Below are 83,457 nucleotides of genomic sequence, written 5' to 3'. Positions count from 1 at the left end.
GATGCCACCTCTAAACATTATGGAGTATTAATCTTCATTTCTAAAGGCTATCCTCCTGTACAAGGCAGATTCTATACGCGTTACGCACCCGTTCGCCGGTCGCCGACATCTAGCAAGCTAGATTCGCTGCCCCTCGACTTGCATGTGTTAAGCCTGCCGCTAGCGTTCATCCTGAGCCAGGATCAAACTCTTCATTGTATAATCTTTAATATTATTAATGTTAAGTTCCAAAAGAATTTTATAATAGCTTAATCTCTTAAACTACTACCGGTAATTCTACTCTTTAATTACGCTGTCAATTTCAATATTTTCAATGAACTTGTGGCGAGTCACCAATGACAAGTTTTTACTTATCTTACGACTCATCCTCTTGTAGAAACACTAGACTCGAACTAGTAACTTATCGTCTTCCAAAATTTCTGTGATCGTGCCGCTTTGTGAAAGCGGATGCAAAACTACAAACTCTTTTTAATCTGACAAAACTTTTTTTAAAGTTTTTTTCGTTTGATTTGCTACACTATTTTAATGAACTGCTTCCCTAAAATTCGGACTGCAAAGATACTCACTTTATTTCCTAATAAACAAGAATTTGTTAAACTATTTTTTAACCTTTTCTTTAAATATCTTACACCCCTATTTTAATGAACTTTTGCTAACTTTAAAACTTAGCGCTTCTCCGTTGGCGGGTGCAAATATAGACACCTTTCCCCACTTAACAAGCACTTTTTAAACCTTTTTTTTAAAATATTTATTAATACGTTATTATATAATTAGTTACACCCGAAAGTTTTTTATCCTATACTTCTCTCCTACCTTTGTTTACTATATTTATTACTATTTTAATGCTTCTAACATGGAAGTACATATAACTATTACAGTACTTAATTATCAACTTTAGTAAGAATTTGAATTCTTTATTTTTTTACTTTTTCTTTCGTTTTCGCTTCTTTCGCATCTTCGAAAACATCTCTTTATACTCGGATACATCAATATATCCTCTACTTTTGGATACAATTACTAAATAATTCTTTCGTAATTTAGGCTCTTGATACTCCAACTTTTCTTCTATATATGCTCGCTGTATAATGTCCTCTACTAAATAATCTTCGTTTTCCGCTTCAGGTTTATACTCTGACTTTAATGATAGTTTAAATAAATTTGCTGTAGTATTGTACCAAAAGGCTTTCCAACCACTTCTTAACTCTTTTACATTAGCAAAGGCTGTTTTTCCTGTTTGACGATGAATTAGCTTTAACAAAATTCTTCCTTCTGTTCTTGTTAACTTTTTTAAGGGAGCTGTTAACTCTTCTTCTAAATACTTTTGAATTCTTTTTATATACTTTATTTTTTTACTTTTTGATTTAATTCTAGCTAAACGTGAGTTTACACTATCTACTCTTTTTGCTGCTAAAATTGCATAAGGATATGCTTTGAATACTTTTTTTCGAAGCCAATAATAATAAAGAATATCTTTTTTTTCTTTAAACTTATGCTTTGGAAGTACAGTTACCTCGTTTAACTTTATCATTAAACTGTCTCCTTCTTTTACCAAAATATATTCATTGTTAAAGTTTGGTAATGTATCTTTAATTTGTGCATTTAATCCTGCTACAAATAATAATAAGTGTATGAATAGTATTTTTTTCATTTTATTTTGATAAGCAAAAGGATTTCAAATGTATCATTTCTCTTTTAAAACAAAAAAACTCATGAAGTATTTCATGAGTTTTTATTTATTTTTTTGCAGTTTCTTTCTATTCTGCCATAATTGAAGCTGCTACTTGTTTATAAGTTCCGTTTTCTAACTTTTCACGAATTGCAGAAAAAGCTTCAATTGTTTCATTTACATCTTCAATTGTATGACGTGCTGTTGGAATTAATCTTAATATTATTAATCCTTTTGGTATCACTGGGTATACTACAATTGAACAAAACACTCCATGGTTTTCTCGTAAATCATTTACCATTGCCATGGCTTCTGGAATTTCTCCTTTTAGGTATACTGGTGTGATACATGTTTGTGTTGTTCCTAAATCAAAACCTGCTTCACGTAAACCTGACTGTAACGCATTGGTTATTTTCCAAAGGTTTTCTTTTAGTTCAGGCATGGTACGAATCATATCCAAACGTTTTAATGCTCCTTTTACCATCGGCATTGGTAATGATTTAGCGAACATTTGTGATCTCATATTATATTGTAGGTATTGAACAATATCTTTGTCTCCTGCAAAGAATGCTCCAATTCCTGCCATAGATTTTGCAAATGTTGCAAAATATACATCTATTCCGTCTTGTACTCCTTGTTCAAACCCTGTTCCTCTTCCTCCTTCTCCTAATGTTCCGAACCCATGAGCGTCATCTACTAATAAACGAAAGTTATATTTTTCTTTTAAGGCTACAATTTCTGCTAAACGCCCTTGTTCTCCTCGCATACCGAAAACACCTTCAGAAACTAACAAAATTCCACCTCCTGTTTTTTCTGCCATTTTGGTGGCACGCTTCAAATTTTTCTCACAGCTCTCTATATCGTTATGGCGATATACAAAACGTTTTCCTGCGTGTAAACGAACTCCATCAATAATACATGCATGTGTATCCATGTCATATACTATGATATCGTCTTTTCCTACTAAGGCATCAATTGCTGATACCATTCCTTGGTATCCGAAATTTACTAAATAAGCTGCTTCTTTACCAACAAATTCAGCACATTCTTGCTCTAATTGTTCATGGTATTTAGTGTGACCTGACATCATACGAGCTCCCATAGGGTAAGCCATACCATCTGTAGCAGCAGATTCTCCATCTACTTTTAACACTTCTGGATGATTTGCTAATCCTAAGTAGTCGTTAATACTCCAAGTTATTACTTTTTTTCCATTGAAAGACATGCGGTTAGAGATTGGTCCTTCTAATTTAGGAAACACATAATATCCTTCTGCTTTATCCGCCCATTTTCCTAAAGGTCCTTTATCTCCTTTAATTCTTTCAAATAAATCTTTAACCATTGTTATTTTTGATTTTTATAGGTTGCGAAAGTAGTGCTTTTTAACAGATTTTCAAAAATTACCGAGTGTTTCATTTTCAATAAATAACAAACATACTACTTTGGCATACCTATAAAGCTCTTTGATTTTTAAGATAAAATGTTCGATTTTAATTCCTCTACAAAAGGTTGTTTATATAGTCTTTTTCCTAAAGCTTTATGTATTGCATTCGCAACTGCTCCTCCTGCTGGTGGTAAGCCTGGTTCTCCTAAACCTGTAGGTGATAATTCATTTTGCACAAAATGAACTTCTACTTTAGGTGTTTCATTCATTCTTATAAGCTTATAGTTGTCAAAATTTCTACTTGAAGGTGCTCCTTCTTTAAAAGTTAAGTTTCCATACATTGCGTGTCCAATACCATCAATAACTCCTCCTACTACTTGGTTTATAGCTCCTGTTGGATTAACAACTATACCACAATCAACCGCTGTAACTACTTTTGTTACAACCGGTACTCCATCTTTTAGCTCTACCTCTGCAACTTCAGCTACATGGGTATTATGACTGTAATAAGCTGAAAAACCTTGATAAACTCCTTTTTTAGATTTTCCCCAGCTCCCTTTTTCTGCTGCTAACTTTATAGTGTCTTGCATTCGTTTACCTGAGTACTCTATTCTTTTATCTTCTGTGGCTTTTACATTTTCTAACAATTCTAAACGTAACTGCACCGCATCTATCTCTAATTCTTCCGCTAATTCATCGAAAAAACTTTGTTCTGCATAGCCTAAAAAGTTAGTATATGGTGCTCTCCAAGCTCCTGTACTAATATTACTCTTGTAATTTCCAGTTGATACTTTATAGTTTGGAATACATCCTGCAGGAAAAAAATGTGGTATTAATCCGTACATATTATCATTTACGGCTGCTTCTTTCAAATGGTATCCTGTTATTTTTCTGTCTTTTATTGATGCTGCGATTCTATATTTAATTGCTGGCCTATATGTTCCGCTAGTTACATCGTCTTCTCTCGTTGAAACCATTTTTACTGGTTTTTGTATTTTATCAGATATTTCCAACGCTTCATAAACAAAATCTCCATATAATCTTCTTCCGAAACCTCCTCCCATTCGGGTCATTTCTACATGAACTTCTTCCAAATTACGCCCTAACATTTCTGCTGCAACCATTGCTGCATATTCTGGTGTTTGTACAGGACCAACTAGGTGTACTTTTTCTGGTGTTACACTTGCGAAAAAGTTCATTGGTTCCATACAGTTATGTGGTAAGAAAGGTGAATGATAGGTACGTTCGATAACTTTATCTGCTTCTGCAAAAGCTTTTCTTACATTTCCGTCTTCTCTTCTTACATCTAAGTCACTCGCTTCTAATAATTTTGTTAGCTTTTCATTATGAAGTTTTGTATCTTCTAACTCAGAATTATCTTTCCATACAGTTTTAATTGCTTTTGCTCCTTTAATTGCCGCCCATGTATTTTCTGCTAGTACAACTACTTTATCCGTTTTCGTTAACTTAAACGTCCAATTAGCTTTTCCTGACTCAATAAAGTTTCTTGCTTTCTCTCCTATTGTTATAACATCTATTACTCCTGACACTTTCTTTGCTTCTGCTGCATCGTATGACTCTAACTCTTGTCCAAAAGAAGGAGGTCTTACTACAGATGCGTACAACATACCTTCTTCTTTATAGTCTAAACCGAATAAAGGTTTTCCTGTTACTATTTTTTCTACATCAACATTTATAGCATTTTTACCAATAATGGAGAACTCAGATGGCTTTTTTAAAGCGACGTTTTCTGGTACTTCTAAAGTAGCAGCTTCTTTTACTACTTCACCATATCCTAACGTTTCACCTTTTGCATTTGTAATAATTCCTTTTGAAGCTGAACAAGTAGTTGCATCTACTCCCCATTTTACTGCTGCCGCATTAATTAACATTTGTTTTGTAGTTGCTCCTGTTTCTCTAAGCGCTGTCCAGCCATGACGAATTGATTGACTACCTCCTGCTAACTGTCGTTTATAGTTTTTGGTATCTAAAGGAGCTTGTGCAACATGTACTTTATCCCATTCTACATCTAACTCTTCTGCAATAATCATAGGCATTGAAGTTTTTACCCCTTGACCTATCTCTGGATTTGGAGAGTAAATAGTTACATAGCCTTCATCAGATATTTTTATAAATGCGTTAAAATCGTTGAAATTTAAGTTTTCTACATCTACAGATGGTTTTACATTAGGTTTACAGGCAGTAAATAGATTAAATCCAATCATAATACCACCACTAGCTAATGCAGAAGTTCTTAAAAAATTTCTTCTGCTAAACGTAAAGTTTTTTTCTTGTGTACTCATGATTGAAAGTTTTTAAGACATTTTATCTGCAGCCAATGCAACTGCCTTTTCTATTCTATTGTATGCAGCGCAACGACAAATATTACCTTGCATTGCTTCTCTTATCTCTTCTTTAGAAGGTTTTGGATTTTCTTTTAAAAAGGAAGCTGCTGTCATAATTTGACCTGCTTGACAGTAACCACATTGTGGAACATCTACTTCTTTCCAAGCTTCTTGTAACGGATGATCTCCTTCAGTTGATAGCCCTTCAATGGTTGTTATTTCTTCACCGTCTAACATAGAAATTTGTAATTGACAACTTCTCATTGCTGTTCCGTCTACATGAACAGTACAGGCTCCGCATTGTGCTATTCCACAACCGAATTTAGTTCCAACCATATTGAGTTCATCTCGTAAAACCCACAACAATGGTGTATCAGCATCTGCCTCAAAGGATACCGACTTTCCGTTAATTTTTAATGTATAATTTGGCATTTTTGCTAATTTTTGTTTTTATCGTGTAAGTTACAAAAAATATAAATGCTTGTTTGTTAATGGGATTCTTTTAAGATAATTTTAAATAAAAAGAGAGGCAAAAGCCTCTCTTTTTATTATTTATTTTTTAAAAACGTAGTTACGTTTTTCTCTATTCTTTCGAGTACGCTTTCGGTGTTTGCTTTTACAAAGGTTTCTCCTGTGATTTGTTCGTATAACTCAATGTACCTATTTGAAATCTCTATAACTTTTTCATCAGACATTTCAGGAATTTCTTGCCCTTCTTTTCCTTGAAATCCGTTTTCAATTAACCACTGACGCACAAACTCTTTTGATAGTTGTTTTTGCTTCTCTCCTTTTTCTTGACGTTCTGCATATCCTTCAGCATAAAAATAACGAGAAGAGTCTGGTGTATGGATTTCATCAATCAATACAATTTTACCATCTTTAGTTTTTCCAAACTCATATTTGGTATCTACTAAAATCAATCCTCTTTTAGCAGCTAATTCAGTCCCTCTTTGAAATAACTTTCTTGTGTAATCTTCTAATACTAAATAGTCTTCTTCTGAAACAATTCCTTTTGCTAAAATATCTTCACGAGAAATATCTTCATCGTGTTCTCCATTATCTGCCTTTGTTGATGGTGTAATAATTGGCTCTGGGAATTTATCATTTTCTTTCATTCCTTCAGGCATTGCTACTCCACAAAGCATTCTTTTTCCTGCTGCATATTCACGAGCTGCATGACCAGATAAATATCCGCGGATTACCATTTCTACTTTAAAAGGTTCACATAAATGACCTACTGCTACATTTTCATCTGGGTTTGCTAATAACCAGTTTGGAACGATATCCGCAGTATCGTTCATCATTTTTGTAGCAATTTGGTTTAAAATTTGTCCTTTAAAAGGAATTTGGCGTGGTAAGATTACATCGAAAGCGGAAAGACGATCAGAAGCTATCATTACCAATAAATCATCATTGATGTTATATACTTCTCTTACTTTTCCTTTATAAACTTCTTTTTGCCCTTGAAACTGGAAACTTGTTTCGTTAATTGTATTCATTAGTATGTTGTTGTGTTGTTGCCCGCAAATGTAAGTATTCTACTCTTCTTTTTGAATAGTTTTTATTTGTTTTATATTTTCTAAAATAGGTGTTACAGTTACAAATGTATTCCCTTCTTCTACATAAAAAATATAAGCACTATTTTGACCTATTTTTTTAGCTTTTAGTTGAGAATCATCTTTAAAAACTAATGTTATATTATTCTTAAGCCTACCTTCTGCTAAACGTTTTTTATAATTTATCCCCATTCCTAGCCTAAACCCTAACAATAAAGAAAACACCATAATAAAAACAGAAACTATAAAAGCTGACTTGTTGTCGTACTCTTTTCTTTTTGCTTTTTTATTTGCTTCAATTCTCTTTTTCAACCATTTTACTCTCTTTAGTATTTCTTCTATTTTCACTGAGTTTTTAATAAGGAAATACAAAGACATAGAAAATACTATAAGAATTACTGACAACGCCCAATTGTTAGCTAATAATGAAATAGGAGACAAAAGTGTATCTGTGATAGTTATGTATTGTAAATAATCTATATCTAGATAACGATAAAAAATGGTATCACTAACTAAGCCTAAAGCAATCAAAAATATATACCCTACCGATAAATATTCTTGAAATCCCAAGTTTTTAAACATACTTTATTCCGTTTCTATGCTTTTGTAAGCTGTAATAATCTTTTTAACTAATCGATGGCGGATTACATCTTTGTCATCTAAATACACCTGCGCAATTCCTTCAATATCTTTTAACGCTAATAACGATTCTTTCAATCCAGAAACTTGTCTTCTTGGTAAATCTATCTGACCTGGATCTCCAGTTATGATAAACTTTGCATGCATTCCCATACGTGTTAAAAACATCTTCATTTGTGCATGAGTGGTGTTTTGTGCTTCATCTAAAATTACAAAAGCGTTGTCTAAAGTACGTCCACGCATAAAAGCCAAAGGTGCTATTTGTATGACTCCTTTTTCAAGATGTGATTCTAGTTTTTCATGTGGAATCATGTCTCGTAAGGCATCGTACAAAGGTTGCATGTATGGATCTAGTTTCTCTTTTAAGTCTCCAGGAAGAAACCCTAAGTTTTCACCTGACTCCACCGCAGGTCTTGTTAATATAATTCGTCTTACTTCTTTTTCTTTTAATGCTTTTACGGCCAAAGCGACTGCTGTGTATGTTTTACCTGTACCTGCGGGACCTACTGCAAATAACATATCGTTTTTTTGCATTAACTCAACCATTTTACGCTGATTAGCTGTTTGCGCTTTTATTAGTTTTCCACTAACACCGTGTACTAAAACGTCTTTTGCATTTCCAGATTTTCTTATTTCTTCTTCCTTTCCTGTTGACGTTAAAATTCGCTCAATACTATTTTCATCTAGCTTGTTGTATCTGTTAAAGTATTTGATAAGCATCTCTAGCCGCTTTTCAAATTCATTTAACAATTCAGGTTCGCCAAAAATTTTAAGTTTATTTCCTCTAGCAACTATTTTTATTTTAGGAAAGAATGTTTTTAACTGAGTAATAGTGCTGTTTTGAGCTCCAAAAAAATCGTTTGGGTTGATTTCTGTTAATTCAATTACGCGTTCGTTCAAATGATAAAAGTTTTAATATTATTCACACTAAAAATAATGATTATTTTTCTTGAATTACGTAGTTTTGTTTAAAATTTCAGCATAATTTTTCACAGATTAATTAACAAACACCTAAATTAATGTCTCTTATTACATTAACTACTGATTTTGGAACGAAAGACCACTTTGTAGGGGCTGTAAAAGGAGCTATTTATTCTGAGTTACCCGATGCTAAGATTGTTGATATTACGCATGAAATTTCTCCTTTTAACATTACTGAAACTGCTTATATTTTAAAGAATGCTTATAAAAGCTTTCCTGACAAAACAATTCATGTTATTGGAGTAGATTCAGAGTTAAGTGTGGATAATAAACATATTGCCTTAGAATTGGATAATCATTATTTTATTTGTCCTGACAACGGACTAATTTCAATGATTGCTTCTGAAATTAAACCTACTAAAATTTTTGAAATTAATATTCACGATCGTATTGAGAGTAGCTTTCCTGTGTTAGACGTTTTTGTGCAAGTAGCTTCTCATATTGCTCGTGGTGGTAGTTTAAGTGTTATTGGCAGAGAGGTTGACACGTATAAAAAGATTGTTGAAATTAAGCCTAAAGTAAACGAGCAGCAAACTATTATTGCGGGTGGTGTTATTTACATTGATAATTATGGAAATGTAATTACTAACATTAGTAAAAAACAATTTAATACTATTGGAAAAGGTCGTGATTATAAAGTTACGGCTAGACGTTATACTTTTTCTAAAATTTACAGCAGATATAATGAAATTGTTGATTTTTCGGTAACTGATAAACGACAATATGATGGTGAAAAGTTGGCTATTTTCAACTCTGCTGGCTTTTTAGAAATTGCTATTTACCGAAGTAATTTAGAAACGGTTGGTGGCGCCTCTACTCTACTTGGTTTAGAATATCGCGACACTATTACTGTTGAGTTTGAAAACCCTATTAAGCCAGAATTTACGCCTATTAATTAAAATATATGTTTGTACGAATTGTAAAAATGAGTTTTAAGCCAGAAAAAATTAAAGAATTTTTAAACAACTTTAATTCCAAAAAAGAGTTTATACGAAATTCACCTGGTTGCCGTTTATTAGAGTTGTATAGAGACAAAACGAATCCAAATATATTTTTCACTTATAGTTATTGGAATACTGAGCAAGATTTAGAAAACTACAGAAATTCTGATTTATTTAAAGGAATTTGGGCACAAACCAAAATACTATTTAATGATAAACCACTTGTTTGGAGTGTAGATAAAGTTGAATCGCTACCTTAGTCAATACCTCTATGAAAATAACTAAACATTATAAACAACTAAAATAGTTATACATTGTTACCACTACTAAAGAAAGAATTTAACTCATTTTTTGCCTCTCCCATTGCCTATTTGGTTATTGGAGTATTTTTACTTGTGAATGGCTTATTTTTATGGGTATTTAAAGACAATTTCAACATTTTAAATGCGGGGTTTGCCGATTTAAATAGCTTTTTTTATTTAGCTCCATGGTTGTTCTTATTCCTGATTCCTGCTATTACAATGAAAAGTTTTGCTGATGAATTTAATAGCGGAACTATTGAAATTCTAAAAACGAAACCGCTTACCGATTGGCAAATTGTACTGGGTAAGTTTTTTGCTTCTCTTTTGTTAGTTGTCATCGCCATATTACCAACATTAACCTATACATATACTGTATATCAATTAGGAAGTCCTGTTGGAAATTTAGATGTAGGTAGTACTATAGGTTCGTATTTAGGTTTATTATTTTTAGCAGCAACTTATACAGCTGTTGGATTGTTTACTTCTACCCTATCCAAAAATCAAATTGTGGCATTTATTTTAAGTGTATTTATCACTTTTGCTTTATTCTATGGTTTTGATGCTGTAGGTTCTTCTTTAGGAAACTCAGGATACACTTTACAACAATTTGGTATTAACGAACACTTTAAAAGCATTAGTCGTGGTGTAATAGATACTCGTGATTTAATCTATTTTATCAGTGTTACATTCTTCTTTTTATTCATCACTAAACAACAGTTAAAAAATGAATAAGAAATTACAACATATTGCATTAGCCCTTATCGGACTGTTAATTGTTAATTACATCGCTAATTCAGTTTACAAACGTTTCGATTTAACACAGGACAAACGTTATACCTTATCTGAAGTAAGTGAAAATCTTATTGATAAAATTGATACCCCACTAACGATTCATGTATTCTTAGAAGGTGATTTTCCTGCGGAATTTAAACGTTTACAAATAGAGACACGCCAGTTTTTAGAAGAATTACAAGCTAAAAACGCCAATATTCGTTTCCGTTTTATCAACCCTGATAATATTCGTGAACGTTTGGTAAAAAGAGGAATGATGCCTAGCCAGTTAACTGTAGAAGAAGATGGAAAGTTATCTGAAGCTATTATTTTTCCTTGGGCTGAAATCACTTATGGTAAAAAAGTAGAGTTAATTTCTTTACTTCCTAACTCAATTGCTAAGACTCAAGAAGCTCAGCTACAAAATGCTGTTGAAAAGTTAGAGTATTCTTTTGCTAATGCATTACATAATGTTACTTTAAAAGAAAGACAAAAAATAGCGGTATTAGCTGGTAATGGTGAGTTGCAAGATATTTATCAATATAGTTTGTTAAGTGAAGTTGGTAAAAAATATCGTTTAGCTAAGTTTACATTAGATAGTGTTGCTAATAATCCGCAAAAAACCTTAAAAGACTTAAGAGCATACGATTTAGCAATTATTGCTAAACCTACCGAGCGTTTTACAGAAGAGGAAAAGCTTACCGTTGATCAGTTTATAGCAAACGGTGGTAAAAGTTTATGGATGCTAGATAATAACTATGCGGATACTGATAGTTTATACAATGAAGGAAAAATGTTAGCATTTCCTCGTGATTTGAATTTAACGGACTTATTGTTTGGATATCAAGTTCGTGTAAACAATAAACTCATTCAAGATTTGTATTCAGCTAAAATTCCGTTAGCCACAGGAAATGTAGGAAATCAAACACAGTTTCAACACTTAAATTGGTTTTATCATCCACTAGTTAGTGGCAATCCGAACCACCCGATTACTAAAAATGTTGCACCTGTTCGTTTTCGTTTTGCTACTCAAATAGATACTTTGAAAGGAAACTTAAAAAAGACTCCGTTATTAGTAACTTCTGTACTTACCAAACAAACAGGAACTCCCAACTTTATTGAGTTACAAAGTATCGCCAAAGAACCAAAAGAAAATGAATTTGCTTCAGGTCCACAATTATTAGCTGTTCTTATAGAAGGTAACATTCCTTCTGCTTATAAAAACAGAATGAAACCTTTTGACGCTCCTGATTTTAAAGCTGAGAGTACAAACAATAAAATGATTGTAATTGCTGACGGTGATGTAGGTAGAAATCAGATTTTAAAAGGAAAACCTCACGATTTGTCCTTAGATAAATGGACAGGAGAACAGTTTGGTAATAAAGAGTTTTTAATCAATGCTATTGATTATTTATTAGACGATTCTGGATTGATCCAATTACGCAATAAAACCATTCAAATTAACTTATTGGATAAACAACGTGCTTTTACTGAAAAACGTTTTTGGCAATTTATGAATATTGGTATTCCCTTAGTTTTATTAGCTCTGTTTGGCTTTGGGTTTAATTACTGGAGGAAGAAGAAATACTCTTAATTGTATTATAGTTCTTAAATAAAAAAATCAATACTTAGAAGTATTGATTTTTTTATTTAAGGATGTAAGATATTTTAATCTCTATTTAATTTTTACTAAAATATTTCTTCTTCAGCCAAAAAGATACTTTTACTAGTAAAATTAATGCTGGAACCTCTACTAAAGGCCCTATTACTCCTGTAAAAGCTTCTCCTGAGTTTAATCCAAATACAGCAATTGCTACAGCAATTGCTAACTCAAAATTGTTACCTGCCGCAGTAAAAGCTACAGCTGTTGTTTTGTCGTAAGTAGCTCCTGTAGCTTTGGTTATAAAAAAGCCGATAATAAACATAAGAGCAAAATACAGTAATAAAGGAACTGCTATTAATAAAATATCTAAAGGTATTTTAACTATTAACTCTCCTTTTAAGGAAAACATTATTATTATAGTAAATAATAAAGCTATTAAAGTTAATGGAGATATAGAAGGTATGAATTTGGTATTATACCATTCTTCACCTTTTAACTTCACTAAAATATATCTACTTAAAATTCCCATAATAAATGGTATACCTAAATAAATAGCTACACTTTCTGCAATTGTTAAAATAGATATGTCTACTACGACACCTTCAAAGCCAAAATAAGGGGGCAAAATAGTAATAAACATCCACGCATAAAAACTATAAGCAAATACTTGAAATATACTATTTAAAGCTACCAAACCTGCTCCATACTCACTACTTCCTTCAGCTAAATCATTCCAAACCAAAACCATAGCTATACACCGGGCTAAACCTATTAAAATTAACCCAGTCATATACTCTGGATAATCATGTAAAAAAAATAACGCTAAAAAGAACATTAAAACAGGGCCAATTACCCAATTAAGTAAAAGTGAAGTTAGTAGTATTTTTTTATTTGTAAACACTTTTGGTAATAACGCATAATTCACTTTTGCTAAAGGAGGGTACATCATTAAAATTAACCCAATTGCAATGGGTATATTAGTTGAGTTAGTACTTAATGCATTTATTTTACCGGATATTTCAGGGTATATATATCCTATACTAACTCCTAACATCATAGCTACAAAAATCCATAACGTTAAATTTTTATCTAAAAAGCTTAATTTTTTTGTTAACATTTTTATCGTTTTATTATAATATTGCAATATTACGATTAAACATGTTTATAAACAATAAATTTAAGTTTTTGTTAACATTTTACCATAATATAAGATGGTAATTTTATACTCTAAATAAACCTTTATCATGAAAAAAATACTTTTAAGTTTATTTGTTGTTGCAATTTCAACAAGTATTAATGCGCAATTAAAAACCCCAGCACCTAGTCCTTCTGCTAAATTAGAGCAAAGTGTTGGTTTAACAGATGTAACAGTTGAGTACTCTAGACCTAGTATGAAAGGAAGAACTATTTTTGGAGATTTGGTTCCTTATGGAAAAGTTTGGAGAACAGGAGCTAATCAAAATACTAAAGTTAGTTTTAGCGATGATGTTACTATTGACGGTAAAATATTAAAAAAAGGCACATATGCTTTGTATACAAAACCAGGAAAAGATTCTTGGGAAGTAATTTTTTATTCTGATACTAATAACTGGGGAACTCCAAAAAAGTGGGATGACTCTAAAGTAGCTGTATCTACGACTGCAAAAGTTGAAGCTATGCCTATGAAAATTGAAACGTTTACAATGAGTATTGATGACTTAACAAACGATTCTGCCGTATTAGGTATTTTATGGGAAAATGCTTACGTTGGTGTAAAATTCAATACTCCTACTGATAAAGCGGTAGAAAAAAGCATTGCTCAAGTAATGGGAGGTCCTTCTGCTAACGATTATTTTTCTTCTGCTGTTTACTATTTACAAGAAGGAAAAGATATTAACAAAGCTAAAAATTGGATTAACAAAGCGGTTGACATGACTAAAGACCAACCTCGCTTTTGGTACTTACGTCAACAATCTTTAATCTTAGCTAAAGCTGGTGATAAAAAAGGTGCTGTTAAAGCAGCTAAAGCTTCATTAGCAGGTGCTGAAAAAGCTGGAAATGCTGATTATGTGAAAATGAACAAAGAGTTTATTGCTGAAATGAAGTAATTTTTCTGCTAAACTTTTTTAAAAACATCAAGCTCGCCAATTGGCGAGTTTGATGTTTTTAAATTTCTTATAATTTTTATGAAATAAATTATATTCTTTTTTACTAATACATTAAAATGAAGGTCTGTTAAAACAGCCTTTTTGATAGTTATTTTATAATCCCTAAATGAATAATACGTCCACCTGATTGATTTACGGGGTTTACACTCTTTCCTACTACAACACCTCTTTCTGGAGCGTAATATTTCTTAATTCTATTACCAAACACATCTCGTAGTGTAGCAATATGATCTCCTTCTTCTACAATATCTCGTAAATCTACATGTACTGTGAGCAACCCTCCTTCTTGTGTGTATAACCAATAGGATTTTTTACAAACTATTGTATTTCTTTTAGAGGTTTCATATTCATCATCCGTAATTCCTAAATATGCCAATACATTATGTACTCCTGCTACTCCACTTTTAATTATTTTCTTTTGAAAACTATTTGGGTTACCCACTTCGATAGTAATAGATGGGATTCCTAACTCTTCTGCAGCTCCTCGTAAAGTACCGTCTGATGGTGGTGTATGTACTATAATTTCAGCATCTTGTAATAAGGCTAATTTTTTGGTGACTTTATTGTTCATATCACTTCTAATATAAAATGAATTCACTCTACCAAAACTAGCTGTATGTAGGTCTAACAAATAATCAAACTTCTTTACTACCAAATTCAAAAAACGATTGGCATATACTTCACTGGTATTTCCATTATCTTTTCCTGGCATTATTCTATTAATGTCTACCCCATCGCTAAAAACTCTTGTCCCTCGAACAAACGAAGGTACATTCACCACAGGAATTCCTACAATTGTTCCTTTTAAATTTTCTGTATCTAAATCTTTAAATAATCGCTGAATAACTGATATTCCGTTTAATTCATTTCCATGAACCGCAGCTGTAAGTCCCAATACAATACCATCTTCTTTTCCTCTAGCTACCATGACAGGAATACACGTGGGAATTCCCATTGCGTTAGAAGTAACCTTTAACCAATAATTTTTAATAGAATTTTTAGGTGTTTGATTCACATCAAACTCGGTAATATATTCAATCTGGTGTCCCATACTCATACTTTTAATATAATTCGTTTAACAGCGTACTATCGTTGTTTAATGAAGTAAATAGTTTCTTTTTAAACTTTTTATTCGAGTTTATTAAACTAATACACATTTTGTCGATAGCAATGGTAGAAAGTACAGTTTGTATAAAAGTTTCTATTAAATCGTCTATACCTAAACCTAGTTTGTTATAATCTCTTCTGTCCATAATTAACAAACGATTAGTGTCTGACGTCCATTCATTTTCACCTAACTTAACCGATAAGTTAGTTCCTAACATTTGCCAAGAATCTTTACTGCTTTCTAAGTCGTTTTCCAACGGTAGCAATGCTCTTCTCGAGTACATACACAATGGTTTTATTCCATCTTTTGTACTACTAATCATCATACGAATGTCTGATACAAACGTTTCTCCTTTAGCATTTGGCATTGTACCAACATGATAATATTTGCCTTTTGTGCTTACTGAACTCCAATTATAGTTACCTATTAAACTTTGTACAATAAAACGTTCATATTCGATTTCTAACTTCATAAACTCTTCTAGTTCTTGTTCGTTAACAATCGTAAAAACTCCTTGTCCTGCATTACTATAAGGTATTTTTATAACTGCTTGTCCTCCCATTTTCTTTACCCACAACGGAATTTCATTCTTGCTAACATCCCAAATAGTATCTGGAATATTTATTTTCATTCCATATTCTTCTAATTCTGTGTTGTAAATATCATATGCTTTGGCAGCTACCATTTTATTTCTTCCTCCAGCCAAACAAGTAATAATAGGGTTTAAAATCTTTGTTTTACTATTAATTGGGAATCTATTCCATGGTTTTTGAGTTACATATCTAAAAATACCTCGTAACGGAATCCATTCTTCTTCTTGTTTTAGATAAAAAATTTCATTTTCTATTTTTATATGATCGTTATCTTTATTTGAATAATAAGGTACAAGAAAAACATCTTCTTTAAAAACATCAGCTATAACAGCTGCATAACCTGATGTTTCCATATAATTTTTATCATAAAATACCGCTAATCTACCATCTTTAACAAGTTTTCGCTTTTTCTCTAAGATAGGTTTAAACGTTCTTTCAATTAACAAGCGATATACTCCGTCTTCTTTATTATCATCTAACAAAGGCATTGATTTTTGACCTGATGGGCATGAGTTATTCTCTATAATAACCATATTTTTATCTCCATCTGCCGATGTTGAGTTAATCAAATCTGCTCCTCCCCATAAAAAGTACTTACATTCATACGATAAAATTTCTCTAAGTTTATCTGCATTTACTTTTGGATGTAAGTGACAATACCTAGCAATAATTCGTTCTTTATCAAGGTTTAAAAAAAAGTTTACCATTGGATGAATTGTAGCATTCAGCACCTTAGGATACCAATGGTTCTCGTTATTAAATGTATTAGGTTTTATAAGTTCTGTTATTTTCATTCTTTTTTATTTTTGTTTTTAAAAATAGCTAAAAACGATTTTTTTATTTTTTAAATATACCAACTATTTTAAATATTAAGTATTATAAAAAGTAAGATTCTACATTCATAAATAATTTAGTAATTTCGACCCTCTAAATTACTTTCATGAAAGTTTGTATCGCCGAAAAACCTAGTGTAGCCCGTGAGATTGCTAATATCTTAGGAGCCAGTACCAAACGAGATGGATATTTCGAAGGGAACGGCTATGCAGTTACGTATACATTTGGTCATTTATGCACACTTTTAGAGCCTAAAGACTACAAACCGCACTGGAAAAGCTGGGATTTAAATAACCTACCGATGCTTCCTGAGCGTTTTGAAACGAAAGTTACTAATGATAGTGGTATTCAGAAACAGTTCAAAATTGTTAAGTCTTTATTTGAAAAAGCCGATGTGGTTATCAACTGCGGGGATGCTGGACAAGAAGGAGAACTTATTCAGCGATGGGTTATCAATCAAGCAAACTATAAAGGTAAAATCCAACGGTTATGGATTTCTTCTCTAACGGAAGAAGCAATTAAAGAAGGATTTGAAAACCTAAAAGACAACGACGATTATAATAATTTATATTACGCGGGATTTTCTCGTGCTATTGGTGATTGGCTATTAGGTTTAAATGCTACTCGTTTGTACACTGTAAAATTTGGCGGTTACAAACAAGTGTTATCTATTGGTAGGGTACAAACTCCTACCCTAGCTATGTTGGTAGATCGTTATAAGGAAATTCAAAACTTTAAACCTGAACCTTATTGGGAGTTACAAACTCAATATCGTGAAACCTTATTTAGTTGTGAAGAAGGTCGTTTTCTTAAAAAAGAAGAAGGGCAAGCTTTCGCTGATAAAGTAAAAGAAAGTGATTTTGAAATAACCTCGGTTACTAAGAAAAAAGGAAAAGAATACGCACCTAAACTTTTTGACTTAACAGGTTTACAGGTATACTGCAACAACAAATTTGGGTTTTCAGCAGATGAAACCTTAAAAATTGTTCAGAAATTATACGAAATGAAAGTAGTTACATACCCTAGAGTGGATACTACTTTTTTACCGAATGATATTTATCCTAAGGTTCCAAATATTTTAAAAGGACTAAAACAATATGCTTCGTTAACACAACCTTTATTAGGAAAAAAAATACGTAAATCGAGTAAAGTTTTTAACGATAAGAAAGTTACCGATCACCATGCCATTATTCCTACAGGAGTAGAAATCAATCTGCAATACAACCAACAACAGGTATATGATATTATTGTAAAACGATTTATTGCCGTGTTTTATCCTGATAGCGATATTTCAAAAACTGAAGTTAAAGGTGAAGCTGATAAAGTGCCTTTTAGAACTTCAGGAAAAGAAATACTTACCAAAGGTTGGCGAGCTGTTTTTGAATATGGAAACGATTCTAAAAAAACAGAAGAGAAAGATGTGCTTCCAACTTTTGAAAAAGGAGAAAAAGGTCCGCACGAACCTTCTTTTTTAGAAAAAGAAACCAAACCACCTCGTAATTATACCGAAGCGAGCTTGTTACGTGCCATGGAAACTGCTGGTAAGCAAGTAGATGATGATGAAATGCGTGAATTGATGAAAGAAAATGGTATTGGACGACCATCTACACGTGCGAGTATTATTGAAACGTTATTTAGAAGAAAATATATTGAACGCCAAAAAAAGTTAATTATTCCTACCCAAACTGGTATCGATTTGATTGATTTAATTGATAACGAGCTTTTAAAATCTGCCGAATTAACAGGACTATGGGAAAAACGTCTGAAAGAAATTGAACGTGGTGAATACCATGCTGCTACGTTTATCAATCAGATGAAAAAAATGGTAGACGATTTGGTCTACGAAGTACGTTCGAGTTCTAAAACCAAGCGAATTTCTTACGAAGCTCAAAAAACACAACAAAAACCTAAAAAAACAGCTTCTAAAAAGAAAACAGTTGTTGGTAAAGAATGTCCAAAATGTAAAAAAGGACAATTATTAAAAGGAAGTGCTGCTTATGGCTGTTCTGCTTATAAAAATGGTTGTGATTTTACGTTGGCTTTTGAATTTATGGATAAAAAAATATCCGAAAACCAACTAATTCGTTTACTTGATAAAGGATGCACAACCAACTTAAAAGGGTTCAAACAGGAAGATAAAAAAGTAGAAGGTTTGGTTCGTTTTGATGATAACTTCAATTTAAAGTTTGAACCTAAAAAAGGAGATACTACAAAAGAAGAGATTACTTCGTCACAAACTCCTCGTAATGACAGTGAAAAAATAACCTGCCCTAAATGTAATAAAGGAACTGTTTTAAAAGGTAAGTCTGCCTATGGATGTTCTGAGTATAAAAATGGTTGTGGCTTTGTGTTTACTTTTGAAAACATCAAAAAAATGGCTAACGGACAACCGTTAACCAAAGAATTAGTATGTAAAATATTGACTTCTAAGTAAGTTCTTTATAATAGTACTCTATCAGTTTCTCTGGATTTTTAATCGTATTTTTTATCCATTTAAAGTACAATACTTTCTTTTCTTCTTCTGAAAGTTGCCAATGCATATCTGTTCTTTTCAAACGTGTAGTTACATCTTGTAAAGTAATAGCTGCTGCTACTGATATGTTTAAACTCTCGGTAAAACCTACCATTGGTATTTTTAAAAACCCATCCGCTTCTTGTTTGATATAATCTGAAATCCCATCTTTTTCAGCTCCAAAAACAAATGCAGATTTTTTTGTCACATCAAAATCGGGTAAAATACACGAATCAGTATGTGGAGTGGTTCCTATAATTTGGTATCCTTTTGCTCGTAAATCTTCTAAACAAGCTTTGGTATTGTCTCCATCTTCTTTATATCGGTGGATGTCTAACCATTTCTGGCTTCCTTTTGCTACATGTCTTGAAACCTTGTTCGTAAACTTATTTTCAATTGCATACACATCTTGTACTCCAAAAATATCGCAACTTCTCACCACCGCACTGGCATTGTGTGGTTGGTAAATATCTTCTAACACTACCGTGAAATGACGTGTGCGTTCATTTAAAACCTTATAAAAGGTTTCTTTTCTTTTCTCAGTAATGTAGCCTTCTAAATAGGCTAATAATTCTTCATCAATCATACAACAAACATAGTAATTTTTCCTATTTTTAAGCGCAGAGCGATAGCCCTGTATTTATTTTCTTAAACTTGCAACAAAATTTATATTTATGAAAAAACGATTGGTTGTATTAACAGGTGCTGGTATTAGTGCTGAAAGCGGTATTAAAACTTTCAGGGATGCTGATGGTTTATGGGAAGGACATGATATTTATGAGGTGGCTTCACCTGAAGGGTTTCGTGCTAACCCTGAGTTAGTGTTAGATTTTTATAACCAGCGTAGAAGGCAACTTTTAGAAGTTTCTCCTAATAAAGCACATCATAATCTAGTTTCTTTAGAAAATAATTTTGAAGTTGATATTATTACGCAAAACGTAGATGATTTACACGAACGGGCAGGTAGTTCTGATGTGATTCACTTACACGGTGAACTATTAAAAGTACGTAGTACCCAAAATGAAAACTTAGTATATCCTTGGAAAAAGGATATTGCTTTAGGAGATGTTTGTGAAGAAAAAGCTCAATTACGCCCACATATTGTTTGGTTTGGTGAAGATGTTCCATTATTGGAAAAAGCTGCTGAAATTACTTTACAAGCTGATATTTTAGTAATTATAGGGACTTCTATGCAAGTATATCCTGCGGCTAGTTTGGTTAATTATGTACCGCATAACACACCAATTTATTTTATAGATCCTAAACCTGCTGTAAATAAAAACGCCTTCAATAACTTAACTATTATTGAAGACGTTGCTAGTTCTGGTACTGATAAGTTAATTACAATACTTAATAAGGCTTTATGAATTTGATGTTAATCGATCAAAATACTCGTACAGTTCTCCTTTAGAAATAGTACTTCCTTTCTCAATTAAGTCAAAAATTTCAGCATTTCTTTCTTCTTGATATGCTTTTGAGCCTCTTAAAAACTCAATTGCTTCATCATTTGGATTTTTTAATAGCCATTCAAATCCTTCTTGCTCTAAAACATTAACCTCTTTATCAATTTTTATCACAATGCGATGCATTTCTTTTTCTTCGCATTTAAATAGGTTTACTAAATTTGGAGAAAAATGTTCTAAGTACTCTGTTTTGGTTAATACATCATCCCAAACAACATCGCTAAATACATTCATTTCATCTTCTGCCACATGTGGTTTCTCTTTTTTTAATTCATCCCATTCTTTTTTATCAATGTTTTGTGATGCTAAAAAACGTGCGAACTCTTCGTGTAGTCCTTCAAACTGCTCCTTTGTAAGTTGTCTATATTTCAAAAATTCAAATTTTAATAATTAACTGACCCTAACTTTTATTCATTCTCTTTACTTAGGGCGATTATATTGTTTTGCTTAATCCATCTATGAGGGTTTCATGGGGCAATTTTAATAATAAATTAGGATTAGGGCAATTTTGCTTGTAAAAATCCAACGTCTTTTTTGAAGACACTCCTGGGTAATCTCCATAATAATCTTCAATATCTATTATTAACTGAAAGTGTAAATGCGGAGCATAATCTCCATTTACAGAACTATCTCCTAAAGTTCCAATTTTCTCTCCTTGTTTAACTTTTTTACCTACTGATATGTCTTTTAAAGATTCTAAGGATAAATGACCATACAATGAATAAAATTCATTTCCTTCTATTGAATGTTTGATTATAATTGTTGGTCCATAATCTCCATAGTTTACATTGTTTTTAAAACTATGAATTTCTCCATCTAATACTGCTAAAATATCTGTACCTGCATCACACCACAAATCAATTCCCAAATGAATATTTCGTTGATTTTCTTCTGATAATTTATTAAAATGTTCACTTCTATTATAAATATCTCTTACTTCTAAATATCCTCCAAAAGCAACTGTTTTTTTATGTTTAAAAAAGTAGTTTTCTAAATATGCTTCCCATTCTTTTGATGAAGAAACGTCAAAAGTTAACTCTTTGTTAGATGCAGCTATTGAAATTGGAATGTACTCATTAAAAGATATGTTAGCATTAATTACATGCAATGGTTTTTGAGATATATTCTTAAAAAAATCTGTCATAAATAGTTTTATATATAAAAAAGAGTAATCAAAGATAATTGATTACTCTTACATATGTAAATTACACAAATTATTCTATCGTGTTACTGTTCCTCTAATTTCTCTAACAGGCCCTGCTTCCATATCAAATGTTACATGATCTTCTGCATCTGCTGGTACTCCATGTGCTAAAGGTTTTAATGTAAATGGAGCTGGACTGTTATCTGGATAGGGTTCAACAGAAATAACAGCTGTTGTTCCTCTTAAATCTGTTGGAAAAATAAATCCATCTGGAGCATTTTGTATAAAATCTTCTCCCGGGTATCCTGGTCCATTATTTTCATTACCTTTAAATGGTGTTGTTGTTGCATTATCATCTGCCATTGCTACATCTGTAAAAGTTCCTGTACTAATTGGCGTACCATTAATAACTACCCAACCTTCATATTTCCAGCCCTCAGGTAAAGTTGGTAAAGAAAGTCCTGTTGCAGGACTCCCTCCTGTTAAGTCTAAAAACCAAATACCACTTCTTTCATTATTCATCATTCCATCAGTTGGGGTAGCTAAAATGTATTTACCTGTTGAAGTTGAAAAGTCTCCTACAATTCCTGTAGATGATATTCCTGCTGAATTTCCTGAAAAATCTCCTGCTAGCACTTTAGTATTTGCTGGTGCTGGATCTGGGTCGTTTGCTGGTTCAATGGTTAAAACAAATGTAGTTGCTGCTGATAGCATGTCAGAATCAACTACAAAAGAGCTTTCAGACAATTCTCCTGAATCATTTACATTAAAAGTTCCTGTTGATACAGGAGCTCCTCCTACAATTATCCAACCTTCATACACATAATCAGTTCCTAAATTCTCTAGACCATTAACATTTAAACTTAAGTTTGATGTTTTTGGTGTATTATCGTCATCATCATTACAGGCAACAAAAGTTAACGCACTTACTGCTGCTATTGTTAAAAGTATTTTTTTCATTGTTTTTGTAATTTTGAGTTTATACAAAAACAAAGTTACTTGCAGTTTTTCTAATAAAATGTTAGCTAGCTTACACTTACGCTATTTTTTTAAGTAGTCGTATCTCCTTTCTATTAAAATTAATAATTTTTTCTTCTTTTAACTCGTTCATTAAGGTGTTTAAAGTTGGCCTTGAAGTACCTATAAGTGTTGCTATATCTTTTTGTGTATATGGGTGTTCTATTACTTGATCTCCAGTTTTTTCACATTCATGTCCATATTCTTCACACAACTCTTTAAAAAACTCTAATAAGCGAGTACGTGTGTCTTTAAAGAATAATAACTGAAGCCTTCTTTCTAACTTTTTTATTCTCAAACCAATAAATTTATAAATCTTAAAACTTACAGGTATATTATCTCTCATCAAAGAATACATAGTTTCTCGTGATACTGGACAAATTTCTGTTGTATTATCTATAGATTGAGCAAATTCATTTCGTTTTTCAATACCCAAAATAGCTTTTTCTCCAAATATTTCTCCTTTGGTTAAAATAGCCTTAATTACTTCTTCTCCTTCTTCTGTATAATAACCTAGTTTAACCTTTCCTTTATCTATTAAATAAATTTTATTTGCGACATCTTCTTCAAAATAGATATAGTCTTTCTTTTTATAAAGACTTAAAGTATGTGTTTCTTTATAGGCAGGATATTTATGTGGGCATAATATTTTAAATAAGTTAACATCTTCAAAATACCAAAGTGCACTCATAGTTTTTACTTTTAAATTTTAAGTCGAAAAAGCTAAAAATACATTACAAAAAAAGCTCTGGAGTTTTCCAGAGCTTTTTTTACCTCTATTTTGCGAGTAGCTTTTTAAGCGTTTTGCTTTTTTATTAAGTTTAAAGCTGAACCTTCTTTAAACCACTCTATTTGCCCTTTATTATATGTATGGTTTGTAATAATAATATCTTTTGAACCGTCTGCATGAACAACTTCTATTGTTAATGGTTTGTCTGGAGCAAATTCGTTTAAATCTAAAAAGTTGAACGTGTCATCTTCTTGAATTAAATCATAGTCATTTTCGTTGTCAAATGTTAACCCTAACATTCCTTGTTTTTTTAGATTTGTTTCATGAATACGAGCAAAAGACTTTACTAAAACTGCTACTACACCTAAATGACGAGGCTCCATAGCTGCATGCTCACGAGAAGATCCTTCTCCATAATTATGATCACCTACAACTATAGTTGGAATTCCTTTCGCTTTATACGCTCTTTGTGTTTTTGGTACTGCATCATATTCACCTGTTAACTGACTTTTTACAAAGTTAGTTTGCATATTAAAGGCATTTACAGCCCCTATTAAACAGTTATTGGAAATATTATCTAAATGACCACGATAACGTAACCATGGTCCTGCCATAGAAATATGATCTGTAGTACATTTACCGTGAGCTTTAATTAATAATTTAGCTCCTTTTATTTCATCTCCAATTGGTGTAAATGGAGTTAACAATTCTAATCGTTCAGAATTTGGATCTACTACAACTTCAACATCACTACCATCTTCTTCTGGAGCTAAATATCCATTATCGTCAACTTCAAATCCTTTTGGTGGTAATTCCCAACCTGTAGGTTCGTCTAACATCACTTCTTCTCCATCTTCATTAATTAACTTATCTGTTAATGGATTAAAATCTAAACGACCTGCAATAGCAATGGCTGCGGTTAATTCTGGAGAAGCAACAAAGGCATGTGTATTTGGATTACCATCGGCGCGCTTTGCAAAGTTTCTATTAAATGAGTGTACTATTGAATTTTTAGGAGCATTCTTCGGGTCTTCATAACGTCCCCACTGACCAATACATGGTCCGCACGCGTTAGTAAATATTTTTGCATCTAAGTTTTCAAAAACTTGTAAGATACCATCTCTTTCAGCAGTATAACGTACTTGCTCAGACCCTGGGTTTATACCAAACTCTGCTTTTGTTTTCAATCCTTTATCTATTGCTTGTTGTGCAATAGAAGCCGCACGCGATAGATCTTCATAAGAAGAGTTTGTACAAGAACCTATCAATCCCCATTCTACCTGCAATGGCCAATCGTTTGCTTGAGCTTTCTCTGTCATTTCCTTTCCTACTGGAGTAGATAAATCTGGCGTAAAAGGTCCGTTTAATAATGGGCCTAATTCTGATAGATTAATTTCAATTACCTGGTCAAAATATTGTTCAGGGTTTGCATATACTTCAGCATCTGCCGTTAAGTATTCTTTTATTTCATTTGCTGCATCTGCTACATCACTTCTATCTGTTGCTCGTAAATAACGCTCCATAGATTCATCGTAACCAAAAGTAGAGGTTGTTGCTCCAATTTCTGCCCCCATATTACAAATAGTTCCTTTTCCTGTACACGACATTGCTGTTGCACCAGGTCCAAAATACTCTACAATAGCACCTGTTCCTCCTTTAACTGTTAAAATTTCTGCAACTTTTAAAATAACATCTTTTGGTGCTGTCCATCCAGATAATTTACCTGTTAACTTTACACCTATCAGCTTAGGAAATTTTAATTCCCAAGGCATTCCTGCCATAACATCTACAGCATCTGCACCTCCAACACCAATGGCTACCATTCCTAAACCTCCAGCATTTACTGTGTGAGAATCCGTTCCAATCATCATTCCTCCCGGAAAAGCGTAGTTTTCCAAGACTACTTGGTGAATAATTCCCGCTCCTGGTTTCCAGAAACCAATTCCATATTTATTAGAAACTGACTCTAAAAAATTAAAAACTTCATTTGAGTTATTTAATGCTGTTTGCAAATCTGTTGAAGCACCTACTTTTGCCTGAATTAAATGATCGCAATGCACCGTTGTTGGTACAGCTACTTTATCTTTTCCTGCTTGCATAAACTGTAACAATGCCATTTGTGCTGTTGCATCTTGACAAGCGATACGATCTGGAGCAAAATCAACATAATCCTTTCCTCTTTCGAAAGCTTTCGTTGGTGTTCCATCCCAAAGATGTGTGTATAAAATTTTCTCTGCTAATGTTAAGGGTTTTCCAGTAATTTTTCTTGCAGTATCTACTCGTTCTACTACTTTACTGTATACCTCTTTTATCATTTCTATATCAAAAGCCATATTTATTAATTTTTGTTATCCTACGAATTTACCAAAAAAAAATAGTATAGAAATGAAGCTACTATATAATTATAATGAGTTTAAATAGTTATTATCTATAATAGATTTTCTAATTTTATATGTAGTTAACAGTATAAAAAAAGCTCAAGTATTATACTTGAGCTTTTAGTTACTTTATTTAATAAATAAATTATACTACTAACTGCTTTTGAGATGGCTTAAACTTAGTTAAAACAATACCATCAACTGCTTTTTCGTACTCTTCCATAGTTGGAGTTCTTCCTAAGATAGTAGACAAAACAACAACTGGTGTTGAAGATAATAGTGATTCTCCTTTTTTCTCTCCTGAATCTTTTACAACTCTTCCTTGGAATAAACGTGTAGATGTTGCCATTACCGTATCTCCTGGTTCTGCTTTTTCTTGGTTACCCATACATAAGTTACAACCTGGGCGCTCTAAATATAGCATGTTTTCATACTTTGTACGTGCTAACCCTTTTGGAGCATTATCATCAAATTCAAAACCTGAGTACTTCTGTAACACTTCCCAATCACCCTCTGCTTTTAATTCATCAACAATGTTATAGGTTGGAGGTGCTACTACTAACGGAGCGTTAAATTTTACTTCTCCTTGTTGAGATTCAATATTTTTTAACATTTGAGCTAAAATTTTCATATCTCCTTTGTGTACCATACAAGATCCTACGAAACCTAAATCTACTTTTTTAGTTCCTCCATAAAAAGATAATGGACGAATAGTATCATGTGTGTAACGTTTAGAAACATCTTCATTATTTACATCAGGGTCTGCAATCATTGGTTCAGCAATTTCATCTAAATCAATAACTACTTCTGCGTAATAATTCGCATCAGCATCTGGTTTTAAAGCTGGTTTTGTACCAGTTTTAAGCTCTTGAATTCTGTTATTGGCTTTATCAACTAAACCTTGTAACATTTGCTTTTCGTTATCCATACCTTTATCAATCATGATTTGGATACGATCTCTTGCAATTTCTAAAGATTCAATTAACGTTTCTTCTTCTGAAATACAGATAGAAGCTTTTGCCTTCATCTCAGCAGTCCAGTCTGTAAATGTAAAGGCTTGATCTGAAGTTAAGGTACCAATGTGTACCTCAATAACACGCCCTTGGAATACGTTTTCGCCATCAAATTGCTTTAACATTTGTTGTTGCGTAGCGTGTACCACGTCACGGAAATCCATGAAGCTTCTCATATTTCCTTTGAAGGTTACTTTAACTGACTCTGGAATTGGCATAGTTGCCTCTCCTGTTGCTAAAGCCAATGCTACTGTACCTGAATCGGCACCAAAAGCAACTCCTTTAGACATACGAGTGTGAGAATCTCCACCAATAATAATATCCCAATCATCAACAGTAATATCATTTAATACTTTATGAATTACATCTGTCATTGCATGATATTGACCTTTTGGATCACGCCCAGTAATTAAACCGAAGTCGTTCATAAATTTCATTAAACGAGGAATATTCGCTTTTGACTTATCATCCCAAACAGAAGCTGTGTGACACCCCGATTGGTAACCAGCATCTACAATTGGTGAAATTACCGTAGCTGCCATCATCTCTAATTCTTGAGACGTCATTAAACCTGTAGTATCTTGAGACCCTACAATGTTTACTTCTACACGAACGTTAGAACCTGCATGTAATGTCTTACCTGGTGTAGTTCCAACAGCATTTTTATTGAAAATTTTCTCAACAGCTGTTAAACCTTGGTTTTCAATAGAGATTTCTTTTGATGCTGCATATACTTGAGGAATATCAATACCTAAAGCTTTACAGGCAAAAGTTTGTAATTTTTTACCGAAAACTACAGCATAAGATCCTCCAGCCTTAATAAACTCCATCTTTTGAGGAGTTAAAGCAGTAGAAATATCTTTTAACTCTTGATCTCCGTTATATAATTTTTTCTCTTTTGTATTGATTGTTAAAACAGTTCCAGTTTTAACAGAATACATCTCTTTTAAAATTGGTTCTCCATCTTTATCTACAACTGTATTACCGTTTTCATCTTTTTGTTTTACCCAGTTTTTTAAATCGATTCCAATTCCTCCAGTTACTCCAACTGTGGTTAAGAAAATAGGTGCTATACCATTAGTACCGGCAATTACTGGCGCAATATTGATAAATGGTACGTATGGAGAAGAAGGAACACCTGTCCATAATGCCACATTATTTACTCCAGACATACGAGAAGATCCAACTCCCATAGTTCCTTTCTCTGCAATTAACATTACACGCTTATCTGGGTGTTGTTCTTTTAATGCTAATAATTGCTGTTGCATTTCTTTATCATGCTCAAAAATAGATTGTCCGTGTAACTCACGATCAGATCTAGAGTGAGCGTCTGCTCCAGGAGATAATAAATCGGTAGAAATATCACCTACACCTGCAACAAAAGTTACTACTTTTATTTCTTCTTCTACTTCTGGTAACTTAGTAAAGAATTCTGCCTTAGCATAACTTTCTATTAATTCTTTAGCTATTACATTGCCATCTTTATATGCTTTTTCTAATCTTTCTGTATCTGCTTCATATAAGAAAACTTGAGTTTTTAATACTTTCGCTGCTTCAACGGCAATATCAGCATTATTTCCAAGTGCTAAATCTAATAACACTTCAACAGATGGACCACCTTTCATGTGTCCTAATTGTTCAAAAGCAAAAGCAGGAGTTATCTCTTCTACTACAGATTCACCTAGAATAATTTCTTTTAAAAAGTTTGCTTTTACGCCTGCAGCACTTGTTGTACCCGGTAAAACATTATAGATAAAGAAATTAAGAGAGTCTTTTCTGTGAGGATTGTTTACATCTTTAATTTGTGAGATGATTTCAGTTAACAATTCACTTCCATCGATAGGTTTAGGGTGAAGACCTTGACCTTTTCTTACTTCAATCTCCTTTAGGTAATCTGAGTATGTGTTCATAAAAAGTTTTGTTTTTAAATATTTAGAAGGAAATAGTAAAAGTTATTACGTATTAAAACCGTTCTTTTACAGCTTTATCCTGTTAATTTTTGCTTAGCAAAAGTAATATTTTAACCTCAATTTTAAAAATAAACAACAAAACAGTCAAAAAAGCAAATTAATTTAATTAGAAAGACCTATTTTTAAAAATATATCAAAAAAACAAGTATAAAAACACGTAATAATTATCAAATTGATAATTCACTATTTTTAAGTGTATTAAAAAAAATGCTATAATGATTCTAAATAGGAAAAAAAGCAGACCCATAAGCTGGATTCTGTCCCTTAAAAAATAAGGTTCTTATCATTTATCTAGTTCTGAAATTACTCTCAGAATCAATCTGCCTACCCCTTAGAATCGCGCGAGTAGCGCTCAAGCTCTAATGTACATGGCATTGCACCGCATAGAGTTTACCTGGTTTCACTACAGCATTACCTGTACATTCTTTCTGTTGCACTTGTCCTCGGTTTACACCGGACGGATGTTATCCGCTATGCTACTCTATGGTGTCCAGACTTTCCTACTTATATTCATATAAGTCGATAAGATAGGTCTGCTATTATATTGTTATTATCAAATAAAAGTTCACACCTCTATTCATAAAAAAACCCACTCAAAAGAATTGAGTGGGAAAATTGCTATGAAAAAGAAAAAGTGTCTAGAACGTCTCCTAGACACTGCAAATATATAACTGTTTTTCGTTTAAAAAAAATTTTATTTAAAAAAATTATCTTTTTTATGATTTTTTTAAGAAAACATGTCTTTAACCTTTTCAAAGAAAGATTTGTCTGATTTCTGAGGGTTTGGGCTAAAGTTCTCATCTTCTTGCATTTCCTCAAAAAACTTACGTTGATCTTTCGTTAGTTCTTGTGGAGTCCATACATTTATATGAATTAAGAAATCTCCATTACCATAACGCTCAATACTTGGTAATCCTTTTCCTTTTAAACGTAAAATCTTACCTGATTGCGTTCCTGGTTCTATCTTAATCTTTACTTTTCCTGTAACAGTTTCTATTTCTTTTGATACTCCTAAAACTGCTTCTGAAAAATTAATATATAAATCGTAGTGAATATTACTACCTTCACGCTTTAAATTTTCGTGTGGTACTTCTTCAATTAACACTAATAAATCTCCTGGAATTGAGTTTTTACCTGGAGCTTCATTTCCTTTACCTCCTACTTTTAATTGTACACCTTCTGTAACACCCTCTGGAATATTGATAGAAACGGTTTCTTCTTTTACTACCATTCCTTGTGCATCTGCTCCACTTGGTTTTTTGTCTAGCATCTCTCCTGCTCCATGACAGGTACTACAAGTAGTAGCTGTTTGCATTCTGCCTAAAATAGTATTGGTAACACGCATTTGTTGTCCGCTACCATTACATGTTGAACATGTTTTATAGGTTACTCCGTCTGCTTGAACTTTCCTACGAACTTTTACCTTCTTTTCTACACCTTTGGCAATTTCTTCTAGTGTTAACTTTACACGGATACGTAAGTTACTACCTTTAACTCGTGCTTGACGGTGACCTCCACCACCAAAACCACCGAAACCTCCTCCGAATGCTCCTCCGAAAATATCTCCAAATTGGCTAAATATATCATCCATATTCATACCTCCACCACCGAAGCCTCCATGACCTCCTTCAAAAGCAGCATGACCGTACTGATCGTAACGAGCTTTTTTGTTGTCGTCACTTAACACCTCATAAGCTTCTGCGGCTAGTTTGAATTTTTCTTCAGCTTCTTTATCATCAGGGTTTTTATCTGGATGGTATTTAATAGCCATCTTACGATATGCCTTTTTAATTTCAGCTTTTGATGCTGATTTTGATAATCCTAATATTTCGTAATAATCTTGTTTTGCCATAACTTTCAATGTTCAACTATTAGTAAGTAAGTATCGTTAGTGACCAATAGTTGTATTAATGATGATTGTTTTACGCTTGCCCCATTACTACTTTAGGGTGACGAATAATTTTATCTCCTAGCTTATATCCTTTCTCCACACAATCTATAATTTTTCCTTTTAATTCATCTGAAGGTGCTGGTATTTGTGTTATTGCATCATGAACTTCTGCATCAAAATCATCTCCTGGTTTTACTTCTATTTCAGTTAACCCTTTTTGAGTTAAGGTGTTTTTAAACTTATTATTAATAAGTTCCATACCTTTTAATAACTCAGAGTCTTCTGTTTTTTTAATTTCTGCCAAACCTCTATCAAAATCATCCATAATTGGCAGTAAAGCTGTCATTAATTCTTGACTTGCAGTTTTAAAAAGTTCAATACGTTCTTTTGAAGTACGTTTTTTATAGTTTTCAAACTCTGCAAATAAACGCAAATATTTATCTTTCTCTGCTTGAATTAATTCTTCTGCCGTTGGCTCTTCTTTAGCTTCAACCTCTTTATTTTCTTGAGTTTCTTCTTGATTCTCTCCTAAGTCGCCATTTTTAATAGCGTCGTTAATTTCGTCTTCTTTTGTATATTGATCTTTACTCATTGTAAATCGTTTCATGTATTTAACACTTTTTGATTAACAATAATATTGCCAATAAAAGAAATGTGTCATAATGACATTGCAACATAACTTCTCAAAGAAAACCATAGTATAAAGTTCAAAAAAAAATATATTTATATTTTGTTCAAAGATTTCAAAACTATATATTTAAGAAATTTTTATTAATTAATTTATAACATAAAAAGTCCCTCATTATGAAACAGAATTTTTTAAACATTTCAGGAGTTACCGTTCTTTCAAAGAACCAACAAAAGAACTTAACAGGTGGTGCTGCTATTGATCTTAATAAATGTGGATGTGACTGCTCAGGAAGCGTTACAGGTCCTATTTATTGTCATCAATATTTTGCTTGTACACAAGAGTACACTTGTAGTGAAGAAATGTAGAGAAATAAAAAAGCTGTTATTTTTAAAATAACAGCTTTTTACTTCATTATAAATTTAAACCTTTATAAAGGTTTAACTAATTTAGCCTTTGTAGGTATAACAAATTCTGCTTCTTCAATAAACTTTATGTTTGATAACTTAACCTCTCCTATCTCTTCTTCATATCCGTTTTTTAATGACCACATATGAAAAGTCCAATTAGTTGCAAAAGGAATTGAATTAACTAATTCGATATTGTTATACTTAATAGCATGCGGTTCTTTTTCTGCTTTTTCCTTTCCTTTACCAAAAGTAACAATATACGCCGCTCCTTCTAAAAAGTTTGTACTAGGATTTTTATAAATTACATACCAGTCGTCTGGTGCATCACCTGTTCCAGAAGCAAAGGTTAGTTTACCTGTATCAAAGTTTTTAGTTCCCCATTTATTTTCTTCAAAATTAGACCAAATAGTTCCATCGTCGTTTAGTTTATAAGGTAACCCTAAAAAATATGACCATGTAAAAATATCAAACCTTGCTGCTGCTAAATCTTTCTCTTTTATTCCAACTGAATACACTTCTTTTCCGTCAAAAAGTATTATTTCTCCATTATTTTTCTCTATCTTTATTTTACCTCCACCTGGTTCTTGTGTTATTGTTCCTGTTAAGCGATTTTTTCCACCAAAAGTTATGTCTATATCATACTTTAAATACTTTTGATTCATAAAAGCTTTTTTATGATGCGCTTTTTCTATCGAAGACGTAAAGTCTTTCTCTTGAGCTACAAAAATTATTGTTTGTAATAGTAAAATAACAAGTGTTATTCTTTTTTTCATAATGATTCATTTAAGTTAAAGCGGCTTAGTCGTTACTTTAGTTTCTTCATTACAATTTTTTTATAAAAAATTAAAAGTTAGATATAAAAGTCTAAAAACTTACGTTAGAAGAGAAAAAAACTTAAATCAGTCGATTCTGCATATACCTTGAAAAGGTTTCCTTTATTTTGACAACTTACCTATTAGATTTTCAAAACAACCTCAGAGAGTAAGAAACTTTGATTTAAATAGGTAATATTTGACACTAACAATGGTAATCTGCCTTTTTTATCTTTAGTAAAAACACATATCTAATGCTTAAAAGGTAATGATTAAAAGCTCTGCCTTATTTAATACAATCTGGAACATAAAATACTTTTACACTACTGAGAGCTGAGGTAAAAACAAGTAATTTTTTTAAAACTTTATACCAAAAACACTTTTATAATTCGCATAATGAGGTAAACCGCTTTTTACTCTTACATTTAGCCACAATTCGTTTACATAATTCTCTAAACGCTTTAGTGTACTTATACATCTGTAAAGAAAGATCAACGAAACTCGCTGATGGTTTCGTTGTGTTGAGGAAAGTTCAGCGAAGCTCGCTGATAGCTTTGTTGCGTTGAGAAAAGGCCAGCGAAGTTCGCTGATAGTTTCGTTGGGTAGTATTCAATAAAGTGTGTCAACTTGGTTTTTGATTTTCTAAATCAAGATATCAGAGATTGTTAACAACAACTAAAACTACTTTTAGTATCTAAATAGTTACGATTATGGGTTTCCTTAAGAGTTTATAAATACTCTGTATTAGGCTCGCAAGAATTGTAAGAATAACCCGATTTTTATAATTAATAAACAACAATAACTCGTTAATAACTTTACTTTTAATAAAGTATTGGTTTTAATATATTTGACAGTGTATAAAAAAATCATAAACTTTATGATATCCTATGTTTTTAACGGGATAAAACAACTAAAGTTTGGTATATAATAAGTTGGCAACAATAAAAAATGACAATCTCAGAAGAACAGTTGAAAATTTTTCAAAAAGCTTTCAAAAAAGCTAATTATGGAAAAATATCTCTTCCTAATAAAATAGACTTTGATAAAATAACCGAAATTGAATTCTGGACTGACGGAATGAGAAGTGGATATTCTTCAAGGTTTATCTTTAAGCTAAATGAGTCTAACGAACCTTTTTTAGAGTTTTTATCTTCAAGTGATTATGAATCTTGGCATAAATTAATTAAATCAAATGGAGAAATTATAGATATGAAAAACTATAAAGGTCAATTTGGGAGAACTGTATATTCTGACGTAGAAAAAACTGAAAGAGAAAATGAAAAAATTGACAAGTATAATCAAAAACTACATAAAGAATTAGTTGATAAAGGTCTTGAACAAAATTTTGACGATCCTGATTTCGAAAAAAATAACGTAAATAAAAGAATTAATTATTTTGGACACTTGAAAAAAAGAAAATGAAAAAATTACTGTTGTCAACACGGTGTATAAAACATAGCTAATAAGTGTTTAACCGAAAGGTTTATGTATATTTATAAAAGTCCGCCAAATTTTTCATTTGGCTTTTTAAAAAGAGAGAATTAAAAACAAAATATAAAAATTCGGCTCTGTGTTTAAACGAAAAGTTAGTGTCTTTTTACACGCTACGTTCCATACACAAGACCGTTACCTGCAAGCTTCTAACAACGACGAAAAAGAAAATAGGATATATTGATGAATCCGGAGATAAAAGCATTCATTTTGAAAAAGAAGGAGTTTCTACTTTTTTTATTGTTAGTGCAATCATAATAGATGAATCATTAGTTGACAATGTAAGAAATCAATTTTTGAAAATCCACAAAGATTTCACTCAAGCACCTGAAATTAAATCAAATGCAAAAGCTTTTCAAAAAGGAGATAAAAGAATTAAATTTTTAAAAGAAATTATAAAACTAAATTTTAGAATTTATAGTGTCATCGTTGATAAAAGGAAAATTTACGAAGACAGTGGATTACAATTTAGAGATAGCTTTTACAAATACACAAATAACCTATTAGACAAAGAATTATACGACTATTACCCACATCTTGAATTGATATCTGACCAGCATGGTAGTGAAAAATTTATGAATGGTTTTATAAAGTATGTTAAAGAAAATCATCGTCAAACTGAATTTTTCAGGAATCCTGAATTTAGGTTTTGTGACAGTAAAGATGAGCCTTTAATCCAACTAGCTGATTTCGTAGCTGGAAGTATTGCAAAATGTTATGAACCTGATAAAATTAATTCACAGAGTCCTGAAATATTAAATATTCTAGACAAACATATTCTTCATTTAAGAGAATGGCCTGAAACACCGCCTAAATTTTATAAAGAAATTAAAAAAGAAGAAGAAAAATATAATAAAAAATTAGTTGTTTTTATATTTTCAAGAATAATTCAATTTTTAAGTGAAAATGAAGACACTACAAACACTGAAATAAAAAACCAATTAACTTGACTTAAGTATTTAATTTACAGATTTAAAAAGAATCCTTTCGAATATATTTATTCAGATGAAATAATTAATAGAATAAATATTAGAGACAATAGCATTACTAAACGAATCTTTAGTAAAGAAATAACAGGAAAATTAAGACAGAACAAAATATTAATAACTAGCTCACAAAATGGTTATAAAATTCCTTGTTGTAAAGCAGATATTGTTAGATTTTATAATAATTACAGTTCGAAAATTATTCCAATGATAGAAACAATTGGAATGGCAGATGTAATTATAAAAAGTGCAACATCAAAGGAGATAAATTTACTTGACAGTGATGAATATAAATTATTAAGTGAATTGATTAAAACAACAGCCTGCAGGTAACAAAGAACTGAGGTAAAAAACAAGTTAACTTATTACACAGCGCTATTAAAGCTAGTTTTTTACCCTTACCTATAGCTACTATTCTATCATAGAGTTCTCTACGCTCTTTAGAAACTATTCAATAAAGTGTGTTGTTAATTATAAAAAAACAATAGATTTATGGATATGAAAGACAATAAATTTGATTCCAAAAGTTTTAAAGTCCAAGCAATAAAAGAAACTCAACTTTAAGTACTAAAATTCCTTTAATTAAACTCTAAAAAAAGGGAAGTATTTTCTATTTTTGTGCCTTTCAACACAACAACAAAACATGAACTTAACAGAATTAAACGCCATCTCTCCTATTGATGGTAGATACCGTAACAAAGTAGCAAGCTTAGCGAACTTTTTTTCAGAAGAAGCTTTAATAAAATATCGTGTAAAAGTAGAAATTGAATATTTCATTGCTTTATGTGAAATTCCATTACCTCAGTTAGCCGATTTCAATAAAGAGTTATACGCTGATTTACGTAAAATTTATGAAGATTTTTCTGCAGAAGATGCGATAAAAATCAAAGAAATTGAAAGCGTTACCAATCACGATGTAAAAGCTGTTGAGTACTTTATTAAGGAAAAGTTTGACGCCTTAAACTTACAGAAATATAAAGAGTTTATCCACTTCGGATTAACGTCTCAAGATATTAACAATACCGCTATTCCTTTATCTATTAAAGATGCAATGGATGAAGTATACTATCCAACTTTAGATACCTTAGTTTGCAAATTAGCTGATTTATCTGAAGAATGGGAAAACGTATCAATGTTAGCAAGAACTCACGGGCAACCAGCCTCTCCTACCCGTTTAGGAAAAGAGTTTTTTGTGTTTGTAGAGCGTATTAACAATCAGGTTATTCACATACAACATACACCACATGCTGCGAAGTTTGGTGGAGCTACAGGTAATTACAATGCACACAAAGTAGCCTATCCAGATATCGACTGGAAAAACTTCGGAACTCATTTCGTTGAGGAGGTTTTAGGATTGCACCACTCCTTCCCTACTACGCAAATTGAACACTACGACCACATGGCAGCTTTATACGACGGATTGAAACGTGTAAATACGATTTTAATTGATTTAGATCGAGATGTTTGGACCTACGTTTCTAACGACTACTTCAAACAAAAAATTAAAAAAGGTGAAGTAGGTTCATCTGCAATGCCACACAAAGTAAATCCTATTGATTTTGAAAACTCAGAAGGAAATTTAGGAATTGCAAACGCTATTTTTGAGCATTTATCTGCTAAGTTACCCGTTTCAAGATTACAACGTGATTTAACTGATAGTACGGTATTACGTAACGTTGGAGTTCCTTTTGGGCATACGTTAATCGGTTTTGCTTCTACGTTAAAAGGATTGAACAAGTTATTATTAAACGAGGCTAAGTTTGCAGAAGATTTAGAAAATAACTGGGCAGTAGTTGCTGAGGCTATTCAAACTATTTTACGTCGTGAAGCCTATCCTAATCCATACGAAGCTTTAAAAGGATTAACTCGTACGAACGAAAAAATAAACAAAGATTCTATCGCTAACTTCATTGATACTTTAGAGGTTTCTGATGCGATTAAGAATGAATTAAAACAAATTACACCATCTAATTACACAGGTATATAACCTATGAATATTATAATTTTTGGGCCTCCTTTAGCTGGTAAAGGAACCCAATCTAAAAAAATAATAAATGATTTTAACTTAACACATCTTTCTACCGGGAATGTGTTAAGAAAAGAAAAAGCTAAAAAAAGTGTTTTAGGCTTAGAAGCTGAAGAATACAGTAGTAAAGGTCTACTTGCTCCAGACGATTTAGTTATGGAAATAGTAGAGAAATTTTACACCAATCAAAATGATAAAAACAATTTTCTTTTTGATGGCTACCCTAGAAATATTGAACAAGCTAAACATTTAATCAATTTTTTAGAAAAGGATAAAAATGCTATAGATTTAGTTATTTATTTAAAAGTTCCTAAAGATGTTTTGTTGGAAAGAGCTAAAATAAGAGCTATTGAAGAGGACAGAAAAGATGATGCAGATCAGAACACAGTTTTAACTAGAATTGATGAATTTGTTAATCTTACTACACAGGCTATTAATTTCGTCAAAGAAAAAGGAGTAACAACTATTGAGGTAGATGGTAATCAATCTGTAGAAGAAATTTATAAAATAATTTATCAAAAACTAAATAATCCAGAAAGTGAAAAAAGCTAACTTTTTATTCCTATTTAAAGCATTTCTGTTTTCTTACATGTTAATAGTAACATCATGTTCTCCAAAGAAAAAAGGAAATCCAACACGTTTTGTTCATGGAACCTTTGAAATTCCTGCTGGTGACAATTATGGAAAAACAACTATTGTAAGAAAAGATAGTTTGCAAATTGAAGAGTACACCAAAAAAGTAAGTATTTCTACAGATAGTTTGGTTACCGAAAAGGAGATAAAACACATAGATACACTCTACATCAAATGGAAAAATAATTTTGCATACACTTTGCGAATGAAAAATCCTAAAACTGATTTAGATAAAGATCCTATATTTGTTCAAATAACTAAAGTAACCGATAGCTCTTATAATTTTACAGCTCGTATTGGCTACTCTAACTTTAAACAAAAAGGAACTGTATATAAAGTGCAATAAACTATGGAAATTTTCTTACAAGCAGATACTTGGATAGCTTTACTAACTCTTACTTTTTTAGAAGTAGTACTAGGGATTGATAACATTATATTTATCTCTATCGCCTCCAACAAACTCCCTGAAAATCAACAAAAAAAAGCTGCTAGAATAGGCCTCCTTTTAGCGATGATTTTTAGAATTCTTCTTTTATTAGGAGTTTCTTATCTAATAAGTATGAAAGACCCTATTTGGAATATTGACTTATCTTGGTTAAAGGTAGGTGTTACAGGGCAAAGTTTAATTTTATTTGCAGGAGGTGTATTTCTCTTATACAAAAGTACTAGCGAGATTCACCATAAAGTGGAAGGAAAAGGAGATGAAGATGCTACAAACACCTCTAAAAAGAAGAAAACATTACTAAATGTTATTACTCAAATAGTGCTAATTGATATTGTTTTTTCTTTTGACTCAGTTTTAACTGCTGTGGGTATGACCAACGGTATTCAAGGAGCGCTAATAATTATGATTATTGCCGTAATTGTCTCAATATTAATCATGCTAATATTCGCTACTCCTATAAGTAATTTTGTAAACAAGCACCCTACTATTCAAATGCTAGCCTTGTCTTTTTTAATTTTAATTGGGTTTATGTTAATCACTGAAGGAGCACACTTATCTAACATGATTGTTTTTGGGCAATCTGTAGGTGCAATTCCAAAAGGATATTTATATTTTGCAATAACATTTTCTTTATTAGTTGAAATGCTTAATATGAAAATGCGAGGTAACTCAAAAAAATAAAAAAAAGTTAAAAACCCTGTTTGTACAAAAACAAACAGGGTTTTTTATACATTTGCACTAATGTTAATATTTAAAAAACATATAGTTTCCCTAAGTATAATTGTATTACTTATACCTTCAGTTATACAATTAGTTCATGCTTTTGAAAAACACGAACATACTATATGTATATCTAAAAATGATAAACATTTTCATAAAGGAGAAATAGATTGTTCTACTCTTCATTATCAGTTTCAAGTATTTTCTGAAGAAATACTTCCTATTTTTGATGTAATTCCTAGAACTTTTTTTAAATTAACATCTTTTCTAGGTGAAATTACATCTTCTTTCTATATTATAAAAAAACTCTCTAGAGCACCTCCTTTTTAAGTTTTATAAAAATTAAAACTTAAATAATAATATAAAATCTTTACATGAAATCAAATTGTATCATTTTGATGCTTATGCTTGTATTTTTTTCAACAGCATATGGTCAAAAATGTGAATATACATTTTCTGGTTTAGTTGAAGACTTTCACGATAAATCTCCTATTGTAGGAGCTACGGTATACATTAAAAATCAAAATAAATATGCTGTTACTAATATTGAAGGAAAGTTTACAATTAAAAATGTATGTTCTGGTAAAATTATAGTTGAAGTATCACATGTAGCTTGTGAGTCACAAACTATTGAACGTAACATTTCTAAAAACACTTATTTAGTTATTGACTTAGAACATCATGAAGAAGAACTAAATGAAGTAAATATAAAAGGTATTACGGGCTTAAAAACTAAAACAGCACAAGAAACAGTGTTAAAATCAAATGTTTTAGAAAAAAATAGTGACGCTACTTTAGGAGATGCCCTTAAAAATATTTCTGGTGTCTCATCTATTAATACAGGGAATAGCATAGTTAAACCTGTAATTAATGGATTACATGGTAGTAGAGTTTTGGTGTCTTTTAACGATGTTAGATTACAAGATCAAGAATGGGGTGTAGAGCATGCTCCGAATATTGATATTAATGCTGCTAACTCAATTTCTGTAATTAAAGGAGCAAATGCTTTACAATACGGAGGTGACGCTATTGGTGGTGTAGTTATACTTAATCCAAAAAATAATATTCTTAAAGACACTTTATTTGGAAAAACAATTGTATCACAACAAACCAATGGTCGTTTGTTTTCGGTAGCAACCAATGTAAATAAAAACTACGAAACAGGTTGGTATGTAAACGGACAAGCATCATATAAAAGATCGGGTGATTTTGATGCTGCAAACTATAAACTTACTAATACAGGTATTAACTCAAAAGCATTAACTGTTAATACTGGTTTTCATAAATTTGAAAAAGGTTTTGATTTATTTTATAGTTACTTAGATAATCAAGTTGGTATCTTAAGTGCTTCTCATTTTGGTAATATTACCGATTTAGTAAATGCAATAAATAGTAGACAACCACTTATTATTGATGATTTTAGCTATACTATTAATAATCCAAGACAAGAAGTAACTCATCAAATTTTTAAAACTAAATTTTATAAACGTTTTAAAGCTTTTGGTAAGCTATCGTTGCAATATGATTATCAAGTGAATCATAGATTAGAATTTGATAAACGAATTGGTGATAGAAAAAACTTACAAGCAGTAGACTTAAAACTTAAAACTCATAGTTTTAAATCTGATTTGTATTTAGATTCAAATACAGACCAAATTTATAAATTTGGTATAAGTGGTTTGTATCAATCAAATTTTTCAGATCCAATAACTAAAGTTAGACGATTAATACCAGATTATGATAAATATGCTTTTGGAGCCTATGTTATTTCTAATTTAACGTTTGACAAACTGTATATAACAACAGGTGTTAGATATGATTTTAACCATATTGATGCTAAAAAATTCTATCAACAATCTAGATGGGATAATTTAAATTATCAAAATGATTTTGGTAATATAGTAATCAACCCAAATGTATCTGGTTCTCAACTACTAACAAATCCAACATTTACTTATCATAATATATCAGCTTCTGCAGGTATTACCTATAATGCAAATGATCGTAATTCTTTTATATTTAACTATGGTTTAGCAAACAGAGCTCCAAATCCATCAGAACTATTTAGCGATGGATTACACCACTCTGCTGCTAGAATAGAATTAGGAGATTTACGCATTAAAACAGAAACTTCTAATAGGTTATCTGCCTCTTACAAGTACACTAATAAAAAGGTTAACCTAAATTTAGAAGCTTTTTACAATCATATTAAAGATTTTATTTACATAGAACCAAGTGGGCAAGAAACTACTAATAGAGGTACTTTTCCTGTTTGGTCTTATAAACAAGTTAACGCACAGTTATTTGGTATTGATGCCAGCACTCAATACAACATTAATAATAATTTTGTGTTAACAAACAAAAGTTCATTTTTAAGAGGTACTGATGTATCTAACGACAGACCGTTAATAGACATTCCTCCTTTTAAAACAGTAACTTCGCTAGCTTTTAAAAAAGAAAACTGGCAAAATTTTTATGCTTCTATCGAAAGCGAATACAACGCAAAACAAAACAAGTATCCTAATAATAACTTTAATGCCTTTATTCCTACATTAAATCAAAATGTACTTGTTGATATTAGCACACCTCCAGCAGCATATCATTTATTAAACTTTTCTTCAGGATTTGATTTTAAATTAAATAAAACAAAAGTTAACATTAATTTATATGTAGACAATATTTTAAACAAATCTTATCGAAATTATTTAAATAGATTACGATATTTTGCTGACGACTTAGGAAGAAATTTTAAAGTTCAACTAAAAATTAATTATTAAAAAACATTTAAAAATGAAAAATATTAAATTATTAGCCATATTATTTACTTCTGCATTAGCAATTACTTCTTGTTCTAGTGATGATAACCCAGTACCAGTTAACGAAGAAGAAGTTATTACTACAGTAACTGTTAAATTAACTCCACAAGGAGGTGGTGATACCGTTACATTGCAAAGTAAAGATTTAGATGGTGATGGTCCTAACGATCCAGTAGTTACAGGAGGTACTTTAGCTGCTAACACAACATATAATGGAGAAATTACCTTATTAAATGAATTAGAAGACCCAGCTGAAAATATTACTGAAGAAGTTGCTGAAGAAGCAGATGAACACCAGTTCTTTTATAATGTAACAGGTGGTATTGCTAGTACTTTCTCTTATGCTGGTGATAATGATGCCAATGGAAATCCTGTAGGTATTAATTTTACGGTTGCAACTGGTGCAGCTGGAAGTGGAAATTATGTTTTTATCTTAAGACACGAGCCAAATAAAGGAGCTTCTGGAGTAAAAGAAGGAGATATTACCAACGCTGGTGGAGAAACAGATGTACAAGTTTCTTTTAAAGTAGAAATACAATAATTATAACAATCCATATTATAAAAGCCTCTTAGTAACTATGCTGCTAAGAGGCTTTATATTTAAACCAACTTTTACTTGATAAAGTTTTTAATACTTTTCTTTTTTAGCAAACTTGGATATTTGCAATTGAACTAGTTTAGTTGAGAAATTGAAAACTACTTTTTCTGTATTGGAATATACTACTACCTCTTCTATATGTTCTACACAACCAGTTACATTCACCAGAAAATTTACTCCTAAAAGTATTTTTATAGAAATAACCTTTACTCTATAAAAAATAACTCCCCAGTAACGCTGTTGCTGGGGAGCTTTTATATAAACAAACTTTAACTTAATAAAGTTTTTAATGCTTTTCCTTTTTAAGCAATTCCGGAAACTTGCGTTTAAACCGGTTTAATCGAGGAATTGAAACTTTTTGCACATAAGGGTTTTCTGGGTGCAAACGCTCATAGTTTTGATGATACTCTTCCGCAGGGTAAAACTTCTCCATCTTTTTAACCTCCGTAACTATTTTCCCATGATACACATCTTTATTCAATTTTTTAATAGTATTTTCTATGAACTGCTTTTCTTCTTGTGTTTTATAGAAAGCTATTGAACGATACTGTGAACCATAATCAGGATGTTGCCCGTTTATAGTGGTTGGATCGTGTGAACCAAAAAACACCGTTACTAATGTTTGAAAACTAACTTTTTTCGGATTATAATATACAGCTACAGATTCAGCATGTCCTGTTCTACCTGTTCCTATTGTTTTATAGGTTGGATTTTTAGTATGTCCTCCTGCATATCCTGATACAGCTTCTTCTACTCCATTTACACTTTCAAAAATTGCTTCTACACACCAAAAACAACCACTTGCAAAGTAAGCTACTTGTGTTTCTGAGCTTGTTTCTACTGACACCTCTTTTAGTTTTTCTTCTTTTTTTTGTGAAAAACTTAATAACGTTACCGCTAAAACAACAACAGTAAATACTGTTACTCCCTTAAATATCTTCATATAATTCCTATTATTTATATGTTAGTTGGTCGTACAAAGAATACAATTTTTACAATTGTTTACAACTTTAATATTTCCTTAAGAATTTTGTTTGCGTGTTGCCACTGTGTTTTCTATTTTTGTTCAAGTAAACAGTATATTTTAATGGAACATTTTATAGTATCGGCACGTAAATATCGTCCTCAAAATTTTGAAGATGTAGTAGGGCAACAAGCTATTACCAATACGTTAGAAAATGCTATACAAAACAACCATTTAGCTCAAGCTTTATTGTTTACAGGACCTCGTGGAGTTGGTAAAACATCGTGTGCTCGTATCTTGGCTAAACGTATTAACCAAGAAGATGCAACTACTGATGATGAAGATTTTGCTTTTAATATTTTTGAATTAGATGCGGCTTCTAACAACTCGGTTGATGATATTCGTAATTTAACAGATCAAGTTCGTATTCCGCCTCAAACAGGAAAGTACAAGGTTTATATTATTGATGAGGTTCACATGCTTTCTCAAGCCGCTTTTAATGCTTTTTTAAAAACGTTAGAAGAACCGCCTGCACATGCTATTTTTATTTTAGCAACTACTGAAAAACATAAAATTATACCAACGATATTATCTCGTTGTCAAATTTTTGATTTTAAACGCATTGGTGTTTTAGATGCTAAAGAGTATTTAAAAACGATTTGTGCTAAAGAAAACATTACTGCTGAAGATGATGCATTACATGTAATTGCTCAAAAAGCTGACGGTGCAATGCGTGACGCCCTTTCTATTTTTGATAGAGTTGTAAGCTTCTCTGGAAACAATTTAACTCGCGAAGCTGTTACTAAAAACTTAAATGTGTTAGACTACGATGTGTATTTTAACATTACCGATTTATTACTTCAGAATAAAATTCCAGAAGTCTTAATGGCATTTAACGATGTATTGGGAAAAGGTTTTGAGGGACATCATTTTATAAACGGTTTGGCTTCTCACTTTAGAGATTTGTTAGTTGCAAAAGACCAAGCTACCATAGCTTTATTAGAGGTTGGTGATAATACTAAGAAAAAATATTTAGAGCAAGCTTCTAAAGCCAGTATGCAATTTTTACTCCCTGCTATAGACAAGGCTAATGATTGCGACTTGAAATATCGAGGAAGTAAAAACCAACGCTTATTGGTAGAACTTACTTTAATGCAAATTGCCTCTATCACTTTTGATGGAGCAAAAAAAAAATCTAGCAACTACATAATTCCTGCTACTTTTTTTACCGCTTTATCTCCTTCTGTCAAAAAAACTGAGGTAAAGCCTATTGTTACAAAAACTCCTAAAAAAATGGAACCAGTACAAGTAACTAGTACTGAAACAAAAGAAAAAACTCCCACTAAACCAGTTTTAAAGAACATTAAACGACGTACTTCTGCTTTATCTTTAAAAAGCTTACAGCAAAAGAAAGAAGTAAAAAGTACTATTGATACAGAGGAAAACTTCGATAATCATCCAAGAACTCCTTTTACTCAAGATGAGTTAAAAGATGCTTGGAAAAAATATTATTTCCAATTACAAGGTTTTGGAGAACGAAGTATCGCTGCTATTTTAGCTTCTGGTGAGCCCAAGTTACAAGAAGATTTTACTATTGTTTTTTCGTTGCCTAATGACTTAATGAAGTCTCAACTTGAAAAAGGAAAACCTAAGTTATTACGTTTTTTACGAGAAAAATTAAATAACTATGGTATCCAAATTAATGTTATTGTAAATGAAACTGTAGAAAAAAAGTTTGCCTATACTCCTCAAGAGAAGTACGACAAACTAAAAGAAAAAAATCCATTAATTGAAAAATTAAAGAGTACTTTTGGCTTAGATGTTTAAATTCTTACCTACGTAAACTAACTTCCAATCTTCTATTTTCTTTACTTTTTTCTCAAATTCTGAGATTAATAGAATTTCATTCTTTTGACTCTTAACGAAAATTGGAATCGATTTTTGATCTCTATTAATTTCTTCAATTTTCTTCTTATAATCATCAATAGAATTAACTACTGTTTCGTGAATTTCAGGGAATTCTCTTACAGCTTCCATTAAATTAATATAATCATCTTCTATTGTAAATAAATGATCTTCGTCTTCGTAATCTTTTGTAATAACTTCCTGAGAAGTTGCTAAACGATAAGCTCCTTGCTCTCCAAAAATAGAGGAGAAATTAGAAATTACAAATTTGTTAATTGAATCACTTCCTGTCATTGCTATTAAATATCCTACATCATTAAGTTCAATATTGTCTGTAAGTTGATCATCATAAATATTTACTTCAATTGATTCTAATCCTTCTTCTTTGGCCTTTTCAACATTTTCAATATTAGAATCAATCAACACCACTCTTCTTTGGTTTTGTTTTAAATACTTAGCAATCATTCTAGCTAAATCTGAAGCTCCAACAATCATTATTGCATTTGAACGTTTTAAAAATACACCAACTAATTTAGCAAATAACCTTGCTGTAGTAGCGTTTAACAAAACAGTTCCTAACACCACCATAAATACTAAAGGTGTAATATATTCTGCTCCTTCAATTCCTTGCTTTAACAGCTTGCTTCCAAATAACGAAGCAATACCTGCTGCAACAATACCTCTTGGCCCTACCCAACTAATAAATAGTTTTTCGTTAGTTTTTAAATTAGATTTTGAGGTACTTAAAAATACTGCTAACGGACGTATCACAAACACAATTAAAGCAAATAGAAGCAATGTTTTCCACTCATATAATAGTGTTAGCTCTTTATAATCAATATTTGCTGATAATAAAATAAATAGAATAGAGATTAACAAGACACTTAATGATTCTTTAAAGTACAGTATCTCTTTTAAGTTCTTTAATTTACTATTACCAAGTACCATTCCCATAACCACAACAGCTAATAATCCTGATTCATGAGCAAATAATTCAGATTCTACAAATACTAATAAAACAGTGGATAAGGAAACTACATTTAATAAATAATGTGGCACCCATTTTTTATTAATTACAAAGATTAAAGCATGGGCAAAAGTGAAACCGAAAGTGGTTCCAAAAAGGATAATTTTTAAGAATTCTAATAAGGCTGTTCCAGTAAATCCAGCACCTCCACCTACACTTATAAATTCAAAAACAAGTACAGCTACTAATGCTCCAATAGGGTCTATTAGTATTCCTTCCCATTTTAAAACTGCTGAGACATCTTTTTTAAGCGGTATGTTTCTAAGAATTGGTGTTATTACTGTAGGTCCAGTAACAATTATTAATCCAGAAAATAAGAATGACAACTCCCAACTTAATCCAAATACATAATGAGCAATTATAGCTCCTCCAAAAAAAGTAACTGCAGATCCTAATGTGATTAATTTGGTGATAACAGGACCTATATTTTTTATTTCTCCGCGTCGTAAGGTCAAACCTCCTTCAAAAAGAATAATACTAATTGATAATGACACAAAATAGTACAGTCCTTCTCCGGGGAATAACCCTTTTTCACCATCCCAAATAGGTTCTATCCATTTACTTCCATCATCATTAAAAAATTCTGCTGCAATAGGTCCAACAAGCAATCCTATTAAAATTAAAGGTAAAATTGCTGGAATTTTAAACCTCCAAGCTACCCATTGAGCTAAAATTCCAAGTATAATTATCCCTGCTAGTTCTAACATATTTTATATTTAAAAAAACTAAAAATACAGCTTTTAATTAAACCGTATTTATATTTATTTAATTTTTTAGTTCAATAATCCTTTTCAGCTCATTCCCAAAATCATCTATAACTGTTATTGTATGAACTCCTTTTTTTGGCATAACAGCTTGTTCATGATACTGTTCTGTTATTCCAATAAATTGTTTATTTAAATACCAATATACTTTTGCCTCTGCATTGGCGTGTGTGAGCTTTAAAATTATAGGATTTAACTTATTATTCTCTCCTCGTGTTAACGATATTTTTGATGTGAGCTTAGCAGGAAAAACAAAATCCATTGTATTACTTTCCAACTGGTTACAATCTGATCTATATTTTGGAAGTGATCTGTAATCTGCGTTATTCTGCTGATAATAATAAGCCATTAGTGGTGGTAATACAAACCATGGTTTTGTTATCATGTTAGAAATTGATTCGCAATTTGAGTTCACTCTATATTTTTCAGATATATCTACCGTTATTTCTTGGTGATACGGGCATGACTTGGCTTTCATAGCACTTTTTTGAACTCTTTTGGTTATTACTAAAGGACAAATTGTCTTAGCTAAGAACCCGCTTTTCTCACAAATAGCAGCTTCTATTAAATCTTCATAGGGTTCTAAAAACCAGTTAGATTTCGGTAACACATCAAAAACATTAAACATTAATGGAGCTGCACTTCCAACTCCTGTTAAGTCTGGACGTCCTTCTCCATCAGAATTTCCTATCCACACCCCTACTACATATTTTGGGGTAACTCCAACTGCCCAAGCATCTTTATTTCCAAAACTTGTCCCTGTTTTCCATGCTATTTTTTGAGACGAATCATAATACTTCCAAGCTTGATCTGTATAAGGTCTATTTACCTCTATTAAAGTGTTTAGTGTTAAAAATGTAGCTCCAGCATCTAAAGTTATATAGTCTTCTTGAACTTTACCAAAATCTGGAGTTCTTTCTGACAAAAAACTAGGTTCTATGAACTCATTTTGGTAATACTTATGTTTTAGTTCTTCATAGTGATTTACAATTCCTGCGTATCCTGCAAAGGTTTTACATAAATCCCATAAACTAGCTTCTGCTCCTCCTAAAATCAAGGAGAGTCCATAATAATCTGCTGATTTATTAATATCGCTAATGTGATATGCTTTTAAATCTTCTCTAAATTTTTCCAATCCGTATCGCTGTAACATGCGTACTGAAGGAATGTTCAGTGAACGTGTTAATGCTTCGTTCGCAGGAACTGCTCCATCAAAAGTTAAATTAAAATTTTTAGGAGAATAACCTGCTATTTCTGTTGGTACATCTGCGACTAATTGACTAGGTAGTAAATCTCCCGATTGTAGCATTTGCGCATATAAAAAAGGCTTTAAAGTACTTCCTGTACTTCTTGGAGCGATGATATTGTTCACATCTTTTTGATGTGCTTTATCGGTTGGAGAATTCCCTACATAAGACAGTACTTTTCTTGTTTTAACATCTAACACCAATACTGCCATATTGTAGACTTCATTTTGTTTTTGACGGAAATAATGCTGCTTTACTAAATTATTTACTTGCCTTTGCAAATGAATATCAATAGAACTTTTTACACGTTGTCCTCTATACTGTTTAGTTACTTCTTGTACAAAATGTGGTGCTACTGTAGGTAACGGATATGGTTTTTGTGGTAACTCTTCTTCAATTGCTAAATCATATGTTATTTGATCTATTATTCCTTCTTCATGTAATTTTTGTAATAACCTATTTCTTTTATTTTTTAGCTTTTGTTGATTTTTTCCCGGATAAATCAATGAAGGAGCATTGGGTAATACAGCTAGAGTTGCTGTTTCTGCCCATGACAATTGATGTGGTTTTAAACCAAAATAACGCCACGATGCCATTTCTAACCCAACAACATTTCCTCCATAAGGAGCATGAGATGCATAGAGGTTTAGAATTTCTTTTTTTGAGTGACGAAATTCTAATCGAGTGGCTAGTATTAATTCTTGTAGCTTTTCAAAATATGAGCGTTCTTTATTCTTTCTTGATAAGCGAATTACTTGCTGTGTCAATGTGCTTCCTCCTCGTACAACTCTTTTCGCTTTGATGTTTTCTACCATTGCTTTTCCTATTGAAATAGGATTAAACCCGAAATGCTTATAGAAGTAAGCATCTTCAAATTGTAAAATACAATATTCAAATTTTCTAGGCACAGAGTCTAACTCAGGAAATCTCCACTGACCATCGCTGGCTATTACAGCTCCTAATAATTTGTTGTTTTTTGCAGTAACAACTGTTGATGTAGGTATCTCAAATAATTTTTTTGGTAAACAGAAATAATAAACAATCACCACGAACGCTGTGATGATTGTTTTGATTTTATTTTGTTGTATCCATTTGAAAATTGTTTGCATAAATTATTTTATGTGTCAAATTTCTCCTAAAAAATATCCCTCGTACCCTCTTTTAAAATTTAACAAATAACAAACAATCACTACAAAAACCGTAATGATTGTTTAGAAACTATTTACTTAATTACCTTAATCCACTGTCCTTTAGTACGAGCTATATAATCGTTGTCATACATTGCTTCTACTTGTACTCCTGGTAAATAATATTCACCTAAATACGAAGCATTCACTAATACTCTAAATGTTTTGGTTTCGTACTTCTTCAAGGTAAAGTAGTTACTGATACTTGCATCTCGTATATCGGTATAATCTACTTTTGAAGATGTTGTATTGTTTCCAAAATCAGTAAAACGTGTATTTACAATTTCCCATCCTGAAGGAATGTATTGCGTTAATGCTACATTTTCAATGGTTTCACTTGTTGGATTTTTCACTGTAACTTCTGCTACAAAATTGGTTCCTTGTGACAAGTTATCTGGAGTAATACGAGCTCCATCTTTTGTTTTGTATGTAATAGTGGTTTCTAAATTCTTTTGGAATACTTTTTCTTCACCTACTGGTAAAATTCCTTTGTTTAGTATACGTACATATAAAACTCCGTTGTTTTTGTTAGTTATTTTTAATGAATTTTCTTTTTGAATAGCTATTAAATCTTTTGCTAACAGCGATTTTGAAGTACTTGCTTCTCCTGACGCCTTATTTAAAATATAACTTGTATTAATTCCGTCACTACCGCCATTTTTTAGAGCATATTGGCTCATTGCCAACAAACTATAGGCCGTAGTTTGTGTGCTCATCCAACGCTCGCTTGATAGATTTTCAGCAATTTCTTTTGCTAACTTTATTGATTTAGTTTCGTCATCCAACAACATATAGGTTTCTAAAGACATTGCTTTGTTTCTAGTTTCAGAACCATAGTTTGAATAATATCGTTTTGTATAGGTATAACCGGTTATTCCTTTTAAAATAGATTTTGCTATAGCCTTTTTACCTATTAAAGCATACGCGCTTGCTAATCTCATTTTTGCTTCATCTGAAACTCCCATTGATTCGCGTAAACGGTTCATTGATGCTAAATCAGGACTATTTGCTAAACTTAACGTGTATAACCTATATGCTTGTGATAAAGAATTATTGTAATAACGTGAGTTATTTCTCCAATTACGTGCTTGTTGCTTTTGATATCCTATCCATTTTGATTTGAAACCAATAGGTAGCACATATCCTTTCTTCTCGGCCGCTATCATAAAATGACCTGCATAAGACGTTCCCCAACTATCTGCGGTACTATTTCCTTGCCAGTATGACAATCCTCCATTAGATAATTGGAAATCTGATAAACGTTGAATTGCTGCTTTTATATTTCTTTCTGTTGAAGCTATCTTCTCTTTTGATAATTCAAATAATTCTGGTAAAAACAACTGTGGAAAAGCACCTGAAGTTGTTTGTTCTACACATCCATGCGGATAACGAATTAAGTATCCCAAACGCTTGGTAAAGTTCATTGGTGGTAAGGTTGATAATTCTAACGTAGCTCCGTTCGTTCCTTTGGTACCAAAACTTGTAAAGTTAATCTCCCCTACTTCATTAGATTTCAATACGACATCTTTTACTTCAGTAGTTACTGGATTTGGGTTTAACACATCTATTTCTACTTCGTAAGATGCTTTTTCTCTTCCTGAACTTGCGTCTATTTTTACTTTACCAATTCCTTTAAAATCATTTACTTTTAAGGTGAAATACGCCATTTTTTCATCTGGCTGACTAAATGAAACGGTTTGTGTTTTATCTCCTACAATAGTATATGCTTCGTTTGGTTGTACTGTAACTTTTACATTTTTAATGTTTGGTTTCATTGCAAAAACAGTAACTGGTAAGGTAACAGTTTCTTGTGGTGTTATTTTACGAGGCAATGATGCTAAAATCATTACTGGTTTTCGTACAAAAGCTGTTTTTTCATCGCTACCGTACGCATCTTTTTTAGTATCAGTAGCCACCACCATAGCTCGAACAGATCCTACATATTTAGGTATTTTTATTTTATGTTCCTTACTGTCTCCTTTTTCTAAATCGAAAGGGCCTAAATACGTAACCATTGGTTTGAATCGATTCGCTTTTCGGTTTTTACTTCCTGCCTCTGCTTCATCTCCTCCAATACTTAATATTTGATTTACTTTTCCACCGTAAGCACCAATAACGTCATCAAAAATATCCCAAGTTTTTACACCAAGAGATTGGCGTGCATAGAACACTCCCCATGGATTTGGTGTTTTAAAACGTGTTAAATCTAACAAGCCTTCATCCACTAACGCAATGGTATAGGTCATTGGTCTACCTTTTTCTTCTTTTACTTGAATAGTAGCCGTAGACTCTGGTCTTAACTCGTCCGCTAACTGGATTTTTGGTTCTAATTTCGTTGCAGGATTGTGTACCAACATTGGTATTGAACCGTACATACGAATTGGTAAATCGTTTACTGTTTGACTATGTTTTTGTAACAATGAAATATTTACAAATACATTTGGTGTATAACTCGCTTTTACTGGGAAACTAAACGATGTTTGTTGTGCTTGTGTTGGTACCCAGAAATGATCTAATACTTCTGTTCCGTTTTCTATGGTAATAAACGCTTTTCCTCCTTCTGAAGACGGAAACTTCACAGTTGCTTTTTCATCTACTTCATACGATTCTTTATCGGTTGTAAATATTAACATCGTAGCGTTACTTTTATCTTGATTTCCTTTCTTTTTAGCATACCAAGAAGGCCAATCAAAATAAACCACATTTGAGGTAACATGCTTACTTTTTGAGTCTTTTACTTTTATTAAATAACGTCCCCAATCATTTTCGTCAACCTTTAATGTAAAGGTTCCTTTACCGCTTGCATTTGTTGTTACTTTTAATTTCTTATAAGGTTCATGATAACGTGTACCATCATAACTAGACAATCCATTATCAGAAGTACTCCACCACCAACGCCATGATAATTTATATACATTTACTTCTAAAGTATTTGCTATTCCTACTCCTTCTTCATTTACTGAAGCTACATTAAATGTATAGTTTTCATCTGTAAATAAATAGTTTTTAGATTGTGGTTCTTCAGCATCTTGTAATCCAGCATACGAAGTATACGGTGACACTTTGTTAGAGAACACATCTGTACTAAAGTCACCTCCATTTTCATACACTTTTGTAATAAAACTCGCTCTTAACATTCCTGGAGCTTTACTATCTAATTTAGGTTTTACCGAGAACTTAGTAGTTCCTTCATTACTTAAACTTCCTTTTAGCACTTTAAACTCTTCTGTTCCAAATCGACGAGTTACATCATCAAAATTATAGTTTTTGAATTTTGAAAACTCCGTATTGGTTTGTGAGAATTTCCCGTTGATATCTAACTTTAATCCTCTTGCTATTGCTCCATGTAACCATTTTACTTCTACATTTCCTGTAATAGTTGAATTTGCTTTGATGAACTCTGCATCTGTAGCTAGTTTTATCTTTAATCGATTCGGTTTTATGGTTTCAATCTTTAATGTTTTATTGAAAACAGCTCCGCCAACACTTACACGTAACTTCCAATTACCAGTAATAGCTTCTAGGTTTGTTATAGGAGCGTATGTGTATACATTGTTTGATTTTTTTGGAAGTACTTTTCTATCGATTATTTTTCCTTGCGGATTTATTAATTCAAATTTTATTGGGTGTTCCTCTGGAATTGGATTCGCATTATCGTTTAAAACAAAAGTTAAAAACAATTGATCTCCTGGTCTCCAAACTCCTCGTTCTCCATAAATATACCCTTTGATTCCTTCTTGTAATTTCACTCCAGAAACATCAAACTTACTCATTGAAAGTGCATCACCGTCTTTCAACTTCACATAAGTTGTATTGTTGTTTTTAGTAACTACTGCAAAAAAGGCATTAGTAACATCAGAAAAAGAAACTACTCCTTCTTTATTAGTTGTTTCTGAAGCTACTTCTTGCTTTTGTAAATTATATAAAGTTACTTTTGCTCCTTCTATAGCATCTGTGGTAAGTATATCTGTTACTGCTACTAACGTTTTATTATTATTTCCTTTTTTAATTATAACTCCAATATTGGTAGCTAAAATATTTGTACTAATATCTTTGTTATAATAGTATGACGTTGTGCAAGGATCCTCTCTATCTCTCCAATTATAATCGTAGTAATAATCGTCATAGTAATTAGGGTTGTCATAGCTTTTGGTATCTATCTCCTTTTTTCCGAAAACGATGGTTTTCGTTGAAACACCTTCTGCACATTTATAATTTGAATAGTCTTTATTAAATGAAAACTCGACTCTATACATCGCTCCGTTTTCCACTTTTATTATTTCTGCTAAATCAATAGCAAAAGCATTTTCTTTACTTAGATCTAATCCTTGATTACCAAGGTTTACTGTGTATTTAGCTACAGGACGCCCTACATAACGTAAATTTCCTTGATTACTTAAACTATTATTTTGTAAAAATTGCAATACATTTTCCTTATATACTTTGTAAATTGTAGCATCAACCGCTTTTAAGTTAACTGCACTAAAATTTATTTTTAGGTTATTAGAGTTTGGAAGTATTGATCCACTCTTTATAAACTTTACCGCAGGCTTTAATTCTTCAAAATAAACCGTTTTAATTGTGTTTTCTTTTAAAGTATAACCATCCACACTCTTAATTCCTTTGAAAATCTCTAAATCAACTTTTTGTGTAAATGATGATTTTGGATATACTGTTACTTTGTTACTATTTATCTTGTATGTAAAAGCTCTTTTTTGAGTATTTAAAAACTGAATAAGTCCTTTTAAATTTTGTGATTTTTGTAATGGGTCTGAGAAGCTTATTTCAATATGTTGTTTATCTATATCAATAACTTCAACATTTAATATCTTAAAGTTGTTTTTTCCTGTTATGGTAACTTCTCTACTTCCTTTGGACTCTGACTGAATTGGTGTTCCAGTCCACTCTACCTTTAATTGTTTGTCTTCCTCATAGCGCTCTATACTGTCTATCTTAAAGTAAACTTTAGAACTTACTTTACCTACAGTACTAAACTTTATAGCTTTTTCTTTCCCATTATATGTAGCTCTAATTAAAGATGGAATTTTTTCCGTTTCTATAATATCACTAGCAATTAACTCTCCTTCTACTGCATATAGTTTTTTATTATGAACACTTGGAGCTTGTAAAGAAACGTTGAATAATAATTCTTTAGTTTTCACTTTAACAGTAAAGTTCTCTAAATCTTCCTCTATATCTTCATATAATTTAGATAAATGAAGTGTTATTAAATACTCTTGATTGCTTTTTAGTTTTTCAGCTGGAACAAAAACTAACTCATTATCATTTAAAACTACTTCTCCTTTTATAGCTGGTTTTGTAGTAATAACTTCAGTGGCATCAAAGTTTGTCGTGACTTTATTTTTTAATACAAATTTTAAGTTAGGGTTTACCGATATTAGCTTATCTGGAAAACCACTAATATATTCACCAAATTCATTTACATTACTTTCTGTAGTAACTGTTTTTTTACACGAATTAGCTGTAATCATTAAAAAGACTAATGCTAAAGCGCCAATAATTTTTCCCATTTTTTTTTGTAACTGTAATTTCATTTCCTTAGAAGTTTTCTGTCTTTCTCTATTTTATCTAAAACTACTGAAAAATATTTTTAAAATATTACCCTATTTAGAATTTGTAGCAATCTATTTAGTATTCGTAATTCGGATCAATATTTTTTAAAGCAATTTTCTTAAGAGATTTTTTCAGCAACAAATTTACCATTTTTAGAGTATTTATAATACAATTAGCACTTATATTTTTTACTTTTACAACCTCAATTACACATTATGCTTGGATTACAATTTGACACAGAAACTTCATGGGTTGAAGTTGCTAAAAACGGATTAGAACAACTATTAACAGATCATGCTTTTGCTGAACAAAAAGCTGCTTCAAATGCTGTGTCAATTATTATCAATTACTCTGAAGAAACTGAACTTGTTAAAGATATGAGTGATATTGCTATTGAAGAAATGGAACATTTTAGGATGGTACATAACATAATGATAGAGCGAGATATGGTTTTAGGACAGGCTACTAAAAACGATTATGCTTTAAAATTGCAAAAATTTTTCCCTCATACAGGTAATAGAACAGAAGCGCTAATTCACAGACTTTTAGTTGCTGCTCTAATAGAAGCACGTAGCTGTGAACGTTTTAAGGTTTTTGCTGATAATATGGAAGATGAACAATTATCTAAATTTTATTTGGATTTAATGGTTTCTGAAGCAAATCATTATACCTTATTTTTAGGGTATGCTCGTAAGTATATGGATCGTGAAATCGTTGATAAAAAATGGGAAGATTTATTGGCTTTCGAAGCCGAAATGATGCGAGAAAGAGGTAAAACTGCAAAAGTTCACGGATAGTGTTTAGTAAAGAAGAATCTGCCCGATTGCGTAAAGAATTTTGGACTAGTTTTGGAAAATCTTTTCCAAGAAAATGGTTGTTATACAATACCAAAATAAAGGGATTTGCTTTTAAATTTCAAGCGGATAGAAAAAACGCTTCAGTTTGTTTAGATTTCGAACATCCAGAAGATGTAGCCAATGAATTACTTTACGATCAACTTCTTTCTTTGAAGAAAATATTGGAAACAGAATATTTACCTGAAGTTATATTTGATGATAATTTTGAGTTAAACAATCACAAAATTATTCGTAGAATTTATATCCCTTTTGATAAAAAATTTAGTATTCACAATAAAGATACTTGGAGAGATTGTTATGAGTTTTTTGTAGAGACTATGACACAGTTTGAACTGTTTTTTTATGAATATGAAGACTTTATAAAACAGGCTATCTAATCATACAAAAATACGTTTAAGCATAAAAAGAAACTTGTTTTAAATTGTATTTTGTACTATTTTTGGACTTTTAAAATAATTTAACCCCTAACCCCTATTAAAAATGAATAACTTCCCCTTTAAGTTATTGGTACTATGTTGTGCCTTAGTTTTCTTTTCTTGTTCTTCAAATGAAAATGAATTAATTGACTCTCCTTCTGATTCTACCGTTAGCATAGAAGAAAAATCAATAGAAAATGAAATTCTTGATCTTATTAATGATTATAGATTAAGCAAAGGCTTATCTACTTTAAAAAAACTTGAAGCTATAAAATCTCAAACATATAATCATACTATGTATATGATAAAGAAAAAAGAGCTTTCTCACGATTTTTTTCATGATCGTAAAGATTATTTAGTTGAAAACACAAATGCTATTAAGGTTGCTGAAAATGTAGCTTATGGATATTCTACTGCTGAATCTGTTGTTAATGGATGGATTAAAAGCGAGGGACATCGAAAAAATATTGAAGGTGATTTTACCCATTTTGAAGTGACTGCCGAAAAAAACACTGGTGGTACATGGTACTATACCAATATTTTTGTAAAAAAATAACAACAATACTTGATAAGACCTCTATTTTTAAAATAAATAGAGGTCTTAGATATTATTTTTTATAATCATTAACAATTATAAATTTTGAGCGTCTGTTTTCTTGATGCTCTTCATCTGAACAAGGTACACCATTAGAACATTTGTTCACCAACTGCTTTTCTCCATAACCAATAGCACTTTCTATCCTGTTGGTAGCTATACCTCTTGAAAAAATATAATCTCTGGTAGATTTAGCTCTTCTATCTGATAAAATCTCATTGTATTTATCACTACCCCTACTATCTGTATGAGCTTCAATTTTAATAATCATTTTTGGATGATTCTTCATTACTCGTACAATATGCTCTAGTTCATAAGCTGCATCTGGTCGTATATTCCATTTATCAAAATCGAAAAATATAGGATCTATTACTATTTCGTTTCCTATAATTAATGGTGTTAAATATAAATCACGCTCTATTTCTATACCTCTTACATCTGTCGTTTCAATATTATTAATGAAGTCATCTTTATAATCTAGTTTTGTTCCTCTTAAAGAAAATTTCTTCTCACATTCAACTTCAAAAACGTAAGTGGCATCTTCTTGAGTTACGAACCTTTTTACAACTTTTCCTTTAAAGTCTATAAGCTCTACTAAAGTGTTAGGTAAAATTTCTTTTGTTCTTTTATCAAAAGTTCTCCCTTTAATATATTGTTTACACTTTAAGGTTTTAAACTTATATAAATCATCCTGTCCTTTTCCTCCTGGTCGGTTAGAAGAAAAGTACCCTGTTTTTGCATCTTCATTATAAAAGAAAGCAAAATCATCATATCCACTATTAAATGGAGCTCCTATATTTATAACTTCTGACGAGTTATTTTTTAGTAAATCAGATTTAAAAATATCTAATAATCCTAAATTTGCATAACCATCCGAAGAGAAATATAAGGTATAATCTTTAGCTACAAAAGGAAACATTTCTCTTCCTTTTGTATTTATTTTATCTCCTAAGTTTATTGGTGCTCCATACTCTCCATTAGCTAAAATAGCTACTTTATAAATATCCGTTAACCCATAACTATCTGGTCTATCAGATACAAAATATAATGTTTTATCATCCGGACTCAATGCTGGATGTCCACTAGAATACATTTTATCATTAAACGGTAACTCTTCAATATTATCCCATTGCCCATTAACCAACGTAGCTTTGAATATTTTTAAATGTGATGTACCTTTTTTACTATACTCTAGTTTTTTCTTTTCGTTTAAATTATTTCTTGTAAAATATAACGTTTTCCCGTCTTTAGTTATTGCTACACTCGATTCATGAAAACCCGTATTAATTTTAGAAGATACAATAGGAATAACACTTGCTATACTATCTTCATCTTTTTTATTTTTAATAATTTTGGCTTGATATAAGTCTAAATACGGTTGGTTATTCCATTCATAAATTTCACCATCTTTTTTTCTTGTCGAAGCAAAATATAGTTTTTGTCCATGTACATACGTTCCAAACTCTGAGTTTTTAGTATTAATTTCTAAGTTTGCTACTACTACAGAGTCTTTATTAAGTGTTTTTAATTTATTATAGTCAACATTTTTTACTTTTAACGCTTTGTCAGATATCTTTTGAAGCCATTTATCTGCTTTGTCATACTCTCCTATACTTCTAAGTGACTGTACATACTTATATATAGCGTCATCAGTTAAGTTTTCTTTTCTATTTGAAGCAACTCCATACCAATAAGCAGCTTGTTTAGAGTTTGAGTTATTATAATAACAATCTGCCAACCTTGTTATCATATCCACCCCATCATCTCCTTCGTTTATGGCTTTTTTATAAAACTCAGCTGCTTTTACATACGCATATTCTTTATAAAATTTATTTGCTATTTTTCTTTGAGAAAATACAAAGCTTGATAAAAAAAGTAGTATCAGTGTAATTTTTGTCTTCATAACTATCCTTCTTAAAAATATCTAGGAGATTTCGTTCTATATGACTTAGGAAATAACTCAAACATTAATAATATTTCATGTGTACCATTTGAGTATTGATTAATGTCTGATAATGGATGCTCGTACGCGTAACCTATTCGGAACTGACGAGATACTTGAATATCTACTAAAGCCCCTAAAGCTCCTGTGTTTTCATTGATTCTATAAGAACCTCCTAACCAAAATTTTTCATTGAATAAGAAGTTTGCTGTTATGTCATATGATACTGGTGCTCCATTCGTTGCTTTAATTAACGTCGCTGGCTTAAACTTTACATTATCACTCAAATCAAAAACATATCCTCCTGTTAAATAATAACTTACTCTGTCTATAATTCCGTAATTAATTCCATTAACAACCAAATCATTATGATCTATATTTAATAATCTTGGAGCTGAAAACCCCACATACCATTTATTTGTATGTAATAATAAACCGCTCCCAAAATTAGGTTCCCATCTATTTTGAACCCCTGAAATTCCTGGGTCTGATCCTTCAGAGGCTATTAAAGCATCATCTATATTGTATTGAGTAAATCCTGCTTTAAGTCCAAAAGCTAATTTTATATCCTCATTAAGCTGAATCGTATATGAGAAATCTCCATATAAATAGGTGAAATTTTCATAGCCTAATTGATCATTTATAAATGATAATCCTAATCCTATTTTATCATTTCTAAGTGGAGTGTGAATAGATAGGGTTTGTGTTTCTGGTGCTCTATCTAATCCTGCCCACTGACTTCTATGCAGTCCAACAATACTCAGTACTTCTCTACTTCCTGCATATGCAGGGTTGATAGAAATTGTATTATACATATATTGAGTAAACTGTGGTAACTGTTGTGATTGAACTGTTAAAACTGTTGCAAAAAACAGTACAATAGTTGCTTTTAATAGCTTGTAATTTTGGTTCATAGCTATAATATTATTTAGTTCCTAAGTAAATTGCTCCTGTAAATGGTTTTAACCCACTATTTTCTAATATTACAATGTAGTAATATGTACCAGCCGGTAATCTTTCTGCTGATCCAAACGTTGCTCCATCTGAAGTTCCGTTCCAATTATTTGCATAATTTTTAGATTCAAAAACTCTAGCCCCCCAACGGTTAAATATTTTTACATTGGCTATAAATCCACAGGATTCAGCTCCTGTAACTTCGAAAAACTCATTCCATGAATCTCCATTAGGAGTTACTGCTTTTGAAATTACCACATCTTCTTGCCCACATGGTAATACTAAACAGTCATCGTTTATATTAATCGTAACTTCTGTTACTGTTAAACAACTACTATTTGATGATGTATATGTAAACACATAATCTCCTAAATTTACTCCTGACGGATCAAAACTTCCATCATTAGATATTGTAACGCTTCCTTGAGTCACTTCCCAAGTTCCGTTTTCACTTTGATTTGCCAAATAATCATTTAAGTTAATTTCGCCATCGTCAATACACCTTGAATCCACTATTTCTGTTACAGATGTTTTTACAGTTACTGTAATATACTGTATAAAGTCTGCTACATTTCCACAGTCATCTGTAACTGTCCATGTTCTTGTAATTGTATAATCGCTATCACTTCCATCAAACGTACTTGTTTCCTCAAAGTTAGTTTGTGTTACATTTGAAGAACAATTGTCTGTAAATTCTAAAGTTGGAACATCAGGAACAGTATCACATTCTACTATAATGTCTTCTAATGTTGATACCAATTGTGGTACTTCATTATCTTCAATAGTTATTACTTGAGTATGAGAAGCTTCATTACCCGCACAATCTTCTACTGCCCATGTTCTTGTAACTGTATACTCTGATGCACATATATTGTCTTGTCCTGAAAATTCTTCTGAGTAATTCACAGTTACAGAAGCATCACAATTATCGGTTGCTGTTAAAATTACTGCAGTTGGAATTGTATCACAACTTACTGTTACATCTGCTGGTAATTCCTCTACAAATTCGGGTGCTTGTGTATCTTCAACAGTTACTACTTGAGTATGCGAAGTTTCATTACCCGCACAATCTTCTACTGTCCATGTTCTTGTAACTGTATATTCTGATGCACATGCATCATCTTGTCCTGAAAATTCTTCTGAGTAATTCACAGTTACAGAAGCATCACAATTATCGGTTGCTGTTAAAATTACTGCAGTTGGAATTGTATCACAACTTACTATTGCATCTGCTGGTAATTCCTCTACAAACTCTGGAGCCGTAGTATCTTCAACTGTTACTACTTGAGTGTGTGATGTACTATTACCTGCACAATCTTGAACTGCCCAAGTTCTTGTAATCGTATATTCTGATGCACATATATCGTCTTGTCCTGAAAATTCTTCTGAGTAATTCACAGTTACAGAAGCATCACAATTATCGGTTGCTGTTAAGGTTTCCATTACTGGAATGTTATCACAACTTACAGCGATTTCTGCCGCTGGTAAAGTCTCTACAAATTCTGGTGCTACTGTGTCTTTTACTGTGATTACTTGGATATGTGTTGTTGTGTTTCCTGAACAATCTGATACGGTCCATTTTCTTGTAATCAAATATTCTGATCCACAGGCATCATCATCGCCACTGGTTACTTCGCTTGGAATTACTGTTACAGAAGCATCACAGTTATCGGTTGCTGTTAAGGTTTCCATCACTGGAATATTATCACAACTTACAGTGATTTCTGCTGCTGGTAAAGTCTCTACAAATTCTGGTGCTACTGTGTCTTCTATAATGAACTTAGCAGGAGTTGTATTAATAGTATTTCCACAGGCATCTTTTGCAGTAAAGATTACCTCTACTTCTCCTGTAAAACTACAGGTGTATGTTAAATCTGTATAATTATTACTCCATGTTACAATACTACAGTCATCTGTCGCTGTTGCTCCTCCATTGCTAGTTAACCAAGCATTTAACTCTGTTGTATTTCCTGATCCATCACACTCTACTGTTTTATCGGATGGCTGCTGAGTTATTGTTGGTGGTGTTTCATCTTTAATTAAGTATCCTGCTGTTGTAGTGCTAAAGTTACCACAAGCATCTGTAGCTGTAAATATTACTGTGATATAACTTCCATCACATTTTACAGAGGTATCATTCCCATAATTATTGGTCCATGTTACAGTACTACAGTTATCGGTTGCTGTAGCTCCTGCATTACTATTCAACCAATCTTGTAACGTAGTTTCTGTATCTCCTACTCCACATTCTATGTCTATATTATTTTTGTTTGTTTCGTCTATAATTGGTGCAGTATTGTCTTTAACTGTTATTGTTTGAACTTTTTCAGTTGTATTCCCGCAGTTATCAGTAAGACTCCATGTACGAGTAACTATTACTTCTCCTTCACAGGTTCCTGCCGATTCTACATCACTATAACTAGCATCTAAAGTTGTATCACAATTATCAGATTCATTGGTAACATCGCCAGTGATTCCAATACTAGCATCATAAGTACAATTATCATCTTTATAAATTGTAATATCTACTGGTACTGTAAAATCTGGGGTAGTAGTATCAGTTACCGTAATGGTTTGCGTATGACTTACCGTGCTACCACAGTTATCGGTTGATTCCCATTGACGTACAATTTCTCCACAGCCGTCTACTACTGTATTGCTTACTTCAGTAAAGATTACATCTACTACACTATCACAATTATCGGTTGCAGTGATGGTTGGTACTGCTGGTATAGCTTCACAGTCGACACTTACATCGGCTGGTGTTGCTGATAATACGGGTGCTGTAGTATCGGTTACTGTAATGGTTTGTGTATGACTTACCGTGTTGCCACAGTTGTCGGTTGATTCCCATTGGCGTACAATCTCTCCACAGCCGTCTACTACGGTATTGCTTACTTCAGTAAAGACTACATCTACTACGCTATCGCAATTATCGGTTGCTGTGATGGTTGGTACTGATGGGATGGCTTCACAGTCGACACTTACATCAGCTGGTTCTGCTGATAATACAGGCGCAGTGGTATCGGTTACTGTAATGGTTTGGGTATGACTTACCGTGTTACCACAGTTGTCGGTTGATTCCCATTGGCGTACAATCTCTCCACAGCCGTCTACTACAGTATTGCTTACTTCAGTAAAGACTACATCTACTACGCTATCGCAATTATCGGTTGCTGTGATGGTTGGTACTGATGGGATGGCTTCACAGTCGACACTTACATCAGCTGGTTCTGCTGATAATACAGGCGCAGTGGTATCGGTTACTGTAATGGTTTGGGTATGACTTACCGTGTTACCACAGTTGTCGGTTGATTCCCATTGGCGTACAATCTCTCCACAACCGTCTACTACTGTATTGCTTACTTCAGTGAATACTACATCTACTACGCTATCACAATTATCGGTTGCTGTGATGGTTGGTACTGCTGGGATGGCTTCACAGTCGACACTTACATCGGCTGGTGTTGCTGATAATACGGGTGAAGTGGTATCGGTTACTGTGATGCTTTGGATATGACTTACGGTGTTACCACAGTTGTCGGTTGATTCCCATTGGCGTACAATCTCTCCACAACCGTCTACTACTGTATTGCTTACTTCAGTGAATACTACATCTACTACGCTATCACAATTATCGGTTGCTGTGATGGTTGGTACTGCTGGGATGGCTTCACAGTCGACACTTACATCAGCTGGTGTTGCTGATAATACGGGCGCAGTGGTATCGGTTACTGTAATGGTTTGGGTATGGCTTACCGTGTTACCACAGTTATCGGTTGATTCCCATTGGCGTACAATTTCTCCACAACCGTCTACTACTGTATTGCTTACTTCAGTGAATACTACATCTACTACGCTATCACAATTATCGGTTGCTGTGATGGTTGGTACTGCTGGGATGGCTTCACAGTCGACACTTACATCAGCTGGTGTTGCTGATAATACGGGCGCAGTGGTATCGGTTACTGTAATGGTTTGGGTATGGCTTACCGTGTTACCACAGTTATCGGTTGATTCCCATTGGCGTACAATTTCTCCACAACCGTCTACTACCGTATTGCTTACTTCAGTGAATACTACGTCAACTACGCTATCACAGTTATCGGTTGCTGTGATGGTTGGTACTGATGGGATAGCTTCACAGTCGACACTTACATCGGCTGGTGTTGCTGATAATACGGGTTCAGTGGTATCGGTTACTGTAATGGTTTGGGTATGACTTACGGTGTTACCACAGTTGTCGGTTGATTCCCATTGACGTACAATCTCTCCACAGCCGTCTACTACTGTATTGTTTACTTCGGTAAAGACTACGTCTACTACGCTATCGCAATTATCGGTTGCTGTGATGGTTGGTACTGATGGGATGGCTTCACAGTCGACACTTACATCGGCTGGTGTTGCTGATAATACGGGTGCAGTGGTATCGGTTACTGTAATGGTTTGGGTATGACTTACGGTGTTGCCACAGTTATCGGTTGATTCCCATTGACGTACAATTTCTCCACAGCCGTCTACTACCGTATTGCTTACTTCAGTGAATACTACGTCAACTACGCTATCACAGTTATCGGTTGCTGTGATGGTTGGTACTGATGGGATGGCTTCACAGTCGACACTTACATCGGCTGGTGTTGCTGATAATACGGGTGCTGTAGTATCGGTTACCGTGATGGTTTGTGTATGACTTACCGTGTTGCCACAATTGTCGGTTGATTCCCATTGACGTACGATTTCTCCACAGCCGTCTACTACTGTATTGCTTACTTCGGTAAAGATTACATCTACTACACTATCACAATTATCGGTTGCGGTAATGGTTGGTACTGCTGGTATAGCTTCACAATCGACACTTACATCGGCTGGTGTTGCTGATAATACGGGTGCTGAAGTATCAGTTACCGTAATGGTTTGGGTATGACTTACGGTGTTACCACAGTTGTCGGTTGATTCCCATTGACGTACAATCTCTCCACAACCGTCTACTACTGTATTGCTTACTTCGGTAAAGACTACGTCTACTACGCTATCGCAATTATCGGTTGCTGTGATGGTTGGTACTGATGGGATGGCTTCACAGTCGACACTTACATCGGCTGGTGTTGCTGATAAAACGGGTGCTGAAGTATCAGTTACCGTAATGGTTTGGGTAAATTGTCCACTTGTTCTTCCACAACTATCTGTAAATGTCCAAATATTAGTATATGTTCCTATAACAGGACAGTTAGTTGTTGAAGCCTCAAAACTTCCAGGTATTTTGGTTATTGTTAAATCACAACTTGCTTCTGGGGTAAGTAATTGCGCCGTAGCTAGGGCAGCACTATCTTCACAAGACACTGTTCTATCTAATGAATCGACTGTAGTTGTCCAATTAGCCTCGTCAGGTTGGTTAATACTTATCTCATTAGGTAAATTATCTCCTATACCACAAGAATCAACTGATTTAGAACTTAAAGTTGTTTGTGTACTATTATTTTCTTCTCCTGCATAAGTTGCTATTAATTGCATTTGAAATTTATCGGAACACATTTCTTCTAGAAAATAACACTGTTCTTTTACTTTCACCTGAAAACTTAAACTATATGGTGTACCTCCAACATCTGTAATTCCATCAATAGCATCAAAGGTTAATAATCTAGTTGTTGTATTATAGCTATAAGTAACCCCAAAAGGTAACCCTATTATTGGTTCTATTAAATCTACTTCTTGAGGTATTGTTGTTTCTATTGTTAAGTCTTTTACATTGTCATTACCATTGTTTTCTATATTGACTGAAAAACTAACAGTGTCTTCTACACTACTAGTATTTGTTGAGCTTGATAATATTAATGGCGCTAAATCTGGTTTCCAAACATCTACAGACAATCCTATTAAAAAGAGTCCGTATGTTTCTTGGTTTGATGTTAATCTTATTGTCGCAGAAGTTTGATTGTTAGCTATTATACTATTTCCTGGATTACTAAGAGCAAATACATCTGCATCAAATCCTAAAGTATTAGTACTAGCTGGATTTCTATCTATAAAGTTACTTCCATTTTTAGCTATTCTACTATTAAAAAAATTACTTGAACTCCTTAAACTATATGATAAATCTACCCAATTGTTACTAGTATTTTTTATTTGCAACCTGTCTCCTGATAAATCTCTATCTCCTTCTAAGGCACCTATTACTACATCTACATCTACATCTCCTGTTGGTACTGTTTGAAAACCACTAAATCCAATTTCAAAATTATTAACACTACTTGTAACATGTGCGTAACCATCAAAAAGCGATATATTTTTTGCTGGTAAAGTAGGGCTTTCATATACAAATACTATTTGCCAACCTCCAGAAGTTCCTGTATTTCCTCCACCATGTGAAGTCAAACTTCCTTCCTTTGCCCTAACATTAGCTACTTGATAAGTTCCATAGGGTGTTGCCAAAGCTTTTACTTCACTTGTGATATCCTTAAAACAAATGTATGGATCATTAACAAAGTGACCTATCTCGTCTCTTCCTCTATAAATAACATCATCAGCAGTTATAGTTGTATAACCTAAACTTCCTGGTAATTGCAATTTTACTTTATTATAATCCCAATTGGGTTCATCTGAAGAATTGTCTTCCTCTTTATCAGCTGCTGCCCAGTATAAATATGCTTTCTTTATACTTAAACAACTAACTGTTGGCTCTGGGTTAGATAAGTTTGCGCTACTTGAATTGAATGTACTTGCATCACTATCTATATCAACAAAAACGTTATTACTAAAGTCATGGTTTCCGTCGCTTCCTATATAGCTCGTTGTTTTATTTCTTGATAAAACATTATTTGCTATTAATGTTACATTTCCTTTAACTGCTTCTGAAAATCTAGGTTGGAATCCTTTTTTTATTTGGGCTTCTAATTTTCCGCCAGCAACGAGAAAAACCACTATAAAAAATAAAGTAAAACTAGTAATTTTTTTCATGTCCTCTAAGTTTTTCTAATAACAACAATCTTATGCTAATCGTCTAATTGTCATTACTCTGATTTGGTATATATGTTTTTATATTAATCTTGCTAGAGGGAGCTTTTTTCTGTAATGACACTTGCTCTTGAAGGTCATTTACCAGGAGTTCTATACAATTCCAACTTCCTAATTTGATATTGTATGGTTTAGTTATTTTTAAATAAAGTATTTTACTTCTTTTAGATAGTACTTTTAATGCTTTTATAAGAGGTTTCTTTTTTTCATCTAATAATGAATACTCTAATATCGTTTCTATTTTTTCTTGATTTTTGCACGGTACATTGTTTATGGAAAAACGATATTCTTTTTCTACTATGCTATTATTGCTAATCTTTAGTTTATGCACATGCACTCTTTCATAATCTGGTTTATCACTATAGGAAACTACCGATAACTCTGTTAAATTTTGTGAACAAAGACTTAAACCGCTACCTAAAAAGAATAAATACAGTAGTTTTTGAATAATATTTTTTCTCATATTATTTGTTTTTATAATTATTATACTACATATACAAGCAATAAAAGTTGTATATCTAACTTTAAAAGTGGGGGTAACTGTAATTTTGGGGGCAGGGTAATTAAGAGGTACGCATTTCAGAGTATTATATAAGTATAACACATAAAGAATGTACAATAAGATTTTTCGAGGAAGCCAATACTAAATGGAATAGTATTATTTTTGAGGGATTAACGTTTTTTAAGTTCTAAAAAAACAGTTATACCAAAAGTAGCATTTATTTTCAGGTTTAAAAAATGAAAAGTTAAAAAAGGGGTTTTTCCCCATACTTGTTTAGTAAAAATATGTTGTTGATATTTTATAATACTTCTTACTAAATTAGGTAATTTTGCGATATGATACAAAACGATACAATTATTGCTTTAGCAACACCAGCAGGGGTTGGTGCTATTGCTATTATTAGACTTTCTGGAGAAAATTCTATAAAAATTGTGGATTCATTTTTCTCTTCTGTAAAGAAAAATAAATCATTATTAAATCAAAAATCTCATACCTTACATTTAGGTCATATTGTGAATAATGGAGTTGTTATTGATCAAGTTTTAGTATCTATTTTTAAAAATCCGCACTCATATACAGGTGAAGATGTAGTAGAAATTTCGTGTCATGGTTCTAGTTTTATCCAACAAGAAATCATTCAACTTTTCTTACAAAATGGTTGTAGAATGGCTGATAACGGTGAGTTTACAATGCGTGCCTTTTTAAATGGTAAAATGGATTTATCGCAAGCGGAAGCTGTGGCTGATGTGATTGCTTCAAACTCTGCTGCTTCTCATCAAATGGCAATTCAGCAAATGCGTGGAGGAATTACCAATGAACTAAAAGAATTAAGAGGACAACTACTTGATTTTGCAGCTTTAATTGAGTTAGAACTCGATTTTTCTGGTGAAGACGTAGAGTTTGCTGATAGAACCAAGTTTAAAGAATTAGTAGCTAAAATATCGGAAGTTTTAAAACGTTTAATAGATTCTTTTGCCTTTGGGAATGCTATGAAAAATGGAATACCTGTAGCTATTATTGGTGAACCAAATGTTGGAAAGTCTACTCTATTAAATGCTTTGCTTAATGAAGAAAAGGCTATCGTATCTGATATTGCTGGTACAACTCGTGATGCTATTGAAGATGAATTAATTATTGATGGTGTTGTTTTTCGTTTTATCGATACCGCTGGAATTAGAGAAACTGAAGATGTTGTTGAAAACATCGGTATCAAAAAAGCATATGAAAAAGCAGAAAACGCACAATTAATTATATTTTTAATTGACTCCAATAAGTATATACATTCTAAAGACTTATTCTTAGAGGAAATTGAGACTATAAAGCAACGTTTTCCTAACAAACGTTTATTGGTAATCGCCAATAAAATAGACACCTTGTCATGCCATGACTCCTCTATTCTACAATCTGAGATTGAAAACTTAATTTTACTTTCTGCAAAACAAAATATTGGAGTTGACGAGTTAAAACAAGAACTTATTTCATTAGTCAATACTGGAGCTTTGAGTAATAATGAAACAATTGTTACTAACTCTCGTCATTTTGAAGCATTAACTTTAGCTTTGGAAAGTATCAATTCTGTTAAAAATGGTATTGAATTAGATATTTCTTCTGATTTATTTGCTATAGATATTCGAGAATGCTTACGTCATTTAGGAAATATTACAGGTGAATACGATGTAGATAAAGATATTTTAGGACACATTTTTGGAAATTTCTGTATCGGAAAGTAAAATTTATTTTCCTTTAATTAAAAAGACAGCTGTTTTCAGTTTTATAAAATCATCTCTTTTTAAACAACCTCACATTCTCTGTAAAAACAAAGAAAATTAGGGAGTAAATACCACTTTTTAATTCAATAAATAAGCAGTAAATTTGTATCCACTAAGTGTAAATGATACATGACTGCAATATTTACATTTCAAAAAAACTTTGCGCAAAAGCTAATTGCTTCTTTGCGCTACCTGCTTGATGATATATTTTTAAAAAATTCTAAAGAGTTTATTATTTAAGCCCTACCCATTTTAAAGGTAGGGACAACTTTAGTTTTAATTAATTTTAAACTAAATCCTAGGTGTTTTTAATACCTAGCGATGGTTTATTTCTATTCATCAATAATTATAAAATAATGACAAAAAATATTATAGTAACCACAGGTATATACGATCTTATAAAAGACCACGTTAGAAGAAAAAAAGTAACCATTGAAGAAGAAAACCGCTTACTAGCTGAATTAAAAGGCGCAAAACAAGTAAGACGAAGAGAGCTTCCTAATGATGTAGTTACCGTAAACAGAAGGGTTATGATTTTAGATCATTCAGACCAACAAGAAAAAGAATATATTTTCGTTTCTACAAACAAGACTAAGCTTCAAAAAAGAAAGTTTTCAATCCTTTCAGATATGGCTTTAGCCACTGTTGGCTATAAAGAAGGTGATATTATTGACTGGCCTTTTAAAAAAGGAAATAAAAGAATTGAAATTTTAAAAGTAACTCCTTTTGAACAACTTTAAGGTTAAAATTTATAGCCTAAACAAGGAGTTTTTAAAATAAGCTCCTTGTTTTAGTTACAGCTTCTATTTAGCTTAAAAACTTCAAATTTATAACGGTTAACTACGCTTATAAAACAGATTCCTTTCTACTTACACTTGTTTATACTTTTACAAGTAATTAAACTAAACTCAAAAAAAATGGGACTATACATTACTAGCGGAGCACTTGCTAGCTTTAAAGAAATGGATGAAGAAGCTTTTGAACATTATTCTTTGGTATTTAAAAACATTAACAAACTATTAGAATTAAATGGGCTTACACCTTACGAAGAACCAGCTGAATTAGAAGGAGGTTCTTTAGAACTTGGTGGGTTTTCTTACGATTTTATTCATCACTTAAGGCGTTTTTATGCTTATTGTGCCGAATATGAAGATTGGACTCCTATTCCATTTAGCCCTAACAGTAAGCCTAGTGAAGATTCTATTATAGATGATCATGCATCAGACCTTACTTGTCATCTTATATGTCATTCAGATTGTACAGGTTTTTATGTTCCTGTAGATTTTATCGATATTGTTTTTGATAATGATGAAATTCCTATTGATGGTGCAATGATTGGTTCGTCATACACTCTATTTAAGGAATTAAAATTTATAGCAAATAAGCTTAATATTCAACTAGATGAAGACGATACTATTGTAAATATTGAAGCTGTAAATAAATCAATAAACGCAGAAGAAGATTTTTGGAAAGAAAAACTAGTTTGGTGTGAATTGTTCAAAGCTTCAAAACATAGCATTCACAACAAAGCAGCCATAGTTTTTCATTAAAAACATCAACAATTAATAAAACACATCTCATAAATGGAAAGAGAGATAATAATACAGTTACAAGAAAAAAAATATCAATCTTTAGGTAAACTTACCACAAGTAAAATTATTGATCTTTTTATTGAAAGCGAAAACGAAGCTTTACTCCATAAATTTCAAGGTCAATTTTATCCGTATCGTCATTATGATATTAATGCAACACTAACAAAAGCTTTAAAAGGAATAGACAAGCAAAAAATTATTGATGCTTATTTTCACGCCTCTAGATTAGGTATTATTACAAAAGTAAAAGAAAACAATTACCCCCTTTTCTTAAAAGGAATTGAAAAAACACTATCGTCTCTTGGTGAGGGATATAATATTAATATTTTAAGACCTAGTACGGTATATTTACTCTTTGGAGTGAACTCACTAAATGATATAGAAAACCTGTACAATACAAAGTATAGCGAGTTTTTAGAAAACTTAAAATTTGTTATCAAGGTGAACTCATATACTAGCTATCCTAGTTTACGAAAAAAACTAAAAGCATCTCTTTTTTTAGAGAATGAAATACTCTTAAAAAGAGCTCAAAAAATAACGCCTTTCTTTAATGAGTTCAATTTTGAAACAGCGGGAGCTTTAGTATTACTATTAACAGACTCTTCAATAAAATCGAAGCAAGTTCTTTTAGAGTGTCATAAAAGAGAGTTATCTAGAGAAATAGTTTGGGTTCTTGGTAGTTTTTATAAAGATTTTAAAACTTCCGAAGCAAACAAGTTACTTCTTAACGATTTATACAATAAATATCCTACAAAATGGATTAACGAATATTATAACACTATTTACTAACCGTTTTATAAGTATTTTTGCCTAATGGATTCACTCACACAAATTGTTCTTGGGGCAGCTGTTGGAGAAGCTGTATTAGGTAAAAAAGTAGGAAACAAAGCAATGCTTTATGGTGCCATCGCTGGTACTATTCCAGACTTAGATGTTTATGTTGGTAAGCTTTTTGACACTGTTACTGCTCTAGAAATACACAGAGGTTTTACACATTCTGTATTTTTTGCAATTGTTTTCGGCTGGATTTTTGGTTGGCTTATCTCTTTATATGAAAAAAATGCCTCCACTAAAGAATGGGCTCTACTTATGTTTTGGGGATTTATAACACATCCAATTCTAGACGCACATACCACTTGGGGAACTCAACTTTTTTGGCCACTCGATTTGCGGTTAGCTTTTAAAAATATATTTGTTATTGACCCTTTATACACATTACCTTTCTTAGTATTTCTACTAATGGCAATGTTCCAACGTAAAGGGACAGCTAAAAGAACAAAGTATAACAATTTAGGACTAATTATTAGTAGCTCTTACATAGCAATTACTCTTGTTATCAAAGGAATCACTTATACTAAATTTTCACACGCTTTAAAAGAACAAGGGATTTCTTATAAAGAAATAGAAACCAAACCTACGCCTTTTAACACCATTTTATGGTCTGCAAATGTTGAAACAGATGATGCTTATCTAATAGGTTATTATTCTTTTTTTGATACTAAACCAATTGAATTTTATTCCTACCCTAAAAATCATCATTTATTAGACGATTATAAAAATAATGTTTCAATAAAACGACTTATTAAAATTACCAAAGGTTGGTATACAATTTCAGAAAAGAATAGTTTAATTTATTTAAATGATTTACGCTTTGGGTTATTAAGCGTAGCTCCTAATTTTCAGCAGTTTGCTTTTAGCTTTCAAATAACAAAAAAGCAAAATAAAATAGTTATAAACGAAGTACCTAGAAATCGTGAAAAAGCTAAACAATTATTAACAGATCTTTGGGTTAGAATTCAAGGAAATTAATTGATAAATCATAGTTTATACCGTAAATTTGCCATTATATTATAATTGCAGAATAACTCTGGTTTGAGACAAAAATATTTTCACTTTTTTTCTATCATTTTTTTAGTTCTTACTCAATTTGCATTTATTACTGCATTATTGTTTGAGCATAAAAATACTTTTACAATACTATCGTTAACAACACTTATTACTACACTTATAATTTATAGTTACATAAAGTTTTTTAAAATTAAAAGAGTAGATTTTGAGCCATTCTATGTAATAATTTTTGTTATAATTGGAGCTATACTTACAAGTTACTTACATCTTTTCACTAAATTAAATTCTGTTTTTGCAGCAACACTTATTGGTACAGTTGCTTCTTTTTTACCTGATTTAAATAAAAAGTCGAAGGTTTTACAAAATATTCCCAATGCTATGTATTGTGGTTGTTTTGTAGGAATGTCACAAAAAAACGTTGCTATTGATTATAGCCTTATAATTATTGCAGGTATCATAGCGGGTATTTTTTTTATACTCTCTAAAAACCTTTTTAATGGAGTTGGTGGTAAACTGGGTACTCTTGCCTTTGGTAGTGTAGTTATTTCATCGTTATTTCTTTTAATTCTTTCATAGTGCTTACCACCATATCAATATATTTAACAAGCATACTTGGGGCTTTTTTAACGTTTTTAGTAAGTACAAAATACAAACAGGGTCCTGTAAGAGCTTCTGCTCTACTCACTCTTTTTGTTGCTAGTACATGTTCTCTTTTTTCTGAGTTATTTTCTGAAGATATAGCCAATCAAATTCCTTGGGTATTTTTTGGTGCTTCTTTTGTTGGTATGACCTCTAGTAAACTTACTCGTAACTATACTTCAATTATTTTTGCAGGAATTGTTTTTGGATTTATCTATACGGTTAGTCCTACTTTTTTTAATGGTTATGGAGGCGCATTAGGTACAGCCGCTTGTATTTCTATATTAGTTGTTATTGGAATGAACAATCTTATCCGACTTTTAAAAGCTTCAAAAAAGAAAAAAGGCTTATTGAAAAAACTTTAATTTTAATAAGGTACTTTTGCCTTGTAAATTGTTGCTTTCTTTTTAGAAGTTATTTTATAAATACTTCCTGCTTTTAAGAGGGCTGATTGTCCCTTTTTTAAATTTAAAACAGATTTTGTTTCTACTATTTCTATCTCTCCATCAATGACTATTAAAATTTCTACTGATCTAGATTTTGCCTTGTATACTTGACTTTCTGCAATATTAATTTTACTCAATTCAAAATCTTTTGCTTCTGTCTCATACACTCTTTCTAAATTATCTTTTTTCAAACAACCATACAAAACTTCTGGATTTGTTTCTTCAAAAACAATATTCTTCAATAGCTCAGCAACATCTACATGTTTTTTTGTTAAACCTCCTCTTAAAACATTATCTGAATTAGCCATTAATTCTATATTTTGACCTTCTAAATAAGCATGGGGTACTCCCTCTTTTTGGAAAACAGCTTCTCCTTTATTTAATTTCATTATGTTAAAAAAGTATATAGAAAAAATTCCTCTATCTAGTTTTTTATTATTTGTAGATTCATCAACAACTTTTGCTGCCCAAAAGTCAGGACTATTTTTATCTAATTTTTTGTTCTTATATAATGGAGTAATTCTATCTATTAAAGGTTTTAATATTTCATATACTTCTTCATTTGATTTTTCCATCACATTTTTATATAATCCAAAATATCCTTCTTCTTTAAATATATTAACTAACTTTTTAAATTCTGGTGTTTCTTCTAATCTTGCTATTAATTTACTTTTGGGTAAGAAACCGTGTAATAACCAAAATTCACTCAAAGCAACCATAATTTCCGGCTTGTGATTATCATCTTTATAGTTTCTGTAAGGTGCTGTTAATGGGATTCCTAAAATATTTTCTTCCTTAAATCCTTTTTCTGCATTTTTTTTTGAAGGATGAACCTGAATTGACAATGTCTTTTTTACATCTAACACTTTAAATAAAAAAGGTAATCTTCCGTATTTTCTTGCTACTCTTTTACCTAAACATTTTTTTAAGTTTCTTTTTAAAAAATTATCTAAAGTTTGATTTCCAACAGATGTTTTTATTATAGATGGAGCTTTTCTGTGTGCTCCTAACCAGTACTCTGCTATTTTTTTTCCGTCGTTTTTTCTTTTTAACAACTTTGTGATATAATTATCACCTCCCCAATCATAATTTTGAATCTGCCCTGTAAGCGCTAATAAATTAAATGTTTGTGTAGCTTCATTAATCATATCTTAATATTTTAATAGTTACTTGCTAAATCTTTTTATTTATACTTGCTTAGTTATTCAAGGTTATTGAAAATTCTTCCATTTTCATTTTACCAATTAGCGTTGAGTCTTTCTTTTTTTTTACTCTGTAATTCCATGCTATTTGACCTAATTGACCTATTATTTTTATAGAATCTTTCATAGAAAGCTTAGACCCGTCTGCATGTATCCATCTTTTTAAAGGTTTTTCACACATCATTTCTCTTGCTTTTTCAATTTTAAAATGCTTTTTAATTCTTAAAAAAATCTCTACATCAAATAACCATTTTGTAATAAACTTTTCTTTAAATGCGATATCAATTACATCTCTATGAAAAATTTTAGCTCCACATTGTGTATCTTTAAAATCCATTGATAATATTTTTCTTATAATAAAATTAATGGTAAGACTAATTATTTTTCTAGCAGATTCTTTTGTTATATTAGCCCCCATTCTAGTAATTCTTGATCCGCTAACTATTTTAAAGTTAGATTTTTCAATTGTAGAAACTAAGTCATCAAAATCTAACAAGTCTGTAGATAAGTCTGCATCTAAAAAACCTATATAATCTAAATCTTTAAAGTTTGCCATGTGTAGCATTCCTTGTCTAACAGCCTCTGCTTTACCTCCATTTTTTTCGCAATTGTATATTGTTATAAAATCTTCTCTTCCATTTCTCAAATTATTTAGCACGTCTAAAGTTTTATCTGTACTTCCATCATTTACAAAACATAAGTGATACCCTGAATTCTCGTCAATAAAACTGGTAAACTCTTTACTTAGTAATCTTTTCTCCTCATTGTAACAAGGTATTACTACCCCAACACACCTTTCTTTAATGATAAGATTATTTTGTTTTTCTATACTTACTATATTTTCAGGAGCCCCTATTAGCCTTTTCACTCTAACACAAATTTCATTTAAGCTTAATGGCTTTTTCATGTAATCATCAATTCCTAAATCAAAACCTTTAGTTATCATTTTATCATCTGTATTTCCTGATAATACAATTACTGATGTAGACGGTTTTTTAGAGTTTCTTATATAATCTATAACCTCCATACCCGATATTGTTGGCATATTCATGTCTACTATAACTAAGTCTGGTTGAAATGAATCATACAATTTCATACCTTCAAAAGCATTCGTTTCAGTTTTTACATCATAACCTAACTCTAACAATCTCTTCTTTAGGGGGATTAATATTAGCTTTTGATCATCTATAGCTAGTATTTTCATAATTAAATTTTTAACAGTTATTTGATCCAAAAATAGCTATGTATCTTTTTTTTAATGACTTACAACACTTAAAGGGATGTTTTCTTTAGACGAATGGTAGTTTACTTTAGTTAAACAAAAAATATTATATCTTTAAATCGTTTATATTTACAATAACAAAAGCTAACTATATAAATTTCAATGAGAAAGGAATCAAACAAACTTTTAATATTAGCGCTTCTTTTGGGTATAGCTTTTCATGGTTCTTTTATCTTTTTTACCCTAGAAAACACATATGATGCTCTAATACATTTGTTTTTTGCAGAGCATTATGCAAGTAATTGGTTTGAGCCTTGGAACTACAAATGGTATACTGGATTTACGGTAATGAGCTACCCACCTCTGGTACATCAATCAATTGCTGCTTTGTCGTATATAGGAGGGTTAAAATTTGGGCTTTTTACTGTAGCTATAATAGGCGTTATACTTTTTATTTCTGGTGCATATCGTTTTTCTCTACTTATAACTGCTAATAAAAAAATAGCTGGTTATGCAGCAATTACAGCTGCTCTTTCTTCTTCTTTTTTAGAAACACTACATATTTTTGGACAATTACCCAGTATTATTGGTGTTTCTGTTTTAATGCATGCTTTACCCGAGATTTATTTGTGGTTAAAAACAAAAAAATATAAATATTTACTTACATCTCTTTCTTTAATTTCAGTTACTGTAACCTCGCATCATGTTACTCCTATTTTTGGAATGGTATTTTTTATTTTACCTTTAATAGGAATGGTTATTATGGATGTTTGTTTTGATGAAGTTAAATCGTATAAGAAAATTACATTTAAATTATTCTTAGTTAAATTTAAATCTCAGTTTAAGTATAATATCCTTTTTATAATTTTAGCTCTAGTAATCATAGTAGGGTGCTTACTACCTTACTGGATTAACTCTAAAAAAAATCCTATTACACAAATTCCAATACCACATGGTTCTAGAGATAATTTTCTAGAAGTTACATCTTCTGGTTTGGTTTTTTTTATGATTCCTTGGGGAATACTTTTAGTTTTTCTTCCTTATTTTTTTTATAGATATTTTAGTAAGCGTTTTTTATTTATTGGTATTTCTTTTACTATGCTTTTTATTTTAGGAACAGGAGGTACTACCCCAGTTCCTTTAAAACTTTTGGGCGAAAATGCTTTTAATATTTTAACCTTAGATAGATTTACCCTATGGGCTTCTATTATGGCAATACCACTTTTTGGAGAAATAACCTATCACTTTATACATGGTGATTTAAAAAACGTTATTCATAAAAAATTAGGAAGAATTTACCATCGTTTACTTGCAGGATTAATAGCCTCTTTATTTTTATTTACCATTATTTTTACAATGAGTCTTGGCTATTTTAGACCATCACAGCCTCAAAAAATAAAAATGTTGCCTATTATTAACTTTCTAAACCAAGATCAACACGACCAATGGCGTTATCTTACACTTGGTTTTGGAGATCAAATGGCATGGTTATCTGCTCAAACAAACGCTATGACTGTAGATGGAAATTATCATTCTGCAAGACGTTTACCAGAACTTACAACAAGGCCTATAGAACGACTTGAAAATTCAAAATTCAAAGGTATTGCCGGTATTGGATCGCTTCAACAATTTTTAACAACTCCAGAAAAGTATAATTTAAAATATATTTTTTCTAATGATAAATTTTATGATCCCATCTTATATTTCTGTGGTTGGCAAAGATTATCTCCTTTAGAAAACGGTATAATAGTTTGGGAAAAATTAAACATTCCACCTCTCTCTTCTATTTTACCAAAAGAAGATGTAGCTATATGGCAAAAATTACTTTGGGGAACAGTTCCTTTTCTAACTGTTATTTTCGCTTTACTTTTAAATGTCAAGAGTTTATTTAACAAGCACATAAAAATGAGAAAGAATACTTACGTGCTATGTATTGAAGCCTATAAAAATTACTCTGGATTTACAAAAAAAGTATTACCCTTTGCTCATATATGGTTACTGTTTTTAACTGTTATTTCTTTTTTTGGTATGTATAAATTTTATCTTGAAAACAATACACAGCAATCGCCCGAAAACCTTGTAATATCTTATTATGATGCTTTAGATTTTAAACAATTTGAAAAAGCTTACAACCTTATTAATCCAAAAAGTAATATTTCAATAGCACAATATATGTTAGAAGTCTCTGTTACTGATGGTTTATTAAGCTCTTATGCTAAACTAGACGCTTTAAATACTGTTGTTACTAAAAAAACAGATAGCTTAGCTACTATAACTGTGCATACAAAATGGATTACACCTTTAGAAAAAATTAATAAAACAGATTATAAAACGGCTATTAAACTAAACGGTAAATGGTTTTTACAACCTGATGTAATTGATTTTGATTTACCTCCTGATCAACTTTACTCAAATAATAAAACAGGATATTTTAATCAAGGAAGAAAAAGAATTACAACTGAACAAACTCACCATGAAGATGTTTTAAAACAACCTGTTTTAGAAATCGTTACAGCTAAGCTCGTGAAATTTGATAATCATTATGCTATTATTGGTGAAATACAAAACATAGATAATGTACCTGCAGATGTTGTTATTAAAGGTACTTTATATAATGATTCGAATAAAAAATTAGCTACTTATAATGCAAAGTATCATATAAAACATAAACTAATGCCTAAAGAGATTAGTTCTTTTAGGATTAATTTTGAAGGTATAGCCTGGTCCAAAACACTTGATTCCATACCAAAAACATTTAATCCTGATGAGTTTACACCTATTGAGTTTGAAGAGCAACCTACTAAATTCAATTTACAAGCAGCTGGAAATGTTTCTAATTCTGATTTATATAAAGACCTTGCCTTAAGTGAGCTTATTATAGAAGAAAAAAACATAAAAGGAACATTGTTTAACAGTGGAATTCAAGAGATTACCGTACCTCAATTAATCATTACATACTATAATAAAGATAAAAAAATAGCTTGGGTAGATCATTTATTTATTAAAAGTGGCATTAGACAACAACGCAAAAAACATTTTAATTATAAATTGTTAGAAGATAAAAAAATCATATTTATTAATGATGATATGCAAAATTGTTTTGTTAATGGACTTCCCAACGAAGAAATCTCTAACAAATTGATTCCAAATAGGGTTAAAAATCACGCTTTTTCAGAATTGCAAAAAATTTCACACCCTAAATATAAATATGTAAAAATTGAAATGAATAACTTTATAGGAAATCCAAAGTAACGATGTTTAAAAAGAAGTTTTTTTTTAGTATCACATGCTTATTTATTAGTTGTGTAAACGCACAATACAATGAAAGTAATAATACAACTTTAAAGTTATTATCCACAAAAAAAGAGTTTTTAGCAGGAACTTTAATTCAACTAAAGTTTAATACTCATAAATCTACAAAATACAAACTATATTGCGCTAATAGTTATGGTAGCACTATAATTACCCCCTCTAAAAAAGATTCTTTAATCTTTGATATTCCAATGTTTTTAAGCAAAAAAAAAGGTATCATTAACTGGTCACTCATTAATACTGAAAAAGTACTTTCTGGTAAGATTACTATAATTGCACAAAATAAACCTACATTTATAGAAACCTACTTAGGTCCCCCTAGTATAGAAGCAGGTGGAAAAGATTATGCAATGATTGTTACCATACCAACAGATATATTGGACAATCCTCTTAAAAAAAACACCCCTATTACAATAAATCAACAATTTTTAACAGATACCCAAAAAGAAAAAGTATTTACTAAAAACTTAATCGCATACAAAAACATATACTCTCCTACAAAAAGCGGTAGAGTTTTAATTTCTTCAAACTGTTTTAAATTACACTCTAAGGAATATGATATTAATATAATGCCTGCAATTCCTGTTAATTTTAACGTTTTTGCTAAAAGACATCACAAGTATGCAGATGGAAATCAAATTACAACCTTATATACATCACAATTAAAAGACACTAATGATAATATTATAAGTGATGGTAGTTTTGTAGATTTTTTTATTACTAATAGTAAAGGAAATGTATTGAAAACATCAGGTACTACTATCAACGGTATTGCTACTGCAAAAATAGTTCATCCAGATTATGAAGATCAATGGTCTGTAAAAGCTTATGTTATTGGAATTGCTGAAAGTGATAGGATAATATTAGATTATAAAAAGGCTATTAAAAATTATATAGTTTCTTTTACTGAAAAGAATCGAACTATTAGTATAGGACCATTACAAAGTTTTATGGGGCAAATGATACCTGATGGATTAAAGGTTAAAGTTTCACTATACCAAAACAACATCTTGATACAAGAATTCATCAAAGAAACACAAAATGGTTATGTATATTTTAACTTAAACCCTAATATTTTACCAAAAGGGATATATAAAATAACTACTGACGCTGCTGGTATTTACAAAGAATTTAAAAACATAGAACTATGGTAGGTATAGATAAAAACATAATGCGTTCATCTTTAATAATATTTTACATTATTATTATTTCTATGCTCCTTTTTTTAATTAGCTCTTTATACAGTTACCTTAACACAGGTGCTGATAGAAGTAAAATATTACACACCGAATTAAAAGATATTCGTAATTACATACCTAAAATAACCTGGGTAAAAGATGGAAATGAAGGTAGAATTATGGATACACAAACCTTAACTGAAATTGAAAAAGATTATTTAGATGGTTGGTATGTTAAACATATTGCTTATAAATCTAATCTTACTACAGGTATAAACGATTATTACACTAAAAATGCTCGTAAAAATATACAGAATATCATTAAATATAACGATTCCCTAAACATTACAATAGACGCTACAACTCTAAAGCATAATCCTGATATTGTTTTTTTTAGTGAAGACGGACAATTAGCTGTTTTAGAAGATAAAAATGTTTTAGAGTATAAAAGAATAATTAAAAATAAATATAATATTCATGAAACTACAGAGTTTTCAAACTATAAAGCCATTTTGTTACTTGAAGATGGTTTTTGGCGTATAAGACATTTTGTTAAAGAAGGTTCATCTTCTTTTCAAGAAGATTTAAAGAAAACAAATCTAGAATATACTAATATTAAAGGTATTAATTATTACCCTCAAGCTACTCCATGGAGCATGTTTGGTGATAATTTTGAATTAAAAATTATTGAAGAAGACTTTAATATTATAAAAAGAGCAAATTTAAATACTATTAGGATATTTGTTCCTTATGACGATTTCGGGAAGGAAAATGTGGATGAAAACAAATTAAAAAAACTCAATTTACTATTAAATTTAGCTGATAAAAAAGGAATAAAGGTAATTGTTACTCTGTTTGATTTTTATGGAAATTACGATGTGCTAGATTGGACTTTTACCTTCAAACATGCTGAGAAAATTGTTTCAAAATTTAAAAACCATAATGCCATTTTAGCATGGGATTTAAAAAATGAACCTAATTTAGATTTTAAATCCAGAGGGAAAGAAAACGTTATTCCTTGGTTAGAACATTTATTATACTTGGTTAAATCCATTGATACAAAACACCCTGTAACTATTGGCTGGTCAAACACTGAAAGTGCTCACCTTTTAAGTGATAAATTAGATTTTATTTCTTTCCATTATTATGATAATTTAGAAATGTTTGAGAAAAAGTATAAAAAGTTAAAATCTAATTTGCCTAACAAACCCATTGTTTTAGGAGAGTTTGGTATGTCTTCATATAGTGGTATATGGAATTTTTTTGAGGGGTCTGAAAAAAAACAAGCTGAATATTTTAAAAACATGCAGCATATTTTAACAACAAACAATATTCCTTTTCTTTCTTGGACTTTATACGATTTTAGTAAAATACCAAAGGGCGTTGTAGGTAAACGCCCTTGGAGAGTAAACCCACAAAAAAAATTCGGGTTTATTAAAAATAATGGGGAAAAGAAACCTTCTTTTAAATATATTTCTAAACAGTAGAATTGGTTACTAAGTTTTTTGATGTTATTTTTTTTGTTTCTATAATTTTAGAAAACTCTTCAAGATATAAACTTGCTATTCTTTCCATAGGATATTTTGTTGCCGCCTTATAATTTGTTTTACCTAATTCTACCCTATAATTTTCATCTATTACGATTGCTTCTATTGCTTTAGCTAAACTTGTTACACTTTCTGGTTCGAAGAATTCACCTTTATAACCTTCATCTTTTACAAGCAATGCTAAATCTCCTAAATTAGGCATTACAACTGCTTTTCCATAACTTCCAGCTTGATGTAAAACTCCAGAACTGCCTGTTGTAGAGGTATAAGGAAAAACTACTACAGCACTTTCTTTAAATAAATTTTCTACTTCATTTTCTTCTACATATCCTGTGAAAACAATCTGAGATACATTTTTATATTTTTCCTTTACTCCTTCTAAATACCCTTTTACATTCGGATTATCAGTACCAGCTATAACTATTTCTAAATTCAATCCTGTTGTACTTCTCACTACTTCAACTGCTTCAATCATAGCCTCTACTTTTTTGTAAGTACCAAATTTTCCAAAAGTCATTATTTTCATGGGACCTTTTGGCAACTCGTAACATGGTTTTTTTGGAATTTCAAATGTACCATGAGGTATTAACTTTACATTCTTAACTTTATATTTTTCTTTTAAAATCACTGCATATTTTTCAATAGTTACAGCTACAGTATCTGATTGTAAAATTAACCTTGTTAAACAAGTACCAATAAAGTTATAAGTTTTTTGTAAAAGCTTATTAGAAGTAAAACCTGCGCTCTTTAAATCTACCTGCTCTAAAATATTATGTAACAAAGTTATTGTTGGTATTTTTTTTAGTTTACAAACCAGTGGTAAAGTTAAGCCTAAAGCTGCAGGAATTTTCTTGTCTCCAAACTTCATAAATTGTAGGTTAAATAATATAGCATCTGGCTTTACTTGATTAATAGCTTTAGTTACTGTTATAATATTAAATAAACTATTAAATTTCCAACATTCTTTTACTGTTACTTTGCAGCCATTTTCAATAAAACTAACATCTTTTATTTCTTTGGTTGTATCTGTTAACAATATAAGCTCCGTTACTTCTTGTTTTTGTCTAAAGTTTTTAACTAAATGATATGCATATTCATTTAACGTTACTTTACTTGGTGGATATGCTGTTACAATTGCTAGTCTCATGGTTAGTATTGTTTAATTTACATTTCAAAGATCCTACAAAACAACAAGTTAAGCCCT

At 31.5% G+C, this 83,457-nt stretch carries 63 protein-coding genes, 1 rRNA gene and 1 other RNA gene (1 of these 65 running past the window's edge); 32 read left to right on the top strand and 33 right to left on the bottom strand.

Features of this window, described 5'->3' with window-relative positions:
• The 8 genes from D6200_RS02800 to D6200_RS02765 all read right to left on the bottom strand — a co-directional run.
• Positions 1-198: ribosomal RNA gene (locus tag D6200_RS02800) — 16S ribosomal RNA — on the bottom strand; it reaches 1,324 nt to the left of the window's first position.
• A gap of 724 nt (positions 199-922) precedes the next feature.
• A complete protein-coding gene (locus D6200_RS02795; RefSeq protein ID WP_125064362.1) occupies positions 923-1,648 on the bottom strand; it encodes a DUF4294 domain-containing protein in 726 nt (241 codons plus the stop codon).
• Between the two features lie 106 nt (positions 1,649-1,754).
• Positions 1,755-3,008, bottom strand: coding sequence for an aminotransferase class I/II-fold pyridoxal phosphate-dependent enzyme (locus D6200_RS02790; protein WP_047790610.1), 1,254 nt, complete (start codon positions 3,006-3,008; stop codon positions 1,755-1,757).
• A gap of 128 nt (positions 3,009-3,136) precedes the next feature.
• Positions 3,137-5,353 (bottom strand): xanthine dehydrogenase family protein molybdopterin-binding subunit, encoded by a 2,217-nt coding sequence (locus D6200_RS02785; protein ID WP_073183477.1) that lies wholly within the window; start codon positions 5,351-5,353, stop codon positions 3,137-3,139.
• A 12-nt stretch (positions 5,354-5,365) separates the two neighbouring features.
• Entirely contained in the window at positions 5,366-5,827 is a 462-nt protein-coding gene (locus D6200_RS02780; protein ID WP_047790608.1) for a (2Fe-2S)-binding protein, read from the bottom strand.
• 116 nt (positions 5,828-5,943) lie between these two features.
• Positions 5,944-6,894: a phosphoribosylaminoimidazolesuccinocarboxamide synthase gene (locus D6200_RS02775; RefSeq protein ID WP_073183479.1), complete on the bottom strand. Its 951-nt coding sequence runs from the start codon at positions 6,892-6,894 to the stop codon at positions 5,944-5,946.
• Between the two features lie 39 nt (positions 6,895-6,933).
• Positions 6,934-7,533, bottom strand: coding sequence for a hypothetical protein (locus tag D6200_RS02770; RefSeq protein WP_073183481.1), 600 nt, complete (start codon positions 7,531-7,533; stop codon positions 6,934-6,936).
• A 3-nt stretch (positions 7,534-7,536) separates the two neighbouring features.
• Positions 7,537-8,490 (bottom strand): PhoH family protein, encoded by a 954-nt coding sequence (locus tag D6200_RS02765; protein WP_073183483.1) that lies wholly within the window; start codon positions 8,488-8,490, stop codon positions 7,537-7,539.
• Positions 8,491-8,609: 119 nt separating this feature from the next.
• On the opposite strand from D6200_RS02765, the gene D6200_RS02760 reads away from it, so the two are divergent.
• From D6200_RS02760 to gldG, 4 genes are read left to right on the top strand one after another with little or no spacing between them, the layout of a single operon-like run.
• Positions 8,610-9,470 carry an SAM hydrolase/SAM-dependent halogenase family protein gene (locus D6200_RS02760; protein WP_047790604.1) on the top strand — a complete coding sequence of 287 codons (861 nt, stop codon included), beginning with the start codon at positions 8,610-8,612 and terminating at the stop codon, positions 9,468-9,470.
• Between the two features lie 5 nt (positions 9,471-9,475).
• Entirely contained in the window at positions 9,476-9,772 is a 297-nt protein-coding gene (locus tag D6200_RS02755; protein ID WP_073183485.1) for a putative quinol monooxygenase, read from the top strand.
• Between the two features lie 54 nt (positions 9,773-9,826).
• Positions 9,827-10,546: a gliding motility-associated ABC transporter permease subunit GldF gene (gene gldF / locus D6200_RS02750; protein WP_073183487.1), complete on the top strand. Its 720-nt coding sequence runs from the start codon at positions 9,827-9,829 to the stop codon at positions 10,544-10,546.
• Positions 10,539-12,179, top strand: coding sequence for a gliding motility-associated ABC transporter substrate-binding protein GldG (gene gldG, locus D6200_RS02745; RefSeq protein ID WP_073183489.1), 1,641 nt, complete (start codon positions 10,539-10,541; stop codon positions 12,177-12,179). The genes gldF and gldG overlap by 8 nt, the downstream gene beginning before the upstream one ends.
• 85 nt (positions 12,180-12,264) lie before the next feature.
• Here the strand turns inward: gldG and arsB are convergent, their stop codons facing one another.
• Positions 12,265-13,305 (bottom strand): ACR3 family arsenite efflux transporter, encoded by a 1,041-nt coding sequence (gene arsB, locus D6200_RS02740; protein WP_073183491.1) that lies wholly within the window; start codon positions 13,303-13,305, stop codon positions 12,265-12,267.
• Between the two features lie 127 nt (positions 13,306-13,432).
• Here arsB and D6200_RS02735 point away from each other — a divergent pair, with 127 nt between their 5' ends.
• Positions 13,433-14,275, top strand: coding sequence for a DUF2911 domain-containing protein (locus D6200_RS02735; RefSeq protein WP_073183493.1), 843 nt, complete (start codon positions 13,433-13,435; stop codon positions 14,273-14,275).
• Positions 14,276-14,423: 148 nt separating this feature from the next.
• Here D6200_RS02735 and D6200_RS02730 read toward each other — a convergent pair whose 3' ends face one another.
• Complete coding sequence (locus D6200_RS02730) at positions 14,424-15,386, bottom strand: succinylglutamate desuccinylase/aspartoacylase family protein (protein WP_047790598.1); 963 nt, start codon at positions 15,384-15,386, stop codon at positions 14,424-14,426.
• A gap of 10 nt (positions 15,387-15,396) precedes the next feature.
• Complete coding sequence (locus D6200_RS02725; protein ID WP_073183495.1) at positions 15,397-16,830, bottom strand: ATP-grasp domain-containing protein; 1,434 nt, start codon at positions 16,828-16,830, stop codon at positions 15,397-15,399.
• 146 nt (positions 16,831-16,976) lie between these two features.
• On the opposite strand from D6200_RS02725, the gene D6200_RS02720 reads away from it, so the two are divergent.
• Complete coding sequence (locus tag D6200_RS02720; RefSeq protein ID WP_073183497.1) at positions 16,977-19,304, top strand: type IA DNA topoisomerase; 2,328 nt, start codon at positions 16,977-16,979, stop codon at positions 19,302-19,304.
• On the opposite strand, the gene D6200_RS02715 is transcribed toward D6200_RS02720, so the two are convergent.
• Entirely contained in the window at positions 19,297-19,968 is a 672-nt protein-coding gene (locus D6200_RS02715) for a TrmH family RNA methyltransferase (RefSeq protein WP_073183499.1), read from the bottom strand. The genes D6200_RS02720 and D6200_RS02715 overlap by 8 nt on opposite strands.
• An 88-nt stretch (positions 19,969-20,056) precedes the next feature.
• Here D6200_RS02715 and D6200_RS02710 point away from each other — a divergent pair, with 88 nt between their 5' ends.
• Entirely contained in the window at positions 20,057-20,749 is a 693-nt protein-coding gene (locus D6200_RS02710; protein WP_073183501.1) for an SIR2 family NAD-dependent protein deacylase, read from the top strand.
• Here the strand turns inward: D6200_RS02710 and D6200_RS02705 are convergent.
• The 9 genes from D6200_RS02705 to D6200_RS02665 form a co-directional block, all read right to left on the bottom strand.
• Positions 20,744-21,217 carry a DUF6495 family protein gene (locus D6200_RS02705; RefSeq protein WP_073183503.1) on the bottom strand — a complete coding sequence of 158 codons (474 nt, stop codon included), beginning with the start codon at positions 21,215-21,217 and terminating at the stop codon, positions 20,744-20,746. The two genes, D6200_RS02710 and D6200_RS02705, sit on opposite strands and share 6 nt — an antisense overlap.
• A gap of 61 nt (positions 21,218-21,278) precedes the next feature.
• The gene (locus D6200_RS02700) at positions 21,279-21,989 is read right to left on the bottom strand and encodes a peptidoglycan DD-metalloendopeptidase family protein (protein WP_125064361.1); all 711 of its coding nucleotides are present in this window, start codon (positions 21,987-21,989) and stop codon (positions 21,279-21,281) included.
• 75 nt (positions 21,990-22,064) lie between these two features.
• On the bottom strand, positions 22,065-22,949 hold the full coding sequence (locus tag D6200_RS02695) for an anti-sigma factor (protein ID WP_073183505.1): 885 nt from the start codon (positions 22,947-22,949) through the stop codon (positions 22,065-22,067).
• 76 nt (positions 22,950-23,025) lie between these two features.
• The gene (locus D6200_RS02690; protein WP_073183507.1) at positions 23,026-23,697 is read right to left on the bottom strand and encodes a Crp/Fnr family transcriptional regulator; all 672 of its coding nucleotides are present in this window, start codon (positions 23,695-23,697) and stop codon (positions 23,026-23,028) included.
• A 104-nt stretch (positions 23,698-23,801) separates the two neighbouring features.
• Entirely contained in the window at positions 23,802-26,069 is a 2,268-nt protein-coding gene (locus tag D6200_RS02685; protein WP_073183509.1) for an aconitate hydratase, read from the bottom strand.
• A 190-nt stretch (positions 26,070-26,259) separates the two neighbouring features.
• Positions 26,260-29,037, bottom strand: a complete 2,778-nt coding sequence (locus D6200_RS02680; RefSeq protein WP_047790588.1) for a bifunctional aconitate hydratase 2/2-methylisocitrate dehydratase — start codon at positions 29,035-29,037, stop codon at positions 26,260-26,262.
• A 290-nt stretch (positions 29,038-29,327) separates the two neighbouring features.
• Positions 29,328-29,637, bottom strand: an RNA gene (rnpB, locus tag D6200_RS02675) — RNase P RNA component class A.
• Between the two features lie 187 nt (positions 29,638-29,824).
• Complete coding sequence (dnaJ, locus tag D6200_RS02670) at positions 29,825-30,949, bottom strand: molecular chaperone DnaJ (RefSeq protein ID WP_073183511.1); 1,125 nt, start codon at positions 30,947-30,949, stop codon at positions 29,825-29,827.
• A 70-nt stretch (positions 30,950-31,019) separates the two neighbouring features.
• The gene (locus tag D6200_RS02665) at positions 31,020-31,595 is read right to left on the bottom strand and encodes a nucleotide exchange factor GrpE (RefSeq protein ID WP_231128407.1); all 576 of its coding nucleotides are present in this window, start codon (positions 31,593-31,595) and stop codon (positions 31,020-31,022) included.
• Between the two features lie 197 nt (positions 31,596-31,792).
• On the opposite strand from D6200_RS02665, the gene D6200_RS02660 reads away from it, so the two are divergent.
• Positions 31,793-31,984 carry a hypothetical protein gene (locus D6200_RS02660; RefSeq protein ID WP_047790585.1) on the top strand — a complete coding sequence of 64 codons (192 nt, stop codon included), beginning with the start codon at positions 31,793-31,795 and terminating at the stop codon, positions 31,982-31,984.
• A gap of 62 nt (positions 31,985-32,046) precedes the next feature.
• On the opposite strand, the gene D6200_RS02655 is transcribed toward D6200_RS02660, so the two are convergent.
• On the bottom strand, positions 32,047-32,799 hold the full coding sequence (locus tag D6200_RS02655; protein ID WP_073183513.1) for a DUF6503 family protein: 753 nt from the start codon (positions 32,797-32,799) through the stop codon (positions 32,047-32,049).
• Positions 32,800-33,786: 987 nt separating this feature from the next.
• On the opposite strand from D6200_RS02655, the gene D6200_RS02650 reads away from it, so the two are divergent.
• The 10 genes from D6200_RS02650 (at position 33,787) to D6200_RS02610 (ending at position 42,496) form a co-directional block, all read left to right on the top strand.
• On the top strand, positions 33,787-34,260 hold the full coding sequence (locus tag D6200_RS02650; RefSeq protein WP_073183515.1) for a hypothetical protein: 474 nt from the start codon (positions 33,787-33,789) through the stop codon (positions 34,258-34,260).
• A gap of 167 nt (positions 34,261-34,427) precedes the next feature.
• Positions 34,428-35,279: a DUF3800 domain-containing protein gene (locus tag D6200_RS02645; protein WP_047790582.1), complete on the top strand. Its 852-nt coding sequence runs from the start codon at positions 34,428-34,430 to the stop codon at positions 35,277-35,279.
• A gap of 243 nt (positions 35,280-35,522) precedes the next feature.
• Positions 35,523-35,648 (top strand): hypothetical protein, encoded by a 126-nt coding sequence (locus tag D6200_RS15485; RefSeq protein ID WP_262509480.1) that lies wholly within the window; start codon positions 35,523-35,525, stop codon positions 35,646-35,648.
• Between the two features lie 310 nt (positions 35,649-35,958).
• Positions 35,959-37,302 (top strand): adenylosuccinate lyase, encoded by a 1,344-nt coding sequence (gene purB, locus D6200_RS02640; protein WP_073183518.1) that lies wholly within the window; start codon positions 35,959-35,961, stop codon positions 37,300-37,302.
• Positions 37,303-37,305: 3 nt separating this feature from the next.
• Positions 37,306-37,893: an adenylate kinase family protein gene (locus D6200_RS02635; protein ID WP_073183520.1), complete on the top strand. Its 588-nt coding sequence runs from the start codon at positions 37,306-37,308 to the stop codon at positions 37,891-37,893.
• Complete coding sequence (locus D6200_RS02630) at positions 37,880-38,320, top strand: hypothetical protein (protein ID WP_240627196.1); 441 nt, start codon at positions 37,880-37,882, stop codon at positions 38,318-38,320. The genes D6200_RS02635 and D6200_RS02630 overlap by 14 nt, the downstream gene beginning before the upstream one ends.
• A 3-nt stretch (positions 38,321-38,323) precedes the next feature.
• Positions 38,324-39,100 (top strand): TerC family protein, encoded by a 777-nt coding sequence (locus tag D6200_RS02625; protein ID WP_047790579.1) that lies wholly within the window; start codon positions 38,324-38,326, stop codon positions 39,098-39,100.
• Positions 39,101-39,160: 60 nt separating this feature from the next.
• The gene (locus tag D6200_RS02620) at positions 39,161-39,469 is read left to right on the top strand and encodes a hypothetical protein (RefSeq protein WP_073183522.1); all 309 of its coding nucleotides are present in this window, start codon (positions 39,161-39,163) and stop codon (positions 39,467-39,469) included.
• Positions 39,470-39,513: 44 nt separating this feature from the next.
• On the top strand, positions 39,514-41,916 hold the full coding sequence (locus D6200_RS02615) for a TonB-dependent receptor (RefSeq protein WP_073183525.1): 2,403 nt from the start codon (positions 39,514-39,516) through the stop codon (positions 41,914-41,916).
• A 13-nt stretch (positions 41,917-41,929) separates the two neighbouring features.
• A complete protein-coding gene (locus D6200_RS02610; RefSeq protein ID WP_073183527.1) occupies positions 41,930-42,496 on the top strand; it encodes a type 1 periplasmic binding fold superfamily protein in 567 nt (188 codons plus the stop codon).
• Positions 42,497-42,839: 343 nt separating this feature from the next.
• On the opposite strand, the gene msrA is transcribed toward D6200_RS02610, so the two are convergent.
• Entirely contained in the window at positions 42,840-43,496 is a 657-nt protein-coding gene (gene msrA / locus D6200_RS02605; RefSeq protein ID WP_073183529.1) for a peptide-methionine (S)-S-oxide reductase MsrA, read from the bottom strand.
• Positions 43,497-43,640: 144 nt separating this feature from the next.
• Between msrA and dnaX the strand changes: the two genes are divergently transcribed.
• Complete coding sequence (gene dnaX / locus D6200_RS02600) at positions 43,641-45,344, top strand: DNA polymerase III subunit gamma/tau (protein WP_073183531.1); 1,704 nt, start codon at positions 43,641-43,643, stop codon at positions 45,342-45,344.
• On the opposite strand, the gene D6200_RS02595 is transcribed toward dnaX, so the two are convergent.
• The 3 genes from D6200_RS02595 to D6200_RS02585 all read right to left on the bottom strand — a co-directional run bounded on the left by D6200_RS02595 (position 45,333) and on the right by D6200_RS02585 (position 55,178).
• A complete protein-coding gene (locus D6200_RS02595; RefSeq protein ID WP_047790574.1) occupies positions 45,333-47,156 on the bottom strand; it encodes a cation:proton antiporter in 1,824 nt (607 codons plus the stop codon). The genes dnaX and D6200_RS02595 overlap by 12 nt on opposite strands.
• 58 nt (positions 47,157-47,214) lie before the next feature.
• Positions 47,215-49,569: a penicillin-binding protein 1C gene (pbpC, locus tag D6200_RS02590; protein ID WP_073183533.1), complete on the bottom strand. Its 2,355-nt coding sequence runs from the start codon at positions 49,567-49,569 to the stop codon at positions 47,215-47,217.
• Positions 49,570-49,682: 113 nt separating this feature from the next.
• Positions 49,683-55,178, bottom strand: coding sequence for an alpha-2-macroglobulin family protein (locus tag D6200_RS02585; RefSeq protein ID WP_073183836.1), 5,496 nt, complete (start codon positions 55,176-55,178; stop codon positions 49,683-49,685).
• A gap of 258 nt (positions 55,179-55,436) precedes the next feature.
• Between D6200_RS02585 and miaE the strand changes: the two genes are divergently transcribed.
• The 3 genes from miaE to D6200_RS02570 all read left to right on the top strand — a co-directional run bounded on the left by miaE (position 55,437) and on the right by D6200_RS02570 (position 57,050).
• Complete coding sequence (gene miaE, locus D6200_RS02580; protein WP_073183535.1) at positions 55,437-56,018, top strand: tRNA-(ms[2]io[6]A)-hydroxylase; 582 nt, start codon at positions 55,437-55,439, stop codon at positions 56,016-56,018.
• Positions 56,018-56,455 (top strand): DUF4268 domain-containing protein, encoded by a 438-nt coding sequence (locus D6200_RS02575; protein ID WP_047790571.1) that lies wholly within the window; start codon positions 56,018-56,020, stop codon positions 56,453-56,455. The genes miaE and D6200_RS02575 overlap by 1 nt, the downstream gene beginning before the upstream one ends.
• Before the next feature lie 103 nt (positions 56,456-56,558).
• Positions 56,559-57,050, top strand: a complete 492-nt coding sequence (locus tag D6200_RS02570) for a CAP domain-containing protein (RefSeq protein WP_047790570.1) — start codon at positions 56,559-56,561, stop codon at positions 57,048-57,050.
• A gap of 52 nt (positions 57,051-57,102) precedes the next feature.
• Here the strand turns inward: D6200_RS02570 and D6200_RS02565 are convergent, their stop codons facing one another.
• From D6200_RS02565 to D6200_RS02550, 4 genes are read right to left on the bottom strand one after another with little or no spacing between them, the layout of a single operon-like run.
• Positions 57,103-58,992 carry an OmpA family protein gene (locus D6200_RS02565; protein ID WP_073183538.1) on the bottom strand — a complete coding sequence of 630 codons (1,890 nt, stop codon included), beginning with the start codon at positions 58,990-58,992 and terminating at the stop codon, positions 57,103-57,105.
• Positions 58,993-59,003: 11 nt separating this feature from the next.
• Positions 59,004-59,945 carry a PorP/SprF family type IX secretion system membrane protein gene (locus D6200_RS02560; protein WP_073183540.1) on the bottom strand — a complete coding sequence of 314 codons (942 nt, stop codon included), beginning with the start codon at positions 59,943-59,945 and terminating at the stop codon, positions 59,004-59,006.
• A 10-nt stretch (positions 59,946-59,955) separates the two neighbouring features.
• Complete coding sequence (locus D6200_RS02555; RefSeq protein WP_073183542.1) at positions 59,956-66,939, bottom strand: HYR-like domain-containing protein; 6,984 nt, start codon at positions 66,937-66,939, stop codon at positions 59,956-59,958.
• 43 nt (positions 66,940-66,982) lie between these two features.
• Positions 66,983-67,459: a hypothetical protein gene (locus D6200_RS02550; RefSeq protein ID WP_073183544.1), complete on the bottom strand. Its 477-nt coding sequence runs from the start codon at positions 67,457-67,459 to the stop codon at positions 66,983-66,985.
• Positions 67,460-67,833: 374 nt separating this feature from the next.
• On the opposite strand from D6200_RS02550, the gene mnmE reads away from it, so the two are divergent.
• The 7 genes from mnmE to D6200_RS02515 all read left to right on the top strand — a co-directional run bounded on the left by mnmE (position 67,834) and on the right by D6200_RS02515 (position 73,711).
• The gene (mnmE, locus tag D6200_RS02545; RefSeq protein WP_073183546.1) at positions 67,834-69,228 is read left to right on the top strand and encodes a tRNA uridine-5-carboxymethylaminomethyl(34) synthesis GTPase MnmE; all 1,395 of its coding nucleotides are present in this window, start codon (positions 67,834-67,836) and stop codon (positions 69,226-69,228) included.
• Positions 69,229-69,623: 395 nt separating this feature from the next.
• Positions 69,624-70,007 carry a GreA/GreB family elongation factor gene (locus D6200_RS02540; RefSeq protein WP_073183549.1) on the top strand — a complete coding sequence of 128 codons (384 nt, stop codon included), beginning with the start codon at positions 69,624-69,626 and terminating at the stop codon, positions 70,005-70,007.
• Between the two features lie 177 nt (positions 70,008-70,184).
• Positions 70,185-70,817, top strand: coding sequence for a hypothetical protein (locus D6200_RS02535; protein WP_073183551.1), 633 nt, complete (start codon positions 70,185-70,187; stop codon positions 70,815-70,817).
• A gap of 33 nt (positions 70,818-70,850) precedes the next feature.
• The gene (locus D6200_RS02530; RefSeq protein WP_073183553.1) at positions 70,851-71,648 is read left to right on the top strand and encodes a hypothetical protein; all 798 of its coding nucleotides are present in this window, start codon (positions 70,851-70,853) and stop codon (positions 71,646-71,648) included.
• A 24-nt stretch (positions 71,649-71,672) separates the two neighbouring features.
• A complete protein-coding gene (locus tag D6200_RS02525; RefSeq protein ID WP_073183555.1) occupies positions 71,673-72,668 on the top strand; it encodes a metal-dependent hydrolase in 996 nt (331 codons plus the stop codon).
• A gap of 63 nt (positions 72,669-72,731) precedes the next feature.
• Positions 72,732-73,283 carry a hypothetical protein gene (locus D6200_RS02520; protein WP_047789155.1) on the top strand — a complete coding sequence of 184 codons (552 nt, stop codon included), beginning with the start codon at positions 72,732-72,734 and terminating at the stop codon, positions 73,281-73,283.
• Positions 73,283-73,711, top strand: coding sequence for a hypothetical protein (locus D6200_RS02515; RefSeq protein WP_047788954.1), 429 nt, complete (start codon positions 73,283-73,285; stop codon positions 73,709-73,711). Before D6200_RS02520 ends, D6200_RS02515 begins: the two co-directional genes overlap by 1 nt.
• A gap of 2 nt (positions 73,712-73,713) precedes the next feature.
• Here the strand turns inward: D6200_RS02515 and manA are convergent, their stop codons facing one another.
• Entirely contained in the window at positions 73,714-74,940 is a 1,227-nt protein-coding gene (gene manA / locus D6200_RS02510; RefSeq protein WP_047788955.1) for a mannose-6-phosphate isomerase, class I, read from the bottom strand.
• Between the two features lie 49 nt (positions 74,941-74,989).
• Entirely contained in the window at positions 74,990-76,198 is a 1,209-nt protein-coding gene (locus D6200_RS02505) for a response regulator (protein ID WP_073183557.1), read from the bottom strand.
• Between the two features lie 180 nt (positions 76,199-76,378).
• Between D6200_RS02505 and D6200_RS02500 the strand changes: the two genes are divergently transcribed.
• From D6200_RS02500 to D6200_RS02490, 3 genes are read left to right on the top strand one after another with little or no spacing between them, the layout of a single operon-like run.
• Complete coding sequence (locus D6200_RS02500) at positions 76,379-79,468, top strand: membrane protein (RefSeq protein ID WP_047788957.1); 3,090 nt, start codon at positions 76,379-76,381, stop codon at positions 79,466-79,468.
• Positions 79,469-79,470: 2 nt separating this feature from the next.
• Positions 79,471-80,682 carry an Ig-like domain-containing protein gene (locus D6200_RS02495; protein ID WP_047788958.1) on the top strand — a complete coding sequence of 404 codons (1,212 nt, stop codon included), beginning with the start codon at positions 79,471-79,473 and terminating at the stop codon, positions 80,680-80,682.
• The gene (locus tag D6200_RS02490) at positions 80,676-82,193 is read left to right on the top strand and encodes a cellulase family glycosylhydrolase (RefSeq protein WP_047788959.1); all 1,518 of its coding nucleotides are present in this window, start codon (positions 80,676-80,678) and stop codon (positions 82,191-82,193) included. The genes D6200_RS02495 and D6200_RS02490 overlap by 7 nt, the downstream gene beginning before the upstream one ends.
• Here D6200_RS02490 and D6200_RS02485 read toward each other — a convergent pair.
• Entirely contained in the window at positions 82,183-83,400 is a 1,218-nt protein-coding gene (locus D6200_RS02485; RefSeq protein WP_047788960.1) for a glycosyltransferase, read from the bottom strand. The genes D6200_RS02490 and D6200_RS02485 overlap by 11 nt on opposite strands.
• Between the last annotated feature and the right edge of the window lie 57 nt (positions 83,401-83,457).

The sequence above is a fragment of the Tenacibaculum mesophilum genome, assembly GCF_003867075.1.
Classification (GTDB): domain Bacteria; phylum Bacteroidota; class Bacteroidia; order Flavobacteriales; family Flavobacteriaceae; genus Polaribacter; species Polaribacter mesophilus.
The sequence above is the reverse complement of the archived record's forward strand: the minus strand, read 5'-3'. Positions and strand labels throughout refer to the sequence as shown.

What these genes read in the sequence shown, in the direction of transcription:
- D6200_RS02795 (WP_125064362.1), bottom strand. Translation starts at nt 1,648, where the DNA reads ATGAAAAAAATACTATTCATACACTTATTATTATTTGTAGCAGGATTA.
- D6200_RS02790 (WP_047790610.1), bottom strand. Translation starts at nt 3,008, where the DNA reads ATGGTTAAAGATTTATTTGAAAGAATTAAAGGAGATAAAGGACCTTTA.
- D6200_RS02785 (WP_073183477.1), bottom strand. Translation starts at nt 5,353, where the DNA reads ATGAGTACACAAGAAAAAAACTTTACGTTTAGCAGAAGAAATTTTTTA.
- D6200_RS02780 (WP_047790608.1), bottom strand. Translation starts at nt 5,827, where the DNA reads ATGCCAAATTATACATTAAAAATTAACGGAAAGTCGGTATCCTTTGAG.
- D6200_RS02775 (WP_073183479.1), bottom strand. Translation starts at nt 6,894, where the DNA reads ATGAATACAATTAACGAAACAAGTTTCCAGTTTCAAGGGCAAAAAGAA.
- D6200_RS02770 (WP_073183481.1), bottom strand. Translation starts at nt 7,533, where the DNA reads ATGTTTAAAAACTTGGGATTTCAAGAATATTTATCGGTAGGGTATATA.
- D6200_RS02760 (WP_047790604.1), top strand. Translation starts at nt 8,610, where the DNA reads ATGTCTCTTATTACATTAACTACTGATTTTGGAACGAAAGACCACTTT.
- D6200_RS02755 (WP_073183485.1), top strand. Translation starts at nt 9,476, where the DNA reads ATGTTTGTACGAATTGTAAAAATGAGTTTTAAGCCAGAAAAAATTAAA.
- gldG (WP_073183489.1), top strand. Translation starts at nt 10,539, where the DNA reads ATGAATAAGAAATTACAACATATTGCATTAGCCCTTATCGGACTGTTA.
- arsB (WP_073183491.1), bottom strand. Translation starts at nt 13,305, where the DNA reads ATGTTAACAAAAAAATTAAGCTTTTTAGATAAAAATTTAACGTTATGG.
- D6200_RS02735 (WP_073183493.1), top strand. Translation starts at nt 13,433, where the DNA reads ATGAAAAAAATACTTTTAAGTTTATTTGTTGTTGCAATTTCAACAAGT.
- D6200_RS02730 (WP_047790598.1), bottom strand. Translation starts at nt 15,386, where the DNA reads ATGGGACACCAGATTGAATATATTACCGAGTTTGATGTGAATCAAACA.
- D6200_RS02725 (WP_073183495.1), bottom strand. Translation starts at nt 16,830, where the DNA reads ATGAAAATAACAGAACTTATAAAACCTAATACATTTAATAACGAGAAC.
- D6200_RS02720 (WP_073183497.1), top strand. Translation starts at nt 16,977, where the DNA reads ATGAAAGTTTGTATCGCCGAAAAACCTAGTGTAGCCCGTGAGATTGCT.
- D6200_RS02715 (WP_073183499.1), bottom strand. Translation starts at nt 19,968, where the DNA reads ATGATTGATGAAGAATTATTAGCCTATTTAGAAGGCTACATTACTGAG.
- D6200_RS02710 (WP_073183501.1), top strand. Translation starts at nt 20,057, where the DNA reads ATGAAAAAACGATTGGTTGTATTAACAGGTGCTGGTATTAGTGCTGAA.
- D6200_RS02700 (WP_125064361.1), bottom strand. Translation starts at nt 21,989, where the DNA reads ATGACAGATTTTTTTAAGAATATATCTCAAAAACCATTGCATGTAATT.
- D6200_RS02695 (WP_073183505.1), bottom strand. Translation starts at nt 22,949, where the DNA reads ATGAAAAAAATACTTTTAACAATAGCAGCAGTAAGTGCGTTAACTTTT.
- D6200_RS02690 (WP_073183507.1), bottom strand. Translation starts at nt 23,697, where the DNA reads ATGAGTGCACTTTGGTATTTTGAAGATGTTAACTTATTTAAAATATTA.
- D6200_RS02685 (WP_073183509.1), bottom strand. Translation starts at nt 26,069, where the DNA reads ATGGCTTTTGATATAGAAATGATAAAAGAGGTATACAGTAAAGTAGTA.
- D6200_RS02680 (WP_047790588.1), bottom strand. Translation starts at nt 29,037, where the DNA reads ATGAACACATACTCAGATTACCTAAAGGAGATTGAAGTAAGAAAAGGT.
- dnaJ (WP_073183511.1), bottom strand. Translation starts at nt 30,949, where the DNA reads ATGGCAAAACAAGATTATTACGAAATATTAGGATTATCAAAATCAGCA.
- D6200_RS02665 (WP_231128407.1), bottom strand. Translation starts at nt 31,595, where the DNA reads ATGAAACGATTTACAATGAGTAAAGATCAATATACAAAAGAAGACGAA.
- D6200_RS02660 (WP_047790585.1), top strand. Translation starts at nt 31,793, where the DNA reads ATGAAACAGAATTTTTTAAACATTTCAGGAGTTACCGTTCTTTCAAAG.
- D6200_RS02655 (WP_073183513.1), bottom strand. Translation starts at nt 32,799, where the DNA reads ATGAAAAAAAGAATAACACTTGTTATTTTACTATTACAAACAATAATT.
- D6200_RS02650 (WP_073183515.1), top strand. Translation starts at nt 33,787, where the DNA reads ATGACAATCTCAGAAGAACAGTTGAAAATTTTTCAAAAAGCTTTCAAA.
- D6200_RS15485 (WP_262509480.1), top strand. Translation starts at nt 35,523, where the DNA reads ATGATAGAAACAATTGGAATGGCAGATGTAATTATAAAAAGTGCAACA.
- purB (WP_073183518.1), top strand. Translation starts at nt 35,959, where the DNA reads ATGAACTTAACAGAATTAAACGCCATCTCTCCTATTGATGGTAGATAC.
- D6200_RS02635 (WP_073183520.1), top strand. Translation starts at nt 37,306, where the DNA reads ATGAATATTATAATTTTTGGGCCTCCTTTAGCTGGTAAAGGAACCCAA.
- D6200_RS02625 (WP_047790579.1), top strand. Translation starts at nt 38,324, where the DNA reads ATGGAAATTTTCTTACAAGCAGATACTTGGATAGCTTTACTAACTCTT.
- D6200_RS02620 (WP_073183522.1), top strand. Translation starts at nt 39,161, where the DNA reads ATGTTAATATTTAAAAAACATATAGTTTCCCTAAGTATAATTGTATTA.
- D6200_RS02615 (WP_073183525.1), top strand. Translation starts at nt 39,514, where the DNA reads ATGAAATCAAATTGTATCATTTTGATGCTTATGCTTGTATTTTTTTCA.
- D6200_RS02610 (WP_073183527.1), top strand. Translation starts at nt 41,930, where the DNA reads ATGAAAAATATTAAATTATTAGCCATATTATTTACTTCTGCATTAGCA.
- msrA (WP_073183529.1), bottom strand. Translation starts at nt 43,496, where the DNA reads ATGAAGATATTTAAGGGAGTAACAGTATTTACTGTTGTTGTTTTAGCG.
- dnaX (WP_073183531.1), top strand. Translation starts at nt 43,641, where the DNA reads ATGGAACATTTTATAGTATCGGCACGTAAATATCGTCCTCAAAATTTT.
- D6200_RS02595 (WP_047790574.1), bottom strand. Translation starts at nt 47,156, where the DNA reads ATGTTAGAACTAGCAGGGATAATTATACTTGGAATTTTAGCTCAATGG.
- pbpC (WP_073183533.1), bottom strand. Translation starts at nt 49,569, where the DNA reads ATGCAAACAATTTTCAAATGGATACAACAAAATAAAATCAAAACAATC.
- D6200_RS02585 (WP_073183836.1), bottom strand. Translation starts at nt 55,178, where the DNA reads ATGGGAAAAATTATTGGCGCTTTAGCATTAGTCTTTTTAATGATTACA.
- miaE (WP_073183535.1), top strand. Translation starts at nt 55,437, where the DNA reads ATGCTTGGATTACAATTTGACACAGAAACTTCATGGGTTGAAGTTGCT.
- D6200_RS02570 (WP_047790570.1), top strand. Translation starts at nt 56,559, where the DNA reads ATGAATAACTTCCCCTTTAAGTTATTGGTACTATGTTGTGCCTTAGTT.
- D6200_RS02565 (WP_073183538.1), bottom strand. Translation starts at nt 58,992, where the DNA reads ATGAAGACAAAAATTACACTGATACTACTTTTTTTATCAAGCTTTGTA.
- D6200_RS02560 (WP_073183540.1), bottom strand. Translation starts at nt 59,945, where the DNA reads ATGAACCAAAATTACAAGCTATTAAAAGCAACTATTGTACTGTTTTTT.
- D6200_RS02555 (WP_073183542.1), bottom strand. Translation starts at nt 66,939, where the DNA reads ATGAAAAAAATTACTAGTTTTACTTTATTTTTTATAGTGGTTTTTCTC.
- D6200_RS02550 (WP_073183544.1), bottom strand. Translation starts at nt 67,459, where the DNA reads ATGAGAAAAAATATTATTCAAAAACTACTGTATTTATTCTTTTTAGGT.
- mnmE (WP_073183546.1), top strand. Translation starts at nt 67,834, where the DNA reads ATGATACAAAACGATACAATTATTGCTTTAGCAACACCAGCAGGGGTT.
- D6200_RS02540 (WP_073183549.1), top strand. Translation starts at nt 69,624, where the DNA reads ATGACAAAAAATATTATAGTAACCACAGGTATATACGATCTTATAAAA.
- D6200_RS02535 (WP_073183551.1), top strand. Translation starts at nt 70,185, where the DNA reads ATGGGACTATACATTACTAGCGGAGCACTTGCTAGCTTTAAAGAAATG.
- D6200_RS02530 (WP_073183553.1), top strand. Translation starts at nt 70,851, where the DNA reads ATGGAAAGAGAGATAATAATACAGTTACAAGAAAAAAAATATCAATCT.
- D6200_RS02525 (WP_073183555.1), top strand. Translation starts at nt 71,673, where the DNA reads ATGGATTCACTCACACAAATTGTTCTTGGGGCAGCTGTTGGAGAAGCT.
- manA (WP_047788955.1), bottom strand. Translation starts at nt 74,940, where the DNA reads ATGATTAATGAAGCTACACAAACATTTAATTTATTAGCGCTTACAGGG.
- D6200_RS02505 (WP_073183557.1), bottom strand. Translation starts at nt 76,198, where the DNA reads ATGAAAATACTAGCTATAGATGATCAAAAGCTAATATTAATCCCCCTA.
- D6200_RS02500 (WP_047788957.1), top strand. Translation starts at nt 76,379, where the DNA reads ATGAGAAAGGAATCAAACAAACTTTTAATATTAGCGCTTCTTTTGGGT.
- D6200_RS02495 (WP_047788958.1), top strand. Translation starts at nt 79,471, where the DNA reads ATGTTTAAAAAGAAGTTTTTTTTTAGTATCACATGCTTATTTATTAGT.
- D6200_RS02490 (WP_047788959.1), top strand. Translation starts at nt 80,676, where the DNA reads ATGGTAGGTATAGATAAAAACATAATGCGTTCATCTTTAATAATATTT.
- D6200_RS02485 (WP_047788960.1), bottom strand. Translation starts at nt 83,400, where the DNA reads ATGAGACTAGCAATTGTAACAGCATATCCACCAAGTAAAGTAACGTTA.